The 115,343-nt window shown below is 35.6% G+C and carries 101 protein-coding genes, 1 riboswitch and 1 other annotated feature (1 of these 103 only partly in view); of the genes, 85 read left to right on the forward strand and 16 right to left on the reverse strand.

Annotated features, from left to right (window positions below; genetic code table 11):
* Positions 1-69: 69 nt before the first annotated feature.
* A complete protein-coding gene (locus tag BLS22_RS10955; RefSeq protein ID WP_090553802.1) occupies positions 70-1,401 on the reverse strand; it encodes a Na+/H+ antiporter NhaC family protein in 1,332 nt (443 codons plus the stop codon).
* A gap of 139 nt (positions 1,402-1,540) precedes the next feature.
* On the opposite strand from BLS22_RS10955, the gene BLS22_RS10960 reads away from it, so the two are divergent.
* Both BLS22_RS10960 and mutY read left to right on the forward strand, forming a co-directional pair.
* Positions 1,541-2,215 (forward strand): uracil-DNA glycosylase, encoded by a 675-nt coding sequence (locus BLS22_RS10960; protein ID WP_090553803.1) that lies wholly within the window; start codon positions 1,541-1,543, stop codon positions 2,213-2,215.
* Between the two features lie 61 nt (positions 2,216-2,276).
* Positions 2,277-3,368, forward strand: a complete 1,092-nt coding sequence (gene mutY, locus BLS22_RS10965; protein ID WP_090553804.1) for an A/G-specific adenine glycosylase — start codon at positions 2,277-2,279, stop codon at positions 3,366-3,368.
* A 146-nt stretch (positions 3,369-3,514) separates the two neighbouring features.
* Here mutY and BLS22_RS10970 read toward each other — a convergent pair whose 3' ends face one another.
* Both BLS22_RS10970 and BLS22_RS10975 read right to left on the reverse strand, forming a co-directional pair.
* The gene (locus BLS22_RS10970) at positions 3,515-4,408 is read right to left on the reverse strand and encodes an anti-sigma-V factor RsiV (protein ID WP_090553805.1); all 894 of its coding nucleotides are present in this window, start codon (positions 4,406-4,408) and stop codon (positions 3,515-3,517) included.
* The gene (locus BLS22_RS10975) at positions 4,398-4,898 is read right to left on the reverse strand and encodes an RNA polymerase sigma factor (protein ID WP_090553806.1); all 501 of its coding nucleotides are present in this window, start codon (positions 4,896-4,898) and stop codon (positions 4,398-4,400) included. The genes BLS22_RS10970 and BLS22_RS10975 overlap by 11 nt, the downstream gene beginning before the upstream one ends.
* Positions 4,899-5,179: 281 nt before the next feature.
* Here BLS22_RS10975 and BLS22_RS10980 point away from each other — a divergent pair, with 281 nt between their 5' ends.
* Positions 5,180-6,235, forward strand: coding sequence for a copper amine oxidase N-terminal domain-containing protein (locus BLS22_RS10980; protein WP_244269530.1), 1,056 nt, complete (start codon positions 5,180-5,182; stop codon positions 6,233-6,235).
* A gap of 44 nt (positions 6,236-6,279) precedes the next feature.
* On the opposite strand, the gene BLS22_RS10985 is transcribed toward BLS22_RS10980, so the two are convergent.
* From BLS22_RS10985 to BLS22_RS15155, 5 genes are all read right to left on the reverse strand, one after another.
* Entirely contained in the window at positions 6,280-7,521 is a 1,242-nt protein-coding gene (locus BLS22_RS10985) for an aminopeptidase (RefSeq protein WP_090553807.1), read from the reverse strand.
* A 123-nt stretch (positions 7,522-7,644) separates the two neighbouring features.
* Positions 7,645-8,739 (reverse strand): hypothetical protein, encoded by a 1,095-nt coding sequence (locus tag BLS22_RS10990; protein WP_090553808.1) that lies wholly within the window; start codon positions 8,737-8,739, stop codon positions 7,645-7,647.
* Positions 8,739-9,701: a zf-HC2 domain-containing protein gene (locus BLS22_RS10995; RefSeq protein WP_090553809.1), complete on the reverse strand. Its 963-nt coding sequence runs from the start codon at positions 9,699-9,701 to the stop codon at positions 8,739-8,741. The genes BLS22_RS10990 and BLS22_RS10995 overlap by 1 nt, the downstream gene beginning before the upstream one ends.
* A complete protein-coding gene (locus tag BLS22_RS11000; RefSeq protein WP_090553810.1) occupies positions 9,702-10,211 on the reverse strand; it encodes a sigma-70 family RNA polymerase sigma factor in 510 nt (169 codons plus the stop codon). It lies immediately after the preceding gene.
* Between the two features lie 93 nt (positions 10,212-10,304).
* On the reverse strand, positions 10,305-10,481 hold the full coding sequence (locus tag BLS22_RS15155; protein WP_176762147.1) for a hypothetical protein: 177 nt from the start codon (positions 10,479-10,481) through the stop codon (positions 10,305-10,307).
* A 145-nt stretch (positions 10,482-10,626) separates the two neighbouring features.
* Between BLS22_RS15155 and BLS22_RS11005 the strand changes: the two genes are divergently transcribed.
* The 4 genes from BLS22_RS11005 to BLS22_RS11020 all read left to right on the forward strand — a co-directional run bounded on the left by BLS22_RS11005 (position 10,627) and on the right by BLS22_RS11020 (position 16,606).
* Complete coding sequence (locus tag BLS22_RS11005) at positions 10,627-12,630, forward strand: methyl-accepting chemotaxis protein (RefSeq protein ID WP_090553811.1); 2,004 nt, start codon at positions 10,627-10,629, stop codon at positions 12,628-12,630.
* Between the two features lie 177 nt (positions 12,631-12,807).
* The gene (locus BLS22_RS11010) at positions 12,808-13,881 is read left to right on the forward strand and encodes an iron-containing alcohol dehydrogenase family protein (protein WP_090553812.1); all 1,074 of its coding nucleotides are present in this window, start codon (positions 12,808-12,810) and stop codon (positions 13,879-13,881) included.
* A gap of 19 nt (positions 13,882-13,900) precedes the next feature.
* Positions 13,901-15,280 (forward strand): YjiH family protein, encoded by a 1,380-nt coding sequence (locus tag BLS22_RS11015; RefSeq protein WP_090553813.1) that lies wholly within the window; start codon positions 13,901-13,903, stop codon positions 15,278-15,280.
* A gap of 159 nt (positions 15,281-15,439) precedes the next feature.
* Positions 15,440-16,606 (forward strand): pyridoxal phosphate-dependent aminotransferase, encoded by a 1,167-nt coding sequence (locus tag BLS22_RS11020; protein ID WP_090553814.1) that lies wholly within the window; start codon positions 15,440-15,442, stop codon positions 16,604-16,606.
* Between the two features lie 121 nt (positions 16,607-16,727).
* Here BLS22_RS11020 and BLS22_RS11025 read toward each other — a convergent pair whose 3' ends face one another.
* The 5 genes from BLS22_RS11025 to dcuS form a co-directional block, all read right to left on the reverse strand.
* Positions 16,728-17,921 (reverse strand): metal-dependent hydrolase family protein, encoded by a 1,194-nt coding sequence (locus BLS22_RS11025; protein ID WP_090553815.1) that lies wholly within the window; start codon positions 17,919-17,921, stop codon positions 16,728-16,730.
* Positions 17,922-17,951: 30 nt separating this feature from the next.
* Entirely contained in the window at positions 17,952-19,148 is a 1,197-nt protein-coding gene (locus BLS22_RS11030; protein WP_090553816.1) for a hypothetical protein, read from the reverse strand.
* Between the two features lie 272 nt (positions 19,149-19,420).
* Positions 19,421-20,869 carry a flavocytochrome c gene (locus BLS22_RS11035; RefSeq protein WP_090553817.1) on the reverse strand — a complete coding sequence of 483 codons (1,449 nt, stop codon included), beginning with the start codon at positions 20,867-20,869 and terminating at the stop codon, positions 19,421-19,423.
* Between the two features lie 144 nt (positions 20,870-21,013).
* A complete protein-coding gene (locus BLS22_RS11040; RefSeq protein ID WP_090553818.1) occupies positions 21,014-21,691 on the reverse strand; it encodes a response regulator in 678 nt (225 codons plus the stop codon).
* A gap of 4 nt (positions 21,692-21,695) precedes the next feature.
* Positions 21,696-23,288 carry a DcuS/MalK family sensor histidine kinase gene (dcuS, locus tag BLS22_RS11045; RefSeq protein ID WP_176762148.1) on the reverse strand — a complete coding sequence of 531 codons (1,593 nt, stop codon included), beginning with the start codon at positions 23,286-23,288 and terminating at the stop codon, positions 21,696-21,698.
* A gap of 344 nt (positions 23,289-23,632) precedes the next feature.
* On the opposite strand from dcuS, the gene BLS22_RS11050 reads away from it, so the two are divergent.
* The 44 genes from BLS22_RS11050 (at position 23,633) to BLS22_RS11270 (ending at position 78,360) form a co-directional block, all read left to right on the forward strand.
* Positions 23,633-24,313 (forward strand): TIGR00266 family protein, encoded by a 681-nt coding sequence (locus BLS22_RS11050; RefSeq protein ID WP_090553820.1) that lies wholly within the window; start codon positions 23,633-23,635, stop codon positions 24,311-24,313.
* An 81-nt stretch (positions 24,314-24,394) separates the two neighbouring features.
* The gene (locus BLS22_RS11055; RefSeq protein ID WP_090553821.1) at positions 24,395-25,453 is read left to right on the forward strand and encodes a DNA polymerase IV; all 1,059 of its coding nucleotides are present in this window, start codon (positions 24,395-24,397) and stop codon (positions 25,451-25,453) included.
* A 348-nt stretch (positions 25,454-25,801) separates the two neighbouring features.
* A complete protein-coding gene (locus BLS22_RS11060; protein WP_090553822.1) occupies positions 25,802-26,824 on the forward strand; it encodes a polysaccharide deacetylase family protein in 1,023 nt (340 codons plus the stop codon).
* 93 nt (positions 26,825-26,917) lie between these two features.
* Positions 26,918-27,271: a YddF family protein gene (locus BLS22_RS11065; RefSeq protein WP_244269531.1), complete on the forward strand. Its 354-nt coding sequence runs from the start codon at positions 26,918-26,920 to the stop codon at positions 27,269-27,271.
* A gap of 153 nt (positions 27,272-27,424) precedes the next feature.
* A complete protein-coding gene (gene rarD / locus BLS22_RS11070; RefSeq protein WP_090553823.1) occupies positions 27,425-28,351 on the forward strand; it encodes an EamA family transporter RarD in 927 nt (308 codons plus the stop codon).
* Positions 28,352-28,548: 197 nt separating this feature from the next.
* Complete coding sequence (locus BLS22_RS11075; RefSeq protein ID WP_090553824.1) at positions 28,549-29,790, forward strand: BaiN/RdsA family NAD(P)/FAD-dependent oxidoreductase; 1,242 nt, start codon at positions 28,549-28,551, stop codon at positions 29,788-29,790.
* 22 nt (positions 29,791-29,812) lie between these two features.
* Positions 29,813-31,411: an NAD(P)/FAD-dependent oxidoreductase gene (locus tag BLS22_RS11080; RefSeq protein WP_090553825.1), complete on the forward strand. Its 1,599-nt coding sequence runs from the start codon at positions 29,813-29,815 to the stop codon at positions 31,409-31,411.
* Between the two features lie 458 nt (positions 31,412-31,869).
* The gene (locus tag BLS22_RS11085; protein WP_090553826.1) at positions 31,870-33,024 is read left to right on the forward strand and encodes a DUF3798 domain-containing protein; all 1,155 of its coding nucleotides are present in this window, start codon (positions 31,870-31,872) and stop codon (positions 33,022-33,024) included.
* A gap of 109 nt (positions 33,025-33,133) precedes the next feature.
* The gene (locus BLS22_RS11090; protein WP_330386516.1) at positions 33,134-34,729 is read left to right on the forward strand and encodes a sugar ABC transporter ATP-binding protein; all 1,596 of its coding nucleotides are present in this window, start codon (positions 33,134-33,136) and stop codon (positions 34,727-34,729) included.
* Position 34,730: 1 nt separating this feature from the next.
* Positions 34,731-35,774 carry an ABC transporter permease subunit gene (locus tag BLS22_RS11095; RefSeq protein WP_090553828.1) on the forward strand — a complete coding sequence of 348 codons (1,044 nt, stop codon included), beginning with the start codon at positions 34,731-34,733 and terminating at the stop codon, positions 35,772-35,774.
* On the forward strand, positions 35,774-36,865 hold the full coding sequence (locus tag BLS22_RS11100; RefSeq protein ID WP_090553829.1) for an ABC transporter permease: 1,092 nt from the start codon (positions 35,774-35,776) through the stop codon (positions 36,863-36,865). Before BLS22_RS11095 ends, BLS22_RS11100 begins: the two co-directional genes overlap by 1 nt.
* 187 nt (positions 36,866-37,052) lie before the next feature.
* Positions 37,053-37,259: a binding site (T-box leader), on the forward strand.
* Positions 37,260-37,343: 84 nt separating this feature from the next.
* Positions 37,344-38,486 (forward strand): pyridoxal-phosphate-dependent aminotransferase family protein, encoded by a 1,143-nt coding sequence (locus BLS22_RS11105; protein WP_090553830.1) that lies wholly within the window; start codon positions 37,344-37,346, stop codon positions 38,484-38,486.
* Between the two features lie 28 nt (positions 38,487-38,514).
* Positions 38,515-40,095, forward strand: coding sequence for a phosphoglycerate dehydrogenase (gene serA / locus BLS22_RS11110; RefSeq protein ID WP_090553831.1), 1,581 nt, complete (start codon positions 38,515-38,517; stop codon positions 40,093-40,095).
* 19 nt (positions 40,096-40,114) lie between these two features.
* A complete protein-coding gene (locus tag BLS22_RS11115) occupies positions 40,115-41,194 on the forward strand; it encodes a tartrate dehydrogenase (protein WP_090553832.1) in 1,080 nt (359 codons plus the stop codon).
* Between the two features lie 42 nt (positions 41,195-41,236).
* Positions 41,237-42,049 carry a sugar phosphate isomerase/epimerase family protein gene (locus tag BLS22_RS11120; RefSeq protein WP_090553833.1) on the forward strand — a complete coding sequence of 271 codons (813 nt, stop codon included), beginning with the start codon at positions 41,237-41,239 and terminating at the stop codon, positions 42,047-42,049.
* 320 nt (positions 42,050-42,369) lie between these two features.
* On the forward strand, positions 42,370-43,668 hold the full coding sequence (locus BLS22_RS11130; protein ID WP_090553835.1) for a dihydroorotase: 1,299 nt from the start codon (positions 42,370-42,372) through the stop codon (positions 43,666-43,668).
* Positions 43,669-43,681: 13 nt separating this feature from the next.
* Positions 43,682-44,605 carry an orotidine-5'-phosphate decarboxylase gene (pyrF, locus tag BLS22_RS11135; RefSeq protein WP_090553836.1) on the forward strand — a complete coding sequence of 308 codons (924 nt, stop codon included), beginning with the start codon at positions 43,682-43,684 and terminating at the stop codon, positions 44,603-44,605.
* Positions 44,606-44,633: 28 nt separating this feature from the next.
* Entirely contained in the window at positions 44,634-45,713 is a 1,080-nt protein-coding gene (locus BLS22_RS11140; protein WP_090553837.1) for a carbamoyl phosphate synthase small subunit, read from the forward strand.
* Positions 45,700-48,909, forward strand: a complete 3,210-nt coding sequence (gene carB / locus BLS22_RS11145) for a carbamoyl-phosphate synthase large subunit (protein WP_090553838.1) — start codon at positions 45,700-45,702, stop codon at positions 48,907-48,909. Before BLS22_RS11140 ends, carB begins: the two co-directional genes overlap by 14 nt.
* The gene (locus tag BLS22_RS11150) at positions 48,909-49,673 is read left to right on the forward strand and encodes a dihydroorotate dehydrogenase electron transfer subunit (RefSeq protein WP_090553839.1); all 765 of its coding nucleotides are present in this window, start codon (positions 48,909-48,911) and stop codon (positions 49,671-49,673) included. Before carB ends, BLS22_RS11150 begins: the two co-directional genes overlap by 1 nt.
* Entirely contained in the window at positions 49,670-50,584 is a 915-nt protein-coding gene (locus BLS22_RS11155; RefSeq protein ID WP_090553840.1) for a dihydroorotate dehydrogenase, read from the forward strand. Before BLS22_RS11150 ends, BLS22_RS11155 begins: the two co-directional genes overlap by 4 nt.
* Before the next feature lie 26 nt (positions 50,585-50,610).
* Positions 50,611-51,189 (forward strand): orotate phosphoribosyltransferase, encoded by a 579-nt coding sequence (pyrE, locus tag BLS22_RS11160; RefSeq protein WP_208974703.1) that lies wholly within the window; start codon positions 50,611-50,613, stop codon positions 51,187-51,189.
* A gap of 192 nt (positions 51,190-51,381) precedes the next feature.
* Positions 51,382-53,082, forward strand: coding sequence for a PucR family transcriptional regulator (locus BLS22_RS11165; protein WP_090553841.1), 1,701 nt, complete (start codon positions 51,382-51,384; stop codon positions 53,080-53,082).
* A gap of 276 nt (positions 53,083-53,358) precedes the next feature.
* A complete protein-coding gene (locus BLS22_RS11170; RefSeq protein ID WP_090553842.1) occupies positions 53,359-54,120 on the forward strand; it encodes an oxamate carbamoyltransferase subunit AllH family protein in 762 nt (253 codons plus the stop codon).
* 49 nt (positions 54,121-54,169) lie between these two features.
* A complete protein-coding gene (gene fdrA / locus BLS22_RS11175) occupies positions 54,170-55,768 on the forward strand; it encodes an acyl-CoA synthetase FdrA (RefSeq protein ID WP_090553843.1) in 1,599 nt (532 codons plus the stop codon).
* The gene (locus tag BLS22_RS11180; RefSeq protein ID WP_090553844.1) at positions 55,756-55,929 is read left to right on the forward strand and encodes a fdrA domain protein; all 174 of its coding nucleotides are present in this window, start codon (positions 55,756-55,758) and stop codon (positions 55,927-55,929) included. Before fdrA ends, BLS22_RS11180 begins: the two co-directional genes overlap by 13 nt.
* Positions 55,930-56,114: 185 nt before the next feature.
* Complete coding sequence (locus BLS22_RS11185) at positions 56,115-57,389, forward strand: YlbE family protein (RefSeq protein WP_090553845.1); 1,275 nt, start codon at positions 56,115-56,117, stop codon at positions 57,387-57,389.
* 51 nt (positions 57,390-57,440) lie between these two features.
* Positions 57,441-58,694: a YlbE family protein gene (locus BLS22_RS11190; protein WP_090553846.1), complete on the forward strand. Its 1,254-nt coding sequence runs from the start codon at positions 57,441-57,443 to the stop codon at positions 58,692-58,694.
* A gap of 56 nt (positions 58,695-58,750) precedes the next feature.
* Positions 58,751-60,358, forward strand: a complete 1,608-nt coding sequence (locus tag BLS22_RS11195) for an L-lactate permease (RefSeq protein WP_090553847.1) — start codon at positions 58,751-58,753, stop codon at positions 60,356-60,358.
* A gap of 14 nt (positions 60,359-60,372) precedes the next feature.
* Positions 60,373-60,600 (forward strand): hypothetical protein, encoded by a 228-nt coding sequence (locus BLS22_RS11200; RefSeq protein WP_090553848.1) that lies wholly within the window; start codon positions 60,373-60,375, stop codon positions 60,598-60,600.
* Positions 60,601-60,622: 22 nt separating this feature from the next.
* A complete protein-coding gene (gene arcC, locus BLS22_RS11205; RefSeq protein WP_090553849.1) occupies positions 60,623-61,561 on the forward strand; it encodes a carbamate kinase in 939 nt (312 codons plus the stop codon).
* A 171-nt stretch (positions 61,562-61,732) separates the two neighbouring features.
* Positions 61,733-62,836: a cyanuric acid amidohydrolase gene (gene atzD / locus BLS22_RS11210; RefSeq protein WP_208974705.1), complete on the forward strand. Its 1,104-nt coding sequence runs from the start codon at positions 61,733-61,735 to the stop codon at positions 62,834-62,836.
* 1 nt (position 62,837) lies between these two features.
* Complete coding sequence (locus BLS22_RS11215) at positions 62,838-64,016, forward strand: amidohydrolase family protein (protein ID WP_090553850.1); 1,179 nt, start codon at positions 62,838-62,840, stop codon at positions 64,014-64,016.
* 107 nt (positions 64,017-64,123) lie between these two features.
* Positions 64,124-65,350 (forward strand): L-lactate MFS transporter, encoded by a 1,227-nt coding sequence (locus BLS22_RS11220; RefSeq protein WP_090553851.1) that lies wholly within the window; start codon positions 64,124-64,126, stop codon positions 65,348-65,350.
* Positions 65,351-65,936: 586 nt separating this feature from the next.
* The gene (locus BLS22_RS11225) at positions 65,937-66,962 is read left to right on the forward strand and encodes a TRAP transporter substrate-binding protein (RefSeq protein ID WP_090553852.1); all 1,026 of its coding nucleotides are present in this window, start codon (positions 65,937-65,939) and stop codon (positions 66,960-66,962) included.
* A gap of 83 nt (positions 66,963-67,045) precedes the next feature.
* Positions 67,046-67,555, forward strand: coding sequence for a TRAP transporter small permease (locus tag BLS22_RS11230; RefSeq protein WP_090553853.1), 510 nt, complete (start codon positions 67,046-67,048; stop codon positions 67,553-67,555).
* Between the two features lie 3 nt (positions 67,556-67,558).
* Positions 67,559-68,845 carry a TRAP transporter large permease gene (locus BLS22_RS11235; RefSeq protein ID WP_090553854.1) on the forward strand — a complete coding sequence of 429 codons (1,287 nt, stop codon included), beginning with the start codon at positions 67,559-67,561 and terminating at the stop codon, positions 68,843-68,845.
* Between the two features lie 108 nt (positions 68,846-68,953).
* The gene (locus BLS22_RS11240) at positions 68,954-70,444 is read left to right on the forward strand and encodes an amidohydrolase family protein (RefSeq protein ID WP_176762149.1); all 1,491 of its coding nucleotides are present in this window, start codon (positions 68,954-68,956) and stop codon (positions 70,442-70,444) included.
* Positions 70,445-70,770: 326 nt separating this feature from the next.
* The gene (locus BLS22_RS11245) at positions 70,771-71,658 is read left to right on the forward strand and encodes an acetamidase/formamidase family protein (protein ID WP_176762150.1); all 888 of its coding nucleotides are present in this window, start codon (positions 70,771-70,773) and stop codon (positions 71,656-71,658) included.
* 34 nt (positions 71,659-71,692) lie between these two features.
* A complete protein-coding gene (locus BLS22_RS11250; protein WP_090553857.1) occupies positions 71,693-72,490 on the forward strand; it encodes a queuosine precursor transporter in 798 nt (265 codons plus the stop codon).
* Between the two features lie 291 nt (positions 72,491-72,781).
* On the forward strand, positions 72,782-73,657 hold the full coding sequence (locus BLS22_RS11255) for an alpha/beta hydrolase (RefSeq protein ID WP_090553858.1): 876 nt from the start codon (positions 72,782-72,784) through the stop codon (positions 73,655-73,657).
* Positions 73,658-74,086: 429 nt separating this feature from the next.
* Positions 74,087-75,088, forward strand: a complete 1,002-nt coding sequence (locus BLS22_RS11260; RefSeq protein WP_176762151.1) for a TAXI family TRAP transporter solute-binding subunit — start codon at positions 74,087-74,089, stop codon at positions 75,086-75,088.
* Between the two features lie 122 nt (positions 75,089-75,210).
* Positions 75,211-77,079 carry a TRAP transporter permease gene (locus tag BLS22_RS11265; protein ID WP_090553860.1) on the forward strand — a complete coding sequence of 623 codons (1,869 nt, stop codon included), beginning with the start codon at positions 75,211-75,213 and terminating at the stop codon, positions 77,077-77,079.
* Positions 77,080-77,466: 387 nt separating this feature from the next.
* On the forward strand, positions 77,467-78,360 hold the full coding sequence (locus BLS22_RS11270; protein ID WP_090553861.1) for a phosphatidylserine decarboxylase: 894 nt from the start codon (positions 77,467-77,469) through the stop codon (positions 78,358-78,360).
* Positions 78,361-78,417: 57 nt separating this feature from the next.
* Here the strand turns inward: BLS22_RS11270 and BLS22_RS11275 are convergent, their stop codons facing one another.
* The gene (locus BLS22_RS11275; protein WP_090553862.1) at positions 78,418-78,993 is read right to left on the reverse strand and encodes a rubrerythrin family protein; all 576 of its coding nucleotides are present in this window, start codon (positions 78,991-78,993) and stop codon (positions 78,418-78,420) included.
* Between the two features lie 288 nt (positions 78,994-79,281).
* On the opposite strand from BLS22_RS11275, the gene BLS22_RS11280 reads away from it, so the two are divergent.
* Entirely contained in the window at positions 79,282-80,244 is a 963-nt protein-coding gene (locus tag BLS22_RS11280) for a 3'-5' exoribonuclease YhaM family protein (RefSeq protein ID WP_090553863.1), read from the forward strand.
* Between the two features lie 37 nt (positions 80,245-80,281).
* Here BLS22_RS11280 and BLS22_RS11285 read toward each other — a convergent pair whose 3' ends face one another.
* The gene (locus BLS22_RS11285) at positions 80,282-80,458 is read right to left on the reverse strand and encodes an asparagine synthase (protein ID WP_090553864.1); all 177 of its coding nucleotides are present in this window, start codon (positions 80,456-80,458) and stop codon (positions 80,282-80,284) included.
* Between the two features lie 522 nt (positions 80,459-80,980).
* Here BLS22_RS11285 and BLS22_RS11290 point away from each other — a divergent pair.
* The 24 genes from BLS22_RS11290 (at position 80,981) to BLS22_RS11400 (ending at position 107,252) form a co-directional block, all read left to right on the forward strand.
* Positions 80,981-82,000, forward strand: coding sequence for a TAXI family TRAP transporter solute-binding subunit (locus tag BLS22_RS11290; RefSeq protein WP_090553865.1), 1,020 nt, complete (start codon positions 80,981-80,983; stop codon positions 81,998-82,000).
* Between the two features lie 65 nt (positions 82,001-82,065).
* Positions 82,066-82,587, forward strand: coding sequence for a DUF1850 domain-containing protein (locus BLS22_RS11295; protein ID WP_090553866.1), 522 nt, complete (start codon positions 82,066-82,068; stop codon positions 82,585-82,587).
* Positions 82,569-84,527, forward strand: coding sequence for a TRAP transporter permease (locus BLS22_RS11300; protein ID WP_244269532.1), 1,959 nt, complete (start codon positions 82,569-82,571; stop codon positions 84,525-84,527). The genes BLS22_RS11295 and BLS22_RS11300 overlap by 19 nt, the downstream gene beginning before the upstream one ends.
* A gap of 114 nt (positions 84,528-84,641) precedes the next feature.
* Positions 84,642-88,067, forward strand: a complete 3,426-nt coding sequence (addB, locus tag BLS22_RS11305) for a helicase-exonuclease AddAB subunit AddB (RefSeq protein WP_090553867.1) — start codon at positions 84,642-84,644, stop codon at positions 88,065-88,067.
* Positions 88,030-91,608, forward strand: a complete 3,579-nt coding sequence (gene addA / locus BLS22_RS11310; RefSeq protein ID WP_090553868.1) for a helicase-exonuclease AddAB subunit AddA — start codon at positions 88,030-88,032, stop codon at positions 91,606-91,608. Before addB ends, addA begins: the two co-directional genes overlap by 38 nt.
* A gap of 101 nt (positions 91,609-91,709) precedes the next feature.
* A riboswitch (purine riboswitch) is annotated at positions 91,710-91,811 on the forward strand.
* Positions 91,812-91,982: 171 nt separating this feature from the next.
* Positions 91,983-92,552 (forward strand): xanthine phosphoribosyltransferase, encoded by a 570-nt coding sequence (locus tag BLS22_RS11315; protein ID WP_090553869.1) that lies wholly within the window; start codon positions 91,983-91,985, stop codon positions 92,550-92,552.
* A 51-nt stretch (positions 92,553-92,603) separates the two neighbouring features.
* Positions 92,604-94,100: a solute carrier family 23 protein gene (locus BLS22_RS11320; protein ID WP_090553870.1), complete on the forward strand. Its 1,497-nt coding sequence runs from the start codon at positions 92,604-92,606 to the stop codon at positions 94,098-94,100.
* Positions 94,101-94,236: 136 nt separating this feature from the next.
* Positions 94,237-95,037, forward strand: coding sequence for a M55 family metallopeptidase (locus BLS22_RS11325; RefSeq protein WP_090553871.1), 801 nt, complete (start codon positions 94,237-94,239; stop codon positions 95,035-95,037).
* A gap of 53 nt (positions 95,038-95,090) precedes the next feature.
* Positions 95,091-96,221 carry an aminotransferase class I/II-fold pyridoxal phosphate-dependent enzyme gene (locus BLS22_RS11330; RefSeq protein WP_090553872.1) on the forward strand — a complete coding sequence of 377 codons (1,131 nt, stop codon included), beginning with the start codon at positions 95,091-95,093 and terminating at the stop codon, positions 96,219-96,221.
* 66 nt (positions 96,222-96,287) lie between these two features.
* Positions 96,288-96,737, forward strand: a complete 450-nt coding sequence (locus BLS22_RS11335; protein WP_090553873.1) for a CBS domain-containing protein — start codon at positions 96,288-96,290, stop codon at positions 96,735-96,737.
* 407 nt (positions 96,738-97,144) lie between these two features.
* Complete coding sequence (locus tag BLS22_RS15160; protein WP_176762152.1) at positions 97,145-97,312, forward strand: hypothetical protein; 168 nt, start codon at positions 97,145-97,147, stop codon at positions 97,310-97,312.
* 11 nt (positions 97,313-97,323) lie between these two features.
* Complete coding sequence (locus tag BLS22_RS11340) at positions 97,324-97,677, forward strand: hypothetical protein (RefSeq protein WP_244269533.1); 354 nt, start codon at positions 97,324-97,326, stop codon at positions 97,675-97,677.
* A gap of 13 nt (positions 97,678-97,690) precedes the next feature.
* Positions 97,691-98,095 (forward strand): hypothetical protein, encoded by a 405-nt coding sequence (locus tag BLS22_RS11345; protein ID WP_090553875.1) that lies wholly within the window; start codon positions 97,691-97,693, stop codon positions 98,093-98,095.
* Positions 98,096-98,321: 226 nt separating this feature from the next.
* Positions 98,322-98,831 (forward strand): Na+/H+ antiporter subunit E, encoded by a 510-nt coding sequence (locus BLS22_RS11350; protein ID WP_090553876.1) that lies wholly within the window; start codon positions 98,322-98,324, stop codon positions 98,829-98,831.
* A complete protein-coding gene (locus BLS22_RS11355) occupies positions 98,828-99,094 on the forward strand; it encodes an MrpF/PhaF family protein (RefSeq protein WP_090553877.1) in 267 nt (88 codons plus the stop codon). Before BLS22_RS11350 ends, BLS22_RS11355 begins: the two co-directional genes overlap by 4 nt.
* A 13-nt stretch (positions 99,095-99,107) precedes the next feature.
* Positions 99,108-99,404: a monovalent cation/H(+) antiporter subunit G gene (mnhG, locus tag BLS22_RS11360; RefSeq protein WP_090553878.1), complete on the forward strand. Its 297-nt coding sequence runs from the start codon at positions 99,108-99,110 to the stop codon at positions 99,402-99,404.
* Positions 99,405-99,433: 29 nt separating this feature from the next.
* Positions 99,434-99,673 carry a hydrogenase subunit MbhD domain-containing protein gene (locus BLS22_RS11365; protein ID WP_090553879.1) on the forward strand — a complete coding sequence of 80 codons (240 nt, stop codon included), beginning with the start codon at positions 99,434-99,436 and terminating at the stop codon, positions 99,671-99,673.
* Positions 99,670-99,969: a hydrogen gas-evolving membrane-bound hydrogenase subunit E gene (gene mbhE / locus BLS22_RS11370; RefSeq protein ID WP_090553880.1), complete on the forward strand. Its 300-nt coding sequence runs from the start codon at positions 99,670-99,672 to the stop codon at positions 99,967-99,969. Before BLS22_RS11365 ends, mbhE begins: the two co-directional genes overlap by 4 nt.
* Before the next feature lies 1 nt (position 99,970).
* A complete protein-coding gene (locus BLS22_RS11375) occupies positions 99,971-100,396 on the forward strand; it encodes an MnhB domain-containing protein (protein ID WP_090553881.1) in 426 nt (141 codons plus the stop codon).
* Positions 100,396-100,776: a cation:proton antiporter subunit C gene (locus BLS22_RS11380; protein WP_090553882.1), complete on the forward strand. Its 381-nt coding sequence runs from the start codon at positions 100,396-100,398 to the stop codon at positions 100,774-100,776. Before BLS22_RS11375 ends, BLS22_RS11380 begins: the two co-directional genes overlap by 1 nt.
* Complete coding sequence (locus tag BLS22_RS11385) at positions 100,769-102,253, forward strand: complex I subunit 5 family protein (protein ID WP_090553883.1); 1,485 nt, start codon at positions 100,769-100,771, stop codon at positions 102,251-102,253. Before BLS22_RS11380 ends, BLS22_RS11385 begins: the two co-directional genes overlap by 8 nt.
* Positions 102,254-102,377: 124 nt before the next feature.
* Complete coding sequence (locus BLS22_RS11390; protein WP_244269534.1) at positions 102,378-104,408, forward strand: complex I subunit 5 family protein; 2,031 nt, start codon at positions 102,378-102,380, stop codon at positions 104,406-104,408.
* A 63-nt stretch (positions 104,409-104,471) separates the two neighbouring features.
* Positions 104,472-106,304 carry a complex I subunit 5 family protein gene (locus tag BLS22_RS11395; RefSeq protein WP_090553885.1) on the forward strand — a complete coding sequence of 611 codons (1,833 nt, stop codon included), beginning with the start codon at positions 104,472-104,474 and terminating at the stop codon, positions 106,302-106,304.
* A 96-nt stretch (positions 106,305-106,400) separates the two neighbouring features.
* Positions 106,401-107,252 (forward strand): deoxyribonuclease IV, encoded by an 852-nt coding sequence (locus BLS22_RS11400; RefSeq protein ID WP_090553886.1) that lies wholly within the window; start codon positions 106,401-106,403, stop codon positions 107,250-107,252.
* A 35-nt stretch (positions 107,253-107,287) separates the two neighbouring features.
* Here the strand turns inward: BLS22_RS11400 and BLS22_RS11405 are convergent, their stop codons facing one another.
* Positions 107,288-108,259, reverse strand: coding sequence for a hypothetical protein (locus BLS22_RS11405; RefSeq protein WP_090553887.1), 972 nt, complete (start codon positions 108,257-108,259; stop codon positions 107,288-107,290).
* A gap of 174 nt (positions 108,260-108,433) precedes the next feature.
* Between BLS22_RS11405 and BLS22_RS11410 the strand changes: the two genes are divergently transcribed.
* The 9 genes from BLS22_RS11410 to BLS22_RS11450 form a co-directional block, all read left to right on the forward strand.
* On the forward strand, positions 108,434-109,054 hold the full coding sequence (locus BLS22_RS11410) for a coiled-coil domain-containing protein (protein WP_090553888.1): 621 nt from the start codon (positions 108,434-108,436) through the stop codon (positions 109,052-109,054).
* 23 nt (positions 109,055-109,077) lie between these two features.
* Positions 109,078-109,446 carry a holo-ACP synthase gene (acpS, locus tag BLS22_RS11415; RefSeq protein WP_090553889.1) on the forward strand — a complete coding sequence of 123 codons (369 nt, stop codon included), beginning with the start codon at positions 109,078-109,080 and terminating at the stop codon, positions 109,444-109,446.
* A gap of 33 nt (positions 109,447-109,479) precedes the next feature.
* Positions 109,480-110,112, forward strand: a complete 633-nt coding sequence (locus BLS22_RS11420) for a LolA family protein (protein ID WP_090553890.1) — start codon at positions 109,480-109,482, stop codon at positions 110,110-110,112.
* 107 nt (positions 110,113-110,219) lie between these two features.
* Entirely contained in the window at positions 110,220-111,389 is a 1,170-nt protein-coding gene (gene alr, locus BLS22_RS11425; protein WP_330386514.1) for an alanine racemase, read from the forward strand.
* Positions 111,390-111,548: 159 nt separating this feature from the next.
* Positions 111,549-111,824: a CopG family ribbon-helix-helix protein gene (locus BLS22_RS11430; RefSeq protein ID WP_090553892.1), complete on the forward strand. Its 276-nt coding sequence runs from the start codon at positions 111,549-111,551 to the stop codon at positions 111,822-111,824.
* Positions 111,817-112,176 carry a type II toxin-antitoxin system PemK/MazF family toxin gene (locus BLS22_RS11435; protein ID WP_456298989.1) on the forward strand — a complete coding sequence of 120 codons (360 nt, stop codon included), beginning with the start codon at positions 111,817-111,819 and terminating at the stop codon, positions 112,174-112,176. Before BLS22_RS11430 ends, BLS22_RS11435 begins: the two co-directional genes overlap by 8 nt.
* A gap of 164 nt (positions 112,177-112,340) precedes the next feature.
* Positions 112,341-112,847, forward strand: coding sequence for a hypothetical protein (locus BLS22_RS11440; RefSeq protein WP_090553894.1), 507 nt, complete (start codon positions 112,341-112,343; stop codon positions 112,845-112,847).
* A gap of 108 nt (positions 112,848-112,955) precedes the next feature.
* A complete protein-coding gene (locus BLS22_RS11445; RefSeq protein WP_176762153.1) occupies positions 112,956-114,020 on the forward strand; it encodes an acyltransferase in 1,065 nt (354 codons plus the stop codon).
* Positions 114,021-114,155: 135 nt separating this feature from the next.
* A protein-coding gene (locus BLS22_RS11450; protein ID WP_090553896.1) for a DUF5693 family protein crosses the window boundary here: on the forward strand, positions 114,156-115,343 show its 5' portion. Its footprint extends 993 nt past the window's final position; the window shows 1,188 of its 2,181 coding nt (coding positions 1-1,188); its start codon is at positions 114,156-114,158; its stop codon lies beyond the right edge, outside the window.

Raw genomic sequence — 115,343 nt, forward strand, 5'->3', positions numbered from 1 at the left:
TTTTTAAAAAGGTCTCTCTTTTCTTTTTTATCTCAACTTAAGTTAATAATGTTGTTTTAAAGGAAGGGATTAATCTTTATTACTTTGTATTACTTCCCTAAATTTCAAATAAACAATGTTACTGATGGGGATGAAATAGAGGTAAAAGGCATAGGGTATAAAACCAGTAGCACTCACCATTAGGGTTGTAGTAGGGACTAAGGATGCAATGTTCCATGGAATTAGAGGGGCCATTACTACGGAAGTGTTTTCTATATCAACAGCAAGCTGATGGTTGTCTATATTTTTAGCCCCATAGGGTTTTTTCATAAGGTGGGTGGTTAGTACGATAGAGATAGTTTGATTGCAACCAAAGGCAGCTGTGATGAAACCTACAACAGAAGTAGATACAAATAGCTTCCAGCGGGATTGCACTTTTATCAAACCCTCCTCTATGCTGTGCAACATTCCTGTTCCTTCTAGAATCCCAGAAAGACAACTGGATACAAATACAATTATTGCAGCCTTCCACATAGACAGGATGCCTCCCCCCTTCATAATATCCTTTAAGGGACCATCAAAATCCAATGTATAACCAAAGAAAATATACTTTAACAGCTCACTAGGTGGGTGATGCTGTAGAAAAATTCCTAGCAATCCGGCGGCTGTAATACTCAGAAGCATAGATATTTTTACATCCACCTTGAATGCAGCAAATATCAAAATCATGATGGCTGGTATCAATACCCTCCAATCAATAAAAAATACGTCTATCAGTTCCTTATCCATATTATTTTCAACTAAATTTAGTGGTTGATACAAAGAAAATATCGTATAGAGAATAGTAGCCAAGATAAAGGGAATAGCGGCTGTTTTAAACATATTCTTGATATTGATATAAAGCTGGGTTTTTGTTAAGGTAGCAACTAGATTGGCACTGGAGGACATGGGAGAACAACGATCACCAAAATAAGAACCAGCAATAATAGCGCCAGCAGCTAAATTAACATTAACACCCCCACCCTTGGCCATAACCATAAGAGCAACCCCCACTGTACTTATTGTTCCAAAAGAGGTACCTAGTAAAAAAGAAACAAAGACAGTAATTAAAAAAGCATACAATATGAAGAAACTTGGATGCATCAATTGCAATCCATAATAAACAATGGCGGCCACTGTTCCAGAAGCCATCCAAGCAGCAGTAATACCACCTATTAATATAAAAATCCTCAATACAATAAACACTTTTTTTCCGCCACCATAGGCCATCTGTAGAATGTTTTTCAAGGAATATCCCTTCCTCCATGCTAACCAAACAAACATAAGAAAACAGAGGATGAGGGGATAACCAATAAAAATTCCCCTTAAAATACTAAAAACCAATAAAATAAAGGAAAAAATCATTACTACTACTATATCCATTATGCTCCCCCTTAGATAGTAAATTTTTACACCAGAACTATCATACCATGAATTGAGGATAGTGGTATAGGGTATGATGATAATATTACAAATGTGTTATAATTTTAAGTAGAAAATCAGTAGCAGGGAGGGTTTATCAATGACAATATTAAAAAACGATTGGGCTCCATTGTTGGAGGAGGAGTTTGGAAAAGATTATTATTTAAAACTAAGGGATTTTTTAATCAAGGAATATACCACTAAAACCATTTATCCAGATAAATATGATATTTATAATGCCCTACACTTAACACCCTATAAAGAGGTAAGGGTAGTCATCCTGGGACAGGACCCTTATCACGGACCAGGGCAGGCCCATGGATTAAGTTTTTCTGTAAAACCAGGGGTAAAGCAACCCCCATCCTTACAAAATATATTTAAAGAACTTCAAAAGGATTTAGGACATACTATTCCTAATAACGGTTATTTGGTGGAATGGGCAAAACAGGGGGTATTGATGCTAAACACTGTTTTGACAGTTAGACAGGGAGAACCTAATTCCCATAAGGGAATTGGATGGGAACTTTTTACCGACAGGGTGATTGGATTATTAAATGATAGGGAAAAGCCTATCGTATTTATTTTGTGGGGCAAAAATGCCCAAGAAAAAGAAAACCTTATTACTTCGCCCCAGCACTATATTATCAAGGCCCCCCATCCCAGCCCCTTTTCCGCCAATAGAGGTTTTTTTGGAAGCAAGCCCTTTTCTAAAACCAATAGTTTTTTAAAGGAAATAGGTAGTGAAGAAATAAACTGGCAAATACCAAATTTATAGAAGATCAATGTCAAGATAATGGTTCTATGACCTAATTTTGTGGGATAAGAAGGAGACATCAATGAAAAAGACAACATATGAAATAGCTGAAGTTTTAAACCCAACAAAGGTGAAGGCTTTACAGGAGCAACTAATCGATTGGTACGAAAAAAATCATAGAAAACTTCCCTGGAGGACCACCACTAATCCCTACTATATATGGATTTCTGAAATCATGCTACAGCAGACAAGAGTAGACACAGTTATAGATTATTACAATAGATTTGTTGAAAAATTTCCTACCATCAAGGATTTGGCATCAGCTGAAGAGGAAGTGGTTTTAAAGGCATGGGAAGGATTAGGCTACTATAGTAGGGCAAAACGTATCCATCAAACAGCTAAAATCCTAATAGAAAAATATGAAGGCCAAATGCCCCAAACCTATGATGAAATTAGAAAACTACCCGGAATCGGTCCCTATACAGCAGGGGCAGTAGCAAGTATTGCTTTTCATCAAGCAGTTCCAGCTGTAGATGGTAATGTAATGCGGGTTTTTTCAAGGGTGTTTTATATAAAGGAAGATATCACCCTAAATACAACCAAGAAAGTCATGGAGGAGGTTGGGGAAAAGGTTGTATCTCGAAAAAATCCCTCCTACTTTAATCAAGGATTAATGGAGTTGGGGGCCCTTATATGTACGCCAACTTCTCCCAAGTGTTTAATCTGTCCCCTGTTTCAACTATGTAGGGCTAGGGAGCTAGGTCTACAGAAGGAACTTCCCTTGAAACAAAAAAAACCTAAGCCTAAGGAAATTGTTATGGAGATGGCTCTCCTTTATAAAGGAGAAAAGATATTAATTATGAAACGACCACCAGAAGGATTGTTGGGGGATTTATGGGGATTACCGACTGTAGAAAAGGAAGAAAATCTAGAGGGGGGAAAAAGTATAAAGCTTGAGTTAGAGGAAACCTACGGGCTCAAGGCAGATAATATCAGCTATATTTTTGAAAAAAATCATGTCTTTACCCATATAAAATGGAGAATGCAGCTTTATAGAATGGACTTAATAGAGGAGAAGGAGATTGATTATCCTTCAATACAGTGGGTAAATAGACAGCAATTAAAGGATTATCCTCTCCCTACGGCTTTTAAAAAGCTTATCCCTTCAATTTAACATATTTAAAATATCAGACAAGTATTAAATCCCATTGAAAAAGAAGAACAAAAGCATGGGGAAATGGTATGTATTGACCTCAATAAAGCCATAAAATAGCGGTGGAAATGCCACCGCTATTTTTATGGGATAAGCTTGTGTAAAAATTATCTTACATACTCATGGCTTACTAGCACATCACCAAGGACTTCTGTAGGAATTTCAAATTCCACCACCCCCATATAACCAGGTGCTACTTCATATTTATCAAAGGAAATAACTAGCTTATTATCTTTGTTGATATAAAAGCTTTGGTTTCCATCTATTTTTTCAAAAACTGATAGGTCGTTATCCCCAATCCAATAAACTTTGTCAGGATTTTTTTCCATATCTTCCTTCATTTGTTCTATAATATTTGCACTAATAACTTCTATATAGCCACTATCCTTAAATAAACTAGGTAAAGTAATTAATAGTTGGTTCTTTTTATCGATGGTGTCATATTGAAAGGTTGTGGAAGAAGAACCAACGGTATTGACAATATAGCGGCCAATGGAAAGTATAGAATCAGTATCGGTTTTTATTTCATATCCAGCGTGAACACCTAGGCTACCCCCTCCAAGAGCTTCGATATCATCTACCTCTTCTATAAAGCTTTCATATAGCCCTCTACTTTCCTCCAAATATTTTTCATTTAAAATATTTTCTAAATCTTTATTAGCTAGACCGTCTAGGAGAGGGGCTTGTATATTTACATCATAATTACCTTGCTTATCATCAGTATCTATATTTCTAAATGTAAGGGTTTTTACGATAACACCTACAATAGGGATTTCTGACATAGCATTGGCAGTAAAAGGAACGAAATTAATACTTCCGATAAATAGCACACCTGCTGCTGCTGTCCCTACCAAAGCTTTAGTGATTTTATTGTTGTTTTTCATTTTTTTTCTACTCTCCTTAATAATTTTTTTTGTGAGAAAATCCAGTTCATTTGGTATAACTGTGTTTTCATAATTTGTTTTTAAGAAATCAATAGCTTTTTTATCGTTATCCTTCATAATATGAATCCTCCATTTCTACACGAAGCTTTTTCAAAGCAGTATACAATCTTGTTTTGATGGTATTGATATTTTCATCCAGTATGTTTGCTATATCTTCTAGCGTTAAATCCTCAAAAAATCTTAAAATAATGATGGTTTTATAGGTTGGAGATAAATGGTCTAATGCCTCCTGTAGATCAAAATTTTTGTAGGTGTCCTCTTGAGGATTACAATGAAGCTCTAATACCCCCTCATCAACTAAACTTAACTTTTTATTTTTTCTTAGAAAATCTAAAGCAGTATTAATTATAATTCGATAAAGCCAAGGCTTTATGTCACGAGGATTATGTAATGTGTTTATAGAATTCAATGATTTATATAAGCTTTCCTGAAGAATATCTAACGCATCGTCCTTATTTCTTACATAACTATAGGCTAGTCTATAGAGGGAGGCTTGATTTTCTAATAAGTAATCCTCTACCAATGAATACTTTTTATATCTTTTCATAGCTATTGAAGACTCCTTTTCTGATACGTATCTTATGTTACTTCTAATTTTGATAATGAATTGGGTTCCCAAATTCTGTTAAAGCAGAATCTATATATAAGACGAATTAAGTTTGTAAAAAGTTTGATTAAAATTTTTAAAATTTCAATCAAATAGAAAAGTTTAACATTACAATTTGTTATTTGTTAAAGGTTTATATATAATAGTTAATAAATGTAAGGAACTTTTCCAAGATTTTCCCGTCTAATAAAATGAAAAATAAATTTAAAAGGAGAGAAAATATGATGAAATCTAAAAACATACTGGCAGGATTTTTATCTATGACTATTTTATCACTTTCAGTAGCTACACCTTCAGCAATTGCCTTAGAAGGGGTTACATCTATTAAGGAAATTCCTGGAATGAATGAAGTAATCCCCATAAGTACTAAAGTACAGGAAATAGAAAAATTGCATTTCGGCTCTTTTACAGGAAAAGTTAAGGAAATAACAGACCATCAAAGGATGGCGGATTGGCAATTTGTTTTAGTAGAAAATGAAGAAGGACAAATAGCAAATATCATCGTATCCCAAGATACCTACATTGTAAATAATACTGGCATAGAAGTAGGATCTATAATTACTGGATATTATGATGCCAATGCTCCAATGCTGATGATTTATCCGCCCCAATACAATGCTGAGGTTGTGGTTATAGAAAATGAAAATGAATTTGTAAAGGTGGATATATTTAATGAAGATTTTGTTAGTAGGGATAACCTATTAAAATTAAATATCTCTGAGGACACGACAATTCTTTTGGAAGATGGAACAGTATTTGAAGGAAGCTTAGCAAACAGAAAGTTGATAGTATTTTATGGTGCTTCTACAAGAAGCATTCCAGCCCAAACAACTCCAACTAAAATCATTGTATTATTTGAAAAGGCTGTTCATCCAATCTATGAAGAAATAGAGGAGAAAGCAGGATTCACAATAAATGATGTTTCTTCTATGGATATTATTGTTAATAACAACAAAATAGAAGCCCCAGCAGCCTATACAAATGAAGAAGGTATTGTTATGGTGCCACTTCGTGCAATTGCTGAAGCTTTAGGATTTCATATAAATTGGAACAGCCAACAGAAAACCATCACACTTGATAAAACCATATCTTTAACTGTAGGGGAGGATTATTATACTTACATGAAAACAGCCCCTATTCATTTAGGAGCTGCACCAGTGGTTGTAGAGGGAAGAACCTTCGTACCCCTAAGTTTTTTTAAGAAAGTAACCAAAATGAACAATGCATATGTGTTTGAAGGACAAATCGTTATAGATAATGGTGAGGTTATGGAATAACCCATCTAGATGTTAGAAAGATAGCGGTGGCAATGCCACCGCTATTAATCTTCAATATTGTACCAATTACCTTTTCTAAAGATAGGTTCCATCCTGCCATCAGGAGTTTCACCATCAATATCCATTTCAGCAGAACCAATCATAAAGTCAACATGAACTAAGCTGGTATTTACACCGTTTTTTTGCAACTCATCCTTACTCATTTTTGTGCCCTCCTCTATACAAATAGGATAGGCTGATCCAAGGGCAAAGTGATTGGAGGCATTTTCATCAAATAAAGTATTAAAAAATATAACATCCGTATCGGAAACAGGGGAACGGTGGGGCACTAGGGCAACTTCCCCTAGGTAGTGGGCTCCCTCATCGGTTTCAATAAGCTTTTTTAAGGTTTCATAGCCCTTTTCAGCTGTGAAGTCGATGATGCGTCCTTTTTTAAAGGTTAAGGTGAAGTCTTCAATTAGATTACCACCATAATTCAAAGGCTTTGTACTACTGACAACGCCATCCACCCCTTCCTTCAAAGGCATAGAGAAAACCTCTTCAGTAGGCATATTAGGAACAAATTCAAATCCCTTTTCTGTTTTCAAGCCACCACCAACCCATATATGTCCCTCTGGAAGTGCCATAGTTAAATCAGTACCTGGTGCTTTAAAATGTAGTTTTTTAAATTTCTTATTATTAAGCAAGTCTAAGCGAATCTTTAATTGTTGTAGATGATCCTGCCATGCTTTTACTGGATCAGGTTGGTCTATCCTAGTAACTTTAAAAATATTTTCCCATAACTTTTCTACACTTTCTTTCTCATCATGATGGGGAAACACCTTTTTTGCCCATTCCTTTGTTGGAACAGAAACAATATTCCAATTGACACTGGCATTTTGTATATATCTTTTAAAATTTTCCATAGCTGTGGCACTGGTTTTGTTCATAGTAGCTACCCGATCTGGATGAGCCTCTTTTAATAGATCAGGGTTAGCAGCGGAGATAGATAAGAAGGCAGTTCCTTCCTTTGCCATTTCCTCGTAGCCCTTCGCCTTCCACATGGGAAATTCCTTTAGAGCCTCCTGGGGAGCATGTAGCAGCTTAATCAAGGTCATCTCCTCATCAGCCCATTCGACATGAACATTTTTAACACCTAGCTCGTAGGCTTTTTTAGCCACAACCCTGACGAAATCAGTAGCAGGAATCGGTGCATTGATAACTAGGTTTTGCCCTTGTTGTATATTAAGACCTACCTTTAAAGCTACCTCAGCGTATTTTTGAAGTTTATTATTGAAATCATTCATTGTTTGTGAACCTCCTTAGCATATTTTTCTATATAAACTTCTTTAATAAAATTATAAATCCTTCTTTTAGAGGCTCTGTTAAATTCTATTGTTGATATTATATTAAATAATTATGTAAAGCTTTTAAAATATTATTTCTGGTAAAATAGGAGATAAATCTACTCCATAGTAATCACCTTCAAACCAAGCAATTTTCAGTTCATCATCGTATAGGATGACATTTTCAAAGAATATGGCAGTTTCAAAGGAGCCGGTATTAGAGGTCTGACTTTTAAGGGAGAAGGCATAATAGCTTACATCATCCTTAGTAATCCATTGATTATCTTTTAGTATTACTTCAAAGCTGGAAATTACATTACTATCTGGTGTAATTTTATTATCCCCTTGGATGCTATTTACAAGGAAGTCCAAATTATCTAAAGGAACAGCATCCACTTGATTTGATTTTCCATCAATAAGACTAGTATGGAGGACTTCCACTGCATTATAATTGTTTAAGTCCTTCAGCTGTGCATCTAAGTCATTTAACATTGCTTCAAGTTCAAATCCTTTATAAAGAATCCATTGTTGACCTACTGTAGATTCTACAAAATAATCTCCATACCAACTCATTATTTTAGAATACCATTTTCCTTGAGGTCTATAATTGATCCACATGGTACCCTTATGTTCTCCATAACTATGCTGTGATGGGTCTACTACTTCTACCAATTTTAACTTTTGAAGGCCTCCTCCAAATTTCGCTAATAGGACTTCTTCATTTTCAAGCCTTATACTTTTACCATTTGAAGTGGCAGAAGCCCCGCTAGAATCTTGAGTAATGAGAAAGCCTACATTTGGATTCTCAAACCGAAGGGTAAGGCTAGTAGGTGTGGTTGCTTCAGCATTCCTTACATAATTTACTGCCTGAAGACGAAAACCCGTCATCGTTATTATAGGTAATAATAATAAAGCTATTATTCCTAGAGCATATTGTCTTTTGCATTTTTCTAGAGAGCATTTCTCAATAAACTTCGTATAAATTAAATAACCTAATGAGGCCACTATAACAGCCCCCATCATTCCAGTATAAAACCTAGGCAGGTTTCGGTCATTAATAGGTGGGAGGGTCCACTGGAGTAGTCTCCAAATAACTCCACCGAATATGGATAATCCTAGATAGTAGCCCAATAGACCACTGCCGAATATAGCAACAATTTTATCAATTTTTGTCTTCATTATTTTATCCCTCCTGATACTTCTATAAGCTGTGATAATGTCTCATCTGACAATTGATGGAAACGTCGATCACCCGTATACATAGCGCCAGTGTCTGTATCCACGTGGGCTGTTACTTCCCCACCACCTTGGAACTGAATCAATAGCTCTAGACCTTCTTTAAGATCCATAGGAGGATAGGAATCTAAAGGGGTGGCTTCAGAAAGACCGATAACAATATTATTATATCTTGCTTCATGGATGTTGTATTGGTCAATTTTTACTATCCAGCTGCTGCTGAATTCTTGCTTTTCATAGATGATTACAGATTTAATACCTTCTAGGTTTTCTATCTTGGTAAGGGTATGATGATAGAAACCATATATGGCACCAAACCAGAGGGCAAAGATGAGGGCAGCAGAAAGAATAAATCGAACAATTCTTTTCCTCTGAAATACCCTCTTATCACTGGTGAGATAGCCCACCGCCATAGCAAGAAACATAGCCACCAAGGCTGGGGTAACCAACTCTACAATAAGACCCAAGATAGGATTGTGGGGAAAGTAGCCCATTCCCCTTTGAAAATGACGATACATTGGATCCCATTGATTTAATTTATTTCCTGAGAAGAAGATCCCCAGCATAAATTCTGCCACCTTATAGGGTAAAGCCATGATGGCCTTAGTGACAATAAAGCTATCGGTTGTATATTTGAGGGAAAATAAACCTAGTAAAAAGCCTAAGGTACCGTAGGCATAAATCCGACGAATCCCCTTACGATGGGCTTTGATTTTTTCCACCAATACTTCGTCCTCCACCTCCAGGGTTTGCTTCTGCAGGAGGAGGGATTGACTTAACAAATTATCTAAACCTTCCTGACAATCATTACATATCTCCATATGATCTTCTGTTTTTGCCATTTCTTCTGAGGATAGTTTTTCCTCCAAGTAATCCTGTAATTTATCTTTATAGGAGCAAGGCATCTATTGTCCCTCCAATTCTCTATATATTTTCTGAAATTCATTTCTTCCCCGATAAATATTTACCTTTACTGTATTTAACTTGGTGTCGGTGATTTCACTGATTTCCTGATAGGATAAGTTTTGTATATCTCTTAAAATAACATAGACTTTATATTTTTCCTCCATTCTTTTGAAGGTCTCCTTAATACGTTCATGAACCTCTCTATTAAGGAGATTGACTTCAGGAGTAGTTTCCCTATTTATTAAGGAGCTTTCAAATAGATGAACCTCATCTATTAATATTTCCCTCTTTGCCTTCCTCTTAGATTCTAAAAAGGTATTTTTAGCGATGCGATAAATCCAAGTTTTAAAGCTGGAACGACCTTCAAATTTATCGATATTTAAATAGACCTTCAAAAACACATCCTGACAGATTTCCTCTGCTTCAGTAGGATTAGATGAAAGGTAATAAATATAGGAAAAAATAGGTTCTTTATATTTTTGGTACAGCAATGTGAAATCCTTATCCAATAAAATCTATCCCTTCCCCTTTACTGGCCAGTAAAAAATGATTCAATACTATAGACTATAACAAAGAAAATAAGTTACAGAATCCATATTTTTTTATACTATTTTTAGAATATCATGGGGACAAGAAAAACAAAACCCAACAACGATCAAGATAATCCATAGATTGATTATAAAAATAAACCCTACGTTCATAGGTTCTATAGGAAGGATAGTACCCCCAATAATATTCACATAAATATCCTTTAAAAGTTCATGGACAATAGGCTTCATAACTTCTTCTTAATCCCCTAAAAAATTAGGACATATGTCCTATTAAGGTTTGTCGAAAAATGAAGGAATTTAATGAAAAATGTAGAATATGGAAAATATGTAATAATTAGAAATTTAATGAAAAAATTATTAAGGGAGGGCATTTATGAAACTATCAACAAAAATATTAATTTCTGTATTAATCATTGTTTTTTTCTCCACAGCTATACTAGGGGGGTATAGCTACATATACGGTAAAAATATAGCCACCAATATGATGGCAGAACAGATGGAGGGAGAAGTTAATAATATTATTAAAATTATTGAAGACACCTTAGAGACTATGGAAATTACACAAGAGGAATTTAACAACAAAAATATTGCTTTAACCCATGCTATAGCAGCTTTAATAAAGAAAGACCCTACTGTGTTGACAACAGAAAATATGGAAAACCTAGCTAAACTCCTTGATATAGATGAAATTCATGTGATTAATAGTGATGGTTTAATTACCCATGGAAACGTACCAGATTTTTTTGGATTTGATTTCCATACCAGTGAGCAGACCCGATCATTTTTACCAATGATTGAGGACAACAATTTTGTTTTGGCACAGGAGCCTACATCTAGAGGAACGGATAAAAAGTTTTTTCAATATATCGGTGTCCCTAGACAGGATGAAAAGGGTATTGTACAAATAGGTATTGATGCTAAATCTATGGAAAGATTAATGGGTATTATGGATATACAGCACGAAATAGAACAAATTCAGATAGGACAAGAAGGGTATGCCTATGTGGTGGATGAAAGGGGAATCGTCCTTGCCCATCCAATGAAACAGTTAGTAGGAGAAGATATTACAGCCAGTGACTTAATTAACCATATTTTATCTTCACAGGAGGGTAATATGACCTATGAATATGAAGGAAGGGAAATATATGCAAGTTATAAAAAGCAAGGAGAACATATTGTTGTAACAGCTATTCCTACGAAAGAATTTGCCCACCATGTAGATGGATTAAGGAAAAACATAGCTATAGGGGCTTTGATAATATTAATTTTAACGACGTTTATTATTATTCTTTTAGTAAGAAAACAAATTACACTACCTTTAAAAAGGCTGGTGGATCAAGTAAAGCCCATAGGTAGTGGAGACTTGAGTGTAAGCTTTGATACGAAATCCAAGGATGAAATTGGGGAGCTAGGTGGTTATTTAAATGAAGCTGTCAAAAACATTCGGGGGATTATTGAAAATACAAAGCTACAATCAGAAAATTTAATGACAAGAGCCCAAGGGCTAGCAAATAATACTCAGGAGACAGCCATATCTATAGATGAAGTGGCTAAAGCTATAGAAGAATTGGCCAGTGGGGCAGCAAGTCAGGCTGGAGAAGCTGGAGAAGGTATTACAAAAATTGAAAACCTAAAGGAAAAGGTAGAAGGTCTCTTGGAAAGTTCCAATGCTATGAACCAAGCCATTGATATGACGAAAACAATTAATGAAAAATCCATCACAAAAATGAAGGATCTCCAACAAAACTTTAGAATTAACAATGAAGTGACTGCTAAGGTAGCTGATAATATAGAGATCCTATCGGAAAAATCTAATTCCATAGGACAAATTGTTCATGTAATTCAAGCTATAGCAGAACAAACCAATCTTTTAGCATTAAATGCAGCAATTGAAGCTGCTCGGGCTGGAGATGCAGGAAAGGGGTTTGCTGTAGTGGCAGAGGAGGTCAGAAAATTAGCAGAAGGTACAGCCTCATCTACTCAAAATATTGAAGGAATTACGAAAGAAATTCAACAGGAAATTGAAAAAGCCAGTAAAAACATGGGGAATTCCAAAGTTGCCGTTACCAATGCAGGTCAAGCGGCCGAGGAAGTAGTAAAAGCCTTTGATGATACAACCACAGCCCTAGAAAAGATTATAGCTCAAATACAATTAGTAAATAGTAATGTCCATAAAGTCGATGAATATAGTAATGATGTTTCCATGTCGATAAAAAATATTGCAGCAATTACCCAGGAATCCTCTGCTTCTACGGAGGAGGTTTCGGCTTCCATCGAAGAACAGACAGCTACATTAGAAGAAATTGCAGAAATAGCTGAAACAACGAAAGTAATTGCAGAAGAGTTACAAAACAAAATAAGTATTTTTAAGGTTTAATTTAAAACATCCTTACTCTATAGATAAGAGTAAGGATGTTTTTTTGTTGACATTTGTAATAGAAGAGTATAAAATATAAAACACAACGTATAATTATTCAATATAACAGAATAATTATTCTCTATATAATTGTATACTACATTAGAAAAATTAGAGCTAGAGGGAGATGTGATAAAGATGATTACAGTGAAATTACCTGAATATACAGTGGGGGATAATGCCATAAGGGAGATAGGAAGGATTGCCAAAGCTTATGGAGATAAGGTTTTAGTGATTGGTGGGAAAAATGCCTTGGAAATTACAGGAGATGAGATAGAAAAGTCTCTAAAAAGCAAGGACATATCCATTCTTGATTTTATGTGGTATGGAGGGGAATGTAGCTACAAAAACATCGATATCATTAGTCAAGAGGCAAAGGCTAAAGGAACGGAACTGATTATTGGTGTAGGTGGAGGTAAGGCACTAGATACTGCTAAAGCTGTAGCAGAGAAAATAAACCTACCGATCATTACAATTCCCACCATTGCCGCTACATGTGCAGCTACAACACCATTATCGGTGATCTATACAGACAAGGGAGACTATGACTCCATATATTTACTGAAAACACCACCAGTTCATATTTTAATCAGTACCAATATTATTGCAAAGGCCCCAACAAAGTATTTATGGGCTGGGATAGGAGATACCCTGTCAAAATACTATGAGGTAGAGATTACCTCGAGAGGTAAGGAGTTATCCCATAGTGTTGCTATGGGGAAGGAGCTTAGCATCCTATGCAGTGAACCTTTGTTGAAGTATGGTGCCAAAGCCTTAGCCAGTAATGAAAAAGGAGAAACCTCCTTTGAACTGCAGGAGGTTATCCTAAACAACATCATTACTACAGGCATTGTATCAATGCTGGTGGGAGAAGAATACGTTTCTGCCTGCGCCCATGCCCTGTTTTATGGGTTAACGTTGTTGGAGGAGATTGAAAAACATCATCTTCATGGAGAAGTAGTAGCCTATGGGGTATTGGTAATGCTGATGATGGATGGACAAGAGGAGGAGCTTCACAAACTACTGGATTTCTATAAAACAACAAAATTACCTACAGCCTTAAAGGATATAAACTTAAAAAATGATGTAGAGCTTCTAAATCCCGTGTTGGAAAAGGCAGTAGATACTGAGGATACTCAAAGGATGCCCTATGAAGTAACCAAAGAAATGTTTTTCGAGGCAATTCAAAAGCTAGAAGAGATGAATCAATAAATAAAAAGGAGAAATTATGATGAATGGAGATATTGTTAACAAGAAGAATAGTATCAAAACCGTTGAAGTGAATAGCAATAGTATCATGAAGTTTTTGATCCCATCCTTGTTTGGTATTATTATGTTTTTATTTCCTATCCCTTATGAAGGGGCTATTAGTACACCTGTAGGTATTCTTTCTGAATGGCTGGTTGGTGTTCTTAATCCTTATTTAGGCTACGCTGTTGTTATCATCACCACTATATCAGCTGTTATGTCTATTATAGGGACTGTTTTTAAGCCAGCTTTTATTATGAACAATAAATTATTGGAGGATAATTTTACCCCCAGTAAATTTTATCTTATATGGAGGATTGTAGGAGCTATATTTGCAATTCTTGTTCTAAGTGAAACAGGAACAGAAGTTATTTACTCTGGGGATACTGGAGGAACTATGATGTTCCTAATGTCTACATTAATTGTATGGTTTTTTGCTGCATCTTATTTAATGCCATTTTTGATGAATTATGGTATTATGGACTATACTGGAACAGTTCTAAGGGGATTTGTAAAACCTTTGTTTAAATTACCTGGACGTTCTGCTATAGACCTTGTTACCTCATGGATTGGCAATGTAAATGTAGGAGTAGTTGTTACAAGAACCCAATACAATGCAGGGTATTATACTGGTAGGGAAGCCGCTACTATAGCTACTTGCTTCTCAGCTGTATCATTACCCTTCTGTTTAGTAATTGCAGCTATGCTGGGTTTAGATGCAATGTTTGTTCCCTTCTATTTAACGATAGTAGTAGCTGGGGTATTAAGTGCTGTAATCATGAGTAGAATACCACCCCTAAGTACGTTACCCGATACCTACCATCCAGCAGTAGGAAAGCAAATCGATGAAGCAGAGCCAGAAGGTGTCAGCAAAGGACAATGGGCTCTTCAGAAGGCAGTGCAGAAAGCCTACAATGCAGGAGATATCCAGGATCAATTTAAAAGTGGTACAGATATCTTTTTAGGTATTATCTTCAGCTTAGTACCAATCGTAATGGCATGGGGAACTTTAGCCTTGATTATAGCCACTTATACACCTATATTTACTTGGGTATCCTATCCATTTGGCTACTATTTACATTTATTGGGGGTGCCTGAAGCCTTTGAAGCGGCACCAGCTACGGTGGTGGGTTTTGCTGATATGTTTATTCCTGCTATTTTAGCATCGGGTTTAACCTCCGTCAAAACAAAATTTGTTATTGGGGTTTTGTCCTTAGTACAAATTGTTTATATGACAGAAGTAGGAACCCTATTGATTACCTCTGATATTCCAGTAAATTTCAAACATTTACTATTAATCTTTATTCAAAAAACCGTCATAGCTCTGCCAATTATTGTGGTTATGGCTAATATCCTTCTATAAATTATAAGATGGGATTTAAGTTTACAAGGAATTTTTTTACTAGAGTGTAGTTTAAGTTATTTTCAGGGTGGATTTCTAAAGCTTTTCCTTATATTAAGGAAGACTTAGGAATCCATCTAACAAAAATTTGTAGTATAACAACCAAAGGTAGGTGTCAGTATGAAACATAAATTTATATCCAAAAGATATTGGAACGATATCTCCACCCCTATGGGGGAAAGTGGAGACTTAACAAGAAAGTATGAGGATTTGATTAACTTTAGTTTAGGAGATCCTGATTATACAACGGATGAAAGAATCATTGAAGCAGCTTTTAAGGATGCTAAAAATGGGCATACCCACTATACAGATTTTTTAGGGGACTTAGAGCTAAGGGAGGAAATTTTAAAGTATTATAAAACCCAATATCAATATGAGGTAGCTTTAGAGGAGTGTATGGTTACCACCAGTGGTTGTCATGCCATGTGGTTGGTATTAGAATCAATACTAGATGATGGAGATGAGGTCATTATCCATGAACCTTACTTTACTCCATATCCCCAACAGATTCGCTTGGCGAGGGGGGTTCCTGTTGTTTTGGAAACCTATGAAGAAGCAGGCTTTGAAGTAGAATCCCAAAGATTGGAGAAGTTAATTACCAATAGAACCAAGGCAATTATTATCAATACACCGAATAATCCAACAGGCACATGTTTTAGCAAAAAAACATTAGAGGAAATAGGGAAAATTGCTATAAAGCATGATCTTCTAATTATTGCTGATGACATATACACAGCCTTTAGCTATGCAGAGCCCTTTATTCCCATAACTATATTGAAAGAGATGAAGGAAAGAACCATTACGATAGGCAGTTTTTCTAAGGATTATGCCATGACCGGATGGCGTATAGGTTATGTGCTGGCCCCCTCCTTCATTATTGAAACCATGAAGGATGTAAATGAAAACAATGTATTTACGGCTCCTTCTATTTCCCAAAGGGCAGCATTTCATGGATTAAAACTTAGAGATAAGGTACAGCCACCAATGATTGAGGAGTATAAAAATCGAATTTACTATGCCTATGAAAGAATTAGCAAAATACCCAATATGTCAGTGCTGCCTCCTAGAGGAAGTCTCTATATGTTTATTAATATTAAAGGAACGGGATTGACCTCCAAAGAAGTGGTAGACAGACTATTAGAAGAAGCTCATATACTGGTGCTTCCAGGAAATGCTTTTGGAAATTGTGGTGAAGGATATATACGAATTGCAGTTACGGTAGGGGTTGAAAAATTAAAGGAAGCCTTTGATAGAATAGAAAAGATGGACATATTTTCTTTAAAATAGCAGTTGGTTCATAGGGGAGTCAATAACGAGCTCAGTCCATAGAAAAAAGACCTAAACATCAGTTGTAATCTAATGTTTAGGTCTTTTGTAATTATGGATAAGCTTACAAATACTATTTCTTCTATTTTACTTTTATCGCTTTTCCATTCTTATAGACTGTTTCTATGTTGTATAAAGCTTCTATATTTTCCAATGGATTTTCAGGTAATACAATAAAGTCTGCAGTTTTTCCTGTCTCTAATGTTCCGTGGGTAGCATCTATTCCTAGAAGCTCTGCGGCTGTTTTTGTGGAAGCTATAATAGCTTCCATAGCTGTCATGCCAGCATCCATCATAAGTTTAAGCTCTAATGCACTGTTATCATGGAGGTTGAAGGGAGTTCCTGCATCGGTACCCATGGCTATCTTTACTCCAGCTTTTCGTGCTTTATTGAAACTTTCAAAATGGGTAGTTATAATTTTTTTTGACTTTTCTACTGCCTGCAGAGGCACTCCCTTTTCTACACCTGCCTCAACAATACAATGGGGTGCAGCTAAGGTAGGTACTAAGTATACATTTTTTTCCACCATAAGTTGAATAGTTTCATCATCTAAAAATATACCGTGCTCTACAGAATTTATTCCAGCTAAAATAGCATTTTTTATTCCAGTGGTTCCTTGAGCATGGGTAGCAGTTCTTCTACCTGCTTTATTGGCTTCTTCTACTGCAGCCCTTATCTCCTCTAATGACAATTGGGGAGAGCCTGGTTCAACCCCTGCTGTCATAACCCCACCTGTTGCCATGATTTTTATTACATCCACCCCAGCCTTTAGCTGTTCTCTAGTGGCCTTTATTACCTCTGGAACACCATCACATTCACGACCTATTTGCCAGCCATGACCTCCTGTCATGGTGATCATTTTACCAGCAGCAAGAAAGCTTGGTCCTTCAATAAAACCTTCATCTACAGCCTTTTTAAGTTCAAGATCAATATAATTTATCCCTCCTAGATCTCTAAAATAAGTGACCCCAGATCGTAAATGTTTTTGTAGATTTTTTACTGCCCTAAGGATGGATTTAGTTTCTGATTCTGTAGTCATTAAGGCAAAAGGGTCTCCAACTGGTTCCATCATAATATGCACATGAGCATTGATAAGTCCAGGCATAATTACCCTTCCATTTAGTTCTATGACTTCTACATCCTGGCTTACTTGAACTTCTTCAATTGTACCAATCTGTTTAATGATTTTATCTTCCACTAACATAGCTGTGTTTTCTATAGGATTACCACCATTGCCATCTATTAGGGTAGCTCCTTTAAACAATATTTTTTTCATTTTTTGTCCTCCTATTTATCTTTATCAATTTTACATCATTTTTACCATAAACCCTGCCAGCACTACCGATGCAATGGTTACAGTAATAAATCCTGCTACAAGCATTTTAGGGAGGATTTCATCTAATATAGCCTGTTTTTCCTCCTTAGTTTCACCCACTGCATTTGCAACTTCATTAGATATAATAAAGGTTCCTGGAAAACCAAATAAAGCGGATACGCCTATAGCTATAGCCATTTCTTTACTATAGCCTATAACCTTACTGAAAAGAGTAGTAGATAAAATAATAGCAATAAGTCCTAAGGTTAAACTAACTACTAATGGTATTAATAAAGAAACTACCATATCAGGTGTAGCATTAACTAGATTAGCAAAAATAACTGACATCAATGCCACCATAGCCATACCAAAGGCATTGGCCTTTACCATAATGTTTTCTTCTAAGAAGCCTATCTCTCTTCCTATAATACCCATAATAAGGCATACTACAAACCTATGCACAACATCATTTAGAAGTCCTGCTATTTGAAAGCTTAAAAATGCTACAATACCTAATTTTGCCAGATAAATAAAGGTTGTCTCATACTTTTGAGGCAGTGGGGGGAAAATTTTATATTTAAATTTTACTCCAACATCAGCTGCTGCTGTTTCTTCAGCTACTTTAGATTCAACCTGTGAAGGCAACTTTTTTTCTCTAAATAGCCCACAAAGCTTTTTTGCCTCTTTGCTGAGCATGATGGATGCCACTGGATATCCAAAGAAGCCCTGCACAACCACCAATAATGCGGTAAATACAACTAGCATTTCAAGTCCTTGGGCTTCTGCTGCTTCCCCCATAATGATGGCTGCCACCACACCACCAGAAATTGGAGGTGCTGCTGCTATAGCATACTCTCTACCTAAAATAGGTGTTCCCACTAAAAATATAAAGCCACCAATGGAAATTACTGCTACAGTAGCAATTAAAACTGTTTTCCATTGTTTCTTTAGCTGTTCTAGGTTCATTAATGTCCCCATATGGGTAATAAGAAAGCCAATTAAAATAACGCCAATACTTAAAAGTGCTGAATCATTAAAGATGGTAGTTGGTAAACCTATCCAAAACCCTATTAATAATATCAATGACGATACAAACATCATAGAACAAATTGCCTTTGTTTTAATAGAAATATAATCTCCTACTGCAAAAATAATACATACAACTGTCAGTGCTAACAAACCCTCCATATCAAGTCCTCCCTTTGCAAGTTGTTTCAAATTTTAGATAATAGATTCATTTTACTTTTATTGTCGAATGCTGTCAAGTTAATTCTTAAAAAAATTAATTTTAAGTTAATTTTTTGTTATATTAAATACGAAAAACATAAAAAACACAAGGTAACCTTTATGCTTACTTGTGTTTTTCGTTAATTAAATTAGATTTTAAACCTTTGGAATTAATTTTAAGTAAGACAAAGCCCAGCAAGACGAATCTCTACTGGGCTTTGATTAATTATATATTATAAATCTGTACCTGCAGATTGTCCTGCTAATCTACCAAATACGATTAAGTCGGTTAAGGCATTACCTCCTAATCGGTTTCCACCATGAATACCACCAGTTACTTCTCCAGCAGCATATAAACCAGTAATTACATTACCATCACTATTTAACACTTGTCCTCTTGTATCAATCTTTAATCCACCCATTGTATGGTGAACAGCTGGACCTACTTCTATAACATAAAATTTTGATGTTTTAAGGGCTCTTGGCATATCACCTCTACCGAAGTCTCTATCTTCACCATCTTCTACAAAGCTATTATAACCTTCAATAGTAGCCATTAAAGTAGCGGCATCCATATCTAAAGCTTCTGCTAATTCTTCAATACTATCTGCTTCTGTGGTCAGTCCTTGACGAATATAACCTTCAATTGCACTTAAACTTTCTTTTATCCCTTCGTCAAAGAATAAGAAGGCAGTTTGTCCTGTTTGCTCCAGCGTAGCCTCTGATACTACGTCTCTAGTTTCTAGTTCATTGACAAAACGCTGTCCATCTCTATTGATTAAAATAGCACCGTTACCCCTTACTGCCTCAGTAATCATATAACCATTACTTGGCACTACAGTTGGATGGGTTTGGATTTCAACCATATCCACAAGATCAGCTCCAACAGCTACAGACATGGTGATACCATCACCGGTGGCTCCAGAATGATTTGTTGTACCAAAACCATCTAAAGCTGAGTCGTATTCTGTAACCATAGTGGCGTTAGCTCCAAAACCTCCAGTTGCTACAATAACTGCTTTAGCTTCAATAGTAAATTCATCATTATTTTTATCTTTAGCAATAATTCCTGTTATTACTCCATCTTCAGCTAGAATTTCAAGGGCTGTTGTTTCAGTTAAAATTTCAATACCTCTTTCTTCAGCTGATTCCTTTAAAACCTGTACAAGATGGGGACCTACAGCAGCTCCACCAGTAGGTCGATGGGATCTGTCTTGACTAGCACCCGCCATTCTTCCTACGTCATTTAAGTCAGCACCTAAATTGATTAACCATTCAATAGCATCGGCTGCTTGTTCTGTTAATACTTCTACTAATTCAGGATTGTTTTTTTCATAACCACCCTTCATTGTATCTGCATAATGGGATTCTACACTATCTTCAATACCTAAAGCAGCTTGTACTGAAGTATCAGCGGCATTTAAACCACCAGTAGCCCGCAGGGTATTCCCACCTATAATAGGCATTTTTTCAACTACAATAACTTCTTTACCAGCATCTTTAGCTTCAATAGCAGCAGCTAAACCAGCACCACCAGAACCGATAACAACGACATCGGTTATTTTATTTTCTCCAGATCCAACAGATGTCTCTGATTGTTCTTGACCTGCACATCCAATAAAGGCTGTTAAAATAAGTACAAATAAAACCATAATCGAAATAAGCTTCATTGATTTTTTCATAAGGCATCCTCCTTGTTTGATTATTAATTAACAGGATTAATAGTATCATAATAAGTGGAGGGTGTTAACGTTTTGACGATTTTGTTATTTTTGTTCATATTGGTCATGAAAATAAAAATAATAGGGTTAAGAAAATTATTAATATTACATTTGCTTATAAATATATAGATGCTGGGGGCGGCCCACTGTTCCATAGCGGATTTCTACTTCTACCTCTCCTGTTTCAGTCAAGTATTCTAGATAACGTCTCACCGTCACTCTAGCCATTCCTAGGGTTTCAGCAATTTCTTGGGCTGACTTTGGTGTGGTTTCCTTCATGATGTAATTCTTAACGACATCCATCGTTTTTTGATGCATACCTTTATTCAGATAAAGTTCATTGCTTTTATTTTTTTTGCCTAAAATATATTTATCAATATCTGATTGATCTACCTTTTCCTTTTTAGTAAGGTTAATTTTTCTGTGTTTATAATCCTCTAGGGCGGTTTTAAATCTTTGGAACTCAAAGGGCTTTACTAAATAATCAACTACTCCCCATTTAAAAACCTCTTGAATACTGGCAACATCCTTAGCCGCGGTTACTAAAATTACATCTACATCCAATTCTTCACTTCTAATATTTTTAAGTAATTGCAGGCCGTTGATTTTAGGAATATAAATATCTAATATAATTAAATCCGGCACCATAGATTTTATGGCTTTAAAAGCCTCTTCACCATTGGATACTATAGATACCACTTGAAAGCCCTCCATCGATTCAACATACTTTCTATTTATTTCTGCCACCATTGGATCATCCTCAACAATAATAACTTTTATCATGTTCTCACCTTGTTCTAGGTATTTTTATAACAATATGGGTTCCTTTAGATCGTTGGGCTTTAAAATGAATACTTCCTTCTAAACTATCAACATTTTGTTTCACTAAGTAAAGCCCCACACCTCTTCCATCTTTTTTTGTTGTATAACCCTTTTGGAAGATAAAGTTTTTATGAAGAGAATCAATGCCATAGCCATTATCCTTAATACTAATAATGATTTGATTTTTCTTTTCCTTAATTAAGCAATCTACCTGTTTTTTTTCTGACTGATCTTTAACAGCATCAAAGGAATTTTCCAAAAGATTCCCTATAATTGTTACCATAAGACTACTGGGAATATGACTTGGCAACTTCTCTAAATAACTGGAGGAATGGATATTCATATCTATTCCCAATTCTTTGGCAGAACTATACTTACCCAATAATAATGCTGCCACACTGGTATCTTTGATATTTTTCACCATAAAACTAATGATTTCTTGGTGACTTGTTGTTAGATTTATTATGTATTTTTCTGCTTCTTTATAATCTTTTAATTGAATAAGGCCTAAAATTACATGTAGCTTGTTCATAAACTCATGGGTATTGGCCCTTAAAGAATCTACTAACATTTTAAACCCTGTTAACTCTTCTGCTAAAGCTGTTATCTCACTTTTGTCTCGAAAACTGGCAATGGCACCTATAGGGTTATCGTTGTCCAAGATTGGCACAATATTCATCATAACATTTATACCATGTATTTTTCTGTCTTCATCATAGATAGGTCTACAGGATTCTAAAACCTTTATCATATCAGTATAGGGAATTATTTTTTCTATAGATTTGCCAACAGTATCATTCTCTGGGAAGGCTAAAGTTTTTTTTGCCGATGAATTTATGAGGGTTATACTACCATTGGCATCGATGGCAATAATACCTTCCTTTACGGTTTCAAGTATAGCATTTCGTTCTTTAAATAATTTAGCAATCTCACTGGGTTCCAATCCCATAAGACTGTATTTAATACTTCTAGCCAATAATATGGAGCAGAGAAAACCAAATAGAACACCTAGAAATATAGCTAAATGAATATAATTATTTAGTTGGGCATTTTGTTCATAAATTTGCTGATTCAATATACCAACCGACACCATTCCTATCCTTTGATTTTGTGAATTATATATGGGAGTAAAGGCTCTCGTAGACAAACCTAAAGTACCTTCCCCCATGGATATATATTCTTTTCCCTCCAGCAACACCCCTTCTTCATCTCCTCCTACAAAGCGGGAGCCTATTCTAAAAGGATTAGGATGGGAATAACGAATTCCTTCTAAATTGGTGACAACAATAAATTCAACATTTTCTGCAGCTTTGCGGATATTTTCTACTATGGGTTGAATAATCGAAGCTGGGTCCTCTGTTTCAAAGGCATCAACAATACTAGGAATTCGTGCCACCGTCCTGCTTATATTTAATACATTTTTTTCCGTTTCATTTTGAATTGTCTGTTTTGCAAATTTGGTAGTTAAGCCGATGGAAATTAATACAGATGATATTGTAATAATTAAAGACAGCAATATAATTTTAATTACAAGCCTCATATTTTTAATAGATGTCATTATAGTACCTCCCAATAAGGAATTGTAATTTCTCCATTGGTGCATTAAATAGTATATGCTAAATATCAATAGAAAAAAAGAAGGAGTTTCATTTTACTTAATAAAATACTTGCTTATATTTAAATACATTTTTAATTTACTAAATCTATATTCAATTATTGTGGAGGATTTGGACAAGCTTTGTAGAAAGTATAGTACAGTTCAAAATCAGACTGTAGGTTAGTTTAAATACCTCCATCTTATGAACAAAGAAAATTTTAGTGTTTCAATATAATAGTAGTAAAAGGGAAAGAATAATAGTAAATTAGCCTTTATATTTTCCTTAAGAAAGGGGATAGGATGTAATGGAATATAAAATTGTAGGTAGTACGATGCCTTTAGTAGAGTTAACCCTGAAGAAGGGAGAAATTATTAAATCCCAAGCAGGGGCAATGAAATGGATGGATAGTACGGTGGAAATGAAGACAAGTATGGATGGTGGCATTGGAGGATTTTTCAAGCGTAAGATGATGGGAGAAAGCGGTTTTCTAAATTTTTTCAAAGCAGAAAAAGACGGAGATAGAATCGCCTTTGGACACACCTTTCCTGGACATATTCTAGCTATAGATGTCAGCAAAAAATCTATTGTTTGTCAAAAGAGGGCCTTCCTTTGCAGTACAGAAGGAGTAGAGTTACAAATAGCTTTTCAAAAACGGTTAGGTTCAGGCTTTTTTGGTGGAGAAGGTTTTATTATGCAGGAATTGACAGGTCATGGACTGGCTTTTGTAGAAATTGATGGAGAGGCGGTGGAAATGGAGCTTCAAAGAGGTCAATCTATTAAAGTAGAAACTGGAGCCGTTGGCATGTATGAATCTACTGTAGATATGAAGGTTGAAATGGTAAAGGGCTTTAGTAACATTATGTTTGGAGGTGAGGGTCTTTTCCTTACGACATTAACAGGTCCTGGCAGAGTATGGCTTCAAACCATGTCCATCCAAAGCATGGCTGGAGAAATATTTCCATTTTTCCCAAATCCATCTAAATAACATCATGTAAAGGATAAATGAACAAAAAAGTTAAGATGTGTTATATATTCTCACACTAATAAATTAGGGAGAGAATCTAATATGGAGAAGAAAATTATTCACGTGGATATGGATGCTTTTTTTGCTGCTGTTGAGCAAGAGGATAATCCAAAGCTAAAAGGAAAACCCGTTATAGTTGGGGGCAATAGCAATAGGGGTATTGTTGCTACCTGCTCCTATGAAGCTAGAAGGCATGGTATTCATTCTGCTATGCCTATTTTTATGGCTAAGCAAAAGTGTCCCCATGGTATTTATCTTCCAGTAAGGCATAGTCGTTATAGGGAAGTATCTAAAGAAATTTTTCGGATATTTTATGGGATAACTGACTTGGTAGAGCCCTTATCAATTGATGAGGCCTATTTGGATATAACCCATGTTGGGGATGAAGCTTTAAAAATAGCCTATTACATAAAAAAGAAAGTGATGGAGAAGACGGGGCTAACCCTTTCAATCGGAATTTCCTATAATAAGTTTCTAGCAAAGCTGGCCTCTGATTGGAACAAGCCTAAGGGTATTAAGATTATTACCAAGGATATGGTGCCTCATATTTTAAAGCCCCTACCCATTAGAAAGGTGTACGGAATAGGACAAAAGTCAGCTAAAAAATTAAATCAATTGGGAATAATTACGATAGAAGATTTAATGGAGCTGTCAAAGGAGGATATTATTCAGTTTTTAGGGAAAATAGGGGGAGATATCTACCATATGATTCGTGGTATAGATCATAGGGAGGTACAAACTGGTAGGGAAGCAAAATCCATAGGTAGAGAAACAACCCTTCAGAAGGATACAAAGGATAAAGAGCACTTAAAAAGAATTGTCTTAGCATTTTCTAAGGACATAGCCTATTCCTTAAGAAAAAGAAACCTAGGGGCCAAAACCATTACTATAAAAATAAAAGAAGCTGACTTTATCAATCATACAAAAAGTAAAACCCTTTCCCACTATGTGGATTCATGGGAGGAGGTTTATGAGATAGCCAGTGATATTTTAGATGAAATAATTTTCCAGAAGGAAATACGGCTGATTGGCATCTCAACCTCAAATTTTTCAGCTGAAAAGGTAGAACAATTGAGCTTTTTTGATATACACTCCTCTTAATGTTCCTCTGTTTTAATCATATCATATAAATACCATTGGCCTGTTTTAGCATCCCACTGAAGCAGGCTATTGTTTTCTTCTATCCAACAAGATACTTCTTAGGATTTTTTATCTCCTAAAATTAATCGTAGGTTTTTGATATTCTCCTCAGGAAAAACTGAGCTTTTTTCTTCAATAAAGCCACTGATATAAGAAGCAATTATTGGAGGATAGAAGTAAATAAAAGCAGTTGATTGCATCAATAAAAATAGAAAAATATTGAAAGATAGAAGGATTTATGAGAAGTTTGTCTAATTTTAGTAACAAGAAATTTCTTATTATGAATAAAACTAGTTGGAGGAAAACACCATGTTTAAAAAAAGCATTATAATTATTTTACTCAGTATAATAGTATTAACCAGTTTAACATTAGGATTTATGTATGAACCCTTGAGGGTTATGGGAAGTAATTATATCAATAGGAGTAGTGGGATTGTTGGTAGGATTTCAAAATTTTTTAAAGGTGAAGAGGCAATAGAATCTTCTAAGGTGGAGGGTTTGGAAATCCTGCTGGATGAAATTGACGAGATAAATTCAATAGAAAATGGAGGCCTGTATCAGCAGACCTATAGGGAAAAAACCTATAATGATGGGGTTAGAAGCTTTAGTGTAGGTGATGACAATAAAGCAGACTCTATTGCGGTTTTAATGTATCATCATCTTTTGAAGGAGGATGAAAATACCTTATATCAAAATAATGATAGTGTCATTACTGTAGAAGATTTTCAAGAACAAATGAAAGTCCTCCATGACCATAGCTATCATACAATTACCCTTTATGAATTAGAGCAGTTTTTATTAGGAAATCTAGATTTGCCTAAAAACACAGTAGTCATTACGTTTGATGATGGCTATTTAAGTAATATCCAATATGCTTATCCCATACTAAAGGAATATGGGTTTAAAGCAAGTAACTTTCTTATTACCCATAAGTTAATGGAAACATCAGAGGAGTTTGATCCCGATAAACTACAATACTTAAGCTGGCAGGATATGGTCAATACCCTAGACGTATTTACCTACGATAATCACACCCATGATCTCCATAGGTTAGAGGACAAAAAGGGATACTTAATCACAAAGCCTGTCGATGATGTGGTGGAGGATTTACATTTAAATATGAAATTAACGGACAGTCCTTATTTTGCCTATCCCTATGGACAATATAACGGAGAAACCCTATATATATTACAAAACCTAGATATGAGAATGGCCTTTACAGTGAAAGAAGGGCCTGTAAAAAGGGGAGACGATCTATTGCAGTTAAAGCGGTATGGTATTTTTCCTCATACTGGTATAAATGAATTTAAGAAAATAGTAGGCATAAAATAACAAATCTTCGTAGAAAATGGTTGTATCCACAACAAAGAAAAATAGAGGTTTTTCACCAGGAGGAATATAATCTTTAAATTAGGGGGATAAATGGTGAAGAAAATAAATGATGATAAAATAAATAAAATGCCAATAGCACTGTTTAATGGTACAGTAGCTACAACAAATGGTATCTATCAAATTTCTAATATAACGATTGAGGAAGCGAAAGCCCTTATTCAGGAGCATAGTTATATTTCTGCTATAGGTCATGAGGCCACAGCCCAGGCTATGTCAGATTTGTTAGGGGTTGGGGTAGAGATGAATCGTATCCAATTTTTTCAGGAGGTGGGACAAAAAGCAATTGTTTTAAAGCTGAATGTAAGACCCCCTGAAGGCGTTATATTAACTAGAGAGGAAATTGAAAAAGTAGGTTACTCCTTTAAGCTTATGGAAAGATTACAATGATTGATGAAAAAGTAATGGTGGAGGCATTGGGTCCTCCTTTTTTTACTTTTAAAAAACATATTATAGCAGTATAATGATATTAACATATAGTTAATTTATTTAAATTATCTTATGACTGTTGACATAAAGATAGATAGGGAGATGAAGAAAACAATGGATAAAATTGAAACGTCTGATAAAGGTAGGTTTGTGGGAGTGTTTTTGGTGGTTACTGCCTTTCTACTTTGGGGATTTTTACCTCTTTATTGGAAACTATTACAAGAAGTACCTGCTGATGAAATATTGGCCCATCGAATTGTTTGGTCTTTTATGTTATTAACTGTTATATTAGCTTACAAAAAACGTTTTAGTAAGATAAAGGAGGTATTTTCCAATAAGAAAACCCTCTTATTAGTAACGCTTTGTTCTATAACAATTTCTATGAACTGGTTTCTTTACATATGGGCTGTTAATTCTAACTTTGTGGTGGAGGTTAGTATGGGCTATTATATTAACCCATTGGTGGTAATTACGCTAGCTATGGTAGTACTGAAGGAAAAACTTGATTTTCAAAAAATTCTAGCTATTATTTTGGCTGCCCTAGGGGTGATAATTCTAACCATTCAATATGGAAAGGTTCCTTGGATTGCTTTGATTTTAGGTGTAACATTTGCTTTTTATGGACTGCTTAAAAAGCTTGTGGAGGTAGATTCTATTACTGGTTTATTTTTGGAAACCCTACTAGTTATGCCAATTGCTTTATTTTATATCATTTTTAAAGAAATAAATGGTACTGGCTCTTTAACAAAGGTACCTATGAGTACTTTAATAATTCTATCCTTAGCAGGAATAGCAACAGCAGTGCCCTTAATGATGTTTGGAGAAGCAGCAAAGCGGGTGCCCCTCTCCATGGTGGGCTTTGCTCAATATATTTCACCTACCATAAGCCTATTTCTTGGAATTTTTGTATTCAAAGAGGAATTTACTTTAATTCACTTTTTTAGCTTTGGATTTATATGGTGTGGATTGATTATCTATTCCCTATCTCAAGTAAGGATGCTTAAGAAAATTCCTAGAAAGGAAGTTCAAAGCCTAGAATAGATAGTACATTAGAAAATAAGCAAGAAGTATTTTGTTAGAGAATAATTAAAAAGGAAACTGAAGGGAAACATACGAAGAAGAGGAAGGTTTATTTTTTACTAACATTAACTTTTCTCTTTTTTCTTTTTTGTTGTGGAGCTATTAAACATTTTATAAAATGGTAGAATAATATTATCAATTAAAAAGGAGCTAAAGAAATGACCAAAGAAGTAAAAGTATTGATCATAGGTGGAGGAGCATCAGGACTTATTGCTGCTATTGCTGCTGCAAGAAATGGAGCGAAGGTTACTATTTTAGAAAAAATGGATCGGGTAGGGAAGAAATTATTAGCTACTGGTAATGGAAGATGTAACTTAACAAATATCAACATGGATCTACGTTTTTTTCATGGAAAAAATGTAAAGTTTGCTCAAGGCATATTAAGAGCCTTTGACGTAGAACAAACCTTGACTTTATTTGAGTATTTAGGGATAGCCTATAAAGTAGAAGAGGGGGGCAAGGTATTTCCTATGTCAGACCAGGCATCAAGCGTATTAGATGTCTTAAGGTATCAGCTTGAGGAACTTAAAATAGAGGAATGCTGTAATGCAGAAGTTGTTAGAATAATAAGGGATAAGGAGGGCTTTAGGATTGTATTAAAGGATGGGAAAAGCGTGGGGGGTGACAAGGTCATCATTGCTACTGGAGGAAAAGCTGGACCCCAGTTTGGTTCTGATGGAGAGGGATATAAATTACTAGAAGAACTAGGTCATAGTGTCATAGAACCTATTCCAGCTCTAGTACAATTAAAACTAAAGGCATCCTTCCTGAAGGCATTAAAGGGAGTAAAGTTTATAGGAGAAGCCTCTATTATGATGGAAGAGAAGGCTTTGCGTACAGAAGCAGGAGAAATCCTTTTTACAGATTACGGCATTTCTGGGCCACCAATTTTGCAGTTAAGTCGTAGGGCTTCAACTGCCTTAACCAATGAAAAGACAAAAATCCATATAAGGTTAAATATGTTTCCTCATTTAACTGAAAAAGAATTAATGGAGTTGTTAGAGATTCGTTTAGGTTATCAGCCCCAAAAACCTCTGGACTTCAGTTTTATAGGATTGTTAAATAAACGTCTAATTCCTGTGGTGTTAAAGGAGGCAGGGGTGAAGGAGTTGCAAAAAAAGTGTGGAGAAGTTTCTCAAAAGGAATTAAAGAATATCATAAAAATTTTAAGACAGTGGGAAATAGAGGTTGTTGGAACCCAATCCTGGAAAAATGCACAAACTACAGCAGGGGGAGTGAATGTAGAGGATATCAATGGGAAAACCTTGGAATCTAAATTGATTCCAGGTCTATACCTGGCAGGAGAAGTTATTGATATCGATGGGGATTGTGGAGGATTTAATCTTCAATGGGCATGGTCCTCAGGTTATATAGCTGGGGAATATGCTGGGTTGTCATAGGAAATAAGGAAGGAGTATTAACATGATTCGAGTACCAGATATAAAATTACCTATAGATCATCAACAGGAGGAGATAAAAAAAGCTATTATAAAAAAATTAAGAATAAGAGAAGAGGATTTAACAGCCTATACCATATATAAACAGTCGGTGGATGCCAGAAAGAAAGATAAAGTAGACTTTGTGTATACAATAGATGTAGAAGTAAATCAAGAAAATAAAATTTTAAAAAAGATAAAGGATAAAAAAATTACCCTAACCCCTGATATGAAATACACACCAGTGAAAAAAGGAGGAATAAAGCTGCAGAATCCTCCTATTATCATTGGCACCGGCCCAGCTGGGCTGTTTGCAGGTCTGATTTTAGCTCAAGCAGGCTACTGTCCTATTTTGCTGGAAAGGGGAAAGGATGTAGACAATAGAACAATGGATATACAGGATTTTTGGACAAAGGGTAGATTAAATACTGAATCTAATGTCCAGTTTGGTGAGGGTGGAGCTGGAACATTTTCTGATGGCAAGCTCACAACACAGATTAAGGATATTCGATGCCGTAAGGTTTTAGAAGAACTGACGAAGGCAGGAGCACCACCAGAGATTATGTATAGTAGCAAGCCCCACATTGGAACCGATATTTTAAGGGATGTTGTAAAAAAAATAAGAGAAGAAATTATAGCTTTTGGGGGGAAGGTTTTATTTGAAAAGAAGGCTACAGATTTACTATTGCATGAAGGTGAAATAAAGGGTGTTGTTGTAAATAATAGGGAGACCATCGAGGGAGAGGTGGTTTTGTTAGCAATTGGGCACAGTGCTAGGGATACCTTTGAAGTTCTTTACAACCAAGGTGTGGAAATCCATCAAAAGCCTTTTTCTATAGGGGTAAGAATTGAGCACCCCCAGAGCCTAATTGATGTTGCTCAATATGGCTCCTTTGCCAATCATCCAAAGCTTGGGGCAGCTGATTACAAAATGGCCCATCACTGTAGTAACCAACGTTCAGCCTATACTTTTTGCATGTGTCCTGGAGGACAGGTGGTGGCGGCAGCATCAGAGGAGGGTGGTGTAGTTACCAATGGTATGAGTGAGTATGCTAGGGATAAGACTAATGCAAATAGTGCTCTTTTGGTAGGGGTAAATCCTGAAGATTTTGAAAGCACCCACCCTTTAGCTGGAATGTATTTTCAAAGAAAGTGGGAGCAAAAAGCTTTTGAAATAGCTGGTGGAAACTATTTGGCTCCTGCACAACTAGTCAAGGACTTCCTAAACAATCGAGTTTCTCAAGAGTTTGGCAAGGTTCAACCCTCCTATACACCTGGGGTGGTATTGACGGATTTAACAAAATGTCTCCCTGATTTTGTGGTGGAAGCTATGAAGGAGGCTATTGTAGCCCTAGATCATAAATTAAAGGGATTTAACTTAGGGGATGCTATCATGACAGGAGTGGAGAGTAGAAGCTCCTCCCCAATTCGCATTAAGCGGGATAAAACCTTTGAAAGCAATATTAAAGGTTTATATCCATGTGGTGAAGGAGCTGGTTATGCTGGAGGTATTATTTCAGCAGCAGTAGATGGAATAAAAGTAGCAGAAGGCGTGATAGGCAATTTCAATTATTTTAAATGCTGAAAAAAATGTAAGTTTTCAAAATATTTAAGTTGATTTTTTTCCCATGATAAGGTAAACTATATACAATAAACTAGTGTTAAATCGAACATAATGTATGATTTGACACTAGTTTACAAATCAGGAGCTTATCTGTAATCACATAGCATTTTGTAAGAGTTGGTTTAAAGTTTTATTATAGTTCATTTAATTATTGATAAAAATTTTTCTAATTATAAAATCTGACAATAAGCGGGATATTACAATGGCGAACTATATATTTGCCGTTTTTTGCTTTATTAAAGAGTTGGATAATTAGAATATAGCATGGATTTTTATTTATTAATTTAAATACCATAAAATTTTAAATACTTAAACTGCATAACTCTGTACAATTATGTAGAAAGGGGTGAGGGTAAGCGAGATTTAATATTTAATTGGAAAAGAATTTATCAAAGTAAGAAAATAAGGGGGAGAATTTTATGTTTAAAAAATTATTAGCTTTATTATTAATTACTGCTTTAGTATTTAGTTTAGCAGCGTGTGGAGGAAACGAACCTGCTAGCACTCCAGCAGATGGAGAAGAACCAGCAGCTGCTGAAGAAGGATTAGGTTTTAAAATTGGTTTAGCAACTTCAACTGTATCTCAAAATGAGGAAGAGTTTAGAGCAGGTGAAGAAATGGTGGCTAGATATGGTGCTGATGTAATCACACACGTTACATATCCTGACAGATTTATGCAAGAACAAGAAACTACTATTTCTCAAATCGTTTCTTTAGCTGCAGACCCAGAAGTGAAGGCAATTATTGTTGTTCAAGCAGTACCAGGAACAGCAGCAGCTTTCCAAACAATCAAAGAAACTAGAGATGATATTGTATTAATTGCTGGAAATGCCCATGAAGATCCAGACCTAATTGCATCCCGTGCTGATGTAGTTTTAGACGTTGATCAATTAACTCGTGGAGTAACTATTGTACAAGATGCTCAAAAAATGGGAGCAGATACCTTTGTACACTATTCCTTCCCAAGACATATGTCCTATGATCTTTTATCTCAACGTAGAGATATTATGAAGAAAACTGCTGAAGAGTTAGGTTTAAAATTTGTTGAAGTAGATGCTCCAGACCCAATGGGTGATGCAGGTATCCCTGGAACACAACAATTTATTTTAGAAGATATTCCGAGACAAGTAGCAGCATTGGGAAAAGATACGAACTTCTTTGGAACTAACTGTGCTATGATGGAACCAATGATTCGTAAAGTATTAGAAGAAGGCGCTATCTATACTGAGCAATGCTGTCCATCTCCATACCATGCGTATCCTGGGGCTCTAGGAATTGAAATTCCTGCTGACAAGGCTGGAAACGTAGACTTTATGCTAGAACAAATCAAAGAAAAAGTTGCAGAAGCTGATGGTACTGGAAGAATGGCTAGCTGGAGAGCACCTGCAAGTATGGCTATGGTTAGAGCTGGGGTAGAATATGGTGTTGCTTTTGCAAAAGGAGAAATTGATAAATTTGATGAAGGTAAGATGGGAGAAATGTTAGCACAAGAAACTGGTGGAGATGTTCAACTTCAATCATTAGACGGTCTACCAAACTTCTTGATGTTTGTTGCTGGCTTAGAAATATTCTAATAAATATTGTCTATATAAAAGGCAAAATAATAGGATGAACTTTATTGAGGTTGCCAATTGGCAACCTCAATATTTACGACATCCACCGTCAAAGGAGGGAAACACTTTGGTGACAGATTATTTGTTGCAGATAAAAAATGTAAGTAAGGAATACTCTGGAAATAGAGTACTAAAAAACATTAATATTAACATCAAGCCTGGGGAAATCCATGGTTTAGTAGGAGAAAATGGTGCGGGAAAGTCAACATTAATGAATATTTTGTTCGGGATGCCAGTAATTCATAGTACTGGTGGATATGAGGGAGATATTATTATTGATGGAAAAGTTGTTAATCCTGCAACGCCTAAGGAATCCATGGAACTAGGAATCGGTATGGTACATCAGGAATTTATGTTGATTCCTGGATTTAGTATTACAGAAAATATTAAACTCAATAGAGAAGTTACAAAAGATAACCTTTTTAGTCGAATTTTAGGACCTAAGATGAAGACTTTGGATTTTAAACAAATGGGAAAAGATAGCCGAAAGGCTTTAGATACTCTAGGGATGTCTATAGACGAGTGGCTACCTGTGGAGGGATTACCGGTAGGATACATGCAGTTTGTAGAAATAGCCAGGGAAATCGACAAACAAAACTTAAAGCTACTAGTTTTTGATGAACCCACTGCAGTATTGGCAGAATCAGAGGCAGATAAGTTTCTAGAGGTAGTAAAGAAACTATCTGGTTTAGGAATTGCAATTTTATTTATTTCCCATAGGTTAGATGAAATTATTGAAATAACTGACAATATTACTGTATTGAGGGATGGAGAAGTGGTTAGCAGCCTAGCAACAAAGGATGCTGATGTCCATAAAATTGCTGAATTAATGGTGGGTAGAAAAATTGAAAACACCAATATTGTCAAAACCTTTAAAGAGGAAGCAGAAAATGAAGACTATATTTTAGAGTTAAAGGATCTTTATGTGGATATGCCTGGTGAAATGATAAAGGGCTTAAACCTTAGAGTGCGTAGAGGAGAGATTTTAGGGATTGGTGGTTTAGGGGGACAAGGAAAAATTGGTGTTGCCAATGGTATTATGGGCCTATACCCTACAAGAGGAGAAATCATAAAGGATGGTAAACCACTTCCTTTGAATAACCCTAAGAAGGCACTAGATTTGGGTGTTGCCTTTGTAACGGAGGATAGAAGAGGAGTAGGGTTATTGCTGGATGATTCTATAGAACATAATATTGCTATTTCAGCACTTCAAATAAAAGAAAAGTTTATCAATAAAAGAGCTGGCATTCGTATGATGGATGAAAAAGGGGCTAGGGAGCATGCTTTAAATATGATTAAAGAGCTGGACATCCGTTGTACAGGTCCAAAACAGCTGACCCGCAGGCTAAGTGGTGGAAATCAGCAGAAGGTATGTATTGCCAGGTCATTGACCCTAGATCCCGATATTATATTGGTATCGGAGCCTACTAGGGGAATTGATATTGGAGCTAAGAAAATTGTTCTTGATTTGTTAGAAAGATTGAGTAAAGAATTGGGTATGACAGTAATCATAACCTCCAGTGAATTGGCAGAGCTTCGTTCAGTTTCCGATAGAATCGCTATTGTATTTGAAGGAAAACTAGAGGGAATTTTAGCTCCCGATGCCAGTGATGTTGATTTTGGGTTAATGATGGCTGGAGAATATGGCAAAGAGGAGGTATCATAGCATGGAGGGTTTTAAAAAAATTGTAGATAAGGTAGGATATCCTAGATTTATTATTGGAGGATTTCTATTCATCCTATGTGTTATAGCCGCTATGCTAGCGATACCAATTCCTGGACTTATAGGAGATATTCTTACCCGTGTTGGTATGAATGGTATACTGGTATTGGCTATGGTACCTGCTATTCAAGCTGGGGTAGGCTTGAACTTTGCTCTGCCCTTGGGGATTGTATGTGGGTTAATAGGAGCATTGGTTAGTATAGAGTTTAAATTAAGTGGTTTTACAGGTTTTTTTACTGCTTTAATAGTTGCAATTCCTTTAGCCGCCATCGTTGGATACTTTTATGGACAAATGTTAAATCGTATTAAAGGACAGGAAATGACGGTAGGAACCTATGTAGGATTTTCTGCAGTATCTGCAATGTGTATATTTTGGTTATTGGCACCCTTCAGAAGTCCAGAACTAATATGGGCCTATGGTGGTACGGGTTTAAGGGTTACAGTTTCTCTTGAGTCCAGTATTGATAAGATTTTAAATGGGTTTTTAAGTTTTAATGTTGCAGGTATTCAGGTACCTACAGGATTGCTGGGATTCTTTGGAATTTGCTGTTTAGCTGTATGGCTGTTTAGTAAGACCAAAAGCGGGGTTATCATGAATGCTGCTGGGGCAAATGAAAAGTTTGCTACAGCTACAGGAATTAATGTAAATAAACAGAGGATTTTAGGTGTAACACTATCCACAGTTCTAGGAGCTATTGGAATTATTGTTTACAGTCAGTCCTTTGGGTTTTTACAGTTATACAACGCACCTCTATACTCAGCATTACCTGCAGTAGCGGCAGTATTAATTGGTGGTGCCTCCATTAAAAAAGCTACGATTACCCATGTTATCATTGGAACCTTTTTGTTTCAAGCCCTGTTGGTGGTATCACTTCCTGTAATTAATATATTAGCTGATGGAAGTATGTCGGAGGTTATTCGAATTATTATCAGTAATGGTATTATTCTATATGCCTTAACGAGAGAAACAGGAGGTGACCTAGCATAATGGACAACAATGTAAAAATAGAAGAAGTAAAACTCAAAAAACAAAGTTCTTCAGATTTAGTTATGAAATTTATTGTGCCAATTGTATTTATTGCATTATGTGGAGTCGGTTATCAACTTTCTGGACTGCGTTTTACATTTGTGTTAAATGAAGTACTTACGAGATTAGCTAGAAACTCCTTTTTGGTTATATCTCTTATCATTCCAGTTATCGCTGGGATGGGTTTGAACTTTGGTATTGTATTGGGTGCTATGGCTGGGCAAATCGCACTAATTTTTATTACAGATTATTCAATTCAAGGCCTGAGTGGGTTTTTCCTTGCAGTGCTGTTTTCTACCCCTATAGCTATTGTCTTTGGATATTTAGTAGGACAGGTTTTAAACAGAGCTAAAGGGAAAGAAATGATTACCAGTATGATATTAGGATTTTTTTCCAATGGTCTATACCAATTATTTTTCTTAGTGTTTGCTGGAACAATTATTCCCTTTAGAAAAGAGGGAATGCTATTGTCCACTGGAGTAGGTGTTAGAAACAGTGTTGACCTTGATGGGGTTCGACATGCTCTAGATAATGTTTGGAAAATTAGACCTTATCCTGGCTTAGCAATACCGGTGGGTACATTAATCATTGTTGGGGTATTATGTGTAGCATTAACCTTTTTCCTTAAAACAAAGCTAGGACAGGAAATGCGTACAGTTGGACAAAATATGCATATTGCCCAGGTAGCAGGAATTAATGTTAACAGAACAAGAATTATTGCTATCATTATTTCTACTGTATTGGCGGCATGGGGACAAATTATCTTCCTACAGAACATAGGTACTTTGAACACCTATGGAAGCCATGAACAGGTAGGACTTTTTGCCGTAGCTTCCCTATTAATTGGTGGTGCTTCTGTTACAAAGGCTACCTATGGTCAGGCTCTATTGGGAACCTTCCTTTTCCATATGCTATTTATTTTATCTCCAATGGCAGGACAAAACTTGATGGGGGACAGCCAGATAGGAGAGTTCTTTAGGGTATTTGTAGCCTATGGTGTTATTGGATTAGCTTTATTATTACATGCTTGGCAGAAAAAAGGAAAGAAATAAAATTAATATAAATACAAATTATTTTTCCAAATCCTCTGGTTTTATGCTGGAGGATTTAGAATTTTAAACAGGTTATTAATTTTCATTTTATTCTAAAAAAAAGCTTGACAAAGTATTTTGCCCGTAGTAGGATAGAGATTAATATTATATAAGCATGCATATATATTTGAAAAAAATAAATATTTATTGAAATGCTATGAAGGAGAATAGTAAACAGTCAAAAGGTTATAGAGAGCCAATGGTTGGTGGAAATTGGTGCTGGAAGCTGTTGAATCTACTCTGGAGCAGAAGGGCAAAACCCTTTTCGGTCTAAACCGTTATCTTATTGTGAGGTCATAATTTCGTGACAAATCAAGGTGGCACCACGTGAGTACATACTGCTCCCGTCCTTGGCGTAATAGCCAAGGAGGGGAGTTTTTTATTTATCAAGAATTTTACTGAACTGATTTAATAAAGTTATAGATGGAGGTTGAAGGAAATGAAAAAAGAAAAATTACTAATGACTCCAGGACCAACAATGGTACCCCCAGCTGTATTAATGGCTGGAGGGGAGCCTATGATTCATCATCGTACCCCTGAATATAGCCAACTTTTTAGGGAATTAAATAAAAATTTAAAAACCATATTTCAGACACAAAACCCTGTTCTTACCTTTCCCGCAGCAGGAACTGGTGGGTTAGAAGCAGCAGTAGTTAACTTTTTTTCTCCTGGGGATAGGGTGTTGTGTACTAGCATTGGAGTATTTGGAGATAGAGTTGCTACTATTGCAAAGGCTTTTGGGCTAAATGTAGAAAAGCTTACAGTTCCTTTAGGTGAAGCAGTAGATCCCCGAATAATAGAGGAAAAGCTAAAAGAACAAAACTATAAAGGAGTTTTTGTAACCCATAATGAGACTTCAACTGGAGCCTATAATGATATAGAGGCTATTGGAAAAATAACCAAGAACAAAGACATTTTATTGATAGTAGATGCAGTAAGCTCCCTGGGGGGATTGGATTTAAAAACAGATGAATGGGGAGTAGATGTGGTCATCACCGCTTCACAAAAGGCATTAATGGCACCTCCAGGATTAACTTTTTTAAGTGTTAGTAATAAGGGATGGGAAGCAGCCCAAAATAGTACATCTCCAAAGTTTTACTGGGATGTAATTAAGGCAAGGAAAGCTATGGAAAAGCCCTCCCCACAAAACCCCTACACCCCAGCCGTATCCTTGTTAAGATCAGTAAATAAAGCACTAGAATTAATTATTGAAGAAGGTCTACAGGAAGTTTTCCATCGACACAGTCAATTGGCAAAAGCCACTAGAGCTGCAGTAGAGGCTTTAGGACTAAAGCTTTTTGCAGCACCCCAAGCAAGATCTAATGTGATCACCTCTATCAAAATGCCGGAGGGAATAGATGGTGAAAAAGTAAAAAAACAGATGGCTGAAAAGTATGGTGTTATCACAGCGGGGGGACAAGAGGATTTAAAGGGAAAAATTTTAAGGATTGGGCATATGGGATATGTCCATGAGGGAGATATTATACAAACTATAGCTGCCTTAGAAAAAGCTTTAATTGATGTGGGGTATCCTATAGAAAAGGCCGTAGGTATAAAGGCAGCATTGGAAGTATTCAATTAATTTAAATTTAGAAAAGGGGGAAATAAAGATGAAAATATTAGTTACAGAGAAAATTGCTGATCAAGGTATAGAGGTTTTAAAGAAATCTGGGATGGAAGTGGATGTAAAGCTGGATATTGAAAGAGGGGAATTACTAGAAATCATCAAAAACTATGATGCTATTGTGGTTCGAAGTGTAACAAAGATAGATGAAGAATTTTATCAACACGCTGTGAATTTAAAGGTAGTTGGAAGAGCAGGAAATGGTGTAGATAATATTGAGATGGAGGGGGCAACCGAAAGAGGCATTATTGTAGTAAATACACCTGAAGCCAACATCGTTTCAGCAGCAGAGCATACAATTGGACTTTTAATTGCATCATGCCGAAATATACCTCAAGCCAACAATCATATAAAAAACAGACAATGGGACAGAAGTGGATTTAAGGGTGTAGAATTACAGGGAAAAACGGCAGGTATTGTGGGATTAGGAAGAATAGGCTCTCTAGTAGCCACTAGGCTACAGGGCTTTGGCATGAAGGTAATAGCCTATGATCCCTACATTACAGATGAACGGTTTAAAAAGTTTGGCGTAGAAAAAAAGGAAAACCTTCAAGATTTAGTAAAGGAATCGGATTTTATATCTGTTCATACCCCAAAAACAGAAGAAACCTTTGGTATGATCGGTGATGAGGAGTTTAAAATAGCTAAAAAAGGTGTTCGTGTAGTGAACTGTGCTAGAGGTGGCATTATTGATGAAGATGCATTGGTAAAGGCAATGAAGGAAAATATTGTAGCTAGTGCTGGTATTGATGTATTGGTAGATGAGCCCAATACCACCTCACCCCTCTTAGATCTTAACAATGTCATCATTACCCCCCATCTTGGTGCAGATACAGTGGAGGCTCAAAATAACGTTGGAGTTACCATAGCCCATGAAGTGTTAAGTGCCTTAAAAGGAGAAATGGTTCCTAACGCAGTAAATCTACCAACCCTACACCATCAAGAGTTAGAAGCCATAAAGGCGTATCTACAACTAGGTGAAATTCTAGGAAAACTATATCATCAATTGGAAAAAGAAGCCATCGAAAAGATAGAAATAGTCTATAGGGGAACGGTAGCAGAAATGGAGACTTCAGCAGTGACTCTGGCTATACTAAAGGGGGTTTTTGAACCTATATTAAAGGAACGTGTAAACTATGTAAACGCTAGATTAACTGCAAAAAATAGAGGAATAAAGGTAATAGAAAGTAAGGAAACAGTAAACGGCGATTATATGAATTTAATTCGATTAAATATTACTGCTAACAATAAGGTTTTTACAGTAGCCGGCACAGTATTTGCTAAAAAGGATTTGAGAATTGTAGATGTAAATGGCTTTGAGTTCGATGTAAATCCTACACCCTATATGTTGATAGCTAATAACATTGATAAACCTGGAATGATAGGTCAAATAGGAACTTTATTAGGAGCCAGCAAGATCAATATAGCCACCATGCAGGTAGGTAGAAATGTTAAAGGACATGAAGCTATGATGGTTTTAACTGTTGACTCTGAGGTGACAAAGGAAACACTAAAACTTATCAGTAATGTAGAAGGTATCTTAAAAATTAAATTTGCAAAACTGTAGAAGGGTGGGGAAAAGGGATATGAAAAAATATAAAATAGCTGTTATTCCAGGAGATGGCATAGGAAATGAGGTTACAGCGGAAGGGGTAAAGGTATTAGATACCTTTGCTGCCCTTAAAGGAGACATACACTTTGATTATGAATATTTTCCTTGGGGCTGTGAGTATTATCTAAAAACTGGAAACATGATGGACCCCAACGGATTAAAGATTTTAAAGGATTTTGATGCTATCTTATTAGGTGCTGTAGGATATCCTTCTGTACCTGATCACATTTCTCTTCATGGACTGCTTTTAAAAATACGACAGGGTTTTAATCAATCGGTTAACTTAAGACCTATAAAGCTGCTGCCTGGAGCACCTTGTCCTCTTAAAGATAAAAGACCAGAGGATATTGATTTTATTGTGGTAAGAGAAAATGTAGAAGGTGAATATGCAGGGGTAGGAGGAGTTAGATTTGCTGATAGGCCAGAGGAAATAGCCCTACAAACAGCAGTATTTACCAGAAAAAACACAGAAAAAATTATGGAATATGCTTTTCAATTAGCTAGAAAACGAAATAAGTATAAGAAGGTTACCAATGTTACAAAATCCAATGCACTAAATTACAGTATGGTGTTTTGGGATAAAATTTTTACAGAGCAGGCAGAAAATTATAGAGATATTATAACAGAAACCCACCATGTTGATGCAGTTACCATGTATTTTTTACAAAAGCCAGAAACCTATGACGTATTGGTGGCATCCAATCTCTTCGGAGATATTATTACTGATTTAGGAGCAGCTTTACAGGGTGGATTAGGCTTTGCTGCCAGTGGCAACTTGAACTTAGAGAAGGAATACCCCTCTATGTTTGAGCCAGTCCATGGTTCAGCCCCTGATTTAGCCGGTAAACAGGTTGCTAATCCTATCGCCATGATTTGGACAGTAAAAATGCTATTAGATCATTTATTAGAAGATTGTGACACAGAAAGGATTACTGAGGCTATTACAGAAATTTTACTGGAAGGTAAAACACTGACACCAGATTTAAAGGGAACAGCAAAAACCCATGAAGTTGGGGATGCAGTATGTGAGAGACTAAAAAGGCTTTTAGGTTAAGGATAAAAAGTGTTTAACCTATGGTAGTGGGAGTGATAACATATGGACTATATAAATATTTTAAATCGTATAGGATATGCAGCAACCCTAGGAGAAGAAAATATATTGACGGCCTTGGATTTTGCTAAGGAGAATGGGTTTCCTTCTGTAGAAATCAATTTAAATGTTCCTGCATTTTTTCCTGAAAACTATAGTAGAGAGCAGCGCAAAGCTATTAGAGCAAGGGTAGAGAAGGAAAAGATAGCTTTAAGCTTCCATGCTCCTGAGGATATTCCCCTTTATCATCTACATGATGGTGTAAGAAAAGAAGGACTTGAACGGCTAAAGGAATGTATAGATTTTGGGGCTGAGATTGGGGGACAAAAGATTACCTTTCATCCTGGAGATTCCGTTTGTTTTACCCAAACCGATAAAAAAATTTATCTTCAAGAAATTTATGGTGGGGAATTTGCAAAATTGTTGAAGGAAAGCTTAATAGAATTAAGGAAGCATGCTATGGGAAAAATCATGCCTTGTATTGAAAATGTAGGGAATTTCAATGGTATGATAAAAAAAGTATTAGAAGAATTATTGCCTCAAGGGGATTTATACCTTACATGGGATATTGGTCACTCCTATGGAAAGCAGGGGGATATAGATTTTTTTATGAGTAATTTAAAATATGTAAGAAACTGCCATATCCATGACCATAATGGTGTTCAGGATCATCAGGTTATAGGAGAAGGAAAAATAAATTTTCAATATTATTTTAATCAGTTAGAGGACATAGATACCTCCTTCATTTTAGAAGTTCGTCCCGTGGAGAAGGCCTTGATATCTAGAGAAAATTTGCAAAGGATACTTCAAAAGTTTTAGAGGAATAGGTAAAAATATATATTTTATAATTGACAATATTATATAACCTATGATAACATACTTTCAAATGTATAATAACATGCAAACCTTTAAAGTGGTCCAGAGAGGCCAGAAAGGATGGATAACTATGACAAGTATATTTAAAAATATATTTGAGGTATTTTTCATATTTAAAAACCTAAGGACAATAATAAGATTATTAATTTTTATAATCTTATTATTGTCCTTTTTGTTTTGCAAAAATTCCTACAGCTTAACAAAAACTGTGGTTAGTGAAAAGTCCTATATCAGTAGAGAAAAAATATAGAGGAGATGAAAAAATGAAGCTGTTAATTAAAAACGGAAGAATTATTGATCCTATATCCAACACCGATGAGGTCAAGGACTTAATGATAGAAGATGACAAAATAGTCGCTGTTAAAAAGAACATAGAAGAGAAGGTCGACAAAATTATCGATGCAAAGAACTGTTGGGTTGTACCGGGATTAATTGATATCCATGTTCATTTAAGGGAACCAGGATTTGAGGATAAAGAAACGATATCCTCTGGCAGTCAAAGTGCAGCCAAGGGAGGATTTACTACTATATGCTGTATGCCAAATACCAATCCAGTAATAGATAATAAGGATGTTGTAAAGTATATTCAAGAAAAAGCAAACAAAGAAGCTTTGGTAAATATTTTGCCTATAGGTGCCATTACAAAGGGCCAAGAAGGCAGAGAACTGGCGGCAATTGAAGAAATGATGGAGGCTGGAATTTGTGGAATTAGTGAAGACGGAAAGGCGGTTATGAAGGCAACCCTTATGGAGGAGGCATTAGAGGTGGCTAGTAAATTAAAATTACCAGTCTTTTCCCACTGTGAGGACCATGATCTTTCTAATGATGGGGTTATGAATGAAGGGGATAGGTGTAGGGAGCTGGGGCTGAAGGGGATAAGTCCAGATGCTGAAGAAATCATTGCTGCACGAGACATATTTTTAGCACAGAAGCTAGATGTTAAACTTCATCTCTGTCACATTAGTACCCAAGGAACAGTAGAGATTCTAAGGCAAAGCAAAAAAAGAGATAAGAGGATAACAGCAGAAGTATGCCCCCATCACTTTACATTAACGGAGGAGGCTGTGACACCCAACAATACCAATACCAAAATGAATCCTCCCTTAAGAACCTATAAAGACATAGAAGCTATCAAAGAAGCTCTAAGGGATGGAACAATAGATATTATAGCAACCGATCATGCTCCCCATCATGAGAGGGAAAAGAACCTTTCCTATGTAGAGGCGCCCTTCGGCATTGTAGGCTTAGAAACAGCGGTGCCACTGGTGATAACAGAGTTGGTGGACAAAGGAATCTTAACACCAATACAAATGATAGAAAAAATGAGTACAAAGCCTGCTGCGTTGCTGGGATTAGATAAAGGAGAATTAAAGATAGGGAAGATAGCTGATGTAACCATCATCAATCCCTATGAAGTCTATGATATAGATATAAATAAGTTTGCATCAAAGGGAAAAAACAGTCCTTTTCATGGGAAGACAGTAAAAGGAAAAGTAAACTATACGATTGTAGCTGGGAAGTTGATTGTAGAAAATGGAGAACTTTTGGTAGATAAACAATAAGGAGGAGGATGGAATGATAGATAGATTGATAGAAAAAATTGAAGCATTACAAAATCCTACAGTGGTAGGATTAGACCCTAGGTTAAATTATGTGCCTAGAGCCATAAGAGAAAAGAACTATGAACTATATGGAAAAACCCCTAAGGCAGCAGCAAAGGCTTTTCTGGAATTCAACAAGGGGATTATTGATGGAATCTATGATTTAGTACCAGCAGTAAAGCCTCAAATAGCCATGTATGAGCAATATGGATCAGAAGGCATACAAGCCTACATTGATACCATTGGCTATGCAAAGGAAAAAGGACTGCTGATTATTGGTGATATTAAAAGAAGTGACATTGCGTCTACTGCCGAAGCCTATGCTGATGGACATATCGGCAGGGTAAAGGTTGAAGAAGAAAGCTATAGTATCTACGGGGAAGATACGATTACCTTAAACCCCTATCTTGGATACGACTCCATTGAACCCTATGTTGGACATTGTAAAACCTATGATAAAGGACTTTTTATTCTTGTTAAAACCTCCAATTCCAATAGTGGAGAAATACAGGATCTAGATGTAGGTGGAGAAAAGCTTTATGAAAGAGTTGGGAAACTGGTTCATCAATGGGGACAATCCTTAGTAGGCAAAAGAGGGTATAGTTCCATAGGGGCAGTGGTGGGGGCAACCCATCCTCATCAAGCAGAAGGCCTCCGTAGCATCATGCCCAAGACTTATTTTTTAGTGCCGGGCTATGGAGCTCAAGGAGCTAAGGCTGAAGATTTAAAGGGATATTTTAATAGGGATGGATTAGGAGCCATTATTAATTCCTCAAGGGGAATCATTGCAGCTTATCAAAGGGAAGCTTATCAATCAAAGTACAAGGAAGAAGAATTTGCCTTGGCAGCAAGAGCTGCGGTATTGGATATGAAAAAGGATTTGCAAAAAATACTTTAACACAATAAGGCCAGAGGAGTGGGACAATATGAAGGCAAAATTAATTTTAGAAAATGGGAATAGTTTTGAGGGAATAGCCTTTGGACACATTCAAGAGACAGTAGGTGAAGTGGTATTTAATACAGGAATGACAGGCTATCAAGAAATATTAACAGATCCCTCTTATTATGGGCAAATGGTGGTGATGACCTATCCCCTAATAGGGAATTATGGGATTAACCTTGATGATATGGAATCAACAGCTCCAAAGGTAAAAGCCCTCATTGTAAGAGAAAGGACTGCTAAAGGGAGCAACTGGAGATGTGAAATGGATATAGAAGGGTATTTAAAAGAGATGAAAGTGATGGGTTTAGCAGAAATAGATACCAGGGCTTTGACTAAGACCTTAAGAAACCACGGAACCATGAAGGGAATCATTGTAGGGGAGGACATATCCCAAGAGGAAATACAGAAAAAAATAAATAATTTTAGTAACGAAGATGCTGTAAAACAGGTGACGACAAAGGAGATTTACAGTGTTGAAGGAGCAGGAAAGCATATTGCCATCATAGATTTTGGGATGAAGAAAAATATTCTCAGGTCTTTTAGTAAAAGAAATTGTAGAATAACTGTATTTCCCTATAATGTAGGGGCTGAAGAGATATTAAGTGTAAATCCCGATGGTATATTTCTATCCAATGGCCCTGGAGATCCTAAAGCCTTAACAGATAACATTGCTACAATTAAGAAGTTGACTGAAAAAAAGCCTATTCTGGGAATTTGTTTAGGTCATCAGCTTTTGGCCCTTAGCTTAGGAGGAAATACAGAAAGATTAAAGTTTGGTCACCATGGCTGTAACCATCCAGTGAAGGATTTAATAAAGAACAAGATTTATATAACCTCTCAAAATCATGATTATGTTGTAGATGGAGGAAGCTTACCAGAAGAGGTAATAGTCACCCATGTTAACTTAAATGATAACACCATAGAAGGGATACAGCATGAATTTTTACCAATATTCAGTGTACAGTTTCATCCTGAAGCCTCGCCTGGACCCCAAGATACTGCCTATATATTTGATAAGTTTATGGAGTTGCTAGACAAGGAGGATTACAATGCCAAGAGATAATACTATAAAAAAAGTACTAGTTATTGGTTCAGGTCCCATTATTATAGGTCAAGCAGCAGAGTTTGATTATGCTGGAACCCAAGCCTGCAGAGCCTTAAAGGAAGAAGGCCTAGAGGTAATATTAATTAACAGTAATCCTGCTACCATTATGACAGATAAAGAAATGGCAGATAAAATTTATATAGAACCATTAACGATAGAGTTTGTTGAAAAAATTATTGCTAAGGAAAGACCCGATAGCATCTTAGCAGGAATGGGCGGACAAACAGGACTTAATCTTGTTGTAGAGCTCTTTGATAAGGGGATATTACAGCGATACAATGTAAAAATTATAGGAACATCTATAGAAGCCATTAGAAGGGGAGAAGATAGGGAGCTATTCAAAAATTTAATGGAAAGTATTCAGCAGCCTATTGTAGAAGGTGAAATTATTACAAACCTTGAAGATGGACTTCAATTTGCCAGTAGAGTTGGTTATCCTGTCATTGTTAGACCTGCCTATACATTAGGGGGTACAGGTGGAGGTATTGCTAACGATGAAATTCAATTAAAGGAGATACTAGGCCAAGGTCTTCAAATGAGTAGAGTGGGACAAGTATTATTGGAAAAAAGTATTAAGGGATGGAAAGAAATTGAATATGAAGTAATTAGAGATAAATATGGTAATTCCATTGCTGTATGTAATATGGAAAACATCGATCCTGTAGGGGTTCATACTGGGGACAGTATTGTAGTGGCTCCGTCTCAAACCCTATCGGATAAAGAATGTCAAATGCTGCGAACTGCTTCAATAAATATTATTGATGCTATTAAAATAGAGGGAGGATGCAATGTACAATTTGCTCTAGATCCTAAGAGCTTCCAGTATGCAGTCATAGAAATAAATCCTAGAGTTAGTAGATCGTCTGCCTTAGCTTCCAAGGCAACGGGATATCCTATCGCAGCAGTAGCTACAAAAATAGCTTTGGGGTATGGACTAGATGAAATAAAAAATGCAGTGACTGAAAAAACCTACGCCTGTTTTGAGCCCACCTTGGATTATGTAGTAGTAAAGATTCCTAAATGGCCCTTTGATAAGTTCCACCAGGCTAATAGAATGCTAGGAACAAAAATGATGGCAACGGGAGAAATAATGGCTATAGGTAATAATTTTGAAGCTGCCCTCCTCAAAGGAATACGTTCTTTAGAAATAGGTCAGTATAATCTAGAGGGCAAAACCTCTCAATCTAGGGATATTGAAGAATTGAAAAGAAAAATCCAAGTGCCTGATGATGAAAGAATATTTGATGTGGCAGAAATCCTTAGAAGAAATTATAGACCAGAAAAAATTTGTGAAATAACAGGAATAGATAGCTTTTTTATAGACAAAATTATGAACATTGTAATAGAGGAAGAAAGGTTGAAAAAAACTTCTTTAGAAGAAATGACGGAAGAAAAATTGAGACCTCTAAAGAAAAAAGGATTTTCTGATAAGGGAATAGCAAATTTAATGGGATGTAGTCCAGAGGATATTTATCGTTTAAGAAAGCAATGGCATATAGTCCCTACCTATAAAATGGTAGATACCTGTAGTGGAGAATTTGAAGCTGTGTCACCTTATTACTACTCCACCTTTGACCAAGTGGACGAAGTAGAGATAAGTAATAGGAAAAAAGTCATGGTAATTGGGTCGGGGCCTATACGGATAGGACAGGGTATTGAGTTTGACTATTGCTCAGTCCACAGCATCTTAACCTTGAAGGAAGCTGGAATTGAGACAATTATTGTAAATAACAATCCTGAAACTGTAAGTACCGACTTCAATATTTCTGACAAATTGTACTTTGAACCTCTGACCGAAGAAGATGTTTTAAATATTGTAGAAAAAGAAAATCCTGATGGTGTTATCCTACAATTTGGTGGACAAACGGCAATTAAGCTGGCAAATTTCTTTAGAAAAATGGCAATACCTATATTAGGAACAAAACCAGAAGAAATAGACGAAGCAGAGGATAGAAAAAAGTTCGATACTTTAATGGAAAAACTCAATATTCCAAGGCCCAAGGGAGAAGCAGTGACAACGGTTGAAGAAGGTATTGAGGAAGCTAAGCTGTTAAGCTATCCAGTTTTAGTAAGACCCTCCTATGTCCTAGGTGGACAAGGAATGGAAATAACCTATAGGGAAAAAGATTTAGAAAAATATTTAAAAGAGGCTTTTCAACGGGATAAGAAAAATCCAGTGTTAATTGATAAGTATCTTATAGGAAAAGAGATAGAAGTAGATGCTATCTGTGATGGAGAAGAAATACTGATTCCTGGGATTATGGAGCATCTAGAAAGGGCTGGTATTCATTCGGGAGATAGTATATCCATTTATCCTAGTCAAAATATATCCCAAGGGACAAAGGATAAAATTCAGCAATACACAAAATCTATAGCAAATGCTCTAAAGGTCAGGGGTATGATTAACATTCAATTTGTAGAATTTCAAGGCCAATTGTATGTTATTGAAGTGAATCCCCGGTCCAGCAGAACAGTTCCTTTTATAAGCAAAGTAACTGGGGTGCCAATGATAGGCTTAGCCACTAGAGTCATGCTGGGAGAGAAATTAAAGAATCTAGGATATGGTACAGGAATTTATCCAGAAGGGGAATTAATTGCAGTAAAGGTACCGGTTTTTTCTACAGAAAAGCTGCCGATGGTGGAAATGAGCTTAGGACCAGAGATGAAATCTACAGGGGAAGTCTTAGGTGTAGGCAAAACCTTTATAGAAGCCCTATATAAAGGATTTATAGCAGCAGGGATAAAAATCCCTAAAAAAGAAGGAAAAATTCTGGTGACATTAAAGGACTATGATAAGGAGGAATTTACTCAGCTGGCAAAGGGTCTTCATAAAAAGGGCTATCGGTTCATAGCTACAGAAGGAACGGCTCAACATTTAAAAAATCATGATATTCCTGCAGAGGCTGTAAAAAAGATTAGCGAAGGGGTTCCAAACATCCTTGATATCATAAGAGATGGGGAGATTAAGTTAGTCATCAATACACCTACTAGAGGACATGATGCAAAAAGAGATGGCTTTATGATACGGAGAGCAGCCATGGAAGCCTCCATTAATGTGTTGACATCCCTAGACACAGTAAGGGCAATGTTAGGGATTATGGAAAGTAATCTTTCTATAGAAGATTTAAATCCTGTAGATTTAGGAGGGATATGATGATGAATATGGTAAAGGCAAAAATCATGAAAAATGAAGAAATCTCTCCCCAGATTTATGAAATGATTTTTTTGTCGAAGGAGATAGGAGAACAAGGATTTCCCGGGAAATTTGTAAATTTATATTGCGAGGATGGTCGACATTTACTGCCAAGACCTATAAGTATTTGTGAAATAGACAAAAATAATCATACAATAAGATTGATTTATGCCATTGTTGGAGAGGGGACAAAACAAATATCTCATCTAAGGGTAGGGGATAAAGTTAAAGTATTGGGACCCTTGGGCAATGGATTTACAGTAGAAAAAGGTAATGGGAAAAACATTGTAATAGGAGGAGGTATTGGGGTACCTCCCCTCCTAGAACTAGTAAAACACTTGAAGGGTAGTACAACTGTATATTTAGGTTTCCGATGCAATCCTATTTTAATAGAGGAATTCAAAAAATATGTTGATTATGTTTACGTAGCTACAGAAGATGGAAGTTATGGACATAAAGGTAATGTGTTGGAACTAATAAAACAGCATAATCCCATAGGGGATAGGGTTTATAGCTGTGGACCAAAGCCTATGTTGAAGGCTATAGGTGAATGGGCTAAGGAACAGGATCTTCCAGCTGAATTATCCTTAGAGGAAAGAATGGCCTGTGGTATAGGGGCTTGTCTTGTGTGCACCTGTAAGACCCAAGGGAAAGAAGATTGGGAATATAAAAGGGTATGTAAAGATGGTCCAGTCTTTTCAAGAGATGAGGTGATTTGGGAATGATGAAGCCTAATATGAAGGTAAATATTGGAGGCGTAGAATTAAAAAATCCTGTTATGCCTGCTTCGGGAACCTTTGGAAGTGGCAGAGAATATGGAGAATTCGTGGATTTAAATAAACTTGGTGCTGTTGTGGTAAAGGGAATATCCTCCACCCCATGGAAGGGAAATCCTACACCAAGGGTAGCAGAAACCTATGGGGGTATGTTAAACAGTGTTGGACTTCAAAATCCTGGGATGGAGGAATTCATTGAAAAGGATATCCCGTTTTTACGAAGCTATGATACAAAAATCATTGTAAATATTTCAGGAAAAACAGTGGAAGAATACTGTGCAGTAGCTGAAAGACTATCTTCAGAGGATATCGATATACTGGAGCTAAACATATCCTGTCCCAATGTAAAGGAGGGAGGGGTAACCTTTGGAACTGATAGGAGAATGGTGGAGCATGTAACAAAGGAGGTAAAAAGATATGCTAAACAACCCCTTATTGTAAAATTAAGCCCTAATGTAACAGACATTGTTGAGATAGCAAAGGCTGCTGTGGCAGGAGGAGCCGATAGCCTATCCCTCATTAACACATTAATAGGAATGGCAATTGATATTCATAAAAGAAAACCTGTATTAGCCAATGGAATAGGAGGGCTATCTGGACCAGCTGTTAAACCAGTGGCAGTAAGAATGGTTTATCAAGTAGCACAGGCGGTGGAGGTTCCCATTATAGGTATGGGGGGAATAACTACAGGAGAGGATGCAATAGAATTTATTTTAGCAGGAGCCACTGCCGTAGCAGTAGGAACTGCTAATTTTATGAATCCAAGGGCAACGTTAGATGTAGTAGAAGAAATAGAGGGTTATTTGCAACAATATAACATAAAAAATATTAAAGAAATTGTTAAAAAGGTATGTATATAATTTAAAATATATTTGGAGGGATAGATATGATTAAAAAAGAAAGAGTGTTAGAGATTTTTGAAAAGCTAGAGGTTCTTAAAAGAGGACATTTTTTATTTACCTCTGGAAGACATAGCGATAATTATATGCAATGTGCAAAAATTTTACAATATCCAGAGTATACGGAAGAAATTATTAAGGGATTGGCAGAGGAGTTTCAAGGGGATAAAATTGACATGGTGATTGGCCCTGCATTAGGTGGAATAACTATGTCCTATGAATTTGCCAGACAATTAAAGACTATAAGTCTTTTTACAGAAAGAGAAAATAATCAAATGACTTTGCGGAGAGGGTTTACTATCCCAAAGGATTCAAAAGTATTGGTGGTAGAAGATGTTATTACTACAGGGGGATCTGTAAAGGAGGTAATAGAGATAGTTAAGCAACAGGGGGGAAAGGTAGTTGGTATAGCAGCTTTGGTGGATAGGACTGGGGGTGAAATTGATTTTGGAATAAAATTTAGAACAGCTTTTTCAGAAAAATTAACTTCCCATGAACCTGAAGACTGTCCTTTATGTAAAGAAGGAAATATTCCATTAGAGAAACCAGGAAGCAGAAAATTTTAAAAGAACAAAAAACCTATCATACCAATAATATGATAGGTTTTTTTGTTGGCAATGGGTGTTAAGTAATAATCCATGTCGAAATATAAAACTATTTAGAGGAAATGAGTTTTTTTTGTAGAATAGTTGTAGCATAGCAAGTAGAAAAGTGATTTATGATGCTAACAGCCTCATGTTGATAAAAGGAGGAAAAAAATGTTTTTTACAATTAATGATTTAATTAGGATGAAATCCATTGAAGGCTTAAGTTTATTTGGAGGGGAAAGTGGCATTACCAATACAATCAGCAACACAAATATTATGGACAATCCTGATACCTTTGACTGGCTTATGCCTGGAGATTTAGTTTTAACGACAGGATATGTTTTTAAAGATGATACTGAATTTCAGGTGAAAGTAATAAAGGAGTTATCCGAGATCAATTGTGCTGGTTTGGCTATAAAGACACGAAAATATTTTGGAGAAATGCCCAAAGCAATGGTGGAAGCCGCTAATCAATATAATCTTCCTTTGATAGAAATACCACAAAACTATTCTTTAGCACAGATTAGTAATGCCGTCAATAAAGAAATATTCAAAGCCCATGATAGTTTATTACAAAAATCCCTAGACATTCATGAAAGTTTAACAGAAGTTACTTTGAAAGGGGGAGGATTAGATGAAATTGCAAAAGCTGTTGTACAATTAATTAACAATGCAGTAATTATAGTAGATAGCAAATGGAACCTTTTAACCTATGTAGAACATCCTCATAATCCTTATCCTCTAGAGAAAATATTAACTCTCAATAAAAAAGAAAAGGTTTTTCCCATGAAAATGACAGAAGACGTTCCAGATGATGTTGCTAGTTTAAAGAAATCTATTAAAAGAAAATATGAAGCAGATGGAAAGACTATTATTTGCAGAATTATGCCGATAGCAGCTATCAACGAGATTTATGGATATATCATTGTTTGGGAAACCACCATAAAAATGAGTAAGATTGACTATGTAGCCCTGGAAACAGCTTCTACAGTTGCTGCATTAGAAAGAATAAAAACAAAAGAAATAGAGGAAGTAAAGCATCAAATTAGAAGAGACTTTTTTGATGATTTATTAACTGGAAAAATCGAGTCTATTAACAGTATTAATAGTTTAGCAGAAATGCATGGTATGGACACAACCAAAAACTATGTTTGTATGATAGTTAAAGTTAATGGATATGACAGTAAAGATAAAGGAGATATTATTGTCAAGAAAAGAAATCTTAGAAATAAAATAGAAAGAATGCTACTGTTAATAGAGGAACTTTCTGAAGAGAAAAAAATCAATGTTGTTTCTATTTCCCGCCGGAATCAAGTTATCCTATTTATTCCTATGGAGAAAACAAAAACTTCCAAGGAAGCTAAAGACTTTACAAAGGAATTTGGAAAAGACTTTTATGAGCTTACCCATAAAACGTTATCTCCTATTGAAATCAATATTGGAATAGGAAAATTATATGATAATATATTGAAACTAGATCTTAGCTTTTCTGAAGCTCAAGAGGTAGTTAAAATGGGGAAAAAACTTTCCCGTAATAACCATATACTTCATTTTGAGGATTTTATCATTTATCATCTTTTAGAGTCCGGCACTTCTCGACAGGAGCTAGAAAACTTTTATGAAAATACTATTGCTGAATTAGTAAGATATGATTTAGAAAACAAAACAAATCTTGTAGGAACTTTAGAGCAATACTTTGCTTATAAAGGCAACATTAGTGAAGCCTCTAAAGAGCTTTTTATCCATAGAAACACCTTTATCTATCGTCTGGATAAAATAAAAACTATTTTAAACACAGATTTAAAGGATGCAGAAGAATCACTGGAAATACAATTGGCCATTAGAGTTATGCACCTTTTAAAAATCCACTAAAAAAAATTAGGCAAACTGCATAAGTGATTTTGTCAAAAATTAGGCACACTGCCGATGACCATTCTATCCCTTTGAGATAAACTTAAATTAAGAAAAGGGAGGGATGGTCATATTTTTTTTGTCAAAGAAATAAGTCAAAGTAGTTACGAACTTTTAAAAACAAGGAATAAAGGTATAGTACATTCTGTTTATAAAAATACAATCAATATCGCTGTTGAGGATAAGATTATATCAATACAACCAGACGATTTACCCAAGACCCCTCTCTCCATAAGCATGGAAAGGTTTTCCCAAGATTTTCAACAGATTAATATTAAAACAGGAGATAAAGTTCTTTTTTACAAGGGAAAATTTGTAATTAACGAACTATGTTTTTGTACTGACTCAAGTAAGGTTTGGAACCCAAAGGTTCATAAAAAAATATCCATAACAGAAATAGTAAACGACAAATGGATTAAATCCATTTCCCAGTATTTGCTTACTTATGGCAAAAAGGAAGGATTAGGTACCCTTCCCCTGTATTTAACAGGAGAATTACCTGAGAATATTTTTTTAAATGAGACCCATAAACAACTTATACAAAAATCGTTACCTATTTTAGAAGAAGTGTTAGACAAAGCAATAAATGGCAAGATAACAGAAAGTGCTCTCCAGGCAACCAAGCTTATAGGGTTGGGGCCAGGGTTAACCCCTTCAGGAGATGATTTTTTAGTAGGCCTTTTAAGCACATTACTATTTGCCAAAGAAAGAAAAGACATCTTGGGAAAATTGACGGAGGAGCTCAAGGTTCACGTGAAAGAAAATGCCCACAAAACAACTTTTTTATCCAAGGAGCTTTTACAGTTTGCCTGTAATGAAGAATTTAGTGAGATATTTCATGATTTTTATGAAACATTGAGGGAAAAAGATGAAAATAAAATTATAGATGCTACTATAAAATTCATGGAGTTAGGCCACTCTTCTGGAACTGATACTTTAGGGGGCATTGTTTTTGGAATTATTTTGATAACTAACTTAATATCAAGTTTGCAAAATTAATTTTCTAACAGAAAATTTTTTTATAATTAACTTAAAGGGAGGTTCATAAATGATTACTCGAAATATTATTAAACAAAATGCCTATTATGATTCTGTAACATTAATGGTTATCTCTAGTAAGCTTACAGCTTTAGAAGGGGTTCAAAATGCTGCTGTCATGATGGGAACCGATCATAATAAGGAACTTATGAAAAACTCTGGACTGCTATTGGAAGAAAATACGACTGCTACTCCTAACGACATGATTATAGGAATTATAGCAGAAGAAGACTCAGTGGTAGAAGAAGCATTAAAAGTGATAGAGGAACAATTAGAAAACAAAAAATCCTCTACCTCTAGTGATGATGTGAGGGTAAAAACCCTAGATTCTGCTAAGAAAAATTCTCCAGATGCTAACTTTGCTGTTATTTCTGTACCAGGAAAATATGCTAAGAATGAAGCGATGAAGGCATTGGAAGCGGGACTAAATGTTCTATTATTTAGTGACAATGTAACAATAGAAGAAGAAAATGAATTGAAGGATAAGGCAGTTAAAGAAGGACTCCTTATGATGGGACCTGACTGTGGAACAGCCATTATCAATGGAACAGCACTGGGATTTGCCAATGCGGTTAACCCAGGAAATATTGGTATGGTGGCGGCTGCTGGAACAGGTCTACAGGAAGCAACCTGTATAGTAGACAGCTTAGGATCAGGTGTATCCCAGGCCTTAGGTACAGGTGGAAGAGATTTAAAAGAAGCCATAGGTGGAAAAATGATGCTTCTAGGACTTGAGGCATTAGCCAATGATGAAGCTACAAAAGTAATCGTATTAATTTCTAAGCCACCATCTCCAATAGTAATGGAAAAAATCTTGGAGACAGTAAAAACAATTAATAAGCCTGTGGTAACTTGTTTCCTAGGGGGAGATCCAGCTTTAGTTAAGGGTACTGGAGCTATAGGAGCTGAAACCTTAGAAGATGCAGCTACAGCTGCTGTAAGAATAATGGAAGGTAAGGAGCCAGAAAGTGTTTTCTTTACTATAGATAATGCAAAGATTGAAGAGATTGTAAAAGAAGAGATACAAAAATTAGGCGAAAATCAAAAGTATGTTAGAGGCTTATATTCCGGTGGAACCCTATGCTATGAAGGTATGCTTGTAACAAGGGAAACTATAGGAAATGTATATTCTAATGTAGCCCTTAAAGAGAATTTACTATTAAAAAATGTAGAGGAAAGTTTTGAACATACTTTCTTAGACATGGGTGAGGATTACTTTACAGATGGGTTACCCCATCCTATGATTGATACTAGACTTAGGGTAGAACGCATCAAAAAAGAAGCCCTAGATCCTGAAGTAGCAGTATTGCTTTTAGATGTTGTATTGGGCTATGGATGTCATGAAGATCCAGCCGGTGCTATTGCGCCAGCAATAGTGGAGGCAAAGGAAAGAGCAGCTGCTGAAGGAAGATACTTAAGTGTGGTGGCAACTGTGTGTGGTACAGATAAAGATCCCCAAAATCGACAAGAACAGGAAGAAAAGTTACGAAGTGCTGGGGCTGTTGTTATGCCAAGCAATGCTCAGGCAGCTCGAATGGCTTCACTAATTGCAACTAGAGACACTTCCTTAGAAAAATTATTAGAGGAGGAGACAGCATGCAAAATGTAAACGTTCTTTTTAAATCCCAGTTAAAGGTAGTTAATATTGGATTAGAAGGGTTTTATAACTCTACAAAAGAACAAGGAACCCCTTCTATTCAAGTGGATTGGAGACCTCCTGCAGGTGGGAATGAAAAACTTTTAGCTATTTTAGCAAAATTAAACAAATAGTTTCCACTTTTATGTATTGTCAATACACCCCCTTCTAATCCTTAGAAGATCATACATTACATGAAGTAATTTATGGCTGTGATTTAGAGGGAGTAAAAGCTTCCTCTGAATCAAGCCTGTTTGTATGGGTGTAGAAATATGCAATTATCAACGATTTTGGTTATCAACTAAAGGAGGATATGAAGATGATAAGTATTGAACAAGCTAATCAAGAAGCGTTAAAACGAATAAACAGTGCGGAACCGTTTTTAGTGGACGTAAAATATGCTAAGGACGTATTACCAGGAATGGATAAAATGACAATAGGCCATGCAGGACCACCTATTCAGTGGGAGAATATGTGTGGGCCTTTAAAAGGAGCAATCATAGGTGCCATTCGATATGAAGGTTTAGCAGCAACAGAAGAGGAAGCAGAAGCTTTAGCAGCTAGTGGAAAAATTAAATTTGTTTCAAATCATAGTTTAGGTGCTGTTGGACCTATGACAGGAATGATTACTTATTCTATGCCATTGTATGAAGTGAAAAATGAAACCTTTGGAAACTATGGTTATTGTACCTTCAACGAAGGACTTGGAAAGGTTATGCGTTTTGGTGCTAATGATGATGAAGTTATTGATAGGTTAAAATGGCTTGAGAAAAGCTTGGCCCCAGCTATGAAAAAAGCACTGGAGTTATCAGGACCTATTAATCTTAAGGTTATCACAGCTCAAGCACTGGCCATGGGGGATGAAATGCACCAAAGAAATATTGCGGCATCTTCCTTATTTGCTAGAGTAATTATGCCTTATATCGTGAAGGTAGTAGAAGACAAAGATGAATTAGAAAAAATAACAAAATTCATCACTTCAAACGACCAATTCTATTTAAATATTGCTATGGCTCTTGGAAAAGCAACTATGGATCCTGTAAAGAATATTGAAGGAAGCACCGTTGTTACTGCTATGAGTAGAAATGGTACTAATTTTGGTATTAAAGTCAGCGGTTTAGGAGATAGATGGTTTGAGGCTCCAGTTCTTATGCCTCAAGGTTTGTTCTTCCCAGGTTATAGTCTAGATGATGCTAACCCTGATATGGGAGATAGTACGATTGTAGAAACCTTTGGTATAGGCGGATTTACTATGGGTGCAGCTCCTGCTGTAGTTAGATTTGTAGGTGCAGCCTCTGTACAAGCAGCTATTAATTATACTAGGGATATGGTAGAAATTACTGTTGGGAAAAGTCCCCATTATCAAATGCCCAATATGGACTTTGAAGGAGCTCCCACAGCGATTGATATTAGAAAAGTAGTAGAGACAGGAATTTTACCTGTAATCAATACAGGAATGGCCCATAAAAAACCAGGGGTAGGTCAAGTAGGTGCAGGAATTGTAAATGCTCCTATGGATTGTTTTACCCAAGCAATTATGGCTTTTGCTGAAATGATAGATGAAAAAGAAAACTCAGAAGCAGTAACAGTCTAGAAACACTGAAACCTCCAAAAAATAAGGGTTAGAAGTAAAGGAGTGATAGGAATGAAACAAATTATTGATCAAGCAAACAAAATAGCTATAGAGAGAATGCTTAATGCCCAAGCGGTTTGGGTTGACATAAAGCCAGCCCATGAAGTTGTAGAAGGAATGGATAAGTATACATTACTTCATGCAGGACCACCTATTGAATGGAGTAATATGAGTGGGCCTATGAAGGGGGCTGTAATTGCAGCTTTAAAGTATGAAGGTGTAGCTAAGGACGATAAGGAAGCTCTAGATTTGGCAGAAGAAGGAAAAATTAAATTTTCTCCTTGTCATCACCATTCGGCAGTAGGACCTATGACAGGTATTACTTCCTACTCTATGCCATTGTATGTGGTAGAAAACAAAGATCAAGGAAACTTTGCCTATAGTACCATTAATGAAGGGGCTGGAGATGTACTTCGATTTGGTGCCCATTCTGACAATACTGTTAAACGTTTAAAATGGATAGAAGAAGTATTAGCTCCTGTATTAAAAAAAGTTGTCAATAGCATGGGAGGCATTAACTTAAATGTGATCACTGCTCAAGCACTGCATATGGGAGATGAACTACATATGCGTAATGGATCTTCCACAGCGGTTTTCATTAAAACTATTATAAATGCCTTGGTTGATGTTGTAGAAGACAAAAATGAACTAAAAGAAATTACGAAGTTCTTGACCACCAATAACGATCAATTTTTCTTAAATTTAGCAATGTGTGCTTGTAAAATCAGTGGAGATGCGGCCCACGGAGTAGAGAACTCCACGATTGTAACAGCAATGGCTAGAAATGGGGTTAATATAGGAATACGTGTAAGTGGCTTAGGGGATCAGTGGTTTACTGCACCGGCTGCTGCTGTTGAAGGCTTATATTTTTCAGGATTTACAGCAAAAGATGCTAACCCTGATATAGGAGACAGTGCTATTATGGAAACCGGTGGTGTTGGTGGATTTGCTATGGCAACAGCACCTGCAATTGTAAAGTTTTTAGGGGCTGGTGGTTATCAGGATGCCATTAACTACACAATGGATATGTATGAAATTTGTGATACTGAAAATTCTCAATATACCATTCCAAACCTAGACTTTAGAGGAACACCTACAGGTATAGATATACGAAAAGTAGTAGAGACGGGAATTGCACCAGCTATTAATACCGCCATTGCTAGTAAAGAGCCAGGAGTGGGAATGATAGGTGCAGGTGTATCTAGAGCTCCAATAAAAATGTTTGAAGATGCTTTAGTGGCCTTTGCAGAAAAAATGAATTTATAAGGATGAAATTATTACAAATAGTTATGATGAAAAGTTAATAAGGTAAGGTGAAAAAAATGAGTATATCAATTAATTTGTTTATGTGGGTGGTGGCTTTTTTACCGATAATTGTACTTCTACTGTTAATGGTTAAGTTCCAATGGGGAGCTGCGGAAGCAGCACCCGTGGGATTACTTACCTCCTTAATAGTTTCGATCACCCTATATAAAGCCAATTGGGAACTAATCGCTCTTGAAAGCGCTAAAGGCATATGGAATGCCTTTACGATTTTGATTGTAATATGGCCGGCTATTTTGATCTATGAGGTTACCAATGAAGCAAAGGCCTTCCAGGTTTTTAGAAAGGGAATGCAAAAACTCACCCCCAATGAATTACTCCAGATTTTGGCCATTGGATGGGTATTTGTAAGCTTTCTTCAAGGAATTACAGGGTTTGGTGTACCCATTGCAGTAGGGGCACCTCTACTTGTCGGTATAGGAGTAGCACCTATTTGGGCGGTCATAGTTCCTCTTCTTGCGCATGCTTGGGCTGGAACCTTTGGAACCTTGGCAGTTGCTTGGCAAGCCCTATTGTTTCAAACCGGCTTTGAAGGAACAATCATGGCAAATACCATAGCTCTTTGGGCCACAAGCTTTATATGGATTATTAATTTCATAACTGGGTTAGCTATTTGCTGGTTCTATGGAGGAAAAGCAGGGATAAAAAAAGGCTTTCCAGCTGTCGTGATTATTTCTCTAATCCATGGGGGAGGACAATTGATTGTAAGTCAAGTGAATCAGACGTTATGTGCTTTTGTCATGACCTGTGTTGCATTAGGAGCAGTATTTCTGATAGGAAAGAGCAGATGGTATAGAGAAAGATGGTCTATAGAGGACAGTAAGATGATGGAGCGAACTACTTCAGAAGTAGAGGTAGAGGAAGAAATAGCCATGACCATGAATGAAGCTTTTTTACCTTACTACGTATTAACTGGGGTGACTTTGTTTGTTTTATTAGTAACACCCTTAAATAAGTTTTTAGGAAGCTGGAAACTAGGCCTGCCATTCCCTGCTACTTCTACGGGATATGGCATAGTAAATCCAGCAACAGACTTATATTCCCCCTTTAGTCCACTAACCCACGCAGGAACCTTTCTATTAATTGCAGGTTTAGTAGGTTACTGGTACTTTTGCAAAAAAGGCAACATCAGTAAGGGTGGGGGTAAAAGAATTTTTATGAGAATCGTTGAAAAAACTGCCCCATCAACAATAGCTATTGTTGGCTTGATTATTATGTCAAGACTCATGAGTGGAACTGGACAAACGGTTGTATTGGCTTCAGGAACAGCAAATGTACTTGACAAAGCATATGTTCTTTTGGCACCAGCTGTTGGGCTTTTAGGCAGCTTTATGACTAGTAGCAATATGGCTTCTAATATTTTATTTGGACAATTTCAACAAACTACTGCAGAAATTTTAGGCGTAAACCAAATGGCAATTTTAGGCGCTCAAACTGCAGGTGGAGCTATTGGAAACTCTATTGCACCAGGAAGTATTATATTAGGAACAACAACAGCAGGGATACTAGGACAGGAAGGCTATGTGTTGCGTAAAACCCTACCTATAGCCTTAGGAGTAGCAATGATATGTGGCATAATTCTTTATGTAGCCTTAATTGTTCTATAGGAAGGAGTGAAGGCATGGGAGAAAAATCATTTTTCAAAACAAAGGTGGGACATCAGACCTTAGCTGGGTTCATCACAATAGGTTCCTTTCCACTTTTATACTATGGACAGTTAAACGGTAACAGAGGGATTATGTTTATAGGGCTTACCTTTGTAGTAGGTGGAATGCTGTCTTCACCTATTATAAAGTATCTGCATAATGGTACTGGTATGAAGAAAAAAACGATGAAAGAAAACACATAGATAGAGTTAAAGGAGGAATAACATGAAAAAAGTTGCAGTTATTGCTATAGGTGGTAATGCTATTATACAGGAAGGACAGAGGGGTACTATAGAAGAACAATTTGAAAATATATTACAAAGCTGTGATCCTATCCTTGATTTAACAGAAGCAGGGTATAATGTTGTATTAACCCATGGTAATGGACCACAGGTGGGAAATGTTTTATTAAAAGTAGAGGCAGCCAATGGAATTGTCCCTCCTTACCCATTAGATGTATGCGGAGCAGAGACACAGGGAAGCTTAGGCTATATTATCCAACAATCCCTTTATAATAGAATGAAAGCTAGGGGTATAAAGAAAGACATAGCAACTGTCGTAACACAGGTTGTGGTAGATGAAAAAGATCCTGGTTTTGAAAACCCTACAAAGCCCATCGGCCCTTTCTATACAAAGGAAAGAGCAGCAGAAATTGCAAGGGAAAAAAAGGTTGTTATGACGGAAGACAGCGGTAGAGGATACCGTCGTGTTGTTCCTTCTCCACAACCATTGGAGTTAGTTGAAAAAGAAGCAGTAAAAAGACTTGTAGACAATGACTTTCTTGTTATCACTGTTGGTGGTGGTGGTATTCCAGTAGTTAAAGATGGAGAAAATTTGAGGGGTGTAGAGGCAGTTATTGATAAAGATCATGCTTCAGCACTAGTAGCACAAGAAATCAATGCTAATTATTTAATTGTATTAACTGGAGTACCTCAAGTAGCTATAAATTTTGGAAAAGAAAATCAAGAGTTTTTGAAGGAAATGACACTTGCAGATGCTAAAAGACATTTTGAAGAGGGACAGTTTCCTCCAGGAAGCATGGGCCCTAAAATAGAAGCAGCTATTAGATTTGTGGAAAATGGAGAAGGAGAAGCAATTATTACCTCCATTGATAAATTACAGGAAGCTCTAAAGGGAGAAACAGGAACAAGAATTATAAAATAACTGATTTGTTTTACAGCTAATTAACCTATAAATATTCCTTATTAAAGCTTCATAAAGACAAGATAAAAAGCAAATATTTTATGAAGCTCTATGGGCATATTTTTATACAATTTAATTTTTAAAATCTATTAATTAAAATTTATTAACTAACACACAAGGAGGAGATTTATAATGATGGATGTAGGAGTATATCGTTTACCTATGGCAGGACCAAGTGACGTATCAGAATTAGAAGCACTAATTAATAAAGGTGAGGTTAATCCTGAAGAAATTTGTGCAATTATTGCACAAACTGAAGGGGATGGATATGCTAGAGGTTTTGGTGCCCTTTCTTTTGAAGTAATGCTATCAGAAAAAATGAACATTAGCCGTGAAGAAGTAGCCAATAGAATCCCTATGTTAATGATAGGACTTACTGGAGGTTTAATGAGTCCTCATTATACAGTTTTTACTAGAAAAAATGTTGAAGTTCAAGAGTCTGATGAAAAGAGACTTGCATTAGGAATTAAAATAACAAGAGTACTTTTACCAGAGGAATATGGTACTGTTGTCCAAGTAAAAGAAGTAGCAAAGGCTGTAAAAGAAGCTATGGAAGAAGCAGGTATTACTTCTATTGATGATATTCATTGTGTAGAAGTAAAATGTCCTAACTTAACTGCTGATCGAGTAGCAGATGCTGAAAGCAGAGGGAAAAAAGTAGTTACTACAAACTTTGCAGAAGCAGGGGCTAAGTCAAAAGGAGCTTCAGCTCTAGGAGTAGCTCTGGCTCTAGGGGAAATCAAGGAAGAAGATTTAACCGATGATGTTATTTGTAAAGATTGGAGTTTATATTCAAAGGTTGCATCTACTTCAGCTGGTAATGAGCAAGTAGCTTGTAAAGTTATCGTTATGGGGAACTCAACAAAATCAGTTAGTCCATATAAAATAGGAAGCGGTGTTATGAAGGATACCTTGGATGTGGAAGGAGCAAAGACTGCATTTAAGGGAGCAGGACTTAAGTTTGATGATGTAATACCTCAAGAAGAAAGAGATAAAATTGCAACAGTATTTATTAACGCAGGAGCTGATGCCCAAGGATCTATTCGTGGTAGAAGAACTACAATGAAATCTGATTTCTTAGCAGGTTATGCAGGAATTTTTGCAAAGGCAGTTATTAATGCAATTGTAGGTTCATTAATTGGAGACACCATGATTTTAGCTTCAGCAGGTTTTGAACATCAAGGACCATTAGGAGCAAACTTAGTAGCTGCAATTGCAAAAGTAGAGGAGAGATAAAATGGATTTAATCATTCGCAATGCAAATGTAAATGGTGAAAATCTTGATATAGGTATTGTAGGAAATAAAGTAACCGCTTTAGAAAAAAAAATTTCCCAGACAGCAAGCAAAGAAATTAATGCTGATGGTAGAGTTGCTATACCAGGATTTGTTGACTGTCATCTTCATTTAGATAAATCTCTACTAAATGAAAGGGCAGAGTATCAAGATTTAACTGGTCCAGAAAAGGGTGCTTTAACAAGGGAAGAAAAAGCTAAATTTACTGTAGAGGATATTACAGAAAGAGCTGAAAGAATTCTTTTACAGGGTGTTAAAGCTGGTAATCTAATTATTAGGACAAATGTTGATGTAGATCCTATTGTAGGAGTAAAAGGAATAGAAGCCCTCCTTTCATTAAAGGAAAAATATAAAGATATTTTAGAGGTACAAGTAGCTGCTTTTTCCCAAGAAGGTTTTTTAAATTATCCTGAATCCAAGGAACTTTTAGAAGAAGCTATGGAAATGGGCGCTGACTTAGTAGGAGGACATACTATTGTAGATAACAAGGATGGAGAAAAACATATTGATACCATTCTGGAAATTGCCAAGAAATATGATGTGGAAGCTGATTTTCATTTAGATGAATCAGGTAATAGACAACATTATCTACTTCCATATTTAGCTAAAAAGATGATAGCAGATGGTTTAAAGGGCAGGGTTAACGGAATCCACTGTTGTACCCTAAGTGCTTTAAATGAAGAAGAAAAAGAGGAAGCTTTAGCTTTAATAAAAGAAAGTGAATTAAAAGTAACAGCAGCTCCAACAGCTATTTCTACTAGAGCACTAGCACCAGTAAAGGATCTTTTAAACAATGAAACATTAATGGGACTTGGCTCTGATAATGTTAGAGATTTCTTTAATCCTTTAGGTAGTGGAGATGTGAAACAGGTAGCATTATTATTATCCTATGTTCATAGATTCTTCACAGCTGAAGAAGAAGAAAGCATATGGAAAATGATTACGGTAGATGGAGCAAAGCTTTTAGGACATACTGATTATGGCATAAAAGTGGATGGAGAAGCAAATATTACTTTGTTGGATGGAAAGACACCAAAGGAAGTAATAGCTAATCAATCACAGACCTATGCAATTATTAGAAAAGGCGTTGACTATAGTCAACAATTTCTAGCAAGATCATAGAAAAACTAGAAAGGGGAAGACAATTTTGTCCTTCCCCTTATAAGATATTATGATTAGCCAGTTGGAGAAGGCTTCAACTGGTTTAGTAAATTAAAGGGGGAACATGGATGACAAAAAAGTCTAATACAACAAATCGTTGGTTTGTAGTACTTGGTGCTGTACTGTTACAAATATGTATTGGTTCAATTTATTCTTGGAGTTTATTTAATCAGCCACTTATGGATAAGTTTGGCTGGGGAAACAATGAAGTAGTTTTAACCTTCTCTATTGCCGTCTTTATGTTTGCTGTTTCTACTATACTTTCCGGCAGACTTCAAGACAGGATAGGACCAAAGATTGTTGCTATCATTGGAGGAGTTTTATATGGAGCAGGATTATTGCTATCTTCCACAGCTACATCTATTTTTCAATTATATATTTATTATGGGGTACTTGCTGGGTGTGGAGTTGGATTTGTTTATGTATGTCCTCTATCCACCTGTGTAAAATGGTTTCCTGAAAGAAAAGGCTTTATTACTGGTATTGCTGTAGGAGCCTTTGGACTTGGAAGTCTAATTTTTAAAAACGTTATTCAGTTTTTTCTAGCTACTCAAGGAGTATCTGGAACCTTCTATTACTTAGGTATTATTTATTTTATTCTTGTTCTTATTGGAGCTCAATTCTTAAAACTTCCCGATAATTATAGCACATCACAACAAAAATCCAACAATTCAATGGACGATTGCAATTATAAAGTAGGAGAAATGATGAAAACAAAATCCTTTTATCTTCTTTGGGTAATGTACTTATTTGGTTGTATGAGTGGTCTTTTGGTTATTGGACTTGCACAGGATATAGGTGTTCAGTTAGCAAATCTAGAAGTTAGTGTAGCTGCCAATGCAGTAGCTATGATTGCCCTATTCAATGCTGCTGGAAGGCTTATATGGGGAATGTTATCGGATAAAATAGGAAGAATTAAAGTGGTTTTTATGATGTTTACCATCACGGCTGTAGCCATGATTGCCATGAGCATTATATCTCTAAACTTCCTTACCTTCTTTATTTGTCTTGCAGGAATAGCCTTCTGCTTTGGCGGGTTTTTGGCGGTGTTTCCTACAATTACAGGGGAATTCTATGGCATGAAAAACTTGGGAGCCAACTATGGTATTATTTATCAGGCCTATGGCATAGCAGCTTTAGTAGGCCCAGTAATCGTAGCAAATGCAGGTGGACTTAAGCCGACATTTATTATTGCTGCTATTTTAGCTGTAATAGGGGCTGGGATGACCTTTATGGTGAAGCCACCCTCTGCCATGACTATATCATTGAGACCATCAGAAGAGGGAGTCTCCTAAATATTTATAGTATTAATAAAATAATGAAAAACTTTTTTAAATTTGCCTATGTTGATTATAAATGTTAATATTACACAAAATAAAAAAGGAAGGGCTATATTACTAGGATTTTGAGTATATAGCCCTTCCTTTTTTATACTTCAATTATAAAAATACACATAAAAATCAACAATAGAATTTACTATAGACAAAGTTTTTTAAAATAGGATTATAAGGAAACCTCAATAAAACAGTGGATAAAATACAACTTAGGAAAATATTATTGTGCAATATGCACAATAATTATAGAAAATTTTGTTCAAAACAACCAATGAAATTATTTAAAAATAATGATAAAATCCAATTATAGAAAAAAATTACATTTATAGAATTTTATAGAATATTTAAATTCCAATATTTTACTAGAAAAAGGGATGGTTTAATAGTTAATATGTTGTGCAACTTGACTGAGTTCATAGATAAACTATATACCTAGCTGGTAAAAGGAAAACGTTTGATTTCAAGGGTTGTTAAACAAAACAAGGTTTAATAGTTGTATTATTTTACAACTGTAATAAAACATCAATTAAAGGGAGGATACAACAATATGAAAAGAAGAATTAGTTTAATTTTGGTTTTTGCTTTAGTTTTGACATTAGCCGTTGGTTGCGGAACAAGTGAACCAGCAGGAGGACAAGGGGGTCAAGAAAAAATTGTTATTAGGCTTGGACATGACCTTTTAGAAGATACCCATCAACATTATGGTGCTCTTGAATTTAAAAAGATGGTAGAAGAAAAAACAGATGGAAGAATCGAAGTACAGGTTTTCCCTGCGGGACAATTAGGTACCGATATAGAAATAGCAGAAATGATGCAATCCAATGCTGTTGAAGCTGGACTTGTACCAACTGCCAAATTAAGTGGTTTCCATGCACCATTACAACTTATTGATCTACCATTTTTATTTCCAAGCAGAGAAATTACTTACAAATTGCTGGATAGCGAACTAGCTGATGATTTATTCCAGCCAATGGAAAAAATCGGATTAAAAGGTTTGGCATTTTGGGAAAGTGGATTTAAACAATTTACAGCTAACAAGGAAATTAGAAAGCCATCTGACTTTGAAGGATTACAAATCCGTGTTATGGAAAGTCCATTATTAATTGCACAGTATAGAGCTTTAGGAGCTAATCCAATACCTATTGACTTTTCAGAAACCTATAACGCTTTACAGCAAGGAGTAGCTGATGGACAAGAAAATCCACTTGTATCTATTGCAGCAATGAGATTCTATGAAGTTCAAAGTCATATGACCCTTAGTAACCATGGTTATTTAGCATATGCCCTTTTATTCAGTAATTCTTTTTGGGATAGATTATCACCAGAGGATCAAGAGATTTTACAGACGGCAGCCCGTGAAGCAGGAGTACTTGAGCGACAAGAAGCTATTAGAAGAGAAGAAGGATTTATTGAAACAATAGAATCTTCAGGAACAACGGTTATAAGATTAAGTGATGAAGAAATGGCAGCTTTCTCAGAAGCGATGAAACCAGTACATGAAGAGTTTGCTGATGTAATTGGTAGGGATTTATTACAAAAAGCATACGATTTAATCGAAGAATTTCAAAAATAACAATTATTTATAACAGGACATGGTGGTTATTATACCGCTATGTCCTATCCATACAAATGAATTTTTAGAGGAGGACAACTACTATGCTCAAGAAGCTAGACAAAATAATGTGTATCGTAGAAGATGGTATTATTTCCTTGGGGATAATCACAGCTGCACTAATTTTATTTATGAATGTTATTCTGCGATACTTTTTTAAGAGTGGAATTGTATGGGCAGAAGAGTTTACTAGGTATACAATTATTTGGATCACCTTTATCGGTGGAAGTGTTGCTGTCCGTCATAATGCTCATTTGAGGGTTACAGCGGCTTTAGAGGTGCTTTCAGAAAAAAAAGGGAGGATATTAAATCTTATAGTTCAATTCATCAGTATAGCCTTTACAACCTTTATAACTATTTATGGTTGGAAATTAACTATGCAGTATAAAGCAACCAATCAATTGACTCCTAGCATGGAAATACCCACCTATTGGGTATATATAGCCATACCCTTAGGAGGACTGTTAATGACTATACGATTACTTCAAGTAGTGTGGAAGGAACTAAAGGGTAATTCTTCAGAGGAAAACATATCAGGAAAGGAGTTGGCATAAGTTATGGTTGCAACATTATTTTTCCTGCTGGCAATTTTACTGGCTGCCAGTACACCAATTTTTATTGCTTTGTCTGGCTCAGTATTAGTAGTATTTGCGTTATTTAATGATATACCGTTGGTTATCATTATCCAAAGAATGTTTGCAGGTCTTAATAAATTTGCTTTAATGTCGATACCCTTCTTTGTTTTAGCTGCAAATCTTATGGGAGAAGGGGGAATTTCCAAACGTGTTATACGTCTTGCCAATGTTATGATTGGATCTTTTCCTGGTGGACTTGGTATGACTGCTATATTAGCAAGTATGTTTTTTGGAGCAATTTCAGGCTCTGCCCCTGCTACGGTGGTAGCTATTGGTGCTTTACTTTACCCTGCTTTGAAGGAACAAAATTATGGTGAAAGTTATGCCATTGGCGTTATTACATCTGCCGGTGCATTGGGAATTATTATTCCACCGTCGGTAACAATGATTATATACGGTGCGGTTACTGGTTCATCAGTAGGAACCCTATTTGTTGCTGGTTTTGGTGCTGGACTTATTTATGCTGTAGGATACATGGTTTATACATACTTCTTTGCTAAAAAAAATGTCGATATTGGTATGAATAAAAAAGCAACTATGGCAGAATTTATTGAGGCTATTAAAGATTCCGGCTGGGGAGTGGGTGTACCTGTCATCATTTTAGGAGGTATTTATGGTGGAATCTTTACCCCTACAGAAGCTGCAGCTGTTGCAGTAGCTTATGCGTTATTTGTAGCAATGGTAATTTATAGAGAGCTAGACCTTAAAGGGCTTTACAATGTATTAAGAAGTTCAGCTGTTACCACAGCACAAGTTATGATTCTATTGGCGGCTGCATCTGTATTTGCTTGGATTCTTACAGCCGAAGGTATTACTGTAGCTATTGCAAGTGCAGTATTATCAATAAGCTCAAATACTTATGTCATTCTTTTATTAATGAATATTGTAATTTTAATTGCTGGGATGTTCCTAGATGGTGCATCAATCGTAATGATATTAGGGCCATTATTTTACCCAATAGCTATGCAGGCTGGCATAGATCCTATTCACTTAGGAGTTATTATAACTGTTAATTGTGCAATAGGTATGTTTACGCCACCCTTTGGGTTGAATTTATTTGTAGCTTCTAGCTTATCTGAGTTATCAATTACTAAGGTGTCAAAATCGGTAATCCCCTTCATTATGATTTCAGTGGTGGCATTATTGTTAATTACCTATATTCCATCCATCAGCCTGTGGCTACCAAGAAGAGTTTACGGAGTATGGTAAAATTAATCTCATAATATAAAATATTACCTATTATTGAAGATAGAGTAGATGATTTTAAACTGAGGGTAGTTGTATCTATCCTTAAATATGCAAAAAAGGAATGAAAATATGATGGTTACATTACTAAAAAATGGTAAATTTTTAAACTTAAAAGAAGAAAACTGGATACAAGGGGATATATTAATTAAAGATGGTAAAATTGCTGATATGGGTAATATTGATACCTGCAATTTAGAAATTAATGAGACAATCGATGTAAGTAACAAGCTAATTATTCCTGGATTAATAAATGCCCATGTACATACTTATGCAGGTTTTTTAAAAGGAACCATTGATAGTGTACCACTGGATATTTATATGCTCTTAGCTATGGCGGGAGGGTCTTTTAGAAGTCCTAGGGAAATTTACGTATCAACAATGATAGATGCAATACAAATGCTAAAGACTGGAACAACCTCTGCCATCGATCATTTTTCTCAAAGACCTATTCAAGCTATTGAAGGTATTGATGCAGCAGCTCAAGCATTTATAGATGTTGGAATGAGGGCTACTATTGCTCCTATGTATTCAGACCTAAGTTTTTTTGAAACTGTACCCCTAGAAATAGGAGAGTTACCACAAGAGTTAAAAGGAAAGGCCAAGGGACCTATACAAACCCCTAAGGAATATGCAGAATTATGTAGAGAAGCTATTGAAAAATGGCATGGTAAAGATGGATTAATTAGAATAATGCTGGGGACCGATGGACCTCAACGTTGTAGCAGAGAACTTTTAGACTTTACTAAAGGACTAGAAGAACAATATAAGATAGGGTGGCATACTCATGTTCTAGAAGCAAAGACCCAGGCTATCATGTCCCATCGCTTATATGGCAAGGGTTTAATTGAGTATATGGATGAACTAGGTTTAATAAATGAAAGAACATCCTTGGTTCATTTTATCTGGGTTTCTGAAAAAGAAATAGATATTGTCAAAGATAGGGGTGCCAATGTGGTCCACTGCCCAAGTACAGCCCTACATTTGGGAAGTGGTATAACACCAGTTGACCAATTTATTCAAAAAGGTCTTAATGTTGCAATTGGTACAGATGGTGGCAACTGTGGCAATCTTAGCATGTTTGAAAAAATAAGATTAGCTGCCTTATTACACAAAGTTGGACAACCCAACTATGACCACTGGATTACAGCTATAGATGCTTTAAAGATGAATCTTAACAATGGAGCCCGTGCCATGATGCAAAGGGATGAAATTGGCAGTATCCAAGTAGGTAAGGAAGCGGATTTAGCTATATTAGATACCACCAGTATGCTATGGCAACCGATTAATAACATCACCCATCAATTGGTTTATGGAGAAAGTGGAAGTTCTGTAGAAATGGTTTTTGTTAAAGGAAAAAAAGTAATCGAAAATGGTAAAGCTGTATTTGTAAATGAAGAAGATATTATCTCAGAAGCAAGGGAAGCGGTGGAGAGGTTGCAATGGGATAATAAGGAGGCATTTGAATTAGCCAGAAGACAAATGCCTTATTTGAAAAAAATGTATTTGCGAACTGTAAAAGAAGACGTAGGATTCAATAGATTTACTCGTCCTCTTTTATAGGAATATACTTGATACTTTTGTCCTTAAGGGTAAGGATGTCAAGAACCTTTAATTTACTTAAACAAAAGGGGATTATAACCCTATTAGTAGAACTAGGAAAAGAAAAGCAACTAGGCAAACTGCACAATGCAAGCTTATCTTTTTCATATAATAGTTCCATAGGATTTATATAAATCAAATGATATAATAAAATTACAAAAAAACGTTTCCAAACTAATTTGTAATTAGTTTGGAATTGTTTTGTGCTTTTTTCAAATTCTAATAATATTGAGCTGAGCAGAAAATTATTAGAAATTTTATAAATACCTATAGAAAGGATGGAGAAGATGGATTTTATATCAGATGAAAAAATTATACACAGTATGTCTTCAACCAATGAACCAATAGCCGAAGTAAAGCCAGGAGAAACTTTCGTTGTAAAAACTAGAGGACCTGGAATACCAGATGAAGTTTTTGAAAAGGATTATAGTGATGGACAATATCCTCAGCGTATTTTGTCAATTACTGGACCTATTTACATTCAAGATGCTGAGCCTGGTGATGTATTAGAAATTGCTATTAACGATATTGAGTTCGATGAAGAAGGAAAAATGTGGATGGGACAATGGATGGGGATTTTGATGGATGAAGTACAAAAACCTTATCTGAGAAAAGTAAAAGTTAAGGATGGAAAGGCTTTCTTTTCAGAGGAAATTACCTTTCCTGTTAGACCGATGATAGGAACATTGGGGGTAGCTCCTTCTGAAGGAGAAATTGCTTGCCTATACCCAGGAGTTCATGGAGGCAATATGGATGTACCGTCGGTGGCACCAGGCAACAAGCTATATCTACCTGTTCAAGTGAAGGGAGCTTTGCTTGCCACAGGGGATGTTCATGCTGGCATGGGGGATGGAGAGGTTTTTGGAACAGGTATTGAAATTGGTAGTAAAGTTACCATGACGGTTAATGTTATCAAAGGTAAAAAATTAAGACATCCTATGGTGGAGACCCCTAATAGTTATGAAATTATCGTGTCTAATGAAGATTTAGTAGAAGCAACTAAAGAAGCAACTAGAGAAATGATTTCGTTTTTACAAGAAAGATTAAAGTTAACCTTTGAAGAAGCCTATGCATTGACAGGGCAGGTAGCAAACTTGAAGTTTGGACAAGTTGTGAATCCCATTTATACAATATCTATAGAAGTTAGCAAAAGTTTACTAGAAGGTCAACAATAAAAGGATTTTTTCAAAATAAAAAGGAGGGAAAAATATGGGTCCATTAATTACAGGTCCATGGTCAGGAATACCTAATTTATTACTAACAAATATTTTTGGTTTAGCAGTTATTGCAACAGGTGCTTATTTATCAGAAAAGCTTGGGAAAAAATATGCACCCTTTGTACTGGTTGGATTGTTATCAGGATTACAAATCATGGTTTCTTTTACATCGTCAAAATTTGTTGCTTTAACAGTAGGGGGAGTAGAGTTTTTCATTATTGCAGGTTCGTTAATGTATCCTATTCTTGCTTTAGGAGAGGACTACTTGAATGAATTTTATGGTAGAGAAATTGCTAAATCAGCTGTAACAGCACAATTTATAGTGCGAGCCTTATCTACAATTTTTCTAATTTGGTTAATATTCTTACCAGCACCATCCTTTGCTGAAGAAAACTTTACAATATTTAAGGATTTAATGGGTATTGTACCTAGAGTAGCGATTTCCAGTATGCTTGGTACATATATCGGAGGTCTCCTAAATGTTCACATCTTCGCTAAATTGAAGAAGAAAACAGAAGGTGGTATGCTTTGGCTCAGAACACTGGTTTCTACCATTGTAGGTCTTTTTGCAAATGCCATTATATTTACGCTATTAGCTTTTGCCTTTACTGTTCCTGCTTCGGCTTTGTTACAGATGATTTTAATATCAGCAACAGTTCGTATTATAACAGGATTTTTAGAAATTATTTTCCTATATGGTATGGCGATGCTAAGAGATAAGGGACTAATTTTACAAGCTGATGAACCTATTTTAGTAGGACCAGTAAAAAAAGATGAAGTAGTTAGTTAGTTTCTTGATAAATAGATTAAGATTATAGTAATCTAGATTATAGAAAATAGCCTAGAAAAAAACATAATTATAACTGCCCCATTAAGTCTATACCGATAATAGGTTTGTATAAGACACTTGATGGGGTGATTTTTATTTGAAGGCAATTGATGGAATAGTATAACTATAATTTATGTAAAAATTTTATACCAATAGAAAAATAATATAAAAGTCAATACAGAAGATATTTAGTATAGATTCTTTATATTATTTAAGGAATATGAGTCTTGTAGAAAATGGAGGAACTAAAAAATGAATACAATAAAGGAAACCTGTATATATAAAAACGTGAATAATTGCTGTATAAAAGCCGATCTATATCTTATTGAAAACAAAAAAGCACCAGTAATTATGTACATTCACGGCGGCGGCTTAATATGGGGAAGTAGAGAAAGTATTTTAGGACAGCAGGTGAAACTATACAACGAGGCCGGCTTCAACGTCATTTCTATCGATTATAGAGTAGCACCAGAAACAAAGTTGGAAAGTATTTTAGAGGATATTAAGGATGCTATCAATTGGGTTAAGGTGGAATGTACAAAGAAATACAATATAAATGCAGAAAAAATAGCTGTCGTAGGGAGTTCAGCAGGGGGGTATTTAGCTCTAATGACGGGAACTTTTGTAGATAAGCCTAAAGCGATAGTATCCTTTTATGGATATGGCAACCTATTAGACGATTGGTGTATTCAGCCCCACAGTTTTTATTGTAGAGAAATAATGATAAGTACAAAAGAAGCCCAAAATTACGTTAGTGATGGGGCTATCTCAGAAGGGGGGAGAGAAAGGTGGCTGTATTATTTATACTGTAGACAAAAGGGTGTTTGGACAAACGAAATAAGTGGCTATGATGTAGTTAAGGACAAAGAAAAGCTGCTAGACTTTTGTCCTATAAATAAAATTGGAAAAGATTATCCTCCTACGATGCTTCTACATGGGGATAAAGATGATGACGTTCCCTTCCAAGAATCTCTATTACTAAAGGAGAAGCTTGATGAGATGGAGGTTGAAAATAAATTAATTTTACTTAAAGGAAAGGGCCATGATTTTGATTGTCAAATGGAGGACATAGAAGTGAAAACAGCATTTAATAATGTAATCTTATTTTTAAAGGAGCATTTAAGATAACTCTTTTATAATTTCATAAAATCTTTAAGCTTCATTAAAGCCTCAAGAAGTTTGAAGTAAGTAAAAGTTAACAATGAAATCCCCTTTTGAAGATGATTTTCTAATCGTCAATATTGTTAAAAAATTTTTAGAGGTTTTCATACAATGAAAGCCTCTAAAAAATAAATTTGTGCAATATGCCCAATAAATTTAAAGTGTTTTGTGATAACAATACAATGAAAATACAATTAACCCGTGATATAATTAAGTTATAAAAACATTCGATGTTTTTAGACATAATTCGTCAAAAAATATTGCCTAAGTTTTAACAAACACCAATAATACTGATTAATATGGAGGTGATTGCTAAAAGGTCTATTTCAGTAAAGGAAAACGTTTTAAAAGGGTTTTACATATGATTTTAATAATAAAGATAGGTGGGATATGAAAATGAAAAAAAACTTTATGGTTTGGATTTGTATCGTACTCATTGCTGCATTATTGGTGGGTTGTAGTGGTGGAGGTAATGAAGCTTCCGGTGAAGAAGGAAACGGTGGGGCTAAAAGAAGAGAAAGTGTATCTTTTGCTACTAGTGGACAAGGTGGAACCTTCTATGTTGCAGGTTCAGGAATTGCTTCCTTAGTAAGCTCTAAGGTTGATGGACTTCAGGTTACAGCAGAAGTAACCCAAGGGGTTGTAGAAAACGTACGTCTTATGGCAACTGGTCAATCAGAAATGGGCTTTTCCTATGGTTCTACAGCCTATAATATGCAAAGAGGTTTAGCAGAATTTGAAGGACAACAATATGACGGTCTAAGGGCAGTAGCAAATATCCATGATGGTGCCCTACACTTTGTTACTTTAGAAAGAACAGGTATAAAAACTTTAGATGATTTAGTAGGTAAAAAAGTATCTGTTGGACCTCAGGGATCAGGAAGTGCAGCAGTAGCAGAAGAGTTTTTGACAGGTGTAGATTTATTTGATGCAATAGATATTCAATACTTAGGATTTAATGACTCTGCTTCAGCCCTTAGGGATGGACATATCGATGCTTTTATTATTGGAGGTACAACACCAGTACCAGCTTTAATTGAATTAGAGGCATCCCATAAAATGACATTAATTCCAGTGGATGAGGCAAGGATACAACAGTTTTTAGAAGCTCATCCCTACCATGTTCCTTATACTATTGCTGCAGAAGCCTATGAAAGTATTTCTGAGCCTGTACAAACAGTAGGTTATACAGTAATATGGGTGGCAAACGAGGATGTTCCAGAATGGGTAGTGCATGAAATGCTACAGGTGATGTTTGATGATGAAGGTAGAAACTATCTACAGAATGTTCAAGCTGGCTTTAAAGAAATGTCTCCTGGTATCGACAGATTCCAACATATTGCTCTTCCCCTTCATCCAGGAGCTGAGAAGTATTATAAGGAAGAAGGTTTAATGTAATAAAGAAATATGACAATATATTAGTAGGGCTAATGCCCTACTAATATATTGAAAGTAATAGATTGCTTTAAGTTTATAATCGACACAAAAATGTAACATAACAATAAAGGAGGTTTATTGATTTGCAAACAAAGCTTAATAAACAAATGATTATTAATATACTTGCTGCAACATTTTCCGGCGTATATATCTATCAAGCAGCTTTTGGTTTTTGGCAAGCCCATATCAGCCGTGGATTATATATTTTATTTGCCCTTGTACTTACCTTTTTAATTAATCCTAAGAGAAAAGGAGAAACTACACCTATTCTTCAGGCGATAGATTTGACCCTTATTGCAGTTTCCTGTGTAACAATACTCTACTATATGAAGAATTTTCCTAATATGGCGAAGAGTGCAGGTATGCCTTTAGGGACAACTGAACTTATTATGGGGATATTGGCTGTCATCCTAGTTTTGGAGGCTGGACGAAGAAGTGTAGGTTGGTCTTTAAGTATTATCGCTTCAGTATTTATAGTTTATAACTATTTTGGAAATTATATGCCAAACATTATTTATCATCGTGGATATAGTGTGAATAGAATTGTTAGTGTTATGTATGGAAGTACCGATGGTATTTTTGGTTCCGTTGCCAGTGTATTTTCAACCTTTATATTCTTATTCATTATTTTTGGCTCTTTTTTACAAAAGTCTGGAGCAGGACAATTTTTTATTGAGTTATCTAAAGCTGCTGTTGGAAGATTTACTGGAGGTGCTGGCCAGGCAGCTGTTGTTTCTAGCGGAATCCTAGGCTCAATTATGGGATCTTCCACTGCAAATACAGCAATAACAGGTGCTGTTACCATCCCCCTTATGGTTTCCAATGGCTATAAAAAACACGTAGCAGCAGGGGTAGAGGCAGTTGTCTCCATTGGAGGACAATTTCTACCACCTATTATGGGAGCAGCAGCCTTCTTGATGGCAGCCTTTATCGGTGTTCCTTATATAGAAATTGCTAGAGCGGGTTTAATCCCAGCTTTACTCTTCTTTGTTAGTATGATTTTTATGGTATACCTTGAAGCAAAACGATCTGGCTTAAAGGGACTTCCAAAGGAAGAAATCCCTAAGGCAAGTGATGTTTTAAAATCTGGATGGTATTTCTTTATACCGATAACAATTATTGCATATTTCTTAGGGATGGGATATTCTCCTTCTATGGCAGGGTTTTGGGCAATCGTTTCAACCTATGTAGTATCCTTTTTCAATAAAGAAAATCGTATGTCGGTAAAGGATGTGTATATGGCATTAGTTGATGGAGCCAAGGGTGCTTTAGCGATGTCAACGACAGCAGGAATTGTAGGGATTTTAGTAGCTGCCATTTCCTTACCAGGATTAGGGATGAAATTTAGTTCCATCATATTAGAACTTGCAGGAGGAAGACTACCTATAGCTTTACTTCTAGTAATGATAGCTAGTTTCTTTTTAGGAATGGGTATGAATGTAACGTCTGCCTACCTATTATTAGTAACACTAGCAGCCCCAGCTTTAGTAGATATGGGTGTTCCAATGATAGCAGCCCACTTCTTTGTATTCTGGACCAGTCAGCTGGCTGTAATTACGCCACCAGTATGTCTTTCAGCCTATGTGGCAGCAGCCATAGCGGAGGCAGATGTATGGGAGACAGGATGGTATTCTCTGAGAATGGGTTTAGCCATCTATTATTTACCGATAATGTTTGTATACATTCCTTCTCTATTATGGATTGGAGAGCCTAGTCAAATCTTCTTGGCTGCTTTAACAGCTCTATTAGGGGTATTAAGCTTCTCAGCTTTAACCCAAGGTTATTTATTATTAAGCACGAATTTACATGAAAGAATCATGCTAGGTATTGCTTCTCTTAGCCTGATGTTCTATGGTGTGTATTCAGATATAATAGGTTTAGGCTTAGTTGTAGCAGTTGTTGCATTACAGTTGTTAAGAAAAAATAAAAAGACTGCAGTTGTTACAGAGTAACTAACAATTAATACAGTAGTCAATTAATAACAAATTTGATTTGTCCTTTTCAAGAAAAACTATTAAGTAGTAATAGAATTTATAAGTAAGGATAAACCCTAGTAAACGGATATAGATGCAAACGCATATATGTCTATTTGCTAGGGTAATTTTATTGAATCAATTGTTGATTTTAGATAGGATTTATAGGTTTTTAAAGGCTTTCTTAATTTAATAGATTAATTTACAGAAATTATTGGTTATCTAAAATTGTATAAAGTCTATAATCTCCTATTTAGTTATAAAAAAATATTTATAAAATATTTATCTATACATTATAAATAAGGTATAATAATAAGAAGCCCCTCACAAGAACAACTAATTCCTACTATAATAAAGGATGATACAATGGAAATATATTATATTGATAGAAAAACTGGAGAAAAAAAAAGAGAAACTGTAGCTGGTGACAAATATTTACGCTGGATGTATGAAACAAAAACAGGAACTAATCTTTTAGAAGCAATAATAAAGAGAAAATTATTTTCTACTATATATGGCAAAATACAAGATCTATCCCTAAGCAGAAGAAAAATATCTGATTTCATTAAAAACCTAGAAATTGACATGACTGAAGCAGAATATGAGGATTTAAAACATTACAAAAATTTTAATGACTTTTTTACCAGAAGACTAAAAAAGAATAGTCGACCTATATGTCAAGAGAAGGATAGTTTTATCTCGCCGGGAGATGGAAGGATTTTTGCCTATGAAAATATTAATGTTGAAAAAATTTTGCAGGTGAAGGGACAACAATATCCTTTATGGAAACTAATAGAGGATAGAGGATTAGCAGAGGAATATGCCGGAGGCACCTGTATTGTTGTAAGGCTAAACCCTGCAGATTATCATCGGTTTCATTTCCCTGATGATGGCATACCTGATTCTTCGATAAAAATCACAGGGGCTTACTACTCAGTAAATCCCATAGCTTTAAGAAAAAGGACAGGTATATACTGTGAAAACAAAAGAGAAATAACCATATTCCAATCAAAAAATTTTGAGGAAATTGTTATGATCGAGGTTGGAGCCACCTGTGTAGGCACCATTATACAGACATATCAGCCGGGAAAAACTGTAAAAAAAGGAGAAGAAAAGGGTTATTTTAAATTTGGTGGTTCTACAGTCATATTATTTTTAAAGAAAAATAGGATAAAAATAGATGAGGATATTATTAACAATACAAATCAAGGCTTTGAAACAAAGGTTAAGATGGGGGAAAAAATAGGTGTAAAAATATAAATAAAAAAGGTTAAGGAGTTTCCTCAACCTTTTTATTTATACATAACAATTAAATAATTAACAAGAAGAACAACAGCAGGAAGCTGTTTCGAAGGTTGTAAACATAGTTGTTTTTGCTTTACATACTGGACAATCATCTTCTAACTCTCCAACCAATGTATAGCCACAGATATCACATACGTGAACAGTAGCTTCATCATAATCCTTGCCAGCATCTACAGCTTCCTTAGCAGCAGTAAATAGAGCTGCATGGGTCTTTTCTGCTTCTAGAGCGAATTGGAAGGAACGGATACTGCCTTTTTCAGCCTGCATATCAGCAACTGCTATAAAAGCAGGATACATTTGGGCTACTTCATAGTTTTCCCCATCAATTGCCCCTTGAAGATTTTCTGAGGTGTTGGTCATACCAAAACCTGCTCCAGCAGTAACTGAAGCTTCTCCAACTTCTTTTCTTAATTCTCTAAAATGATTTCCTGCGTGAACCTGTTCTGCGTAGGCTACAGCCTTAAAAAGATTTTGAACATTTGGGAAGCCTTCTTTTTTCGCTGCTTCACCCCATTGTAAATATCGCATGTGAGCCATGCTTTCTCCACCAAAAGCGGATTTTAAATTGTCAGCTGTCATTGGATTCATTATAATCTCCTCCTTAAAATTAAATAATTTTATAACATACACATAAAAAGCTATGCAATAACTCCATAAGATGTTTACCCTGCTAGTTACATTTTAAACAATAACTATAAAAAATTCTAGCATAAATTTATAAATATCCTAGTTACTTTAGAGATGTGAAAATTTCTAATAATCTATAGAATAATAGGGCAAAATTTTTTAAAGGGAAAAACAAAGCTTTTAGAAGGAAAGTGAAAAATAAAATAGAATGTTATCTCTATATTAAGATTAAAGGTTTGGAGGTTAAGCATGTTTATTAAACAGTTAAAGGATATTAATAAAAGCCTTTTGAACGAAACAATAGAAGCAGTGGTTCTCTTATCACAGATAAATGTAAAAACTACGAAAACCGATAAAAAATATGCTGATATGGTAATTCAGGATGTATCAAAGGTGATGGAGGCCAAATACTGGGATTATGAAGAAAATGAGGAAAAAATAAAGGGGTTTGGTAACAATCCAATTGTACAAATTCAAGGGATCGTAGGAGAATATAATGGTCAATTGCAACTTACCATTAGAAGTCTAGAAAAAGTAGACAGTGACAAAGTTACTATAAAGGATTTTATTCCAGCCAGCACCATAGATTTCAACAGTATGGAAAAGGCACTAAAGCAGTTTTACGACAAAATTGAGAAGCCACATCTTAGAGAACTTCTAGATAAGATGATTTTTTCAGAGGAGTTTTATCAAGATTTTTGTACCCATCATGCTGCTAAAAAGGTACATCATAATTTTTACCATGGACTTTTACAACATACTTTAGAGGTTTTAAAATTTGTCTACACAGTAGCTATAACAAAAAAGCTTCCTCAGCATCGAATAGATCGTCTCATTGTAATGACAATGCTCCATGACTGGGGAAAAATGCTGGAGTATAAAGAGCTTCCTGAATTGGGATTAACAGAAGAGGGGATGATGATAGGACACATTGTGCTAAGCGCCCATTACACTATGAATAAAATAAAGGAAATCCATAATTTTCCTGAAGAAGATAAATTAGTGATTATAAACGGTATACTGGGACATCATGGGAGTCTAGAATTTGGATCTCCTGTTTTGCCTAAGACAGTGGAAGCACAAATTCTACATGCTGGGGATAAAATGTCGGGAGACATTGAAAGTATTTTAGCTTTTATGAAGGAAGATACAGAAGAAGAGACCTTCACAAAGAAATTGTGGAATATGGGAACTGAATACTATAAAAAATAGAGAAGGTTGATTCCTTCTCTATTTTTATAAAAAACATTTAGTGATTTTCCCGATGCTCTACTAAATCTATAGCACCTAAAACCACATGGGCTAATCCAAATCCTATAATGCCAGCGGAGATCAAGGGCTGAATATTTTTTCTTTGCATCATAGTACCGGTGGCTGTAACAGCTGTACCTAAAACAGTTGGGATTAAGCCTTCTTGAATTTTCATACAATCCCTCCTTGTTTAAATTGATTAGCAATATTAGTATGCTGCTAAGGGAAATAAAATATGTTGTATTTAAAAAGCAACATAGGTATAAAATAACTTCTTTTAATAAAATTACAAAAATATGGCTATAAGAATATTGAAAATTAATGAATCCAATAGAAGTGAAAAAATATTGTAAAATTACAAAGAATTAACAGGATAAATATTAGAAAAATAAATTCAGTTATTCAAATCAAATATTGGTATTCCATACAAAAAACAACTTTGTAACAGATACAAAATAAATTCAAAATATTTTTAACTTTTTAAAAGAAGGAATTATTTAAAAAATATAGAATAGTATTACAGTGGACTGAGATAGTCCATAAAGCTGAAGTTAAATTCCACAGACTATCTTAATTGTAGCGATTTCAATTCAGAAGAAAAATCAGCTTATTTTAGTTAAAGGGGAGTATGTCTTTACAAGATGCGGTTTAGAGACATATTATCCTTTAAAATAAAAATAAAGGGGGATATTATTTTATGAAGAAAAGAAGTTTGCTACTTATGGTAGCACTAGTGTTAATTTTAAGTCTTGTAGTAGTGGGCTGCGGTGGTGGTGGTGCTACTGGTGGTGATGCCGGTGAAAGTGGTGAAGCTGAAGCTCCACGTCGTACACAAGAGTTATTGTTGGCTACTGGAGGTACTGCAGGTACATATTACCCATTGGGTGCAGCTATAGCTAACGTATGGAATGAGAATGTTGAAGGTATTAATGTAACAATTCAACCAACAGGAGCTTCAGTTGAAAATATTAGACTTCTTAACTCAGGAGACGCTGATCTTGTTATGGCTATGAACAATATTGCTGATGATGCATGGAAGGGTGTAGGCTCCTTTGATGGTCAAGTAATTCAAAGCTTTAGGGCAGTAGGCGTTATTTATCCAGAGATTATTCAGGGAGTTGGATTAGTTGAAAAAGGAGTTTTAACAGTAGAAGATCAAAAAGGTAAAACCGTAGCTGGTGGTCCTCCAGGAAGTGGTACAGCTGCTACAACACCCCATATTTTTAGGGCCTATGGTTTAGAGGATAATGATATGACGATTGTTAATGATACCTTTGGAGATGCTGTTGATAAAATGAAGGATGGACACCTTGATGCAGCTTGGAACGTACTAGGTGCTCCTGCATCTGCTATCGTAGATCTATTAACAACAAAGGAAATCGCTTTTCTGGAAATTAAAGGAGAGGCATTACAACAACTACAAAGTGAATTCCCACTGGTTGCACCCCATGTTATTCCTGCTGGAACCTACAACTACAGAGGTAATGATTATCCAGAAATTAACACAATCGCATTACAAGCAGTGCTTTATGCAAGAGATGACATGGATGAAGACTTAGTTTACGAATTAACAAAAAATATGTATGAGAAAAATTCTGACATAGCAAGATCCCATGCAACTGGAGAGCAAATTCAATTACAAAATGCTCTAAATGGGATCACAACAGATTTGCATCCAGGAGCTATCAAGTACTACAAGGAGCAAGGTTTAATGTAAGGTATTCAAAAGAATAAGCATGAGCCGAGCATACTATGCCCGGCTCAATTTTGGAGTAGGACAAGATGAAAAAAAATTTTTATTTCAACAGAGCTATAATACTATTAATTATCCTACTATTATTTTATCCTATAACCATATTACAAGTGATAGATGGTGGAGATAGAAACAATATTTTATTCGTAACACCTGTAAAAAAACAGGATCAATTTAGTATCCAATGGATTCACTCTGTTACTAAACAGCCTGTTATTGAAACCTATGAAATCTATTCTGATTTAACAATTGGTATATATGAAATGCTCTTTAATGAAAACGGTCCCAACCTCCCCCATGGACCAGAGGGTGGAACAAAATGGGAAATTAAAGACGGTATGTTCCGTGTATACAACTATAATCTTGTTTTTGACGAGGTTCCCGTAAGAATAGGAGAGGTTATTGCTAATCATACATTAATTTATAAAGATCATGTTGTAGAACTGAAGGATATCAGTAGGCCAGGGGGATTTGTTAGAATTGGCGCAAATAAAACTCCCCTTATGAAATACTTATACAAGGAGGTTAGACTGTGGCTAAAGATAAAATAAGCTTAACACCTGAACTAGATGAGGAAAAACAAGCAGAGCTTATGGCTAAGTACGATAGAGAGTTTACCTACAGAAGACTAAAAGGAATTATGGCAAAGGTTGTTTCTATTGTAGCCATAGTATGGGCATTGGTACAACTCCGGACTGCAGCCCTTGGTGTATTTCCAACCACCATACAAAGGGGACAGCACGTAGGATTTGCACTTTTTTTGGTATTTCTTCTCTACCCCATGAGAAAGTCTAATAGAAGTGATAAAATTGCTTGGTACGATTTTATATGTGCGGGTCTTTCGATTGTAGTAGCGGCATATCATATTATTTATTATCAGCCTATTATCCATAGGGCTGGGGCTTATACTACTGCCGATATAACGATATCTATTATAGCAGTATTATTGGTTATTGAGGCTACAAGAAGGGTTGCTGGACCAGTATTGGTTTCAGTAGCATCATTTTTCTTAATATATGCTTACTTTGGACAAATGTTTCCAGGATTTTTATCCCACAGGGGATATGCCATACCTAGGATTGCCACCTATATGTGGATGTCTACAGAGGCTGTTTTAGGTATTCCTGTAGGAGTATCATCAACATTTATTTTCCTATTCCTAGTCTTTGCAACCTTCCTAAAGAAGACTGGGATTGGTGACTGGTTAACGGACTTGGCCATGGGGGTGGCTGGGGGTGCTACTGGAGGTCCTGCTAAGGCAGCTGTTATTGCCAGTGCCTGTCAGGGAACCATATCAGGAAGCTCTGTTGCCAATACCGTTGGTACAGGCTCTGTAACTATACCATTAATGAAAAGTATCGGTTACCGTAGTGAATTTGCAGCAGCTACTGAAGCAGCAGCATCTACTGGGGGACAGTTGATGCCACCTATTATGGGGGCAGCTGCCTTCATCATGACAGAATTTACTGGCTTGCCCTACAGTGTTATTGCTTTATCAGCAGCGATTCCTGCTTTATTATATTTTACAGGTATTTTTATTATGATCCACCTAGAGGCTAAAAAACAGGGTCTTAGGGGGTTAAAACGTAGCGAATTACCAAATCCTTTAAAATTAATAAAGGAAAAATGGTTCTTGGCTTTACCTATCGTAGTCATTGTTGTGCTTTTAGTACAGGGTAGAACCCCCATGAGGGCAGCATTATTTGCTATTGGTAGTGCTATTCTTGTATCCTATATTAGAAAAGATACAAGATTAAAGATTAAAGATATATTTGATGGTTTAGAGGAGGGTGCTAGAACAGCACTGCCAGTTGCTATGGCCTGTGCTACAGCTGGTATTATTGTAGGTATTGTTACCCTAACAGGTTTAGGGGTTAAATTCTCCAACGGTATTTTATTTTTATCCGGTGGTAATATGTACTTAGCCATGTTATTTACCATGTTTGCCTCTATTCTTTTAGGTATGGGGATGCCTACAACAGCCAATTATATCGTTCAGGCAACCATTGCTGCTCCTGTATTGGTTGAATTAGGGGTACCGATTATCGCAGCCCATTTATTTGTATTCTACTTTGGTATTGTTGCCGATATTACACCACCAGTTGCTTTGGCAGCCTTTGCAGGGTCAGGTATTGCTGGGTCTAATCCCTTTAAGACAGGGGTACAGGCTTCTAAACTGGCCTTTGCAGCCTATTTAGTACCCTACATTTTTGCAACCAATCCGGAGCTGGTATTGGTAGATACCAATGCAATCGAATTAATTATGGCCTTGGCAACAGCCCTAATCGGCATGTATGCCTTGGGTGGGGCGGTAAGCGGTTATTTAAAGACTACAGCTAGGGCATGGGAAAGACTTATCCTGGCAGTGGGGGGTATTATGCTGGTAAACCCAAGTGGGTGGACCAATGGGATAGGAATTGCCTTGACGGTAGCAATTTTTGCTTTACAAACAATCCGTTCTAAAAAAGAAACTGAAACTGTTGAAGTTTAATAAAATGATGATGAACAACCTCTACTTTGCTAGGGGTTGTTTTTATGTTTTTGGGGATAATCCAGTATGCTATAATAGGATTATGACCATATTCATAGAAAATGAGGTGAAATGATGGGTATAACCTATATAACTGGAAGGGCAGGGGCAGGTAAAAGTCACTATGTGCTGTCCGCCATAAAGGAACGGATTCAAGAGGGACAAGAACACCCTCTATTTCTAATGGTGCCAGAGCAATTCACCCTACAGGCCGAGAGGGACTTAATTGAAAAGCAACAATTGGATGGCATCATGGGGGCAGAGGTCTTGAGTTTTACTAGACTTGCCCACAGGGTTTTTCATGAAGTAGGGGGATTGACAAAGACACCTATCAATGACATAGGGAAAACCATGATTATTAAAAGAATTCTAGATGAATATAAAGAGGACTTAAAAATTTACAAAACCACAGCTAAACAAGAGGGATTTGTAGGGAAGATAAATGATATGATTTGTGAATTAAAACAGCAGGAAATTACTGCTATTGATCTAAATATGGTGATGGAAGATTTAGAAGAAGAAAGTATCTTAAAGATGAAGCTGGATGATATTATTTTGATTTATGATAAATTTAATAGCTATTTAGAAAATCGCTATGTGGATAATGAAGATCATATCAATCTCCTAATTGAAAGCATTGAAACCTCAAATTTTTTAGAAAATGCCGAGGTTTGGATTGATGGGTTTCATACCTTTACTCCTCAAACCTTCAGGGTTATAGAAAAGCTTTTATTAAAGGTGAGGGAGGTATATATAACCTTTACGATGGAGTTAAAGGGAAAGGAATGGGATAAAAATCTTTTTCATGTTTCTCAAAATACTTATTTAAAGATAAAAAAAATGGTGGAAGGATTAGGGGTTGACGAAAAAATTATTAATCTTGATTTACACAGAAGGGAAGATCTGGGCCAGAAGAAAGAAATTAAACACATCGAAGAGGAGTTTTTCCGCTACCCCTATAGACAGTTTACAGAGGAGGTTGAAAATTTAAAGATTTTCGCTGCTGCTAATCCTCAAGCAGAGATTGAACACACTGCAGCAGAAATTATTGCCTTGATCAGGGATAGAGGTTATAGATTTAGAGATATTGCTTTGGTATCAGGGGACTTTGAAGGATATGGAAGCACCATAAAAAGGGTATTTGAAGAGTATGGAATTCCCTATTTTATGGACCAAAAACGCAGCATTATGAATAATCCTATCATTGAGTTTGTTTTAGCTGCAATAGAAACAGGACTTAAAAATTATTCCTATAAAGAAATGTTTCGATTTATAAAAACTGGCCTTACAGGTTTGACGAAGGATGAAGAAGAGGTATTGGAGAATTACGTTCTTCAATATGGGATTAAAGGAAAGCTATGGTTGGAGGACTTTTATAAAGGAATAGAGGGAAACCAACTTCATCAAGTAAATGATATTAGACAAAGGGTGATAACCCCTCTAAACACCTTCCATAAGAAAATTAGACAAAGGAAAAGTCCTAGGGGAATAACAAAGGCCCTATTTGAATTTCTGCAGGAAATGAAGATTGAGGAAAAGCTAGAAAATTGGATTGAAGCCCTAAAGGATGAGGGTAGATTTGATTATGCCAATGAAAACACGCAAATTTGGAATACGGTTTTAGAAATTTTTGATCAAATCTATGAAATCCTAGAAAACGAAAAGATTTCTCTAAAGGAATACTATAGAATCCTAGAATCAGGTTTTGCCGCCTGTGAAATAGGTGTTATTCCTTCAACCATCGACCAAGTACTGGTGGGTAACATAGACCGCTCAAGAAGTCATGATATTAAGGCTTTATTTGTGGTGGGGGGAAATGATGGAATTTTACCTTCTCTACAGAATGATGAAGGAATTCTGCTGGAGCATGAACGACAATCCCTAGAAAATTCTGGTTTAGAGTTGGTGGAAAGGGGAGAAACAAGACTTTATCAGGAAAATTTTTCTATTTATTCTGCCTTCTCGAAGCCCAAAGAGTATCTGTGGGTGAGTTTTTCCCTAGGAGATGAGGAAGGAAAAGCAAAACGCCCTTCTATTTTAATAGATCGTTTTAAAAAGCTTTTTCCTAAATTGAGAATTGAAGGAGATTTAATGAAAGGAATAGAAAATCAACTACATTTAGTGGCAACACCCGATAGCACATTTAAACATCTAACAGAGAATCTGAGATTGTTTATAGATAGCAAGCCCATGGAATCCCTTTGGTGGGATATTTATGATTGGTATTATCATCAACCTCAATGGCAGGATAAGAGGAGACTCATGATAGAAGGACTCTTCCATGAAAATCAAGTAAAATATGTGGATAAAGGAAGAATAAGAAATCTATATGATACCCCTATCAAAACCAGTGTTTCAAGGTTAGAAGCCTTTGCAAATTGTCCTTTCTCCCATTTTGTAACCTATGGACTACGACCCAAGGAGAGAAAGGAATATGCTATAAGAACACCAGATATAGGGAAGCTATTCCACGACTCTGTTGACAAGTTTGCTGAAAAAACAAAGGAGAAAGCTATAAATTGGAGAGATATTCATAAGGAGGAAAGTGATCGACTGGTGGAGGAGATTATGGAACAGTTGACCCAGGATTTTGAGCATGGGGTAATGCTGAGTACCCACCGTTATAAATACCTGGTGAATCGTTTAACCCGGATTAGTAAGAAGGCGTTATGGACGATAATAGAACACATGAAAAACGGCGATTTTGAGGTTCATGGCCATGAGATAGCCTTTGGAGAAGGAAGAACCCTCCCTAGTATTGTTATACAGCTGGAGGATGGAGAAAAAATTACGTTAGAGGGAAGAATTGATAGAATTGATATCCTACAGGAGGAAGATATTAACTATTTTAAGGTAATTGATTATAAATCCAGTAATAAAAAGTTTAGTTTATCCGATGTATATTATGGCTTTCAGCTTCAATTGATTGTTTATTTAGATGCAGTGATGGCCCTAGAGGATAGATGGAAAAAGAAAAAAAATCATCCTGCTGGAGTATTTTACTTTAAAATAGATGATCCCTTAATAAAAACACCTGATAAAGCAATAGAGAGGATAGAGCAGGAAATCAATAAGGAACTGAAGATGAAGGGCTTGGTGGTAAAGGATTTAAAAATTATCAAAGGGATGGACCATAAACTTGAAAAACACTCTGATATCATACCTGTTTCCTTAAACCAAGATGAGACTATAAGCAAGAAATCTTCTGTTGCTACAGAGGAGGATTTTATTAATCTTATCGCCCACGCAAAAAGCTTAATAAAAGAGATGGGAAAGGAAATTTTAAAGGGGAATGTGAAGATTGAACCATGTAAAAAGGGGAAACAGGTCTCCTGTCAATATTGTTCCTATCAGGCTATTTGTCAATTTGATCATCTCTTTGATGACAATAAGTATAAAAGTATTAAAGAACTAAAATCAGAGGAAGTACTACAAAGGCTGCAGAAGAGAAAGGAGGAAGACAATGAAAAGGTGGACGAAGGAACAACAGGCGGCCATTGATGCTCGAAGAAGTAATCTATTGGTGGCTGCTGCTGCCGGTTCTGGAAAAACAGCTGTTTTAGTAGAAAGAATTATAAAAATCATTTTAGAGGATAAAATGGATATTGATAAACTTCTCATTGTAACCTTTACCAATGCTGCAGCTGGAGAAATGCGGGAGAGAATTGCCGATGCTATTGTCAAGGAATTGGAAAAAGAAAATGAAAATGCGGAGCATTTGAGAAGACAAATAAACCTTCTGAATAAAGCTTCTATTATAACCCTTCATGCCTTTTGTATTGAGGTAGTAAAAAAACACTTTCACTTTATTGATATTGATCCTAATTTTCGCATCGGGGATACAACAGAAACCAGTATTTTGCAGATGGAAACTCTAGAGGAGTTATTAGAGAAGGAGTATGAGAAAAATCATCCTGATTTTATTGGATTGGTGGAGGTCTTTGGTGGAAGGAGGGAGGATACTCCCCTACAGGATTTAATTCTAAAGGTCTACTACTTCATTCAAAGTCAACCGAAGCCCTATGGATGGTTAAAGGAACAGGCAGAAGCCTTTAACATAGATCTTCAGGGATTTGAGGAAAGTCTATGGGTCAAAACCATTAAAGAAGGAATCCAAATAAGTCTAAAGGGTGCCATGGATTTATTAAAAGAAGCTGAAGAAATATGTAATAAGCCAGGAGGTCCTTACAAATATTTAGATGCTATACAGGATGATATGCTTCAGATAGAAGGTCTGCTGCTGGGTTTAAAAAAGGGTGTTACAACCTTTTATAAAAATATAGAGAACTTTAAACATAAAAGTTTAAGCAGGGCAAAGCAAGAGGTAGATGAGGATTTCAAGGAATTAGTAAAAGGCCTAAGGGAGAATAGCAAAGATATTATAAAAACCATTAAAAAGGACATATTTTCCTTAAGTCCTGAAGCCTACATAGAGGACTTACAAGCCCTTTATCCTCTTATGGTATATCTTCAACAATTATTGATAAGTTTTGATAAAGGATATAGAGAGAAAAAAAGGGAAAGGGGCATTGTAGATTTCAATGATTTGGAGCATTATGCCCTGGAGATTTTAGAAAATAATAAGGCGGCTGAGGAGTACCGTAATAGATTTGAATATATATTTGTTGATGAATACCAAGATAGTAACATTGTTCAGGAAACCCTTATCGGTTATATAAAGAGAGAAAATAATCTTTTTATGGTGGGGGATGTAAAACAAAGTATATATCGATTTAGACTAGCAGATCCTAGTCTATTTATTGATAAATATGAGGGCTATTCTATTGAGGGGGGTGCTGTTAACAGAAGAATTGATTTATCAAAAAACTTTAGAAGTAGGGGAGAAGTTCTACAGGGCGTTAACTATATTTTTAAACATATTATGTCTAAAGCCTTAGGGGAAATAGATTATACAGAAGATGCCTTTCTCTATCAAGGTAGAGACTTTCAGCCAATAAAGGACCCATCTATCGAAGTGAACTTCATTGAGAAGGATTTTGAAGAGGAAGAGGAGCTTCAAGAAGAAATTGAAGAACTGGAAAATATAGAGGTAGAAGCACGGATTGTTGCCAAGAGGATTAAAAAGCTGTTAAAAGAAGAGATTTACGATGAAAATCAAGGATTATACAGGAGGGTGGATTATAAGGATATTGTTGTTCTCATGAGGACAACCCAAAACTGGGCAGAAACATTTTTGGATACATTTATGGCGGAAGGAATTCCTGCCTATGCCGATGCCAGTACTGGTTACTTTGAAACAGTAGAAATCAATATGTTTATGAATCTTCTTAAGGTTATTGATAATAAAAGACAGGATTTACCCCTCTTAAGTGTTATGAGGTCACCTATAGGAGAATTTAAGATAGAGGAATTAATGGAGGTAAGGATTTTCCATAAAGAAGATACTTTTTATGAAGGAATTAAGGCCTATATAGCTGGTCAATCCAATCCCTTGACTTATAAATTACAGAATTTTATTGATAAGCTCAATAGATGGTCGAAGGAAGCAAGATTTATGAAAATAGATGAGTTTATATGGAAGCTCTTTACTGAGACGGGATATTTCTATTATGTAGGAGCTATGCCTGGGGGAGGACAAAAACAAGCAAATCTTCGAATATTATTAGACAGAGCTAAACAATTTGAAAAAACCTCCACCAAAGGACTATTTAATTTCATTAAATTTATAGAAAAATTGGAACGTAGCAAAGGAGATATGGGTGCTGCAAAGATTCTAGGAGAAAATGATAATGTGGTAAGAATTATGAGTATCCATAAAAGTAAAGGCTTGGAGTTTCCTGTAGTCATTACTGCAGGAATGGGTAAAAATTTTAACCTGAGGGATGTTAGTGCTGATGTTTTATTACACAAGGATTTAGGTTTAGGACCTAAGTTTACAGATCTAAATTTAAGAACCTATAGGGATACTATTGCTAAGTTGGCCATGAAGGATAAGATAAAAATGGAAAGCCTATCGGAGGAAATGAGAATTCTCTACGTTGCTTTAACAAGACCGATAGACAAGCTGATTTTAGTGGGCTCTGTTAAAAATTTACCTAAGCAGGTGGAAAAGTGGAGAAAGAATATGAATCTCTATATGCTTTCTACAGCTAGGAGTTATTTTGATTGGATTGGTATGGTATTGGCAAAGCATCCTGATGGTGAAGTCCTAAGGGAATTAACAGAATTGGCGTGGAACGAAGAACAACTATTAGCAGATCCCTCCAGATGGTCCATTCATATCCTCCATAGAAGGGATATTGTTATAGAGGAAGTGGAAAAGGTACATCAACATAAAGAGGCAAAAGAATATCTTGAGGAATTTCATAAAACCCACTTTACTGCCTATAAAAACCAAATAGATGCTAGATTAAACTGGCAGTATCCTAATCGAAGGGCTACATCCATACCCTCTAAGCTTTCAGTTTCTGAAATAAAAAAATCTACCATTGCAACAATGGATAGCATAGGCTACAACATTCCTACCTTGACAAGGAAACCAAAGTTTCTAGAAGGAACTAAGGTTTTTACAGCTGCCGAAAAGGGTACCATCCTCCACTTTGTTCTCCAGCATTTAGATTTAGAGGATCTAGAGAAGAAGGAGAATATTGAAGAGCAGATTCAATGGATGGTGATAAAGGAACTTTTAACGGAAGAGGAAGCAGCTACCGTTGAAGGTGATAAAATAAAAGCTTATTTTGATAGCAATTTGGGAAAAAGAATGTTAAAGGCCGATAAGGTTTATCGAGAAACCCCCTTTAATATTAAAAAGAGGGCAGAAGATGTTATAGAGGGGCTAGAGGACTGTGATGACAGTCTATTGGTACAGGGTGTAATAGACTGTCACTTCCAGGAGGGGGATGGATTAGTCCTCATAGACTATAAAAGTGATTATGTACCTAATAATGCCCCACAAATCATTGCTAAAAAATATGAAGTCCAGTTAAAGCTCTATGAAGAAGCATTAGAAAAAATAACGGGAAAAAGTGTAAAGGAAAAATATATCTATTTATTTGATATAGATAGGGCAATCAAACTGTAAAGGATTGTTTCTAAAATATATAATAAACCCTATGGTAAAATTTAAAATACAATTGAAGGTTGATTTTTTTAGGCAAATAGGCTAAAATAGACTATACTTTCAATAAAAACTTTATAGCATCTCGTATAATTTTGGAGATATGGTCCATAAGTTTCTACCAGACTGCCACAAATGGTCTGACTACGGGAGATTTATTTCGATACAAGACTAAACTATTTCTATTAGCCAAAAACAAATTGTTTTTGTTTAATAGAATTGAAATTTAAAAAAACAAGGTTTAGTCGGTATTTTCTATAAATCTGTTGATAAACCGTAGAGTTTTTCTACGGTTTTTTGTTTTTGATTTACAATATGACATTTTGAGGAGGAGAAAGATGGAGTTGTTAAAGAGGAAGATTATACAAGAAGGCAGGGTATTGGATGGAAATGTACTGAAGGTGGATAGCTTTTTAAATCATCAGTTGGATATAGAACTATTGAATGAAATTGGGAAGAGATTTAAAGAATTATTTAAAAACAAATCTGTTACCAAAATATTGACAGCAGAAGTATCAGGTATTGCAATAGCTGCAATAGCAGCACAGTATTTTAATGTACCAGTTGTTTTTGCAAAGAAAACAGAGTCAAAAAACTTAGATAAGGAAGTATATGAAGGAAGTGCCTATTCCTATACAAAGGAAAAACACTATAAATTTATGGTTTCAAAAAAGTATATTAGTGAAGAAGATCATATATTAATTATTGATGATTTTTTAGCCAATGGTCAATCAATATTAGGTTTAAAGGAAATTGTTGATAAAGCTAATGCTCATTTAGTAGGGGTGGGCATCGTAATTGAAAAAGGATTTCAAGAAGGTGGAGAAATGCTAAGAGCAGCTAATATAGATATTCAATCCTTAGCTATTATTGATAGTATGGAGAATAACAAAATAAACTTTCGCTAAAAACTTCTAAAGATAACTTTTAGAATACTAAGGTTTAGAAGGAGGACTAGCATGACAAAAATATACTATCCGTGGTTCAAAAGAGAAGATATTGATGGTTTTTTTGCACTTTTTCAAAATAACTTAGCAAACTTTGTTTTAATTGCTGTAGTAATGATTTCTATAGGCTATCCCACCTCTATTGTTTATGGGAAAGTTATTCCTGGGGCAGCCATATCCGTACTATTTGGCAATCTGTATTATGCTAATATGGCAAAAAAACTAGCCATAAAAGAAAATCGAACTGATGTAACAGCCCTATCCTACGGTATAAGTACACCTGTAATGTTTATTTATTTATTTGGGGTACTAAAGCCAGCCCTTGATTTAACAGGTAACCCTGAAGCTGCTTGGAAAATTGGAATGGCAGCATGTCTTCTTGGGGGTTTAATCGAGGCCCTGGGGAGTGTTATTGGCAAATGGATTCACAGTCATTTACCAAGAGCGTCTATGCTAGGTACTTTAGCAGGGGTAGCTTTTGCCTTTATTGGCGGGGAGTTGTTGTTTAAAACCTATGAAATGCCCATGATAGGTTTAATTGTATTGGCTATTATCTTAATTGGTTTAATTGCCAAAAAACCAATGCCCTTTAAAATTCCTGCTTCATTGTTTGCAATCATCATTGGTACTGTCATGGCCTATACTATTGGGGGCGTAGATTCAGGACAAATAACTGAAGGGCTTGGAACTGTAGGTATTTATCTGCCTATACCAACCTTAGGATTTTTTCAAGGCTTCACCTATTTAACCACTACAATGGCAGGATTATTTGCTATCCTACTACCCATATCCATCTACAACTTTATTGAGACAATGAATAATGTTGAGGCGATGGCAGCGGCAGGGGATAGATATTGTGTTCAAGAGGCACAATTAGCAGATGGACTAGGCACCATAGTAGGTGCAATATTTGGAGGGGTATTTCCTACGACAGTTTATATTGCTTCCATTGGTTCCAAGTGGATGAATGCCGGGAGGGGCTATTCTGTCATCAATGGTTTTGTATTTTTAGTTGCCTCTACCTTTGGAATTATTGCTGCCATGTCAAAAATAATTCCTATAGCTGTTATTGCACCCATATTAGTATTCGTTGGAATATCTATGGTTTCTCAAGCCTTTAATTCAGTAGAGAAAAGGCATTTTCCAGCAGTAGTTTTGGCCATGCTTCCTTACTTTGCTAACTATATTATGACACGGTTTAATGGAGGAGCTGGAGAGGTTGTTGCAAACCTATCCTCTGGTATAGTTCCCTTAGGACAGGGTGCAATGTTTACTGGGTTAATTTGGGGAGCTATTTTAGTATTCATCATAGATGATGAATTTCATAAGGCAGCTTATGCAGCCTTAGCTGGAGGGATATTATCAGCTACAGGTTTTATGCATGCACCCCAATTACAGTTTTTATTTGATTATCAATATGTTGTTGGGTATATCCTAATGGCAGTGTTATTTATTGGATTTAGTCAATATTATAAAACCTTAGAAGTAGAAGAGAAAGTAAGTGAATAGTATTTATAGTAAATAATTTTAAGGTTGCCTTTTGAGGCAGCCTTTTTGAATTTTGAGTTATGCCGTAAAGGAAAAGAGGATTTATAAAAGAAGAATGGAATAATAATGGTAAGGATTATAAGAGAGGAGTGAGGGAATGAAAATTTATATTAGTGCTGATATTGAAGGAATAACAGGGATTGTAGATTGGAATGAAACAGAAATGGGAAAGGATGATTACATCCCCTTTGCTGAACAAATGATTCAAGAAGTAAAAGCAGCATGTGAAGGAGCAGTCAATGCTGGGGCAGAGGAGATATGGATTAAGGATGCTCATCATTATGCTAGAAATTTAAAGATCAATGATTTTCCTACCAGTGTCAAACTCATTAGAGGGTGGAGTGGACATCCCTTTTGCATGATGCAGGAATTAGACGAATCCTTTGATGCTGTCATTATGATAGGCTATCACTCTGGTTGTGGAAGTAATGGAAACCCTTTAGCTCATACGTTAGATGTATCTAATGTCCAATACATAAAGATTAATGATGAGGTAGCCAGTGAATTTTTAATCAATGCCTATGCCTCTGCATTGGTTGGTGTCCCTGTAGTTTTTGTTAGTGGTGATGAAGAACTCTGTAAAAATGTTATCCATCTAAATGAAAATATCAAAACCCTTGCTGCAAACAAAGGGATAGGAAACTCTGTGATTAGTATACATCCAGAAACTACAGTAAAGTTAATAAAAGATGGAGTGGAATTAGCAATAAATCAAGGAGTTCATCAATGCAATATAAAGCTACCCTCTAGCCTCAAGATAGAGATAGGCTATGTCCAACATGCAAAGGCCTATAGAGCTTCCTTTTATCCTGGGGCAAAACAATTATCTGTAAATAGTATTTTATATGAAACTGATAATTACTTTGATGTGTTGAGGTTGCTACAGTTTGTTCTATAAAAATCTGTAAAATCCTGCTAACAATTTAACCAAAAATTAGGGGAGGTTATTCTATGAAAATTAATCCATTTAAATTAGAGCGGTATTTTGCTATTTATGAATTTACAGCCAAATATTTGTTAAGCCCTTCAGATTGTGAAAGTTTACCTATGGAACAATTACTTAAGGGAGCTGATGAAGAGAGCTTAAAGCTATGGAAGGATTTAAAACTAGGATATACAGAATCAAGAGGTCATCCTATTTTAAGAGAAGAAATTACAAAGCTTTATCATAACATCAATGTAGATGACGTCATCACCATTGTCCCTGAAGAAGGTATCTTCATAGCTATGAATGCCATTCTAGAGGAGGGAGATCATGTGATTGTAGTAGATCCCATCTATCAATCCTTATCGGAAATCCCAAAATCATTAGGCTGTAGTGTGACGAATTGGACTGTGAAATTAAAGGATCATCGGTGGTCTTTAGATATAGATTTTTTAGAAAAAAGTATTTGTGAGAAAACAAAAATGATAATTGTTAATTTCCCCCATAATCCAACCGGTTATTTACCGACAAAAGAGGAGTTCAGTAAAATTATTGAAATTGCAAAAAAACATGATCTATACTTATTCTCAGATGAAATGTACTGGTTGTTAGAGCATAGGGAGGGGGAAGGGCTGCCTTCGGCAGGAGATACCTATGAAAAGGGAATATCTCTGTTCGGTCTTTCAAAGACCTTTAGCCTTCCTGGACTAAGACTTGGATGGCTTGTTACTCAAGATAAGGCTTTAATGGACAAGATAGCAAATTTTAAGGATTACACAACCATATGCGGTAGTGCTTCTAGTGAAGTCTTAGGTATTATGGCCTTGAGACAGAAAGAAACTATTTTAAAGAAAAATCGAGAAAGAATTTTAGATAATAAGGCCTCGGCAAAAGACTTCTTTAAAAGGTATAATGAGCTTTTTACATGGATCGAACCTAGGGGAGGTTCTATAGCTTTCCCTAAGCTAAGTGAAAAAATAAAGGTTGTAGAATTTTGTGATAGGGTGGTAAAAGATAAGAGTATTATGATTTTACCAGGAGAAACCTTTGATTATGATGGAAATCACTTTAGAATAGGCTTGGGTAGGGAAAATTTCAAACAAATTCTTAAGGAACTAGAAGCATATATAATAGAAGAAATTAAAAATTATTATTAAAGGCTTTTATAATCATAGGAATGTGGGTATTTTAAATATAAATAGATTAAAGGATGTGAGGATGAAATGTTGGCCAAAGATATTATGACAAAGGAAGTTATAAGGGTTAAAAAAGACAGCACTGTTGAAGAAGTAATTAAGCTGGTATTGGAACATAATATCAGTGGGTTACCGGTAGTAGACGATGAAAATAATGTAATAGGTATTATAACAGAAGGTGATTTAATCTATAGAAGTAAAAAATTACATATACCCACTTATTTTACCCTATTAGATAGTTATATTTTTTTAGAAAACCCTCAAAATCTAGAGGCACAGCTAAAAAAAATGGTGGGGTATAAGGTGAAGGATGTTATGACATCCAAAGTCATTATGGTAGATCTTGAAGAAACCATTGAAGAGATTGCCACCCTCATGTCAGAAAAAAACATTAATAGAGTTCCAGTAGTAAAAGAGGGAAAACTAATGGGCATCGTAAGCAGAAGAGATATTATAAAAGCCTATGCTAATAAATAGAACCCTAAATATAATTAATCTAAAGTTTGAGAATTTTTCAACAAAAAAAGTCCCCGTCAGGGGATTTTCTATTTGCAAAAAATAATATATATTACAACAAATCAATTATCATCTAACAATTAATCAAGGGTAGAATTTCCTTGATTTTCCCAAAAAACTGTAGTATATTTAAAATATAAAGTAGTAATTAATAGGAGTTATTAAAAAAAAGCCTTTGATGTCATTGCCATTGCCATTGCTAAGAAATATTACTATAGCAAATAAAGACAATGATTAAATTTTAATTTTGAATGATAAAATAATAACGATAAACTCCAAAAAAATTTTTAAATAAAAATGTGAAAATTGTAACAAAATTTAATTTTTCAAAAAGTTGAAAAATTATAAATATATCAAGGAGTGATAATGTGAACAAAAAAATTTTTTGGCTTATAGCCTATGTTGCAACTGGAGCGGGCATGATGGGAGAAGCACTTTTAAAGAAGGGAGATGGTTTTACCATAGCAGTGTTGGGAATTGGGGCACTATTTTATGCTGTAACCTTAAGGGACCATTATAAGGAATTAAAGGGATAGGAGAGATAACGATGGATAAAAATAAGCTGTACACAATATTATGTGCATTTATAGGGGCTACGATTACTTGGTATATTAATCATCAAATGGGTTATGGACCTATTGTAGCAAATGGATTAGTAGGGGTTATAGGAGCTGTTTTACTACCTGCTCCTTTAGCGGCAGCTACTTATATCGCATCCTTTGTTGGTATGTCTGGATTTAGTGTATTGTCATCTGTGGTTGGAGCGGGTATTGGTGGAATCATTGCAGGATTGGTAATTGCTTTTTCTCCAGAAGTCTATGCAGGTATTGGTGGTAAGGGTGGTACGATAGCTGCTATGTCGGTACAAATAACAAGAGGAATTTTAAGTTTTTTTAACTAGGGGGTAAAAAAGAATGGAAAAATTAACAATTATACTGGTTTCAGTGATAGCAGCTTTAATGACTTATTATATAAGTGTGTATTTAAATAAAGGTGCGGTATTTGGTTCGGCTATTGTTACTTTGGTGGCAGGGGTTGTTTTTCCACATTTTTTTCCCGACAACGGAGCAACCTTAGCAGCCATGGCAACTTGTGCCTCCTATGCAGCCATGGTAAGTGCAGCGAAATTCCCTAAAATCCAGGAAATGATAGGGGTAGGAACTTTAGTAGGCTTGATTTTTATTGCTACCATGACGGCCTTTGTAGGTGTAGGAGGTAGATTAGGAACAATTGCAGCAGTAGCTGGATTGGCATGGTTGGGAATTAAAAAAGTCTGTGCCCTATCATCGGTTCAACAAAAGGAAAGAATAATTGAATAAACCCTAAATTGACAGCTAAACCTTATAGATTAAACTAGAAAAAGGATGAGGAATTATCACAACACGATAAAATTTCTCATCCTTAATTTGTAGAATTACTTGATGTTTCATGTTATAATTGCTAATTAGGAATAAATCTTTTTTAAATATATTTAAAAACAGGGCTCTATTATTTTTTTGCCCTTTATTTCTAAATAAATAGCTATAGGAATTAGAGGTGAAATTAATGAAGGATAAGCAGATTGGGTTTACCCCCAAAAATATTTATTTATTTATACCCTTATTTTTATTTTGGTTGGTCTTATCTCCTCGGTTATCTACAGAGGCAGTTGTATCAGGAATAATCGTTTCTCTTATCATTGTGATCTATTCCAAGGATATTGCCTTTAGCCATAAGGAGATGCCCCTGTACTATGGGAAAAAATTTCTACTGTTTTTAAAATTTATTGGAAGGCTCTTAGTGGAAATCGTCAAAGCAAATATTGAAGTAGCAATGGTTGTACTCAATCCATCTTTACCTATCTCTCCAAAGTTTGTTAAAGTGCCTATGATGTTAAAAAATGATGTCATGAAAACAATTTATGGAAACTCTGTAACCTTAACTCCCGGCACATTAACAGTGGATGTTACAGAGGGTGATTTTGTGATTCATGCTTTAACGGAGGATGCAGCAGAAGCTATGAAGGGTTCCATTATAGAAAAATACTGCATTTTAATGGAGGAAGAGAAAAAATGATTACTCAAGGATATATTGCGATGACCATATTTTTAGCATTGATGGCCTTCCCATGTCTTTATAGAGCCTATGTTGGGCCTACAGCCACAGATAGAGTAGTGGCCATCAATGTTGTTACCACTAAGGTGACTATATTAATTGCACTTCTAGCTATTATAACTGATCAGGATGCCTTCATTGATGTGGCCTTGATTTATGCCATGATGGGTTTTATTGCCACCATCTGTGTTTCTAAGTATATAGAAAAAGGAAATTTGATGTAAGGAGTGAAGGAATTTGATTATAGACGGAATAATAATTCTGCTACTTTTAGGAAGTGCCTTCTTTTTCCTTGTAGGAACAGTGGGTCTAATAAGAATGCCTGATGCTTTTTGCCGTATGCATGCTACCACAAAGTGTGATACATTAGGGGCGGGATTAGCATTATTAGCCATCATTGCTTATAGGGGCTTTAGTATAGTAAGCATTAAGCTTCTAATAATACTAGTATTCATTTGGGTTACAAATCCTACTTCAGCCCATATCATTGCTAAAGCTGCTTATAAGCAAAGGAAAGTAGATATTGATAAATAACTTCTGTAGAGAAGGGACGATTACAAAATATGCAACTATTAAATGTTATTTTGATTATTTTTTTAATTATGTGTGCTATTGCAGTAGAAAAAACCAAGGATTTATTAAGTGCCATTGTTATTTTTGCTGCCTACAGTTTGGTAATGGCTGTATTATGGCTATTACTAAAGGCACCAGATATTGCTATGACAGAAGCTGCCATTGGAGCAGGAGTAACCACGATATTGTTTGTGGCAGTAATTAGTAAAACAAGGAGGATGGAAAAGTGAAAAAGGGAATTATTATGTTGGCCTTAGGAGGTTTATTGATTGTAATGATTTCTAGTATTTTTAAGATGCCTCCTTTAGGGAATGTCACCAACCCCTCCTACAATGAAGTGGCCCAGCATTATATTGAAAGAGCTGCAGAAGAAACTAGAACACCAAATGTCGTATCTGCTATTATTACAGACTATAGGGCTTTTGATACCCTTGGGGAAACCACTGTATTATTTACCTCTATTGCAGCAGTAATATCGGTTCTAAAGGGTAATGCTGATGCTTGTAAGAAGAAGGAGGACCAGTAGTATGGATGATTTAATTGTAAAAACTGTGGCGAGGCTCATTATTCCTTTTATACAGGTTTATGGCATTTTTATTGTGATGCATGGACATTTATCTCCTGGAGGCGGGTTTGCGGGAGGAGCAATTTTAGGGGCTAGCTTTATTTTATATACATTGGCCTTTGGTCTTCATAAAGGACACAAGAAGATCCCCCATGAAATATCATCAAAAGTTGAAACTGGTGGGATTTTATGGTTTATTTTTATAGGTTTTATAGGAATTTGGACAGGACATCAGTTTTTGACAAATAAAGAAGCTGGTTTTTATATGGGGGATACCGGGAGAGTTATTAGTGCAGGACTTATACCCTTAGCAACCTTTGGAATTGGTGGGAAGGTGGCCAGTACCATGATTACACTTTTCCATACCCTTATAGAGGAGGATTTATAATGGATAGCCTACAATTGATTATAGATAACATCAACTATATTGGGTCGGCTTTTTTATTTGTCATTGGTCTTTATACGGTACTAACCCACTCCAACCTATTAAAGAAGATTATAGGGGTAAATATTATGGAGACCTCCGTGTTTTTGTTTTTTGTCTCTATAGGCTATGTATTTGGAGGAAAGTCCCCCATCTTAGAAGTAGAAGGTGGAAGTCCTTTGTACGTAAATCCTCTACCATCAGCTATGATTTTGACGGGAATTGTCGTGGCGGTCAGCATCACTGCCTACGCCCTTAGTATTGTTATAAAAATCTACGATGCCTATGGAACAATTGAACTTGATGAAATCATGAAAATAAGGGGTGGGGGAAAGAATGAATAGTATACATTTTCCTGTGTATATTCTACTTTTGATGCTGCTAACTGCTGTCATCATTCCAGTAGGAAAAAATATATTTGATTTGAAATTTAAGGCCTCTATTATGGGGGTTTTAGGAGTAACATGGGTTCTTGCTTTGACAACGCTAATTCATGTTATGAGAAATGGAGGATATAGATATAACTTTGGCAACTGGCCCAGCTCCATTGGCATTGAATTTATTATAGATGAATTTTCAGCTATGATGACTTTTGTAATTATCACCATGTCGATATTAGTGTTGATATACTCTTTAAGGGATATTGAACATGAAATATCAGCTGTACAAATTACACGATATTATACACTGGTATTTTTATTGTTGTTTTCTATGATAGGGATTACCCTTACTAATGACTTATTTAATTTATATGTATTTATGGAGATATTGTCCTTGACCTCCTGTGGAATTATTTCTATTAAAAAGAAGAAGGAAAATCTATTGGCAACCCTAAAATATTTAATGTTGGGAACTATAGGTTCTGTTTCAGTTTTAATGGGAATTGCATTACTATATATGGTAACTGGAAATCTTAATATGACGGAAAACTATAAAATTATTGCTGAAACATGGCAGTTATATCCACGAAATATACTGATAGCTTTAGGATTCGTATTAACAGGATTCGGTATTAAGGCGGCGGTGTTTCCACTGCACAGTTGGTTACCGGATGCCCATTCAACTGCACCTACACCCTCTAGTGCTTTACTATCTGGATTGGTTGTAAAGGTCTATGTTTTTGCAGCGATGAAGCTATTATTTAGGGTGGTTGGCATTGAAATTATTGATACCATAAATGTACCACAGTTTATTACCTATTTTGCTGTCACTGGGATGATTATGGGATCTGTGTTTGCTATTGGACAGAAGGATATTAAACGCCTCTTGGCTTATTCTAGTGTTGCTCAAATTGGTTATATATTTTTAGGTCTAGGCTTAGGAACGGTTCAAGGTTTTTCAGCAGCGTTATTTCATGTAGTAACCCATGCCCTTATGAAGTCAGCTCTGTTTTTAAGTGCAGGGGCTATTATTTATAAAAAAGGAAAACGGGATATCAGAGAATTTGAAGGAATAGGCTATGAAATGCCTATTACCATGATAGTTTTTTCTATAGCAGCGTTGGGGATGATTGGTATACCTGGTATTAATGGATTTATGAGCAAGTGGTATTTAAGCTTTGCTGTATTAGAGGCGGGGAAACCCATTTATTTACTATTAATCCTAGTAAGTAGCTTTCTAAATGCAGTATACTATCTTCCTATTATCATTACAGCGTTTTTGAGAGAGAGTAAGGAACGAAAAAATGAAATGATTATGGACGGTTTACCTAGAACGATGACAGTGCCTATGGTGATTATAGCCTCCCTATGTATTGTTATTGGATTTTTTCCCCAAATCGTCATGATAATCGTTGAGAGGGCGGTACCAACCTTTTTCTAGAGGACTTAACAGGAGAATGGTTGTCGTTATATTCCTTGAAAAAATTCTTTTGATAGCACCTTTAATATCTATTATAATAAAATTAATATAGTAGATAAGTAAATTTGAGGAGATGAAATTTAAAATGAAAGCCACGGGAATGGCGAAAAAATTAAGGGGTTTAAAGCACCCTTTGGATTATTTTTCTATTAACTGCATACTTATATTTTTTATAAGTATAATTTTTATTTTTGGTTTTGTAGTCTTTACATTACCAGGTTTAGAAGGAAACGGATTACAAAAACTTGTAAAAGTTGGGCCAGAGTTTATTGATTTTATAACTAACTTTAAGGAATTACCCTTACTAGTTGTTTTATTTTCATTAATTAGTGGTCCAATAGAGGCTACTTTGGGTAAAAGATCGGAAACCCTAAGGGACTCTACGGTAGTGGATAATACATTTATAAGTTTAATAATGACTTTAGCAATGTATCCACAGGTAGCCCAAGGGAAAATTGAATATACGATAAAAGGACTATTTGGATATGGCTTGCACTTTCATGTAGATATGCTGAGCTTTATTATGGCGGCAACTGCTGGAATCCTTTGGTTTTTAGTCAGTATCTATGCCCATGATTATATGCCAATAGAACAGCATAGAAACCGCTTTTATCTTTGGATGTCTATAACCTATGGGGGAATTTTAGGAACAGTGATGGCTGGAGATCTTTTAACGATGTTTTTGTTCTTTGAATTAATGACCTTTAGTTCCTATATGCTGGTTGCCCATAACCAATCTAAGGAATCTATTTTGGCGGGGGACAGCTATATTTACATGGGGGTAGTGGGGGGACTATGTATTTTGTTAGGTATGATTCTGTTGATTACCCAAACCAATACCCTTCATTTTGTACCCCTAGCTGCTGCATTGAAGGAATTGGGAGGGATGAAGTATTTAATTACTGGTCTTTTTGTATTTGGGTTTGGAATTAAGGCAGGAATGCTGCCCCTCCACATCTGGTTACCTAAGGCCCATCCAGTAGCTCCAACTCCAGCTAGTGCCCTCCTCTCAGGAATATTGATAAAGGTAGGAGCATATGGTATATTAAGGGTAGCCACAAGCATCTTGGTACCCAGCATAGATGAAATTATCGGTTATAAGGACCCCCTATGGGAGGTTTCTCAAAAACTGGGGGTATTAATTATCTGGTTAGGTATCATTACAATGGTGGTGGGGGTTTTTATGGCCCTCCAACAAAGTAATATGAAGAAAATGCTGGCATACCATAGTATTAGCCAAATGGGTTATATTATCATGGGAATAGGTGTAGCTGCCTATCTGGGTTATAAAGGTGCTATGGGTTTCTCAGGAAGTATTTATCATATTATAAACCATGCACTATTTAAAGCATTGTTATTTATGGCGGTGGGTTTAGTCTACTTAAGAACCCATGAATTGGATATGTATAAACTAGGTGGCTTATGGAGAAAAATGCCCTTTACAGCCTTTGTAACGATTATTGCAGCTCTGGGAATTACCGGTATGCCTGGGTTTAATGGATTTGCTAGCAAATCTATATTACACCATGCTATTATTGAAGCCTATGAGTATGGCCACCCATCCTTTAGGTATGCTGAAATGATCTTTACAGTTGTTAGTGCAGGCACAGTATGCTCCTTTATCAAATTATTTAGCTATGTATTTTTAGGGAAATGCCCTGAAAAGTATGAAAAAATTGACGGGGAAAAGGGTATGATGGATATGGCCATGGCAGGTCTTGCAATGTTGATTATAGCTGTTGGGCAGGCACCAAATTATATTTTAAATCAATTTATTATCCCAGCAGCCAGAAGCTTGACCTATGACCCTGCTTTTATTGATAAATATTTAGTAGACATGAATTTCTTTAACTCTAAGGATTTAACAGGAATGATTTGGGTATATCTATTGGGAATAGCTATATTTATTTTAGGTAAGAAGTATCATTTATTTCATTTACACTTACCTACATGGATGAGCTTTGAAAATGTCTTATATAGACCTATTTATAGAGGCGTCTTGGCCACAGCTAATACAATCACTGAACGATATGAAGTAGGTATTATTAAAAGTGATGTAGTCATTTATACCCTTATTTTAACAAGCACTCTGCTTTTGTTAATAAGGTTTGGTTGATAAACACAAAGGGAACTGAAAAGTTCCCTTTGTGCTTAAGAATTAGGAAAGGAGTTGAAAAAGATGGACGTAGGTGCTTCGGTGGTAAGATTAGGACTACCATCTTTAGTGATAAGCTTTGCTATTTTGGAAGTGCTTATTCTTCCCTTTATTGGGAATAAAACTCAACAAATAAGAAGGAATACTGTTAAAGCCTTTATATTCTTAACAACGGTCTTTGTAGCTTTGACCTATAGGGAAGTACTAAATGAACCAATCATTTATGAAATCAGCGGCGTTTTTGAGATGGGAATTATTTTTAAAATTGATTTATTAAATTATCTCTTTATTATTTTAGCAGGTGTTCTATGGCTGGTAATAGGATACTATAGTTTAGAGGATACAAATTATTTCTTCTACACCATCACCTATATAGCAACTATAGGAACATTGATGGCAGGAGATTTATTGAGCTTTTTCCTCTTTTTTGAAATGATGACCTTCAGCTCCTATGCTTTGATGGTTTATCATAGGGGAGAAGAACAGCTTGAGGCAGGAAATGTCTATATTTATATGGGGATCATTGGAGGATTATGTATTTTAAGTGGGATTCTTATGTTATCCGCCTATACAGGAAGCTTTGAATGGACCCATCTAGCTATGCAGTTCAGTGAAATGGGCTTTATAAAATATTTCATTGCAGCCTTTTTAATTATTGGATTTGGTATAAAGTCCGCTATGTTTCCTTTCCATTTTTGGGTTCCAAGGATTTATGGTGGTGCTCCAATATCAGTTAATGCCCTATCCTCTGGGATGCTGATGAAGGTAGGGGCCTATGGTATGCTAAAGGTTGTATCGGTTATTTTCTCGGCAGATGTAAGTGAAACAACCCTTTGGACAGACGCAGTATGGAAGGTTTCTAATCATATAGGTGTAGTGATTATATGGTTGGGAATATTAACGATGATTGTTGGTGTTTTTATGGCATTACAGCAGGGTAATATGAAGAAGATGCTGGCATATCATAGTGTTAGTCAGATGGGTTATATTATTATGGGGATAGGTGTTGCTGCATATTTAGGCTTCCAAGGACCTATGGGCTTTATTGGGAGTATTTATCATATGTTGAACCACTCTCTATTTAAAGTATTGCTGTTCATGGTGGCAGGAATTGTGTATATAAGAACAAGGGAATTAAATATGTACGAACTGGGGGGGTTGTGGAAGAAAATGCCAATAACTGCAGTGTTGTGTCTAATAGCAGTATTTGGTATTACCGGTATGCCTGGATTTAATGGATTTGCCAGCAAATCTATATTGCATCATGCTATTATTGAAGCCTATGAGTATGGTCATCCATCTTTTAAATATGCTGAATTATTCTTTAAACTAGTAAGTGCGGGAACGGTATGCTCCTTTATAAAGTTCTTCTCTTATATTTTCCTAGGAGAAGAAAAAGAAAAGTACCAAAATATTAAAGGGGACAGTGGTAGAATTGCCGGAGCGATGGCGGTATTAGCAATATTCATCATTATTATTGGTGTAAGACCTTATATGCTGATGGATAGACTATTTATACCTATGACAGCTTCCTTTGCCTATGATCCTGTATTTATGGAAAAATACATTGTAGATATGAATTTCTGGAATGCTAAGGATATTATAGGTATGGTGGGGGTATATACTTTGGGTTTTGGTATGTTTATTATAAGTTCAAAATATCACTTATTTCACTTGAACCTACCTCGATGGGCAAATACAGAAGCCTATGTTTACACACCAGTAACAGACATTTGCGAAAAGTTTCCTAATTACTGTGTAAATAAGTATGAAAACAAAATTATTTTTGGTGATGTACTTATTTACGCAATTTTGCTAACAATTATATTAGCTTTTTTACTACTTTCAGGATTTTAATAGATTACTATGATGGGAAAATGGGTATAGAATGATATATCCATTTTTTTACTTATGGTATTTAAAATACAATTTGGTATAGAAAGGAATAATAAAATGAAACTAGGATCCCATGTATCTGTATCAGGAAAGGGTTTGCTGGCTGCTGCTCAAGAAGCCTACAGCTATGGGGCTGACACCTTTATGCTTTATACAGGTGCACCACAAAACACAATAAGAAAAAGTATTGAAGCAATGTATATAGAGGAAGGAAAGAAATTTATGGAGGATCATGGATTGAAGGATATCGTGGTCCATGCCCCCTACATTATTAATTTAGCTTCACCTAAATCCGACACCTTTGGTTTAGGTGTAGAATTTTTACAAAAAGAAATTTTAAGAACAGAGGTTATAGGCTCTAGCTATATTGTTCTCCACCCCGGTTCCCATGTGGGTTCAGGGGAAGAAGTTGGTTTAAATCGTATTGTTGAAGGTTTGAATGAAGCTATAAGACCAGACCAAAGCTGTTTTATTGCATTAGAACTGATGGCGGGGAAGGGTAGTGAGTTAAACTATAAACTAGAGCATACTGCTTATCTGTTAGATAAAGTGAAGTATAACGATAAGCTAGTAGTATGCCTTGACACCTGTCATGTCCATGATGCTGGGTATGATATTATCAATGGATTTGATGATATGATGGAGGAATTCGACAAAATCATTGGTCTAGACCGTTTAAAGGTTCTCCACATCAATGGTTCCCTGAACCCTAGGGGTGCCAGAAAGGATCGTCATGCTAATATTGGTGCTGGAGAGGATAACCCGAAGGGAAAGGATCACATCGGTTTCGATGCTTTGCGTTATATTGTTCATCATGAGGTTGCTAAGGATAAACCCTGTATCCTAGAAACCCCTTGGTTAGATAAAAAAACTAACCTATATAAACAAGAAATTGCTATGCTGAGATAGAGAAAAAGTCACCTTATCGTGACTTTTTCTATTCTCTAACTACCTTGGAAAGCTTCTTTGATTAATACAATGTTTTTAATCACGATGGCTCCATCGGTTTGGATTAAATCTAACTCTTGTAATTCCAGCTGTTTTTTTAAATCTTCTATAGACAAATCAAATTTTTCTACAACATGATCTGCATCTTTTTCTATTAAATCTTTTTGTAGACCATTTTTTAATTCCCTTGTTTTTTCAATGTGGTCTTTAGCTTTTTCATATTCATCTAGGGAGGCTAGAAAAACACTATGTCGAATATGATATTTCATTTTATAAACCTCCCCAGGGACTTTAGTAGTAAAAAAATTTCGGAACTCTCCTAGATATTGGGTTAACTCATTAAAGATCATTAGGCTATCTTCAACCTTTTCTTCCATTACCAATAGGGAAGCCTGTGTCAAGGTTTCTTCAAATTTATCAATATTTTCCAGAGGAATTTTTACATCTCTTAGGTCAGCCTCTAAAACATTCCACTGCCTATGTAACTTTTCTACTTCTCCATTGATTTGGAACCAAATTTCCTCCATATCCTCAGGAGGTTCTTTAAGATCAGCAGTAGTACCTTCAATCTCATCCTGCTGTAACAGTGGAATCAACACACTTGATTTTTCTATATTTCTTTCCATCTTTTTTTGCGTATCCTTCTCTTCCTCTTCCTTAGGTTTAAGCTTGATTTCCGTTTCAACATCCCCGCCAGTCTCCATCTCTAAGTCAGCTTCTTTTGGGGAGGCTTCTTGATTTTTCTCCATCATAGTTATACTGATGCCTTTTATGCTATCAATATCATACATAATTTCCAAAACATGAATTTCCATTTCTTCTAGGATATCAGGAACCTTAGGGGGATTATTTCCTTCCTTCTCTTTGGTTTCATTTGGGGAACGATTACAGCCGGTTGCTAATAAAAGACTGGATAATAATAGTAGTACTAAAAAAACATTTATTGTTTTCATCACTTTTCTAGTCATAATCCTATCACCTCAACAGTATTTTTTCCAGTATTCTTTAAAACATAACACAAAAATAATTTATTAGCAGAAATAGAAAAAATAGTATGAATGAACTAGCAGGAATCTGTTGTAACACACCGAATAAAGAATTAGTATATAAAAAAAGGTATTTTATGAGAAAAGAGGATTCCTATGATTTTTAGAAGAAATATTGATATTCAAATAGATGACAAGATTATTAAAAAAAATCGTGTGCCTATTTTAACAAAAGATAAGCAGTGGAAGACCATTATTGGGAATCAAACAAATCGTATAATCTCATCACTAAGCAAAAAACTAGAAGACTTATTACTAGAAGAAAAATCCCTTATAAAAAAATTAAATGGTTTCAAGGAACATAAGAAGATATTAATGGAAAAAATTATATATTTGTCGGATTTATTAAATACAAAGGGGGACCAAGGGGTCTTAATAGAGCTAGAAAAATGCAAGGAAGAAATTGCTAAAGCAAATGATGATATAGATTCAACCATGGAAACCTTGGAGGAATACCCTAAAGAAATTGAAAGGGTTAATTTAGCTCTATTGAGGGAAACCGTTAAATTAGCCTATAAGGACATCATTAACAATCAAAATAATCTTAAAAAAATAGATGAAGAAATAAGTAATCTAAGAGAAAAACTAGGTGATTTATGGGATAATAAGACAGAAATCGAAAAAAAAATGGAGCTTCTTTATTCCTTTCTACATGCTATAATTGGTCATGAAGAAATGGAAAAGCTAGATATCCATTATTTTAAAAATAAAGAATAAACGTTAAAAAAGTGAGGTAAATAATGATTAAAGGCTTAGGAATTGATATTATAGAAATTTATAGAATAGAAAGGGCTATTCATAAAAATCCTAGATTTTTGGAACGGATATTTACAGAGGAGGAAGTCCTTTTATTTGAAGAAAGAAATCAACAGCCCTCAACTATTGCAGGTTTTTTTGCTGCTAAGGAGGCAGCAGTAAAAGCTTTAGGAACTGGAATTCGTGATATTCAGTGGAGGGATATAGAAATTAAAAAAACCCCAGAAGGTAAACCCTATATAAAATTACATAATAATGCTGCAACAATTGCATATAGTAAGGATATAAAAGAAATATTGGTATCCATATCCCATAGTAAAGATTATGCTGTGGCTCAAGCCATAGCATTTTAGAGATATATCACGATAAAAGAAGGGGGAGTGTCTGTGAAGTATTGGCGGGTTGTTATAATATTGGGGCTAGCTCTTATGCTAGTTGCTTGTCAACAACCTACCAATGAAGAAGCTTATTATAAAATACAAAAGAAATTAGCTGATATGGAAAGCTACCAGTGTAAAGCTAAGATTTATATAAATCAAGAAGGTCAGGAGGTAGAATATACTTTTCTACAATCCTTTAAAAAGCCCAATCAATATAGACTAGAAGGATTGGCTCCTGAAGGAATTAGAGGAAACCTAACTATTTATAATGGAAAAACCGCTTGGCTTTGGAATCCTTCTATTAATCAGATTTGGAAGATAGATAACTTTCATCAATCACAGGAGCAAATGATGTTTATAGGGTACTTTTTAAGAAATTATGTTTCTTCAAAAGAGGCATCCTTTAGGGCTGAAGGGTTACAGGATAAAGACTATATCATTTTATCTACAGAAATCCCTGGTGGGAACCACTACTTTGCCCAACAAAAATTGTGGGTGGATAAGAAGGAAATGATACCATTGAAGCTTTATATTTACGATATAAAAGGGAATACACGATATAGAGTTTATTATGAAGACTTTTTTTACAACTTTAAACTAGAAGATGAATTGTTTTATCTACAGCAACAAGAATATTAATTTTAAATTGGTACAGTTTAATATACCATATAACTTAAGGTCAGAGCTTTCATGAAAACTTAGCACGTAGGTGGCAAAGAGAATTTTCAATGGGGGGATCAAGAGTGGTGACAAAAGATAAAATAAGGCCTGTTTGGGTAGAGATTAACTTAGATCATTTAAAACACAATATTCAAGAGGTAAGAAGGGTAGTAAAAAAAGATGCTTTAGTATGTGCTGTTATTAAAGCAGATGGATATGGTCATGGTGCAGCAACTATTGCAAAGACCCTGCTGGAAAACGGAGCAGATAGATTAGCTGTAGCCACGTTGTCGGAAGCTATAGAACTACGAAAGGCAGGATACGATGTACCCTTAATGATCTTAGGATATACTGCTGAAGGCCAAGGAGAGGATGTATTGGATTATAATATTATCCAAACCCTATATTCCTATGAACAGGCCTATTACTTTTCACAGCTGGCGGTAGAAAAGGACAAGGAAATGATAATTCATATTAAAGTGGATAGTGGTATGTCTAGACTAGGATTACAAGTAGATGAAGCTTCTATAGAAGAAATCAAAAAAATATTTAGGTTACCCAATATTAAGGTAGAAGGGATTTTTACTCATTTCGCAGTTGCTGATGAAAAGGATAAAACCTTTACCTATAATCAGTTTCACCAGTTTATGTGGTTAGTGGATGCTTTAGAAAAAGATGGATATACTATTCCTATCAAACATGTATCCAATAGTGCAGCTATTATTGATTTACCAGAAATGAATTTAGATATGGTTAGAGCAGGAATTATGTTATATGGTTTATATCCTTCTGACGAGGTAAATAGGGAGGCCGTTGCTTTACAGCAGGTAATGGAGCTAAAGGCAAAGATATCCCATGTTAAAACCTTGCAAGAGGGTAGAGGTGTAAGCTATGGCTTAAAATATAGGATTCAGGATGAGAGAAAAATCATAACCCTACCAATAGGCTATGCCGATGGATTTACTAGAATGTTAACAAATAAAGCAGAGGTTATTGTAAAGGAGAAAAAAATCCCTATAGTAGGAAGAATTTGCATGGATCAATGTATGGCCGATGCTACAGGGTTAGATGTTCATAGGGGAGACGAAGTAATCATCTTCAGTAGTAATCCTAATAGTGGTAATAGTATCGATGATGTAGCCAACAAATTAGGAACTATTAATTATGAAATTGTATGTATGGTAGGGAAAAGAGTACCACGGGTGTACGTGGAAAATAATAACTTTGTAAACTTTAGAGACAATTTGTTAAAATAATATAGCATGATTTTTTGCAGGGTTGCATAATTTTTTAGTAACATTGACACACTTATAGTAAATCATATATAATGAGTTATATAAAAGAGTATATATATTCTAGGTGAAATGTATATACTGCCACTAAATATATTTAGTTATAGGTCCTGGAGGTGCAAGATGGCTGATTCTAAAAGAATAATGATAAGTCTTCCTGAAAGTCTTCTTAAAGAAGTGGATTTTATAGTTTCAATGGAACAAACTAATCGAAGTGAGTTTGTTCGTGAAGCCATGAAGCTATTTATTAGGGAAAAGAATAAAATTAAACTGAGAGAAAAAATGAAAAAGGGGTATCAAGAAATGGCCTCTATCAATTTGGCGTTAGCAGAAGCGGGACTAAGCCTAGATATCTCCTCCTTAGAAAATTATGAGGCTGAAATAGCGGAGTGTGAGTAATTTGGTAGTTAAAAGAGGCGATATATATTATGCAGATTTAAGTCCAGTTATAGGGTCTGAACAGGGGGGAGTTAGACCTGTTTTAATTGTGCAAAACGATATAGGCAATCGATATAGCCCTACTGTTATTGTGACAGCCATAACTTCTCAGATTAATAAAGCCAAACTCCCCACCCATGTGGAGATTGTAGCCTCAGAATATGGACTAACAAAGGACTCTGTTATTTTGTTGGAACAGGTTAGAACAATTGATAAAAGAAGACTTGAGGAAAAAATTGGTCATTTAGATGAAGAAATGATGATGAAGGTAAATGAAGCGTTGCTAATTAGCTTGGGATTAGTGGACTTTTAAAGGCTTAAGGTGGGGACTTTAAGTCTTTTTTCACGCCTTCCTTTTTAAAAATGCAAAGAAGGGATCTTTACTTTTATCTTTCATAAAAATTATATCTATAGTATAATAAATAGAAAAGTTAATGGGAAAAATTATACACACCAACAACAAGGGAGATGAAGAAGATGGCTAAATTTAAAAAATCATCATTATTTACGATTGTAATTGTTCTTGGGGTTTTAGTAGTTATTGGACAAGTTGTTTATGCCAGTAATAAAGAGCCTGGATCTATGGAAGATCCCATTGTTACACGGTCCTATGTAGAACAAAGAATAGAACAGTTAAAGTTTTACATAGATGAAAAGCTCTCATCATCCCAACCTTCACAGCCCCAACCACCAGTTGTTGAACCTTCAAAGGGAAACAAGTTAGATATTGTATATTTGAAGACTGGTGAAATTTTGATTGCTGATGAAGGTACAGAAATTATTTTGAGAAGAGGAAGGGCTGTAGTCGTTGATAGTCCAAGTGGTGGTATTGTCAATGTAACAATTGGTGGAGATATTAAAAAGAATGAGACTATTATGCCCAACCATTTACACATTGTACCTAGAAGTGATGGTAGAGGTGTAAAGGCATTAGGAGATGATGTAATCCTAATGATTAGGGGTTCCTATAGGATAGAAAAATAAAGGGCTGTATTTATTAGTTACTTTTTAGGCTTCCCGGATAGAATTAAGGAAGTCTTTTTTCTAGCTTTAAGTACTATTGAAATCTATTAAGAAGTGGTGGTGATGGTAGTGAAAAAAAACATTGATGAAGCAGGAATTACAAGGGCTATAGCCTGTTTAGCAGTGGTAATGGTGCATATTTCAGCAATACCAGTAGCTACTTTGCAACCTAATAGTATCCACATGATCTTCTTTTCCCTATTAAATCGAGGTTTGAAATTTACGACGCCTACTTTTATTTTTTTAAGTGGTTTAACTTTGTTTTATAGCTACAAGGATAGAAGTTTTAACTACTATAGTTTTTTAAAGAAGAGACTGTCTACAACGATAATACCATATCTTATATGGAGCTTTATATATTATAGATACTTTATTTATGAAGGCTATTATATTTTTTCATGGTCCTTTCTTTTTGAAAATCTTTTATTGGCAAATATGAGCTATCATTTATACTTTATTTTAACGATCATACAGTTTTATCTTTTGTTTGGTATATTTTTATATGTATTTAAGAAATTTTCACCTTTGGCTGTTTTAATGGTTCTATGTAGCATTAGCATTTTCACCTTAAGGTATATTCATATTCCCTATGGAGATAGATTTTTTATGCGCTATGTATTTTTCTTTGGTTTAGGATGCTATACAGCTATTTATATAGATATCATTAGAGAAAAGCTATTGCAATATAAGCTATTCTTTATAGCAGCTTATATTGGAGCAACCAGTTATTATGGCTATCAATTTTATCAATATTATGGATTGAAGAAACCAGTAAATGTATTTTTAGTAGAACTAACATGGTTTGGATTTGCTATTACTGCTATTTTCTTTTATTTTCTTTTATCCAATTATATAGTAAAGAGTTCTAATCAATGGATCTATAAAGGATTAAAGAAAATAACTGCATGCTCCTATTACGTTTATTTAAGTCACCCATTAGTATTGTTTTTATCAGAAAAGTTTCTGACCAACCGAGGGGTAATTTCCATTACTGGAAGGTTTGTTTTAAATGTTCTAATTGTTTATGGTGGGACTCTACCTTTAGCAATTCTTTATAGCTCTATGAAGGATAGGCTCAAGGAGTACAATAGGAGAAGAAGGGCAAAAGAAGTTACTTTACACAGTAGGGTATAAATAATATCCTAATAAAAGACTCTTTGATTTTAAGTTTTCTAGAATAAAACCGGAGTTACCAATAAGGCAAATTTGTTTAAAGCTTTTTATGAAAACAGATTAAAGAAGAAAAATATATTTGATGAGGTGCGATTTATGAAGAAAAACGCTTTGCTAATGGCTATATTAATGATTAGTGTTTTTGTACTAGGTGTAACCCTCAATACTAGAATTGCTGTTGAAGCCAACAATAAGGCTGTAGATGTGGTATTAGATTATCCTGAATTTCGAGATATGGCTAAACAATCTGATGAAACCCTATCTTGGTGGTTTGAAAAGTTTGCAGGGTTAGGGGTTGAGTATGTTGGTTTGCAAGAAGAAACCTTAGAATCTCTTTTGCTGGAAAATAAACAACTGGAGGTTTTAATGGGCTGGCAGCTGTTACAAGAAGCAGATTGGCGGGAAAAATATCCTTCTGAAGTAGCAGTCTATGTAGACAATAAAGAAGTAAGTGAGTTTGATGTTTTTGTTGCAACAAAGTCAAAGGAGGTATTTGATTTTATTCGCCATGGTTTCACCAGTCGATATGCATCAGAGAAACTTGAAATCCTATCCCAAGAGGAATACTACGCCATCCTGCTGAAGGGAACCATGAGAGATGCTCTGTATAGAAATAACTATACCCTTGTAGATATGGACTTAAAGCTCTCTTCACCCAGACATAAGCCCCATTCATCTAAGCTTATGCAGGTAGGCTTAGGTTTTGATAGGGAAAAAATAAATACCATTCAACAAAGCGGATTAAAGGTGTTGGCAAGACCCTATACCTATAGAGAATGGATGTCAGAGGAATACCTAAAAGTAACTTTTGAAGATCTGGAAGCATATGATATGAAGCCCCCAGTATTTATCTTCAGTGGTGGTGAAGTGCTGGGATATCCTGTAGCAGATGATATGCTGACCAGATATATGATAGAAAATGATATAAAGGCAGGCTTGATTGAAACCTCTGTTCAAAGAAGTCACATAAATCTAGATGGGATAGATTTATTGGTGAGAAGCTTAAATTATAATGCTGTTAGAGTCTTCTCCGTATGGCCCTATATCCAGCAAAGGTTTGGATATTATAATTATGAAGCTGCAGAGGAAATTGAGAACACCTTATACAGAGCAGTAACTGAGAGGAACATAAGATTCATTTATTTTAAACCCTTTAAAGTAGATCAGCTAAGCACAAGGTATAACCAATTTATTTATATAACAGATTATAACGCCTATGAAGAGATGTTTCATCGATTTGAAAATAGGATTGCTGACCACGGCATGATTCTAGGAAGAAGTAGT

The sequence above is a fragment of the Natronincola ferrireducens genome, assembly GCF_900100845.1.
In the GTDB taxonomy this organism is placed as follows: Bacteria; Bacillota; Clostridia; order Peptostreptococcales; family Natronincolaceae; genus Natronincola_B; species Natronincola_B ferrireducens.

Excerpts from the sequence above, each read along its gene's own strand:
- BLS22_RS10955 (WP_090553802.1), bottom strand. The coding sequence starts at position 1,401 with ATGGATATAGTAGTAGTAATGATTTTTTCCTTTATTTTATTGGTTTTT.
- BLS22_RS10960 (WP_090553803.1), top strand. The coding sequence starts at position 1,541 with ATGACAATATTAAAAAACGATTGGGCTCCATTGTTGGAGGAGGAGTTT.
- mutY (WP_090553804.1), top strand. The coding sequence starts at position 2,277 with ATGAAAAAGACAACATATGAAATAGCTGAAGTTTTAAACCCAACAAAG.
- BLS22_RS10970 (WP_090553805.1), bottom strand. The coding sequence starts at position 4,408 with ATGAAGGATAACGATAAAAAAGCTATTGATTTCTTAAAAACAAATTAT.
- BLS22_RS10975 (WP_090553806.1), bottom strand. The coding sequence starts at position 4,898 with ATGAAAAGATATAAAAAGTATTCATTGGTAGAGGATTACTTATTAGAA.
- BLS22_RS10980 (WP_244269530.1), top strand. The coding sequence starts at position 5,180 with ATGATGAAATCTAAAAACATACTGGCAGGATTTTTATCTATGACTATT.
- BLS22_RS10985 (WP_090553807.1), bottom strand. The coding sequence starts at position 7,521 with ATGAATGATTTCAATAATAAACTTCAAAAATACGCTGAGGTAGCTTTA.
- BLS22_RS10990 (WP_090553808.1), bottom strand. The coding sequence starts at position 8,739 with ATGAAGACAAAAATTGATAAAATTGTTGCTATATTCGGCAGTGGTCTA.
- BLS22_RS10995 (WP_090553809.1), bottom strand. The coding sequence starts at position 9,701 with ATGCCTTGCTCCTATAAAGATAAATTACAGGATTACTTGGAGGAAAAA.
- BLS22_RS15155 (WP_176762147.1), bottom strand. The coding sequence starts at position 10,481 with ATGAAGCCTATTGTCCATGAACTTTTAAAGGATATTTATGTGAATATT.
- BLS22_RS11005 (WP_090553811.1), top strand. The coding sequence starts at position 10,627 with ATGAAACTATCAACAAAAATATTAATTTCTGTATTAATCATTGTTTTT.
- BLS22_RS11010 (WP_090553812.1), top strand. The coding sequence starts at position 12,808 with ATGATTACAGTGAAATTACCTGAATATACAGTGGGGGATAATGCCATA.
- BLS22_RS11015 (WP_090553813.1), top strand. The coding sequence starts at position 13,901 with ATGAATGGAGATATTGTTAACAAGAAGAATAGTATCAAAACCGTTGAA.
- BLS22_RS11020 (WP_090553814.1), top strand. The coding sequence starts at position 15,440 with ATGAAACATAAATTTATATCCAAAAGATATTGGAACGATATCTCCACC.
- BLS22_RS11025 (WP_090553815.1), bottom strand. The coding sequence starts at position 17,921 with ATGAAAAAAATATTGTTTAAAGGAGCTACCCTAATAGATGGCAATGGT.
- BLS22_RS11030 (WP_090553816.1), bottom strand. The coding sequence starts at position 19,148 with ATGGAGGGTTTGTTAGCACTGACAGTTGTATGTATTATTTTTGCAGTA.
- BLS22_RS11035 (WP_090553817.1), bottom strand. The coding sequence starts at position 20,869 with ATGAAAAAATCAATGAAGCTTATTTCGATTATGGTTTTATTTGTACTT.
- BLS22_RS11040 (WP_090553818.1), bottom strand. The coding sequence starts at position 21,691 with ATGATAAAAGTTATTATTGTTGAGGATGATCCAATGGTGGCAGAAATA.
- dcuS (WP_176762148.1), bottom strand. The coding sequence starts at position 23,288 with ATGACATCTATTAAAAATATGAGGCTTGTAATTAAAATTATATTGCTG.
- BLS22_RS11050 (WP_090553820.1), top strand. The coding sequence starts at position 23,633 with ATGGAATATAAAATTGTAGGTAGTACGATGCCTTTAGTAGAGTTAACC.
- BLS22_RS11055 (WP_090553821.1), top strand. The coding sequence starts at position 24,395 with ATGGAGAAGAAAATTATTCACGTGGATATGGATGCTTTTTTTGCTGCT.
- BLS22_RS11060 (WP_090553822.1), top strand. The coding sequence starts at position 25,802 with ATGTTTAAAAAAAGCATTATAATTATTTTACTCAGTATAATAGTATTA.
- rarD (WP_090553823.1), top strand. The coding sequence starts at position 27,425 with ATGGATAAAATTGAAACGTCTGATAAAGGTAGGTTTGTGGGAGTGTTT.
- BLS22_RS11075 (WP_090553824.1), top strand. The coding sequence starts at position 28,549 with ATGACCAAAGAAGTAAAAGTATTGATCATAGGTGGAGGAGCATCAGGA.
- BLS22_RS11080 (WP_090553825.1), top strand. The coding sequence starts at position 29,813 with ATGATTCGAGTACCAGATATAAAATTACCTATAGATCATCAACAGGAG.
- BLS22_RS11085 (WP_090553826.1), top strand. The coding sequence starts at position 31,870 with ATGTTTAAAAAATTATTAGCTTTATTATTAATTACTGCTTTAGTATTT.
- BLS22_RS11095 (WP_090553828.1), top strand. The coding sequence starts at position 34,731 with ATGGAGGGTTTTAAAAAAATTGTAGATAAGGTAGGATATCCTAGATTT.
- BLS22_RS11100 (WP_090553829.1), top strand. The coding sequence starts at position 35,774 with ATGGACAACAATGTAAAAATAGAAGAAGTAAAACTCAAAAAACAAAGT.
- BLS22_RS11105 (WP_090553830.1), top strand. The coding sequence starts at position 37,344 with ATGAAAAAAGAAAAATTACTAATGACTCCAGGACCAACAATGGTACCC.
- serA (WP_090553831.1), top strand. The coding sequence starts at position 38,515 with ATGAAAATATTAGTTACAGAGAAAATTGCTGATCAAGGTATAGAGGTT.
- BLS22_RS11115 (WP_090553832.1), top strand. The coding sequence starts at position 40,115 with ATGAAAAAATATAAAATAGCTGTTATTCCAGGAGATGGCATAGGAAAT.
- BLS22_RS11120 (WP_090553833.1), top strand. The coding sequence starts at position 41,237 with ATGGACTATATAAATATTTTAAATCGTATAGGATATGCAGCAACCCTA.
- BLS22_RS11130 (WP_090553835.1), top strand. The coding sequence starts at position 42,370 with ATGAAGCTGTTAATTAAAAACGGAAGAATTATTGATCCTATATCCAAC.
- pyrF (WP_090553836.1), top strand. The coding sequence starts at position 43,682 with ATGATAGATAGATTGATAGAAAAAATTGAAGCATTACAAAATCCTACA.
- BLS22_RS11140 (WP_090553837.1), top strand. The coding sequence starts at position 44,634 with ATGAAGGCAAAATTAATTTTAGAAAATGGGAATAGTTTTGAGGGAATA.
- carB (WP_090553838.1), top strand. The coding sequence starts at position 45,700 with ATGCCAAGAGATAATACTATAAAAAAAGTACTAGTTATTGGTTCAGGT.
- BLS22_RS11150 (WP_090553839.1), top strand. The coding sequence starts at position 48,909 with ATGATGAATATGGTAAAGGCAAAAATCATGAAAAATGAAGAAATCTCT.
- BLS22_RS11155 (WP_090553840.1), top strand. The coding sequence starts at position 49,670 with ATGATGAAGCCTAATATGAAGGTAAATATTGGAGGCGTAGAATTAAAA.
- pyrE (WP_208974703.1), top strand. The coding sequence starts at position 50,611 with ATGATTAAAAAAGAAAGAGTGTTAGAGATTTTTGAAAAGCTAGAGGTT.
- BLS22_RS11165 (WP_090553841.1), top strand. The coding sequence starts at position 51,382 with ATGTTTTTTACAATTAATGATTTAATTAGGATGAAATCCATTGAAGGC.
- BLS22_RS11170 (WP_090553842.1), top strand. The coding sequence starts at position 53,359 with ATGGAAAGGTTTTCCCAAGATTTTCAACAGATTAATATTAAAACAGGA.
- fdrA (WP_090553843.1), top strand. The coding sequence starts at position 54,170 with ATGATTACTCGAAATATTATTAAACAAAATGCCTATTATGATTCTGTA.
- BLS22_RS11180 (WP_090553844.1), top strand. The coding sequence starts at position 55,756 with ATGCAAAATGTAAACGTTCTTTTTAAATCCCAGTTAAAGGTAGTTAAT.
- BLS22_RS11185 (WP_090553845.1), top strand. The coding sequence starts at position 56,115 with ATGATAAGTATTGAACAAGCTAATCAAGAAGCGTTAAAACGAATAAAC.
- BLS22_RS11190 (WP_090553846.1), top strand. The coding sequence starts at position 57,441 with ATGAAACAAATTATTGATCAAGCAAACAAAATAGCTATAGAGAGAATG.
- BLS22_RS11195 (WP_090553847.1), top strand. The coding sequence starts at position 58,751 with ATGAGTATATCAATTAATTTGTTTATGTGGGTGGTGGCTTTTTTACCG.
- BLS22_RS11200 (WP_090553848.1), top strand. The coding sequence starts at position 60,373 with ATGGGAGAAAAATCATTTTTCAAAACAAAGGTGGGACATCAGACCTTA.
- arcC (WP_090553849.1), top strand. The coding sequence starts at position 60,623 with ATGAAAAAAGTTGCAGTTATTGCTATAGGTGGTAATGCTATTATACAG.
- atzD (WP_208974705.1), top strand. The coding sequence starts at position 61,733 with ATGATGGATGTAGGAGTATATCGTTTACCTATGGCAGGACCAAGTGAC.
- BLS22_RS11215 (WP_090553850.1), top strand. The coding sequence starts at position 62,838 with ATGGATTTAATCATTCGCAATGCAAATGTAAATGGTGAAAATCTTGAT.
- BLS22_RS11220 (WP_090553851.1), top strand. The coding sequence starts at position 64,124 with ATGACAAAAAAGTCTAATACAACAAATCGTTGGTTTGTAGTACTTGGT.
- BLS22_RS11225 (WP_090553852.1), top strand. The coding sequence starts at position 65,937 with ATGAAAAGAAGAATTAGTTTAATTTTGGTTTTTGCTTTAGTTTTGACA.
- BLS22_RS11230 (WP_090553853.1), top strand. The coding sequence starts at position 67,046 with ATGCTCAAGAAGCTAGACAAAATAATGTGTATCGTAGAAGATGGTATT.
- BLS22_RS11235 (WP_090553854.1), top strand. The coding sequence starts at position 67,559 with ATGGTTGCAACATTATTTTTCCTGCTGGCAATTTTACTGGCTGCCAGT.
- BLS22_RS11240 (WP_176762149.1), top strand. The coding sequence starts at position 68,954 with ATGATGGTTACATTACTAAAAAATGGTAAATTTTTAAACTTAAAAGAA.
- BLS22_RS11245 (WP_176762150.1), top strand. The coding sequence starts at position 70,771 with ATGGATTTTATATCAGATGAAAAAATTATACACAGTATGTCTTCAACC.
- BLS22_RS11250 (WP_090553857.1), top strand. The coding sequence starts at position 71,693 with ATGGGTCCATTAATTACAGGTCCATGGTCAGGAATACCTAATTTATTA.
- BLS22_RS11255 (WP_090553858.1), top strand. The coding sequence starts at position 72,782 with ATGAATACAATAAAGGAAACCTGTATATATAAAAACGTGAATAATTGC.
- BLS22_RS11260 (WP_176762151.1), top strand. The coding sequence starts at position 74,087 with ATGAAAAAAAACTTTATGGTTTGGATTTGTATCGTACTCATTGCTGCA.
- BLS22_RS11270 (WP_090553861.1), top strand. The coding sequence starts at position 77,467 with ATGGAAATATATTATATTGATAGAAAAACTGGAGAAAAAAAAAGAGAA.
- BLS22_RS11275 (WP_090553862.1), bottom strand. The coding sequence starts at position 78,993 with ATGAATCCAATGACAGCTGACAATTTAAAATCCGCTTTTGGTGGAGAA.
- BLS22_RS11280 (WP_090553863.1), top strand. The coding sequence starts at position 79,282 with ATGTTTATTAAACAGTTAAAGGATATTAATAAAAGCCTTTTGAACGAA.
- BLS22_RS11285 (WP_090553864.1), bottom strand. The coding sequence starts at position 80,458 with ATGAAAATTCAAGAAGGCTTAATCCCAACTGTTTTAGGTACAGCTGTT.
- BLS22_RS11290 (WP_090553865.1), top strand. The coding sequence starts at position 80,981 with ATGAAGAAAAGAAGTTTGCTACTTATGGTAGCACTAGTGTTAATTTTA.
- BLS22_RS11295 (WP_090553866.1), top strand. The coding sequence starts at position 82,066 with ATGAAAAAAAATTTTTATTTCAACAGAGCTATAATACTATTAATTATC.
- addB (WP_090553867.1), top strand. The coding sequence starts at position 84,642 with ATGGGTATAACCTATATAACTGGAAGGGCAGGGGCAGGTAAAAGTCAC.
- addA (WP_090553868.1), top strand. The coding sequence starts at position 88,030 with ATGAAAAGGTGGACGAAGGAACAACAGGCGGCCATTGATGCTCGAAGA.
- BLS22_RS11315 (WP_090553869.1), top strand. The coding sequence starts at position 91,983 with ATGGAGTTGTTAAAGAGGAAGATTATACAAGAAGGCAGGGTATTGGAT.
- BLS22_RS11320 (WP_090553870.1), top strand. The coding sequence starts at position 92,604 with ATGACAAAAATATACTATCCGTGGTTCAAAAGAGAAGATATTGATGGT.
- BLS22_RS11325 (WP_090553871.1), top strand. The coding sequence starts at position 94,237 with ATGAAAATTTATATTAGTGCTGATATTGAAGGAATAACAGGGATTGTA.
- BLS22_RS11330 (WP_090553872.1), top strand. The coding sequence starts at position 95,091 with ATGAAAATTAATCCATTTAAATTAGAGCGGTATTTTGCTATTTATGAA.
- BLS22_RS11335 (WP_090553873.1), top strand. The coding sequence starts at position 96,288 with ATGTTGGCCAAAGATATTATGACAAAGGAAGTTATAAGGGTTAAAAAA.
- BLS22_RS11340 (WP_244269533.1), top strand. The coding sequence starts at position 97,324 with ATGGATAAAAATAAGCTGTACACAATATTATGTGCATTTATAGGGGCT.
- BLS22_RS11345 (WP_090553875.1), top strand. The coding sequence starts at position 97,691 with ATGGAAAAATTAACAATTATACTGGTTTCAGTGATAGCAGCTTTAATG.
- BLS22_RS11350 (WP_090553876.1), top strand. The coding sequence starts at position 98,322 with ATGAAGGATAAGCAGATTGGGTTTACCCCCAAAAATATTTATTTATTT.
- BLS22_RS11355 (WP_090553877.1), top strand. The coding sequence starts at position 98,828 with ATGATTACTCAAGGATATATTGCGATGACCATATTTTTAGCATTGATG.
- BLS22_RS11365 (WP_090553879.1), top strand. The coding sequence starts at position 99,434 with ATGCAACTATTAAATGTTATTTTGATTATTTTTTTAATTATGTGTGCT.
- BLS22_RS11375 (WP_090553881.1), top strand. The coding sequence starts at position 99,971 with ATGGATGATTTAATTGTAAAAACTGTGGCGAGGCTCATTATTCCTTTT.
- BLS22_RS11380 (WP_090553882.1), top strand. The coding sequence starts at position 100,396 with ATGGATAGCCTACAATTGATTATAGATAACATCAACTATATTGGGTCG.
- BLS22_RS11385 (WP_090553883.1), top strand. The coding sequence starts at position 100,769 with ATGAATAGTATACATTTTCCTGTGTATATTCTACTTTTGATGCTGCTA.
- BLS22_RS11390 (WP_244269534.1), top strand. The coding sequence starts at position 102,378 with ATGAAAGCCACGGGAATGGCGAAAAAATTAAGGGGTTTAAAGCACCCT.
- BLS22_RS11395 (WP_090553885.1), top strand. The coding sequence starts at position 104,472 with ATGGACGTAGGTGCTTCGGTGGTAAGATTAGGACTACCATCTTTAGTG.
- BLS22_RS11400 (WP_090553886.1), top strand. The coding sequence starts at position 106,401 with ATGAAACTAGGATCCCATGTATCTGTATCAGGAAAGGGTTTGCTGGCT.
- BLS22_RS11405 (WP_090553887.1), bottom strand. The coding sequence starts at position 108,259 with ATGACTAGAAAAGTGATGAAAACAATAAATGTTTTTTTAGTACTACTA.
- BLS22_RS11410 (WP_090553888.1), top strand. The coding sequence starts at position 108,434 with ATGATTTTTAGAAGAAATATTGATATTCAAATAGATGACAAGATTATT.
- acpS (WP_090553889.1), top strand. The coding sequence starts at position 109,078 with ATGATTAAAGGCTTAGGAATTGATATTATAGAAATTTATAGAATAGAA.
- BLS22_RS11430 (WP_090553892.1), top strand. The coding sequence starts at position 111,549 with ATGGCTGATTCTAAAAGAATAATGATAAGTCTTCCTGAAAGTCTTCTT.
- BLS22_RS11440 (WP_090553894.1), top strand. The coding sequence starts at position 112,341 with ATGGCTAAATTTAAAAAATCATCATTATTTACGATTGTAATTGTTCTT.